Raw genomic sequence first — 115,343 nt, 5'->3', positions numbered from 1 at the left:
ACGTTGCGGTAGTCCGTAACGCGGACCGGCTTATACCCGTATTTGTCCAAATAATCGCCGAGTATCGCCGCGATCTTGTCGTCGTCCTCCACGATCATGATTGTATACAACGCCTAAACGCCTCCTTTGCGTCTGAACAAGCCGAGCAGCGCATAGATTCCGAAGCTTTGCAGAATGATGGCGCAAGGCCATATATCGAACCGGTACCGCGTCTGAACCTCGATGACGACGTGCAGCGCCGCATAGCCGAGCAGCAGCAGCAGAAACAACGAAGCCTCCCCCGTCGCTCCCCGCCAGGCGATCACCGTCATGGCGACCAAGCCGAAAAAGGCCATAAGCACATACTGGATCCGCTCGGTCTGTACGAGCCGCTTGACCAGCTCGGGCCGATCCATGTCCGGCAAGCTCCACATCGGGGCCGAATCCTCGTCTCCCCACATCGCTTTCGTCTTGCTTGCGAATAACGCCCCAACCTGCCGCTTGTCCTCCAAACGCTTCTTCAGCAGCTCCAGCTCGACGCGGTTCCGTTCCTCGCCGGGCGGGTATTGCAGCACATACACCGTATCGTCGTACGACCAGCCTCCGTTCGTCGCCGGGTTCAGCCCGATCATGAACTTCCAGTACGGCTCGCGGTTCGATAACGGATACGGAGTGACTCCCCCCTGCACCAAGGCGAAGCTGGCCGCCTGCTGGACGAGCCAGTATACGGCCAGCACGCCGACGCATTTGGCGGCGAGAGCGGGCCAGCTGCGTTCGCGGATGCGGGGCGCGAGCAAGAAAAAGGCCGCGTAAGCGAGAACGCCGAGCAAGAAGAAGCTGCCGAGCGGCCTCATCAGGTTGCCGAAGCCGATGCACAGGCCCACGAGCAGCCAATCGGATTTGCCGACGAACCTTTTGCGAATCAGAACATACAGGGCGAGAAAGTAAAAAAATACGGAAATATGCTGATTCGTCAGCACCGAGCACATGATAATATTCGGAACGTAGACCGCATACATAAGCGCGGCGGCTCTACCGCACGTCTCGCCGAAGGCGCGGACGGCGCACTTGTACAGGACCACGGCCGTTCCGGCCTGAAACAGGACGTTCAGCAGCTTAAGGACAATCAAAGAGCCGCCGAACAGCTTGATCGCTAGCGCCTCGTAAAACGTAAAGCCGAGCTGGTACGCCCAGCGGGAGAAATACTCGTTCTCGCCGAAGGAGAAGTCTCCGGCCGCGGCGCTGAGTGCCGCGGAATGCATATCGAGGAAATCGGAGACGGGAGCCGTATCGACCGCGGCGATCCAGACGATACGCGGCGCTGCGACGAGCAGCAGGAGTGCGACCATAAACGTTCTTCCGCCCCCATATCGGCCAAGCGCCTTTGCCAGCGGCAGCGCCGCCGCGACTGAGGCGAGCACAAGCAGCGGGACAGACCAATCCGAGATGAAATGGGTTGCGGTATTCGCGCTCGAATACCAAAGCATCCAGCCGAACAGCAGAATGCCCAATAAGGCCAGGAGCCTGGATAAGGTCCGCTCCCCGGGTGTTGTTGCGAAAGCTTGCATCGCCTGCTCCTCTCCCGTCGAATCCGATCGATTTTTCCTCTCCATCTTACATCCCTTTGCCGCCGCGAATCAATTCGCAAACGTACGAAAGCTCCGACCCTTCGATTTACGAAGTGCCGGAGCAGTCGGGCAAACGACTTTTCCCCATCATCAAGCCTCCTCTAATTTCGATCGACTTCCCTTGCATCCAGTTGCCGCCGGGCCGCGGCGCGGGAGGGAGGACAAAAAAAGCTCCCCCACGGAGCTTTTCTCGGATGTCGGCGATGTCGGATACGATTGTTGCGGATCCAGAATGAGCTTTATTCCGCACTGGCCGTATAGGGAGCAATTAGCCCTTGATCGCTCCGATCATTACGCCTTTCACAAAATATTTTTGCAGGAACGGGTACAGCAGCAGAATCGGTATCGTCGCCACGATAATCGTCGCATACTTGATCGTCTCGCCGATCGGCATTTTGTCCGCGCCCCCGACGCCGGTCATCATCGAATCCGTGCTGTTCGTAATCAATATTTCCCGGAGGATCAGCTGCAGCGGATACAGATCCCGGGTACGCAAGTAGATCAGGGCGTTAAACCAGCTGTTCCAGTGGCCGACGCCGTAGAACAAAATCATGACCGCCACGACCGGCATCGACAGCGGCAGCACGATCCGGAACAGAACGGTGAAATCGTTCGCGCCGTCCAGCTTGGCCGACTCCTCGAGGCTGACCGGGATGCCTTGGAACGACGTCCGCATAATGATCAGGTTATACGCGCTCATGGCGCTCGGAATTATCAGAGCCCACCGGCTGTCCAGCAAGCCCAAATTGTTGACGAGCAAATAGGTCGGAATGAGTCCGCCGTTAAAAAACATCGTAAACACGATCAGGAACATGATCGGGTTTTTCCACATGACGCTCTCCCTGGACAGTGCGTAAGCCCCGAGCGAGGTCATCAAAATATTGAGCGCCGTCCCGACGATGACGTAAAACAGCGTGTTGGCATATCCGGTCAAAATCGCCGGATTGGCGAATACGAGCTTGTACGCCTCCAGCGTAATGTCCTTCGGGTACCAGATCAGCCCGCGCATTTGCACGACCCAAGCCGGATCGCTGAGCGAGGCGAACAGGACATACAGGAACGGATAAATCGTAACGACGGACAGCATGATCAGGAAGATGACGTTCGCGCCGTCGAAGAGACGTTCCCCAAAGCTTCGTTTGATCACCATGAGTTCCGCCCCCTTACCAAAGCTTGTTGTCGCTAGTCCGCCGGCTTATCGCATTGGCCAGCACGAGCAGCGCGAAGTTGATGATCGAGTTGAACAGGCCGACCGCGGCGCTGTAGCTGAAGTCGGATTCCAAAATCCCTTTGCGGTATACGAACGTACCGATGACGTCTGCCGTCTCGTACGTCGTACTGTTGTACAGCAGCAATATTTTATCCGTGCCGACCGTCATGAAGCTGCCGATTTGCAGGATGAGCAGGATGACGACCGTAGGCATAATGCCGGGCAGCGTGACGTGCAGCATTTGCTTCCAACGGCTCGCCCCGTCGACCCTGGATGCTTCGTACAGCGACGGATCGATGCCGGACATCGCCGACAAATAGATGATCGATCCCCAGCCGACGCTTTGCCATATGTTCGAGGAGATGAAGATCGTCCGGAACCAACTGCTTTCTCCCAAGTAGGCGACCGGCTCGACGCCGAACAAGCCCAATACGTTGTTGATCAAACCGTCCCTGGCCAGAAAATCGACCAGCATGCCGGAGATGACGACAATGGAGATGAAATGGGGCATGTACGTGACGGTTTGGACGAACCTCTTCAAGACGTTGCTCCGCAGCTCGTTCAGCAGCAGCGCCAAAATAATCGAGGCGGGAAAACCGAACAGCAGCTCGTATAAGCTGAGCAGCAGCGTATTGCGCAGCAGTCTCCAGAAGTAGTAGCTGTCGAAAAAACTCTCAAAATGGCGGAAGCCGACCCATTCGCTGTTCCACATGCCGAGACCCGGCGAATAATCCTTGAACGCGATCTGCAGACCGTACATCGGCACATAGTAAAATATGACGTAATAAGCGATTACGGGCACGAGCATCAAGTACACATACTTGTTGATCCGCAGGTCGCGAAGCGAACGGTACTTGAAGCTGTTTTTATCGACCGCCGGCTTCGGGGGGCCGGACTGTTTCTTCAGCATGACGGACATGTTGGGCCCTCCTTTTTTGATCCATTTTGTATCATAAAGAGGCGGGAAGTTCGGCAGCGGGGAAGGCTTGCCTCCCCGCACCGAAATCTCGCGGCGTTATTTCCGGTTGTTGTAACGTTCCAAGGCCGCTTGACGCGCTTTGATCGCTTCGTCGATACCCATGCTCTTGATCGTCTGCACGAACTTGTCGAAGTTGTCGATCGGCTCGGCGCCCATAATGAATTTGTTGATCATCTCGTCGCGATACGTTTTCACGTCGTTCATGATCGAAGCCGTCTTCGAGCTTTCCTCCGCCGTGAGCGTAATCGGCGGCATTTGCTTGGCATGCTCGGCCTTCGCCCATGTCTGGGCCGCCTCGCGCTGCTCCGGCATCGTGAAGTATTGCTCGATGTACCGCTTGTCCTGGACGATCGGGCCGCTCCAGCTGGCGATGAAATATTTGGCCATAGCCTGCGTGATCGGCATCTTATCCGGATTGTTCATAATCGCATCGGTATATTTCGGGTAGCCGTTATCCAGCTTGTAGCTTTCGCCTTCGATCCCGAAATTGAACAACAGATGACCTTCCTGACCGTACTTATAGTCGAGCCATTTGACGATTTGCTCCGGGTTCGCCGCCGACGCCGATATGGCCGCGCCGATTCCCGTAAACGGCATCGTATATTGTCCGAGCGGCTTGTCTCCCGACTTCAGACCCGGATAAGGCGCTCCGGCGAGCTTGAAGCTCGGCGTAGTCGGCTGGACGAGCAGCGAGTAGCGGGAAATGCCGCTGCCCGGATAAGTGGACAACGAGCCGAGCTGGTTGTTCGTCACCTTGGCGTCCTTCAGCTTCGCGTCCGTGGTCGTGTAATCCTTGTCGATCAAGCCGTCCTTGTACCATTTGGCCATAGTGGCCAAAAATTCTTTGAACTGCGGCTCGATCGGTCCGTATTTGATTTTGCCGTTTTCGTTATAAAAATCGGAGGTGATACCCCATGCCCCGACGAACAGATGGTTGTAATCCAGATCGGCAATCGAGAAGAAATACGGGATCTCGTCCTTCTTGTTGTTGCCGTTCGGATCTTTGTCGCGGAAGGCGGTCAATACCGTTTCCCACTCGGAAATCGTGGTAGGCATCTTCAAATCCAATTTGTCGAGCCAGTCTTTGCGCAGCACCGGACCGTTGACGACAGCCAGCATCTCGTCGCCGAGCAGGAACGGCATCGCGTAAATGTTGCCTTCGTCGGTCGTAATGAGCTTGCGGAAGCTCGGATTGTCCTTCAGCACCTTGGACAAGTTGGGCGCATGCTTCTCGATCAGTTCGTTCAGCCGGATAATGCGCTTCTCTTTAATGAGGCTGTCGGCGCCCTTCGGCGCGGCGTTCCAGCCGTACTCGATAACGTCGGGCAGCTTGCCGGAAGCGAGCATCAGGTTGAACTGGTCCTTCTCCTGACCGACCGGCGGATGCTGGAATTCGACCTTCGTCCCGGTTTTTTTCTCCAATTCTTTATAGGCGGCTATTTCATTGTAGGATTTCATCGTGGCGGCCGCGTTGGGATTCAACGATACCCAATAAGTAAGCGATTTCGGATAGGCCGCTTCCTTCGCTTCCGTACCGGTCCCCGGTGACGGATCCGCCGTTTTCGGCGATTCTTCCTTGCCGCCGCATGCCGCGAGCAGCACGACCATAAGGGATGCGACCACAGCCGTAGATGTAAGCACTCTCATTTTTTTGACCATATCCAAGTTGACCCTCCCATGCCTTTCGTAATTGCGGGCGTTTCCGTCCACAACCCCACTATAGAGGAACTCGCGATGCATGCCTACAATCCGTTGCCGTCAACCATAAACCGCCCTTCATATCGGGCACCAACCGATTTTAAGCTGGCCTAACCGTCCTTCATCTCGGCCGCTTGCAGCAACGTTTCGCGGTATTTTCCGGGGGTAATGCCTTCCACTTTTTTGAACACCCGGATAAAGCCGATATCGGTCGCATACCCTACCTGCTGAGCGACCTGCAGCACGGTCAGGCGCGGATCGCCAAGCAGCCGCTTCGCTTCCCGCAGCCGGACCTCAACCATAAAGTCGGTCAAATTGACGCCGTTCTGCTTCTTGAACAGTCCGGATACGTACTGCGGAGTCATGCCGAAATGATCGGCGATGGAGGTCAGGCTTAACGCGTTGTCCGCGTAATTGTCCTCGATATAACGCCTCAGCCGTTCGTTGAGCCGTCCCGTCTGGTCGGTTCGCGCTTCCCGGACGCTGTGGCAGATGGCGCTGCATATGCCTTTGATCTTGCTATGCATATCTTCCGCCGATTTGCTGTTAAATATAAGCTTGACCGGATCGGGAGCGTTCCCGAACAACCGTTTCTCGTCCAGCTTGAGCGCATTCATCACCTTCAGCATCGTGCTGAGCAGGTCGAAAAACAGCGTCTTGCCCATCTCGGGCGTCATGCCGTGGGTAGCTACGTTTCGCTCGTACAGCTCGTCCAGCAAGCGGACCGCTTCCTCGTATTCCCCGCTTTTCATAACATTCATGAGCTGGGCTTCCGTTTCGATCGGATAATGGTAATACGCGCGTTCCATTTCGCCGATCTGCTCGAAATGAATGACCGAGCTGACGCCGTGGATAATCCGGTAATCCAACGCATTCAGCGCCTCCCCGTAGCAGCGGCCGGTCTCGGCGACCCCGGAGCGGATCGAGCTGATGCCGATCGATATGTTCATCCGGAACCGTTCCTCGATCAGACGCTTCAGCTGCTCGAGCATCCCGTCACGCTCCCGCTTCGTCTCGTCTTCCGCATCCGGAACGTTGAGCAGCAGCGCCAGCCGGTTGCGTTCCGTCTCGGTTACGTAGCCGCGCTCTCCGATCAGCTCGCTGCTCGTATTGAACAAAATAAACCGTGCAAGCGCCCATTCCCGTTCGCTCCCGTCGCGGATAAATTCGCTGCTTTCGTCCACCTCGATCAGCACGACGCATACGTACTCGTGGGGAAAACGGACGCCCATGAATTGGAGAGACTGCTCCTCCAGCGCTTCCGCATCGGCCTGTCCCTTCAACAGCCGCGACAAAAAATAGGTGCGCACGACGGGAATGTGCCCCTCCAGCTTCTGCTTCATCTCTTTGCCTTCCGCCAGCGTCTCGGCGATCGACGTCTTGATGAATTCGTATTCGTTGACGAGCAACGGCTTGTCCGCCGCCTGCTTCCCGTTCATAATGGCCACCATCATATCGCGGATCGGGCTGTAGCTTCGGTAAGCCATCCAATAGGCGACTATCGCTCCCGCCGCAATGGCGAGTCCGAGCAGCGTGAGCGCCCATGATTTGACTTCATTGACGCGCTCCAGCAAAACCTTCTCCGGCACAAGCGACACATATTTCCAGCCGCTTTGTCCGGTCGTATGGGACAAGATGCTTTCGACGCCTTCCGCCCGGTACTTCCGATACCCGCTGTCCGATACGATTTCTTCGAACAAGCCGCCTGGCAGATCGAACCCGCCGGTCGTAGACAAAATCACTCGACCGTTGTCGTCAATAATGTACATCTGGCCGCTGCCCGCCCACTCGATTTGCTTCAGCAGGTTGAATATTTGCTGGTCCTCGATATTCATAACCAGCGTCCCCCACACGTTTTCGTTCTCCCCGAGAGGCAGCGAAACGGCTGTTTGGATCACTTTCTTGGAATTGGAATTGTCCTTGATGCCGGTAACGGGCCAAAACGTTTTGAAATGGTAGCCCGACAGCAGCTCCGAACGGATCTGCTCGAGACTTTTGCTCTCGTAAGGGTACAGCTGGGTGAAGAAGGTATCGGTATCGGTTTTCAGCGTAGGGGAAAGAATGACGTCCTGTTTGCGCAAATGGATGTAGAAGTCGTTGACGAACCCGGTCCCGCTGCGGATGTTTTTGAGCGCCTTGACCGCTTCGTCATATTGGATATATTTCTCGCTCTCCTCGATCGTCCATAACGTCTGCAGCTTCGGATGCGTGGCGATCTGCACGGTCATCTGATCGATCTCCTGCAGATGGTTGTCCACGATTTGGCGCACCTGCTCCAGCATCGCCAGATTCGACCGGCTCGCGTTCTGGACCATCGTGTTCTCCATATTCGTATACAGGATGGCGGATACCGTCACCGGAATGATCAGGATGAGGATGTACGATAACCATAAGGTCAGAAATACGCTTTTGCGGCGGCGGATCATATGCGGCATACCTCCCGTATGAAATGGGCAGAGGAAATGAACTCTTCCCACCGGATTTGTAATCGCTTTCGGAGTGCTGCTAACGATGCTTCAGGACTGAAGTTTACCATATTTGCTAGCCCTCTTCAAACCGATAAAACCATGTTTGCCGCCTGCAGTCCGCCTTCGGCCCAACCCTATTTTCCCTCGAAAGCTAATAAATATTTACGCAAAAAGGGGCTGTCCCACAAGTGTGGAACAGCCCTCAGCTGATTGACCTGCAGCAGCCTTGTTAGTAACCGAAAAAGCACATGCTATTGCTATTGAAACGTCACGGAAACCTCCGCCAAATCTTGAATGCTGCCGTCACAGGCGCTGCTTTCCGTCGATAATCCGGGTCTTCTACGATTGCGTCAAGGTCAGACAGTATTCGCCGATTTCGTATCCAACCTTCGCAAGAGAATCTTTTAAAGACTCGGGCAACCCGTTAAACTCCTTATGCGTCTCATAAGTAAAATCGCCCTCGTACCCGATCTCGACAAGCGCCGGCATGATCGAACGCCAGTCCACGCTGCCGTGAAACGGAAACATATGCTCGTCCGATTTGCCGTAATTATCGTTTACGTGCGTCGCCTTGAGCCGCTTGCCAAGCGTACGGAGCGCCGGACGCTGATCCTTGTACAGGAAATTGGCGTGACCGAAGTCCCAGCATGCGCCTACCCGGGGCTCGTCCCAGACGTCGATCAGCGCGGCGAGCTCGGCTGCGTGGCTGGCAAACCGCCTTTTCGACGTTTCCCTTTCGATCATATTTTCAAAGGCAATACCGACATTATGCTTGACCGCAAGCTCGACAATGGGAGAAAAATGTTCCACGTTGTCCTGAATGCACGCCTCCACGTCCAGAGCGGTTTTCGCCCGGTCCTCCTGGGGATGGACGACGGCCCACTTCACACCGAGGATGGAGCTGGCGATAATGGAGCGGCGCATCATCTCCCCGTACACCTCCAACCGCTCCGTCGGCTGCTCATTCTCATGTCCCGGTAAAAATACGGGATGCGACTGCGTAAATCCAATGCCCAGCTTCTCCGCCTCATCCCGGAGCTCATGCATCAAATGCTCCCAGTTGTCGTTGACGAGATCGGTTTGACCCGTCAGCGCCCGGCAAAAATTAATGTCCAGCACCCGGTACCCTACTGCGTTTAACCTTCTAATTGACTCCTTGTAAGGCGTATAGCCCCCCGACAAAGTTAAGCTGAACGTGCCCGTTGTCGTTGAAAGTCTCAACTCGGATCATCCTTTCCTATCATTTGCCTGCGGCCGACACGGCATTACTTCCGAACCTTTTCAATTTCAACCGCCTTATTGATTTCCTCGTCAAGCTCTCTCAGCACCGTGTTCACATCGTCCAAACCTTTCAGGAATGCATCGAACTTTTTCGTAGTGAGCGGTTCGGCGATTTCCCGGTATAAGTATATCGGGTATTTCACCGGCGTGCTTTTCACGATGCCGGCTATGTTTTTATCCTTCAAGACCGGGTCGCCCTGCCCGAACGCTTTCTTCACGGCTGCGTTTTTAAGCGGCGATATTCGGCCGGATTTGGAGACGTTCATCTGTACTTCATCGGAGGTCAACACCTCGATCACCTGAAGCACCTGATCCATACGTTTCGTTGTCGGAACGGCTCCCACCATATAAACCGTCGAGTTTCCATAAATATTCGGTCTGTCCTTGTAGTACGGATGCTGCACGACATCCCAATCGAGCCCGTCCGCCTCTTTAAGCTGCGAGAACTTGCTGGTTTCATTCAGCATCGCAATCGAGCGGTCCTTGATGAACCCGTTCAATCCGTTCTTCTTCGAATCCTGCGACGGTTCGTTGCCGGGAATCGAATAAATGTGCTTGCCCAATTCGAATACGCGTTTCCAGCTTTCACTCGACGTAATCGCCTTCTCCGTTTTGCGGTCGATATACTCCAGCCCGAGAGGCTGGGCCATTCTCACGATACTCCCTACGTCCCAACCGCGATACTGAACGTTGTTATCGACCCGCGTCACCTTTTTGGCAAGCTCCGTAGCATCCTCAATGGTCATGCCGTCCTTCGGATAAGGGACGCCGAATTTATCGAAAATGTCCTTGTTGTAATACAGCGCATGAAATCCGGTTTCGATCGGCAAGCCGTATAATTCTCCTTTTTCGGTTGCCGCATATTGAATATCGTCCAGGTAATTTTGCTCGAACCGGTTCAAGTCGACCGGATTTTTCCCGAAAAGCGGCTTCATATCCATGTTAATGGCCCGCTCTTTTAAACCCGGCATGTTGCCGTTAAACGAAATGTAGAGGTCCGGAAGATCGCCGGAAGCAATAAGCTCGTCGTACGCTTTAAACGAGGTGACATTCGAAAGCTCCAACGTAATATGGGGATACTTCTTCGTGACCGGCTCGATATACAGTTGCTTGAATTCTTCGGTAATCGGCAAATGTACGGCGAACTTGAGCGTAACCGGCGTCGTATCCACGGCTTTCGCCGATGCGGGCTGCGGGCCGCTTCCGCTCTCCCGCCCCGCCGGCTCCTGCCCGCAGCCTGCCAGTACAGCGGTTCCTAAGATTGACATGCCCAGCAATAAAGAAATCCTCTTGCTTTTCAAATTGCTTATCAAAGTGAAAACCTCCATTTGCAAAGTCAAATATTTTCAATCCCCCATTGACAAATGGCCGGTTTGATCCACTTGTCCAGTAGGCACTTTGAGTATAGCAACCCAATTCGCATAGTCTGTTAATTCACCGTAAAGATATTGTAAATCGTATATTTATTTCAATAAAACAGCAGGATTTACGCTTGTACATATAGTATTCATTCAAATACAATATACTTTATTTCAAAATTAGGAGCTGATCCTTCTTCATGGATGCCCAGGCTTTATGGAACCGGCAGCCGCAGCTGGCTTTTCACTTTTATTTCGAGCGCAAGGAACAATTTGAAATGAAGGAGGACACCTATCCGGTATGGGTCATATTTGCCGTCGAATCGGGGAAATTCCGGTTTCGCATCGATAGCGAAAGCGGAGAGGCAAGCGCCGGAGATCTGATTTATTGTCCTCCGGGCCGCACCTTTCATCGCGAAATGGTGTCGCCGCTCGGACTTCATTATATCGGCTTCGAATTTGCCGACGGCCAGCAGAGCGAGCCCAAGCCGCTGCCGCCATCCGTTAAATCGCATCCGACAGACGGCAAACGGCTGTTCTCGGACTTCGCCTATTTGCGCAAGCTCCATCACGCGGTCGATCCGCGCAGCGTCCAGCGCAAGCAAATGATTCTGGGCGATATATGGCAGCTCACCTGCGAGGATTGGGAGGATGAGCATCTGAAGGTCAAGCTTGAGCATCTTCCGGATTCGGAAGATGAACTGATGAACAGGGCGACGGAATGGCTCTCTCGGCACGCCTATACTCCATTCGGCATGAGCGAGCTTTCCAGTCTGCTTGGGCTTAGCCCCGTCCAGTTTACGCGCCGTTTCCGGAAATCGTTCCAAATGACACCGTCGGAGTTCGTTCGATCTGTGCGCATCCGCAAGGCGGCAGAGCTGCTGCTGGAAACCGACATGACGCTGGATCAGATCGCCAGCCGCTGCGGCTATGAGAACGCCTTCTATTTAAGCCTTGTGTTTGCCAAAAGCATGGGCAGGAGGCCCTCCAAATATCGCGAGATGAACCGGGTATAGGAACGCCTGCCCCGAGACGTCAAAAGAACCGGTCACCCCGTCATCATGGGAACCGGCTCTTTTAACGTCAAAAACATGTAGGTTCGCTAATGCTTATTCCTTCTCGGACGAATGTCTTGCGCCATCATCAAGCAAATACTCCCACTTTTCGCCGTTATGTGACGACGAGCACGCGCTTTCCGGCATAACGCGAGGCTATATCCCGGATGATCGCGGCGGCGATCATTTTCGCCATTTCCCGGGCTCTTCTTAAATCGCTTGAGATGAATACGTCCCAACGCTCTTCGGAGAGTCGCCCGGCCACTAACGCCGCTTGCGCCCTCCCCTCGGCATTCAGCGGATTTTGCGTATTCCGATTTTCGGTTACTTTTTGGCGGCCTTCGTCTCCGCCACCATTTTGGCGATTTCTTCGTCGGCCAGCCGCATCGCCGTATTCATGTCGGTTTTGCCCGTATAAAACGTTTCCAGATGCTTGGTCGCGATGATCCTCGCCTTCTCGTCATATACCGTTTTCACGTGAGGGTCGGCCGATCCGACGGCCAGCAGGGCGCCGATGTCGATGCCTTTGCTGAGAGGGCTTTCCGCGTACAGCTTGTTTTTGATATCGGTCTTGGCCAGAGCGGTCATATTGCCCTTCGCCGAAGACATCGACTGCACTTCATCCGACAACAGGTGCGCCATCACCTTGAATGCTTCGTCCGGGTGCTTGCTGCCGTTCGGAATAACGAATCCGTCGGAGAATATGCCCGGACCCGCGCCCGGCTTATCCTTGAACGTCGGATAGCTGACGACCCCCCACTGGAAACCTTCGCTTGCCGCTTTGGCCAGATCGAGATTATTGAGCAGCAGCAGCTGCGGGAACATGGCCAGCGTCCGGCTTTCGAGAAACGCCTTGGCTCCGTCTCCGAAAGTGGCTCCGCCCGGATAGTTGCCGGGAATGCCGTATATGTCCTGAAACATCTGGAACAGCCTTCTCCAGCCTTCGTTCGAGGAGACGACCGCTTTGTCCGTAGCCGCATCCACATAGGGGAGCGACAGCTGGGACTGCATCCGGTTCAGCAGCGTCCCCGCGCTTAAGCCGCGGTACTGGATGCCGTTCTCGTTGCGGGTCACTTTGCGCCCCAAGTCGATGACCTGATCCCAGGTCATGCCGTTTTTCGGATACTCCACGCCGAACTTGTCGAAGATGCTTTTGTTGTAATGCAAGCCGAAGGCGTAAGAGCGGAACGGCAAATAGATGAGCTCTCCGCTTTTCGTATACGACCGGATGCTTTTGACCATCTGCGGATCGAGCCGCTGCAGGTCGAACTGCTGCTTCTTGACGAGCGGCTCCAGATTGACGGGAACGTTCAGCTCGGTCAGCTGCTGGATGTTGGTCAGCCCGAGCCATATAAAGTCGGGAATGTCTTGGGTCGCGATCAGGTTTTCCATCGTGACCTGCTTGTCGGCATCGACCTTCTTGATCGTTATGTTCGGATATTTCTTCTTGATCGGTTCTTGAATGTAATCGACAAAATCCTGGTCCCGCAATATGCCGTGCGCGAACAAGGTCAACGTGACCGGAGCGCTCTCCGCGACTTTCTCCACCGCTCCGTCGCTCCCCGCATCCTTTCCGCAACCGCTTACAATCAGCAGGCTGCATAATGCGCCCACCCCGGTCCACCATACTTTCTTTACCATTGCGCTCCCCCCAATACTTGTTTTCCATCGCCGCATAAGCGCTTACCCACGCCCGGCCCGCCGCATCGGAGAACGGCTCCTCGCCGGCAGCCGCTCCCTGCTACGTATTCTTTGCCGGCCTCTGTTCGAATCGGTCAATACGCCAAATCCCTAAAGTTTCTTATCGTGTGAAAAGTCAGCTTGTACGCGTCGTGAGCGCTGCTCGAATGCTCCCCGCCGGAGCGGCTTACAATGTGCAGATCGTCGCCATCGATCGTCATGCTGCCGTATTGCCGCGACTCTTTGGCGAACCGGCCCGCGCTGACCAGTCCGGCGAAGCACCAGTCGATGCAGTTCGTGGAGAAGTGCAGCTGCAGTCGGTCCCGTTCGTTGTTGGGCAGGCCGTACCGATCGGGCGGCAGTCGCTCCGCTCGGGTCATGCTGTCTCTAGCCTGCGAGCTCAGCAGCCAATACAGCTTCGTCTTCTCGTCGTACAAAATATGGAACTTCATCTGCCCGCCCGGACAAGGGACGAATACGACGCGCTTGCCGGACGGAACGGTTTCGAGCCCGGTGGTCATCGTGCCGTCCTCGTTCTCCACCACCTTGGCGATCGCCGCATAACCGGTGCCGCCCGTATTGGCGCGCATCCATAAATGGAACGTCCGACCGGCCGGATCATGCCAGTAATGGTTCGGATCGACGAATTGCACCACATTCGTCTCCAGCCAGCCTACCGGAGCAGCCATGCGTCCCTCGGAAGCAGGCGCGTGCTCGGTCGAATACGTCGGAAAAAACGGGGCACCGAAATAATCGAGCTCCCGGGCATCGAGCGCGTCGCGGAAGGCCAGCTCCGAGGCGAATGTCCAGCTGTCCCGACGCGTCAGATCGGCCGATTCGGCGCCCCGCATCAGCACGGGTGCAAGCGCGCCTACGCCCCATCCCTTGAAATCGGTGTAGACCATCCGTTCCATGACGAGGTATACGTTGCCGTTGGCATAATGAACGTTGCAAGGGGCTTGATGCCACTTCTGCCCTTCGGTCAGCGCATAAGCCTCCGACCACGTTTCGCCGTCGTCATCGGAGCGCATCACCATCAGATCCTGACAATGTCCCAGCACGTACAGCGATTTCCCGGCAACGAACGGCCTGGCATGGAAAAACGGATATTCCGCCTTCAGGACGAAGCTTTTCCCGTGATCGTCGGAGACGAATACTTTCCCCATTTTGCTCAAGTCCTTCGGGCGCGTATACTTCCAGTCCGCCCAACGGTTGCCCAGATCCATCGTCGCGACGATCCGTCCGCCGGGCAGCCGTGTGATCCCCGGACTGCCGACGAAGGTCGTCGCGGGAGCCGGCGATTCGAATATCGTCAAATAAGAATCTGCCAAAGGCCGTACATTAGCCATGTGTCCCCACTCCTTGTTGTTTCATATAAATTTGTCCCCGGCCGCAGCGCCCTTTAGCGCCCTCGCCACAACGGATCGAAATCCGCTTCCCGGTCGAGATAGTCCAGTTTTCCGCGCAGCCAGCCGGCGTCGACCTCTTTCGCGGCCAAATCCAGCTCGGCGGCCCGGCTTGCGGCTATCCCGGCCGCTTCGCCGATCCCCGTCATCGTCGCCATAACCCGGATCGCAGCCGATGCTTCATGGTTCGCGGACAATGCCCGGCATGGAACCAGCAGGTTATCGATGCGCTCCGGCACGATGGACCGGTACGGGACTTCGTAATAATCGCCATCGGGGACGTTGAACCGGGTAGCCACAGCCCCGTACCCTTCGGTTGATTCGTGGTCGAACCCCGATCCGGTAGGGGAATGAATATCGATAAAATAACGGCTGCGCACGATTGCGTCGTCGAACTTTCTCGCCCCGGTAATGTCGTGCTCGGTCATCATGTAAAGTCCTTTGATATGCCGGGTCTCCCGAACGCCTACCTGACAAGCCACCTTCTCCAAATAGGATTCGGAGAAGTAGGGAACTTCCCGCCTCAGCCAATCGGCCAATATATAAGCCTGCCGCCGCCCCTCCCGTTCGGAGAAGCTCAAATCTTTGGCCGCAAGCCCGTTCACCTTGTTGATTCGGGTCATATTGAAATGAAGCACGCCCGGATGGGGATAGTCGTAGAAATGAATCCATTCCCGGTAAGGAAAGTGCAGCCTTCCTTCCTTGATGGCCTGTTGAAAATACGGCTCTACGAGCAGCCTGGCTTTCTTGTGTCCCTTCTCGCCCCGCTGGCGCAAATGCTCGAGCATCAGCCCCTTATCTACATTGCCCATCCGGAAGCTGACTGTCATCGCCTGTGTTAATTGATCGGCTGGCCTGCCCAAGCTCCACTCGCAGCCGACCAGACTGGCCAGATCCGCATCGCCCGTGGCATCGACGAACATCTTCCCCTCGATAACGCCCGGACCGTCCTTCGAAGCCGTTCGGATCGAGACGATCCGTCCGCTCTCGCATACCGCATCCGTCACCATCGTATGGTACAGCGCATCGACGCCGGCCTCCTGCAGCATGCAATCGTATACATATTTCAGACGCTCCTCATCGAAGGCCGAATCTGTCAGCGCCGAGCCGTAACCGCCCGATTCATGCAGCCTCCGCACGATTTCCTTGAAGATGCCGCCGATCAGCGACCCGGTTGCACCCGTTTCCGGATGCGGATATTCGTGTCCCGCCCAAGGGTTCACCAGCGCGCTGGTGGCCATCCCTCCGCAAAAGCCGTACCGTTCGACCAGCAGCACGCGCGCTCCCGACTTGCCTGCCGCTATGGCTGCGGCCGTCCCCGACGGCCCCCCGCCGCACACGATAACATCGTATCGCATCGTCCTACCTACCTCCTCATCCCTTAAGCCAGTGATGTCGTGTTCGTTACCCGCAATCGAAGATCCGATTGCCCTCCTATCGGCCTGCCCCTCCCACCTCCGCTTCCGTGCAATTTAGTCGCAAGCCTCTTGAGAAGTGCTCCCCTTCCGAAAATAATGTTCTAATTATTAGAACGTCGTTCTATTTATTGAGAACACCTAAATAGTAGCATAGCACCGGATGGAATACAATCCCCGATTTCAAGTTCGCTTCCTGCATGTTTTTCGATTTGCGAGGCAATTCCCTTCTTCCATCGCATTGGGATTCTTTCGTTCGTCTTTTATAGGCGTTTATTGATTGCACGGAGGCATTCACGTATAATGGGATTGTTACAAAATTCTAAATATATGAACATCGTTCTGAAATAACGGCACTTATATTCGGCTTGGAGTTGAGATATCATGCTCGAAGAAGGTCAAGTCAAAACGAAAACGCTGTATAAAGCTTTGCAAGTACTGGACTGCTTCTCCGCGACGACGCCCGAGCTCGGCATTACCGAAATCAGCGAACGTCTCGGCCTGTACAAAAGCAATGTCCACAATATTATGGACACGTTCGTGAAAGCGGGCTATATTAAAAAAAATCCCGATAACGGGAAGTACAGGCTCGCACTCCGAGTATTGGAGCTCGGCCATGTCGTGTCCAGCAATATCAGTTTCCGCAAAACGATCCAGCCCCATATGCAGGAGCTGGCGGACGCTACCGGCGAAACGATCTTCCTCGCCATACCGAGCGACGATGCGGAAGTCGTGTACCTGGATTCCTCCTCGCCGCGAAATTTAATGACCGTGAAATCGGTGATGGGCATCAAAGCCCCCCTGTACTGCACCGGCATCGGCAAGGCGATGCTCGCCTACTTGCCCCGCGAAGTCACGGAGACCATACTGGCCAGGGGACTTGACGCCATTACGGAACATACGATTACCGATGGAGAAAAGCTGCTGGAAGAGCTGGAAGCGGTCCGGTGCCGCGGATATGCGATCGACAATATGGAGCACCAGTACGGCATCAAGTGCGTCGGCATGCCGATCCGCGCCCGAAAAGGCGAAGTGGTCGCCGGCCTCAGCATATCCGGGCCCTCCCTGCGCTTCGACGACCAGGCGATTGAAGCCCATGCGCAAAGGCTTCGGGGAATCATTGCGTCGTTGGAAATCGATTGACCCGCCTTGCCGTCGCGCCCTTCCCTGCTGCTATGATACGGTGCGGAATCAAGCCTATACTGAGATGGTTTCTATAGATCAAAAATCAGCCATAGCGGCAACACAGAAAAGGCGAAGCACATTACAGAGAATCATTCTGTAATGTGCTTTGCCCGTATGGATGTACTTTATTGCCCGGCCGGGTTATATTCGTACCGTCAGCAAGGAAAGACAACGGAACGGTCCGATCAAGGCTTCCACAAAGTCGCGGCGATGTAGCAGGCTCCGCCCGGCTCGTCATTGTAGTAATAGACGATTACGAGCGTTCCGTCGCTGCGCAGCACCGTGCGGGGGTAGCCGATATCATGGCTGCCCGCTTCGGCGTTCAGGACGATTTCTTCGCCCCAGGTCAGCCCGGCGTCGGAGCTCAGCTTGGCTCTCATGCCGTAGGGCGCGTTCCGGTAGGCGTAAGTCATGCATAGACGTCCGTCATGCAGTCGGGTCAAGGTCGGCGGATTGCCGCCATGTCCCGTGTCGGCTACCGGACGGCTTACATAAGTCCACGCAGCTCCATTGTCGGACGATCGGTACAGATCGATCCAGTTCTCCGATAAGTTGTCGCCGGTCGTTCTGCGTTCGCGCGTCGCGACCAGGATGTCGGTATCCGACAGCCGGACGCTGGCCGGCATAATCGAGAAGCCGTTGCCGGCTTCGGGACCGATCCAGGAGACGAACTCGAACGTCCTGCCCCCGTCCGCCGTCCTCGCGCAAAACACCCGGCTGCCCGTCTCCGTTCCTTCTACGGTCGGCGCGGTTAGGAAGAACAGGCATTCGTTCGCGCCGGACACCAAGTAGTCGGTACGCGCCGCCAGGCCGATCTGCCCCATCATCGGCAGCGCAAACGGTCCTTCCCAGGAATGGCAACGGTCGCCGGACGTGTAAAACCACGATCTCGAGCCTCCCGTCAAGTCCTGCCTCGCGCACATCAGGGCGAAATCCGGATGGGCGAAGTCGATCGCCCGCTCGACCGGAACAGGCTCATTGGCCTCTTCGGCCTCTCCCGGCTGCGAGGCGGAGTGCTCGCCCGCCGACAGCCCTTTATTGCCCGGGGTGCGGACCGGCGTCTCGACCGACAGCCAGCTTTCTCCCCCGTCGAAGCTTCGTGCCTGCATGGCGACGAAAGGCCTCGTCTTGTCGCGGGCATGAAACCCGCCCTCCGTACTGTGATAGCCTAGCGTATAACCGACGACGATCTCGTCGCCCCACGACCATATCCCGTAGTTGGCCGGCCAGCCCGCGTAACGTCCCGCTTCTTTATACACCATAACCGTCTTCATGAGCGCCCCTCCATTACACGTAATTCAATCCTTTTGTATAGGGAAACGGAACCGGCAGGAATGGGGCTGCCGCAGCCAGCCATTCGCTCTCCAATGCGGGCCCCTCGGGCTCTTTGTCGAACAGGAGCTCGGTCAGCCGCGCCGGATCAAGAGTCCCGCTTACGCGGCCGCCTATCGCCACGCTGCAAGCGCCGTCGTCATGGACCCGCACCGTCGGCACTTCGCCCCCGATACCGGCTGCCCGGTCCCAATACGGACGAAGCTGTTCGAACAGTCTGGCCGGGTTCACGATATGAACGGTGCCGGAATTGCCCTCTTCGACAGCAGTGCCGCCCCCGGCCAACGACTGCTCCATCTCCTCCTCGTGCCAGCCGACCGTAATGTCCAGCTTGTCCGCCAGTCCGTCCTTAAGAGCGTGCAGCAAAATCGCGCAAACGTCTTCCGCCCCGCCTGCCCATTCTAGAACATAGCTGTTGCGGTCCGCATAGTCGATCCCTGCCCGCTTAAGCGCCAGCACGCAGAAAGCGACGGCCTCCCCGTCCCGCTCGGCGATCAGCGTCGTTTGCTCCATCCGCTGCATCGACGTTACCGCGGCGGCGGCATGCAGGTCCGCCAAATCCCAAACGCTCTGCTCGTAATAAACGGACCTCGACGCCGACAGCTGCCTCAGACGAAACCAATCCGCAGCATCCGCAGCCCTGCACCGTACTGCAGGGGACAGCCCGGAAGCGAGCGTCTCCGAGCGATCCGCCGACAGCGTATGCTTGCGAAACGCGCCGAACCGATGGCAGCCCGCATCCGTATACAAGGAGCGTATGCCCGAGACGAGCAGCAACGACGCTCCGGCCTTATCGACGTGCCGTTTGGCATAGTCCAGAATGAGACTGGCATAGCCTCTTCCCCGGAAGTCGGGATGCGTGCACACCGCCCCGTACGAATATACTTGCAGATGCGCTTCCCCTACTCTTACGACAGCGGGCACCAAGCCGGCAAACGAGACGAGCCGTTCGTCCACATAACCGCCTATCGCCTGCCCCAGACTGCCCGAGAACACTTTCGGCGACGAAGCCGCAAGCGACGGGCGGTCGTCATTCCTAAACGTCTGGTCGACAAGTCCGATCGCTTCCTTCATATCGCCGCCAGTCAACAGACGAATATCCATATGCTGTTCTTAACCTCCATCGGCCGTTCGGCAAAGTCGTACGCCCGCTTACGGACCGCTGCCGACGCGGCTTCCTCTCCCGGAATTCGCGGCCGACGGCAGCCCGTGCCTGTCAACGGGCAGTCCGGCTTTGCGCTTGCCCTGCCGTTATGTTTATTTCATCCGTTTCCATGCGGCGTTGTAAATGTCCTCGATTTCGCTCGCCCCGCCTGCCGCAACTTCCTTGGCGAAGGCGTCGAGCTCGCCGAGCGGACGGCTGCCAAGGATGAACTTGTCGACATTTTGCGTGACGATCGTATCCACCTTCGTCGTCAGCTGCTTCAGCTTCTCCCGCTCTTCCTCGGTGAACGGCGGATCGAGCGGCTTCTCGACCACTTCCTTGCGGTCCTTCTGCTGCTTCACGCTGTCGGACCACTGCTTCAGCTCCGGCGGGGAGATCGTCAGCATCGGCGTATCGTCGGTGAACGTGCTGAAAGCCAGCAGCCCCGTTCCGAGGAACGATTGCATCGCGCGATACGGGTCCTGCTTGTCCTTATACTGGTCGATCAGGCTTTGGGTGATCGTCACTTTGTCGCCCGATCTAGTGAAATGCTCGCCGGGCACGCCGAAGTTGGTAATGTCCGCGCCTTCGTCCGAATACATCCAGTCGAACAGCTTGACGATTTCCTCCGGATTTTTCACCTTGCTGCTGATCGCATAGGAATTGAAGCTGGACGGATTGTCCATGTAATTCCGTTTATTGCCCGCCGCATCCTTGAAGACCGGCAGCATGTCGAACTTCGCCTTCGGATTGAGCTGCTGCAGCGCGGCGTTGAAATTGACGGCAAACGTATAATTGTCGTAGAAAAACAGCGATTTGCCGGAGCTCAGATTTTGCTGCCACTGCTGGGCCGTCAAGTTCGTAAAGTTCGGGTCGAGCAGCTTTTCCTTGTACAGCTTGGTCAAATACGTCATGACTTCCTTGAATTCCGGATGCGCCGGACCGAACAGGTATTTATCCTGCTTCGGCTCGTAATAGATGGAGAAGCCGCTGCCGAAAGCATAGGCGAGGAAACGCAAATTATATTGCGAGCCGCTGCGCATCGTCCACGGATACGAGTCCGGGTACTTCGCCTTGAACGCCTTCAGCACCTCGTACAGCTCCTCGAACGTGGTCGGCGTTTTCAAGCCCAATTCCTGCAAAATATCGGCGCGTATCATCGGGAAGTTGCCCACGTTCGCCGCCACCGACTTGCGGGCCATAATCGGGAAGCCGTAGAAATTCCCGTCGATCTTCAGCTTGCTCGCCTCCGGCTCGCTCTCCAGCCGTTTCTTGAAGTTCGGCGCGTATTGGTCGATAAGCGGAGACAGGTTCAGGAAAATGCCCGTGCTCGCATAGTTCGTAATATCGGTCCGGGATACGTGCAGCACGTCCGGAATATTGTTGGTGGCGATCAGCGTCTTCTTCTTCGCCTCGTAATCGCTGCTCGGCACGCCCTCCATATTGACCTTCACGTTCGTCTTCGCCAATATTTGCTTGAGCGCGGGGGATTCCTTCAGCACCGGCTGGATCGAGCTGTCGCTTCTCATGACCGTAACCGTTCTGGCCTCCGGCGTCTTGGCGGCCGAAGAATTCGCATCGCCGGCTTTCCCGCTCTCCGTGGAGGAGGAGCAGGCCGACAATACCGCCACCGCCGGCAGCAATACGCTCAGCGCTGCGGGAACTACCCGTTTCTTTGTCCTCATCTCGAGAAACACCCCTTCTGATAATCGTTCGATCAGCCTTTCAGCGAGCCTACCATGGAGCCTTTGACAAAATATTTTTGCAAAAACGGATACAGCGCGAGAATAGGCAGTATCGCGACCATTACGACCGCATATTTGATATTTTGGTCGACGACGAGCATTCCTACCACGCCGCTCATCTCCGTCGACTGGGCCGACATGTCGCCCTGTATGACGATATTGCGCAAAATCATCTGGACCGGATATTTGCTGCTTTCGTTCAAATAGATCAGCGCGGAGAAAAAGCTGTTCCAGTGACCGACGGCGTAGAACAAAGTCATCGTCGCGAAGAGCGGGGCCGACAGCGGCAGCACGATCGTCCGGAATACTTTCCAATCGTTCGCTCCGTCCATATGCGCCGACTCGATCAACGCATCGGGAATCGCCTGGAAAAACGTGCGCATCATGACCATGTAGAAAACGTTGACGGCCGGCGGCAGCACGATCGCCCACAGCGAGTTGAGCAGGCCGAGGCTGTCGACTACCAAATAGCGGGGAATCATCCCCCCGTCGAAAAACATCGTAAACACGATCATCATCGCGAATACGTTTTTACCGTAAAAATGGCTGCGCGACAGCGGATACGCGCACAGCGCGGTCATCGCCAAATTGATCGCCACGCCGACCGACGTATACAGCAGCGTATTTTTGTACGCCTGCACGATCGGAGCGCTGGAGAAAATGATGTCGTACGCCTTCCAGGTCACATCGACCGGATAAAAACCGACCTCTCCCCGGCTAACCGGCCCTCCCGAGCTGATCGAGATGATCGCCATGTAGTACAAAGGGTACAGCATGACGAACACGACGCCGAGCAGAAGGAGGAAGTTGACGATATCGAACAGCGAAACGTTTTTTTTGCGAAAACGGGACAGGGCTGCACCGCCGTTCTTTACCATAGACTGGTCCCCCCCAGCCATCTCGTCAGCCGATTCGCGCCCACGACCAATATATAGGCTACGACCGATTGGAACAAGCCTACGGCAGAGGCGAAGCTGAGATCGCTTCCGAGCAAGCCTCTGCGGTACACGTACGTTTGAATGACGTCGGCCGTCTCGTACGTCGCGCCGTTGTACAGCAGCAATATTTTCTCATAGCCGACGGACAGCGAATTGCCGATCGCGAGCAGGAACAAAATCGTAATGACCGGAACGAGGCTCGGCAGCGTCACGTGCAGCGCCTGCTTCCACCGATTCGCCCCGTCCATTCTCGCGGCCTCGTACAGCTGCGGGTCTATGCCCGTAAGCGCGGCCAAGTAAATAATCGTCCCCCAGCCCACCTGCTGCCAAATATCCGATGCGGTGTATATCGTCCTGAACCACGAAGGCTCGATCAGAAACTGGATCTGCTCCGCTCCGAACCATTCGATCAGCCGGTTGAGCATCCCGTCCAGCGCCAAAAAATTGACGAGCATGCCGGATATGACGACCGTGGACAGAAAATGGGGCAAATAAGCCACCGACTGCACCAGTCTTTTGAAAAACTTAACCCGCAGCTCGTTCAACAGCAGCGCCAGCACGATCGGCGCCGGGAAATTGAACAGCAGTCCGTACAGGTTGAGCATGAGCGTGTTCCGTACCAGCTTCCAGAAATAAGGATCGTACAGAAACACCTTGAAATGGTCCCATCCGACCCACGGGCTTTTGATAAACCCGCTGAACACGTTGTAGTTCTGAAACGCGATGACGTTGCCGAAAATCGGAATGAAATGAAACAAAACAAAATAAATCGCGGGCAAAGCAAACATCGCATACAAATATTTGCTTTTCCTCAACTGTCTCTTCCAATGCGGGGTCCGTACTCCGGCCATCTGTGTGCTGTTCACCTTGCAAGCCTCCAATCCCTTACTCACACACATGAGAACCAATCGTTCCCTATAGAGGAACGATATTCTCTATTGTATCCGGCCCAATGCCCGTCGCTTTCCTCGTCTCTCCTTTCCGTACCGGCGGTACCGTATTGTCGATCCTTCTTCAGCATAGCCGGTCGATGAAGCGCTTTCTATTGCCAGTACGGCGCAAACCGTCCCAATTTCCCGCCAATCGGGACAGTCCCATTTTTCCTTGCGAGTCTCAAATCGGTTCTTCGGGCGTCGCTTCGCCTTCCTGCAGCATTTTCCGATAATCCTGCGGCGTAATTCCCTCATATTTTTTGAACAGGCGGAAAAAGGTGGATCGGCTTACAATCCCTACTTGTTCCGCGATCTCGTCATTTTTGAGCGATGTCGTGCCGAGCAGCTTCTTGGCTTCCGCAATCCGCTTGATTTGGATATATTCCGTCAAGTTCGTGCCGGTCGATTCCTTGAACAGCTTGGAAATATATTTCGCGGACAAATTCATTTCCGCCGCGACCTGCTCCAGATACAAATCGTTCCTGTAGTTGTCGTCGATATATTGAATCATCTTCATGACGATTTTCGCCGCCTTGTTATCCTCCTGGGACGGTGCGTTCTCCACGATCTCCCGGCAAAAGCGCAGCAGCAGCGACAAGTGCTCCTGCAAGTCCAGAAGCTGCGAAGCGCGCCCGACCAGAATGAGATGGTCGCTCTCCGTCAGCATGCGCTGCGGACTGATCCCTTTCTCCATCAAAAATTTGACGCCGATATTGTACAGCTCGACGAGCAGCAAATTCATGTACCAATTGGACGTGCCCTTCTCCAGGTTCAAATCGACGATCGCGCGGATTTCCGTCTCCAGTACGGACATCTCTCCGCTCCGCAGGGCGTTGATGATCTTCCGCTCCTCTACGAAGCCGAAATGATAGTACTGCTCGAGGGGAAAGAGGGAAGCGTCGATAATCTGGGTATCGCTGTTCTCGTCCGCCTTGGCGAGCGCCAGTCTGCAATCGCCGTACGATTTGGCCAAATCGCCGATCTGCTCGTAGATCCGGCCGACGCCGACGACAAGACGGCAATACCGGGTGTCGTAATTGAACGTCTCCATCAGCACGGAGAGCGCCCGGTCGAGCGCGGAGCGGTCTTGTCCCTCCTTCAAATTGACCATCGCCGCATACAGATTTTTCTGGGCATCGATCACATAGGCGGATACGTGCCGCTGAAGGATGCCTTGAATGATTTTCTTCATATTTTCCAGCACGATCAGCCGGTCCGTGTCTTGAATGTCCTCGTAAAACGCGGGCTTGAAATGGAATTTGATGCCGACGCACACGTACTGGCCGCCCTCGAAGCCGATTTCCTGCATTAGCGCCTCATGCTTGCCCAAGCGATTCCCGCCCAGTACGTACGTAAAGGCATTTTCCAGAAATTCGCCGGAAAACTTCTCCCGTCGATGCTGGGCATCGAGCAAATTGCGGATCGGGTTGTACAGCTTGTTGCTGAATATAAAAGAGAACAAAACGCCGAGCACGATCAAAATACCCGACATCCACTTGATCAAGGATAAAATGCCGCTGGCCATATTGGTGTATTCCGCAGCCGGCGTTACCGAGTAATACTTCCAGCCGTATTCCGACCGGTATACGTTCACGACGGAACGGCTCTTATCCAGCTTCAGCTCGGCGTAGCCGTTATCCGTACTCCCCACGGCTTCCGTGACCCGCCGAGCGACGTCAGGCTGCAGCATGTCCGGCGAGCCGGTCACGATGCGGCTATTTTGGTCCGTCACGAGAAAAGCGCTCGAATCGACCACCCGGTTTTGCTGCAGAAACCGGTTGATTTGCGAAGCGGATACCGTGGCGACGAGCACGACCCGGTTGCCGGCAATATATTGGGCCAGCACGAATGGAATTACCGTTTCGCCGCCTTCCCTGTACGGTTTGCGCACCTCCGTCGGCTCCAGCACGCGCAACGAAAAATCGCTCCGCAGCAGGTCGGACCAGTAGGATTCGCCATAGTCGGCAAAACGGCTGAATTGGGTAAAAAACGAATGAAAGCTTTCCATCCCGTCGCTTTTGTACACCCAATCGCTATCGGTATAGACGAACATATCGTCGACATAAGGGCTGACGATATTCCGATTGGACGCCAGCCATTTGACGATGCTCGTTATTTTTTCTTTCTCGTCGACGCTTTGCTGCTGATAGGGGACCAAGTATCGCTGTACCGTGTCGTTCATCAGAAAGTTCATGCCCGTTTGCTCGGTTGTGCGAAGCACATTGTCGATCGCCTTGGAGGAGGAAATGAGATTGGAGCCGATTTTATCGACGGTCTGCTGCTTGAACACCGCAACATTGGCTGCGTAAATCCCCGAGCCGATAATCAGGGTAGGCACCAGCAAAAACAAAAAGTACGACAGGATGCGAAAATACAGCTTGTTGGTCTTTGCCGGAAATCTCCATTTCCCGAAGTTCATCTCGATCGAACCCACCCTTTTGTCTCGTTGTACATATTGTAGCAGCATGGCAGCGGCAAGCATAGGCGGGAATCGCGGCAAGGACGGGACACAAGTCCAATCAAGCGCAAAAGGACCGTCGAATGGTCGGCGGCCTTGCCGGAAATCGAATACTGCCTGGAATCGTACTGCCTTTCTAGGAACTTGTTGCATCCATCCATTTCGTTATCGTTGCTTCGAGCTTTTCTTTCTTGGCCTGCACGTCATTCATATCGGTAAATTTGACGATGGCTCTGTCCCCGGATACCCATTCCAATAGCCCTGTCGGATCTTCGAACAGGGGGCCCTCCCCCGCTTGATCCTTTGCTTTCGCTCCGCAATGAAACACGAGCCGAAAAAATCCTTTGCCCTGCAAATTAAAGGTCACCCTGTCCTCGTCCTGAAGACAGAAGCTAGGCGCATTCCATTTGATGTGTTCGGTAAGCCGATTGTCGGCATTCAAAATAATGGTCCGGACTTCCTCTATTTCCTTCTTTAGCGGATGTTGGAGACTGTCCATAAATTCGACCACTTGCTCGTGACCGGATCGTTTCATGGATGCTCCCGATTTCCGCTTGTTCGCTGTCATAGGAACTTCTCCTTCGTATCTTGTTGGTGCCGACGGTTACGTTCTTATCTGAACCTTATTGTACCATGCGGCAAGCACCGCGGTTTCTCATTAATTGCGGATTAAACGGCAAACAGCCACGGAAACCGATCCGTGGCTGCTTGTAGAAGCGTTTCTATTTCATCCGAGCTTAAAACCGCTGATCGCCACGACTCCGCAGCGGGCGATCGAATCGCCGGGACGATGAGGCCACAAACTGGTCGGCTTGCTCAAATCGGTCGTCATCTCGCCGGGGTGCTGGATGGACAGGAACAGTGTACTCTCGTCCGGGGTGAAGAACGGGCCGGTCAGCTCGCTCTCGACCGGTGCCGACGCGAACTGCATCGCTTGCGCCATGGCCGGTCCGTGCGAAGGCACGACGAACAATCCGTTGTTCATGAACGATTTGTAGACGCCCTTATTATGGCTGCTGGACGAGATGTCCGTGACGACCCACAAATTGCCGCTCGAATCGAACGCCAAATTGTCCGGCGAGCTGAAGCCCGATTGGCGTCCTCCCGCGATAAAGATTTCGAAATCGAATTCGGTCCCCCCGAGATCGTCGTCCTTCTCGAAAATGCGCGTAATATGCCCGTGAATGTTGCCATGCGTATCGTTGTTCGTATGAGCGATGAACACCGTATTGTCGAACGGGGATATTTCGATGTCCTCCGGGCGGTCCGTCGGCGTGCCGCCTACGATCAGCGCGGCTTCGTGGCAGTTCGCCACGACGTCGCCTTGGTTCCGGAACTTGGCCAGCAGCTCGTCCCGCGTTCCTTTGACGCCTGTCGGGGCTTTGAAGCCGGTGTTTGCCAGCAGCTTGGCGATCGCTTCATACGTAACCGGCACCCATTTGCCCGACTTCAGGTTGGCCACGTACAGCGAGCCGTCCTCCAGCAGAGCGGAATTGGCGCGGCCGAGCGATTCGTCGTATTTGCCCGCGCTGACGAACTTGTACACGCAAGCATCCTTCTTGTCGTCGCCCATGTACACGACGACCCGGCCGTCGGCGGTCAAGCCCATCGCCGTATTCTCATGGTTGAAGCGTCCCAGCGCCGTATGCTTCTTCGCATAGGTGCCGTCGAACGGATCGATCTCTACGACCCAGCCATAGTGGGTAAGCGGCAATCCGGCGCGCTCGGCCGTCTCCGAGAAGTTTTCTTCGCAGGACAGCACCGTTTTCCATAACGTGATGCCTCCCGAACAGTTGGCGAACGTTCCCGTCGCCGATGCCGTGCTGCCGACCGCCTCCGTCCATTTGGCCGGACCGGTCAGCTCGAACGGCGTATAGCCGTTGACGCGGCGGGCGTATGCGGAGCCCGTGTCCATTTTCCAGGAGCCGTCCCAGTCCCGATACACCTCGATGACGGACATGCCTTGGTAATACAAATCTTTCTGGATCTGCTCGTTCGTCCATTTGCCGTCCTCGGCGATCGGTCCGATGGAGAAAATGTTCGTGTACTCGTGGTTGTTGACGAGCAAGCCGCGGGTGTTGGAGCCGTCCAGCGGGAAAAACGCGTTATAGTCGGACCCTTGCCCGAATCGCTCGCCCGCTTGGTTGATCACGTCGTCAAATGCGGCGACTACGTCGTATTTGTATCCTTTCGGAAGCAGCAGCAAATCTTCCTTCGACGGCTCGATCGGCTCGAAATAACCGCTCACCTTATTCGTCTTGTAGCCGAACAGATGGTCGGCCGTCGGCGACGACGCGGAAGCCGCTCCCTCCAACACGCCGAGCCCTGCCGAGGCGGCGGCCAAAGCGGCGGCACCCGTACCCATATAAGACAAAAATGTGCGTCGGTTGATCTTCTTCTCCACGAAACATCCCTCCAGTTCCGGAAGCGAACAATGCCGCAGTACCGGCCTGCCCGCACCAGATTCTCTTAGGACAACAATACCCGAGAAGTGTAATCGGAATGTTTCGCTCATTTGAAGAAGTTGTAAAGCTTCACTCGGGATGGTTGCGCGTCGCGCTCCCGACCATGAACGGGGTCGTAACCCCCTCGTACATCAAATGCATCGTCATCCCGGCCGCCGCATGCTGCAAATTGTGGCAGTGATCCATCCAAATGCCGGGGTTGTCGGTCCGGAACGCCACCTCGTACGTTTCCCCCGGGGCCACATCCAGCGTATCCGACCACCAGGGACTTCCGGTGATCCGCACGCCGTTGCGCGACAATACCAGCATATGATGGCCGTGCAGATGCATCGGATGGTCTACCGAGCTTCGATTGACGATCGTCGTCTTGACCTGCTCCCCTTCCCGGACGACAAACATCGGCGTATTCGGGAAAACCGCCCCGTTAATCGTATCGTATGCCGAGAACGCGCCATTGTAGAAGCCGAGCTTGTTGTCCAATATCATCGTAAATTCGCGATCGAATACGCTGTCCGCATCGAAAGGAGTAGACGCGGGACTTCCGTAATGCTGCGGCTCGAAAGGTACGGTGGCCGGGGTGGGAGGTAAGTCTCCCTTTCCGTCCGGGCTCATGAACAGACCGAGCCCCTCTCCTGCTCCGACCTCCAAATAGACGGGGCCGTCGGGCATCGTAAACGCGACGTCGTATCGTCCGCCGGTCAGCAGCTCCAACCGCGTGTTCCGCAATGGGCCGGGTTTGTTCAAATCGGTCCCGTCGATGGCGGCTACTTGAAATTCGGTGCCGATGACCGTATACGTCTGGCGCACCCAGTCGTCCGTATTGATCAGCCGCAGCCGCACCGGCGTTCCGGGAGCGATGGCGAGGCGCTCGATCGTATCGGATGCGCCGATGGCGAAGCCGGCCCTTTTCCATACATGGGTAATCACCGTGATGTCTTTCAAGTCTTTGTATCCCTGCCCCTTCGGCTCCACCACCAGCGCGCCGAACAGCCCCTTCTGAACCGCTTCCTTGGAATGCTGGTGCGAGTGGTACCAGAACGTGCCGACCTGCTCGGCGCGAAATCGGTACGTGTGCGTTTCTCCGGGCATGACGGCGTTCTGGGTCGCCCCCGCCACGCCATCCTCGGCATTCGGCACGTCCAGTCCGTGCCAATGGATAGTGGCGCCGTCTTCGATGTCTTTGTTGATCAAGGTTACCTCGACGAGCTCTCCTTCCTTCATGCGAAGCTCGGGACCCGGAATTTGCCCGTTGTACGTCCAAGCGTCCACTTCCTTGCCGGAGCTGAGCCGCACCGTCTTTTTCTCCGCCGTCAGCGTAAATTGGCGATCCGGCTTGCCGCTTTGCGGTCCTGTCAATTCCGTAACGGACACCGTCGGGGCTGCGGACGAAGCCGGCTTCGCCGCTGCATGCGCGACGTGGTCGTGATGTCCTCCGCCCGCGGGTACGATCCCTCCGCCATAGTCCGCTATTCCGGTTCCCATGTCCAGCTCTGCCGGCAATCGGCTGTCATTCATGGCTGCAATGAAAAAGGGGGAGGCAACGGCTCCGGCTATAATCAGCACGCCGACATTGCGCAGGGCTCGAATCGGCCAAGAACGGAGCACCAGGACAGTGTCGGGCCGGCCCGCTTTGGCCGCGCGCCTATGGTGCGATCCCCACAGCCCGATACACAGAAGCGCATAGATTCCGACAGGAACCGCGACTGCGGGCCAGTCGAACGGAATGGGGGGCACCAGGGCGAAATAAAGTGTCGTTAACGCCCCCAACGCCAGCATTTGAAATGGTGCCGCGACTTCCGGCTTGGATGCCCGACTGCGCTGCTCGGCTGCGACAGGCTCTGCGGAACCTCTCGCAATCTCCTTTTGCAAGCCCGCCAGCCTCGGCACCGAAACGAACCATACGAGCAGCGTCGGAAGCGCTACCAGCGGAATATGCAGCGCCGCCCGGTCTACCCAAAAGATCGGCTCCATTCCGACGATCATATAGACAATGCTGCCGACGATCGCGCAGACGGCGACCGATACGTATCCGGCCCACCACAGCAGCTTGCGCGATCGGCTGCGCAGCCGATCGGCCGTGCCGCTGAACGCAAGCTTCGAAGCTTTGCCTCCCGCTATTCCCGAGATCACCAGCAGCAGCGCTATAGCCGCCAGCTCTATGGACACAATGGTTCCGTACACTTCCAATTCCCCCTACAGTTCATCTTGACGACTACATTGTACCGTGCGGTCCGGCCGGATCGACACAGTCGCAGGTTGTGACGTCTCCCGGTCCGCGGTCGGGGCCGTCGCCGGCATTCGGACAATAAAAAAACAGCCCGTGCATATATCGCACAAGCTGTTTGCAATATCGTTTATCAAGATACGACCGACATGACCTCGTTCTCATTATCCGCGACCGTCTTGCGGACGACCAAGCGGGAGACGCGCATATGGTCGACTTCCTCGACGATCATTTCGTAGCCCTTGAACTCCACCCGCTGATTTTTCTTGGGCGGGATTTCCACTTGCGAATATACCCATCCGCCTATTGTATCGTAATCATCCGTAACGATGTCCAATCCGAAATAATCGTTGAACTCTTCGATGTGAAGCAGACCGTCCACGGAATGCGTAAGTTCGTCTTTTTTCTCGATGCTCGGTCTTTCTTCGTCGAACTCGTCGTGGATTTCCCCGACAAGCTCCTCCAGGATGTCTTCCATCGTTACGAGACCGGATGTTCCGCCGTATTCGTCGATCAGCAGAGCGACTTCCGTCCGCTTTTTCTGCATCAGCTTCAGCAAAGTGCTGATGGGCATCGACTCCGGGATACTCATGATCGGCCGGACGATCGATCGAATGGTTTCGAGACCGTCTCTCGATTTCAATATATCTTTAATATGGATAAATCCGATTATATTATCTTTGTCAGGGTCGCACACCGGATAACGCGTCCGCATTTCCGCAGTGGCGATCTCCATATTTTCGTCGAAGGACCGATCCGCATACAGACAGGCAAGCTCCGTACGGGGAATCATAATTTCTCTGGCGACGGTTTCCGTGAATTCGAACACGTTGTCGACCAGCGTCAGCTCCGTATTGTCGATGAAGCCGCCTTTATGGCTTTCCTTGACAAGGAGGCGAATTTCTTCTTCGGTATGCACCACGTCATGCTCGGATTCCGGTTCGATGCCGGACTTGCGGAGCATCCAGTTGGAGGCGCCGTTCAATACCCAGATGAACGGATACATGACCTTGAAGAAAATGATCAACGGTATTGCAGCCCATAGCGTGACCGCTTCCGATTTGCGGATCGCGTAGGTTTTGGGCACTTGCTCCCCGACGGTAATATGAAAAGAGGTAACGATAGTAAATCCGATAATAAAGGCAATAATATGAATGAAGCTGTCCGGCATGCCCATTCTGCTTAGAAAAGGCTCGATGATGCGAGCGATCGTCGGTTCTCCCAACCAACCCAGCGCGAGAGACGTAAGCGTAATGCCAAGCTGACAGGCGGATAAGTAGGCGTTCATGTCGCCCAGAATCCGGCTTGCAAATTTCGCCCTAATGTTTCCCTCCAGGGCCAAAGCATCGATACGGCTGCTGCGCGCCTTCACCATGGCAAACTCCGCGGCCACAAAAAAACCGTTCAGCAACACCAAAACTAACGCCAAGGACAAATTCAGGATTATCGGACCAGGGTCACTATCCAAATAATTTCCTACCCGCCTACCTTGAGGCGGACAGGTACACCTCCCTTGATATTAAAATATATCCTCTATTATAAAGGAACGTCAGTGAACATCAAAGGTCCGCACGGGGTCTAATTGGAGCATATCCGAACAAAATGTCAGATAATTAGCCGAAAACAGTTTATTATTTAATCTTTATTCGGTATTCCTCCTTCGCATAACCGTTGATTTTTAGAAAAGTGTGTCAATTCCCGGATATCGGGCTAAACATAAGAGTGAAGAAAGCGGTGAAATCGCTTATCGGGAGGCGTTTGACTAATCGTGGACAACCATACGGTGTGGACGGAACGGTTCAAAGCATTTATTTTAAACAACCGGTTTGTGCTCAGCTTGCTCGTCTTGCTGTTAATCGGCTTGAACATACGCGTCTTCTCGACGATTCCTTACGTATTCCTGCCTTTGGCCGCATTGGTCAAAACGGTGTTTCTCCCCATTTTGCTTACCGGCGTCGTCTTTTATTTGCTCAATCCGATCGTCGATATACTCGAGAAGAGGGGGGTGCGGCGGGTTTATTCCATCCTCATTCTGTACGTGCTGATCGTCGGCATTATAGCACTCCTGATCACGATCGTCGTTCCTTTTATTCGCGGGCAAATCGAGAGCCTGCTCGATAATTTTCCGAGATACAGCAGGCAGGTGGAGCTCCAATTCGAACAATTCGTCGGAAGCGGCTTGTTCGGGCAATTGCGCGGTACGCTCAACTTCAACCCGATCGATTATATAGAACGGGCGACAGGCCAGCTGTCGAAATTCGTGAATAACGCATGGACCAGCATCGGCGCAGTCGTAGGAGCGGTGACAGAAGTCATTTTGTCCATCTTGACGGTGCCGCTCATCTTGTTTTATTTGCTCAAGGACGGCAGGCGGCTGCCCCATTACTTGCTTCAGTTCGTGCCTACCCGGCTTCGCGGACAAACGTACCAAGTCATGTCGGAGATGAATCACCAGATCAGCTCTTACATCCGCGGCCAAATTATTGTCAGCTTCTGCATCGGCATGCTGCTGTACATCGGCTACCTGGTCATCGGACTGGACTATTCGCTCGTCCTGGCGGCTTTTGCCGCTTGCACGAGCGTCGTTCCCTACTTGGGGCCCGTAATCGCCATTACGCCCGCCCTCATTATTTCCATTGTCACTTCGCCGTTTATGCTGCTGAAGATGGTCATCGTCTGGACGATCGTCCAGCTCGTGGAGGGCAAATTCATATCCCCGCAAATAATGGGCAAAAATATGCATATTCACCCGATCACCATTTTGTTCGTCATATTGACGGCGGGCAAATTGTTCGGCATTTTGGGTGTGATTCTGGCCATACCGGGCTACGCCGTTCTGAAGGTCGTATTCGTGCACCTATTCCGATGGTTGAAGACGCGCTCGCGGCTATACGAGCCTCAGAAGTAGACTCCTGCGACCGCCGGCCGCGTGCCTCATATCGAAACGCCGCCCGAAGCCGCCACTGCCGCCGGCATGCCCCCCTCCTGAATCATTCTGGCGGGGTATTGGTATACTTGCGGGTCCCGCTCGCAGAGCCGCGTCCACGCTTCCACGCAAACCGGATCGAAATGGGTTCCTTTATGCTCCTGCAAAAAGGCGATCGTCTCCGCGTGCGACCGCGCCTGACGATAGGAGCGGTTCGAGGAAAGCGCGTCATATACGTCCGCTACGGCGATGATCCGCGCAAGCAGGGGAATTTGCTCCCCTTGCAGCTTGTCGGGGTAGCCTTTCCCGTCCCACCGCTCGTGGTGCGATCTTATAATTTGCAGCTCTTCCTTCATGAAGCCGAGATTCCGGCACAATTCATAGCCTTTGACCGGATGCTGCTCGATGACGGTCCGTTCCTCGTCGGTCAGCCTGCCCGGTTTGTTCAATATCGAATCGGGGACGTTGATTTTCCCGACATCGTGCACGATCGCCCCTTGCGCCAATGCCCGCAATTGCTCCGGAGACGCCTGCATTTCCTCGGCGAGACGAAGCGCGTACATCGTCACCCGGAAATTGTGGCCGGCCGTATACGGATCTTTCGTCTCCGTGGCCAAAATAAGCGCCTTGACGCTCGGGGAGATGCTGTTCGTAATTCTTTCGATCGGGTCCTTCGTAAACAGCGCTTTCATGGCGCCCGAGATCGATTTCTTCGACGCATATTGCAGCACGAGCCCTATGATCATGACCAGCATGGAGGCCAGCAGCAGGAAATGGTACAGCCACCAGCTGAGCATCCACGTTTTGCCGGAGACCATAATCAGCTGCGCGGCGATTAGCCATCCGGAGCTATACACGATGGATAGCTGCAGAGGAAAGCGGGAATACCGGTACGATTGGTAATACCGGTACATCGTTATCAGATTCAGACCGATGGTGGTCACGGTAACGATCGCTCTGATCGGATCGCGATTCCATGGGACGAAGCTGACCATATCCGGGAACAAAATGCCGATCAAGGCGAAGCAGCCGAGAGCGACGGTCCAGACCGGGACCAGAACATGTTTCCAACGGGATAACCAGGCTACGATAGGATGATCGGACGACAAGGAGGATAGCGATAGCCACAGAGCCGCCAGGAGCACGCTCAGCTGCGCGGATATTCCCGGCAGCGAGGAAGGACTCATGACGAGTCCGGGCGTAGAGAAGCCATGGACGGTGAACATTTCGGCGAGAGAGATAAAGGCCAGGGACAAAAAGCTGATCTCGATGTTCCGCAGCCGGCTACCGGCGATGCCCACCATCAAGGCGATAACGGTCGCAAGCAGCGCGACGGAGCTGACTATGTAGAAATGCCCGTGCGGATGGTTCATAGAGACGTCGAGGGAAGACCAAGTCCGCAAATACTCGAACAGCAGCAGCGGAATCGCAACGGCAAGCAGAGGCCCGACAAATCCATGGAATTTCATAGAACGCTATCCCCTTATCGGTTAGGCATATAGGACTATTTTACCACAACCTCCCGGTATGCTGGCTAGTGCCTGCCCGCCGCAATCCGGCAAAAATTCAACTTAATTTTACCAGAATCCGCCCCTTCAGCTCTCCTCCGATAATCGAAGCGAGCGAATTCTCGAGCCCATCGAGTCCCACTTCGCCCGCGATCAGCCGATCATATCCGTCGGCAGGTCTCCATTCCCGCGCCAGCCGCTGCCAGATCCGCACGCGAACCTCGTGAGGACAACGGACCGAATCGATGCCCACCAAGCTGACGCCTCTCAAAATAAATGGAAATACGCTCGCCGGCACGTCGGTACCGCCGGTCAACCCGCTAACCGCGACGGCCCCTCCGTAATGTACGGCACTTAGAAGCCCTGCAAGCCCGGGTCCTCCCACCGGGTCGACGGCACCCGCCCAACGCTCCTTCTGCAGCGGCTTGCGAACCGCTCCGGCGATTTCGTCCCGGCCGAGCACGCTCGTCGCTCCGAGCTCCCGCAAAAAGTCCGCCGCATCCGCCTTGCCCGTCCCGGCAGCCACTTCGTACCCCAGCGAGGCCAGCAGCGCTACCGCCATACTGCCCACGCCGCCGGTCGCACCGGTAACGGCTATCGGTCCCGATCCAGGAAGCACGCCGTGTTCCCGCAGACGCTCGATCGATAGGGCGGCCGTAAACCCGGCCGTCCCGATAATCATCGCTTCGCGTTGGCTCAGTCCGACCGGCAGCGGCACGACCCAGTCGCCGGGAACGCGCGCCACCTCGCTATAGCCGCCGAAATGGGACACGCCCAGCCCGTAGCCGGTAACCAACACGCGATCGCCCGGCCGAAACCGCCCATCCGCCGATTGCTCCACCGTACCGGACAAATCGATGCCCGGGATGAACGGGTATGCGGTCACAATTTTCCCGTCTGCCCGGACTGCGAGCCCATCCTTGTAATTGACGCCGGAATAGGCGACCCGGATCGTCACTTCCCCGGGAGGCAGATCGTCCTCCGTAATCGTCCTGACCCGGGTGATGCAGCGCTCCTCTTCCTTCTCGACGAATAAAGCGCGAAACGTTTCCATTCCCTCGTTCCTCCCGTCATCTTTGCAGTATAGCGTGCGCACGTCACCGGAGCTTGCTCTTCGCCGCTTCCACCAATGCGTCGAACAGCTCGTCGTCCTCCTCGAGCCGCTTCTCGGCAACTTCGATTTCCGCCTCGATGCCGGATTCCTCGGTGAAATTCAAGCTGTAGCTCCATTCGTTGCCCTTCTTGCTCTGCAGCGTGATTTCATAGCGGGAGCGCTGTCCTTCCAATATAAAGCGCACTTTGCCCAGATAGCCTTCTTCCTTGCTGTATACCATTTCCGCATCGTATATTTCCCAATTCATACGAATCCCTCCTCATGCATGGTTGTGGAAGCTAGAAAAGCAGGGACTCCCCAGGGCTCTTCGCTCCGGGAGAACCCCTGCTCGTATCAATCCGGCGCGATCGACCGGAACGCTTGCTCCAGTCGGCTGGCGTTCGCCTCCGTATTCGCCGCGTCTTCCAGACGCATCGTCACCGTATAGACGATATTGCCTTTGGCGAACACGTACACCGTTTCCTTATAAGGCGCTTTTTTCTTTTTGTACTCGACATCGAATTTTTTGGCCGGCTGTTCGAATACCGTTGCATCGGTACTTTCGTATTTGAATTTGTTGTCGTTCTCGGAGCTTTTCTTGTAAGACTGCTCCAATTCCTCCACGACATCGTCCATCCGGGCACGATCGTCCGATTCGATTTCGAACATGCCGCCGGTAAACGAGTAGGCGACGTCCTCCTCGCCTTCCGACCCGTAGTATGCGGATGCGGATTCCCAGGTTTCCGGAATTTTCACCGAGTATTTGTATTTCTCGTTGCGCAGGGTGACCGTCCGATCGGGATCAAGCAGCTCGTGCTCGTCTTGAATAAAGCCGAGGCTCGTATTGATATCGTCCTTGGAGACGGACAAGGATGCCTTGAATTTGCGGAGGAAATCCTCGAGATCGGCCCCTCCGTCCTGCTCCGAGTACGTCACGTCGATCTCGTACTTGTACTTGTCCTTGATGAAGTAGATCGAATGACGGGTCTCCCAATCTTCTCCCTCTGCCGCCGAATACCGGTTTTCCTTCGCGGAAATTCCCCCGTTCAGCTCGAACTCGTGCCAGCCGACCATTTTGCGGCTTCCTTCCGCGTAGCTGTCCGCGAACCGTTTCTGCTCGCGCTCGGTCCAGGCATCCAGCGTATCCCCGGAGGATGCGGATGTAACCCGGAATGCCGCCTGCACCGTATGGTCCTTGTTGGAATAGGACGGTTCGTCGGAGTAGGCGTCCTCGCTCCAGTCGGTCGGCAGCTCGAACGTCAGCCCGTATTCGTTCGTATACGACGTATCGCCGTCCTTGTAGACGGATATGTCCTTCAACGCCTCGTCGCTCGCGTCGAACGTCAGCCGGAAGCTGTCCAGCAAATCGAGATACGTGTTTTGCTTGAAGCTGTTCTTGTAGTTTTCTTCGCTTTGCACGTACAGGAGCGCATAATAAATGTTGCTGCCTTTCAGAAAGGCTCTGGTCTCGTAATACGAGCCCGACGACGTTTTGCCTACGATCTTCGCGTAAGAGCCTTCCCCGCGGTCCACGTACTGCTTCTCCAGAACGGTATCGCCCGATTTGGACAGCGCTTTGCGGATCAGGCCGACCGGGGACAGATCCGTGCTCTGCTTCTCCTCCACGGTAACGCTCAGGGCAAACTCCCCTTTGGAGTCGGCGAACAAGACGTTATTGCCTTCATCGGTCTGCCGCGATTTGATCAGCCCGGCCGGATATTTCAGCGACCAGCCGAAATGGCTGTCCCCGATGCGGGTCTTGCCGCGGTCCGAGTCGATATAGGAGCCGTCGGACGACTGTACCCAGTCGGAGCCGCCGCTCGTATCTTCGCCCAATACGACTTCGCGGACTACCGTCTGGCCGCCGGATTTGAGCGTCACTTTCACCGTTTGCTTGGGCAAATATTTTTTCATCAGCTCATTGTATTCGATGATCGTCTTGATCGAGGACTGATCGAACTTGAGGAGCGTATCCCCTTGCTTGATGCCCGCATTGGCCGCCGGGGAATCGGGATCGACATAGGCGACCCGCAGCTCCTCCTGCGTCGGCAGGCCGACGACCGCCTCCCAGCTTTCTTCCAGCTCTATGCCGAGATAGGGCCGCATTACTTTGCCGTATGTAAAAAAATGATTCAACACATATTGGACCGTATCGACCGGAATCGCAAAGCCGAGACTGTCGATCGAGTAATCGACGAACTTCATCGTATTGATGCCGACCACTTTGCCTTTCATGTTGACGAGCGCGCCGCCGCTGTTGCCGGGATTGATTGCAGCGTCCGTCTGCAGCAGCTGATATTTCGAATTGACCGCCCGCTCCAGTCCGCTGACGATGCCCACCGTAACGGAGTTGCGCAGGGCGAACGAGATCGGGGTGCCGATCGCGATGACCGTCTCTCCCACCTTCACATCGCTCGTGGCCGCGAATTCGGCCGGCTTCAAATTCGTCGCTTCGATTTTGACGAGCGCCAAATCGCTTTCCTCATCGAAATGCGTCGTTTTGCCTGGATACGACTTGCCGTCGGACGTTACAACGACAATGTTGCTCATATCTTTCACGACATGCGCGTTCGTCACGATATACCCGTCCGATTTGACGACTACCCCCGTACCGTGCGCCAAGTCAAACCGGTTGGACGGCTTTCCCCCATCCTCCCCGGGCTTGCCAATAACGGCGACGACGGACGATGTCACTTGTTGAATCACGCTCGGAATGTCGCCCGATTCCGCCGCCGAAGCCGGAGAAGCCCCTCCGAGGGCACTGATCAATCCTGCGATCAGCAGCCACAGGAGCGCCTTGCCCGGTAATGTTCCCCTTTTCATGCATTCGCTTCCTCTCTCCCCAAAACTAAGCCGTGCACTCTGAATCTATCATATGGGAATGAGAGGAAGCAATACCTATTCTACTGACCGCCCGCGGGCTTGCGGACGATCCGGTTCGCCCGCCAAAATTCGATCGCTCCGAACACGGCTACACCTACCAACGCCGCGGCATACGCCGCCGCCCCGAGTATCCCGTAAGCCTTATATACAGGTCCGGTATAGCACCCGATTCCGAGCGCCGCCAACGCCACTACAACCGACACCCAGCCGCCCGCTGCGGCAACCAAGCTTCCTTTCGGCCGTCGCGACCGTTTCCGCTTGCCGCGTTTCCGGATCAGCATGCCCGTCACGACGGGAACGAAAAAGCAGAGCTGGACAACGAGCGCTACCGGAAAAGCGGCATAGCTGCCGAACCGGTACGCCTCCATGACGCTTTTGAACGAAACCAGCGTCAGCATCAAGGCGAACCAGCCGCTCATCACATTGATCCCCCGCATTTTGCCTGTGCCGAGCATGGACGACAGCCCGGCCATGAAGCAGAAATAGAGCAGGATCATTTTCATCAGGTAGGACGGCATCCAAAATCCGAGCAGCAGCACATCCAGCCGGTCCAAAAAATCGGTAATATTGATTTGCTCCGACAACGTAAAGATCGGATACATCGCCCTGGCGGTCGTCGTCGCTCCCAGAACGGTCACATTCAGCAGCATAAGAACGGTCAGCAAAATCGTCGAAAAGACGATTCCGAATTTCAACGACACATAAAATTGCCGGGCGCTGCCCAAATAGTTCAAAAACGCCCCGAATACGAATATGTCGGCTGCCCAGCCGGCGCTAAGCGCCCCGCCCTTCACGATCACGCCGGGTCCTTGGGCGAGCATGGGCTGGAGGCGGCTCGGCTCGATCTCGTTGACCAGGAGAAAGGGCATTAATAGCTGACTGAGCAAAATAACCGGAAACAGCAAATTGACCGAACGCGAAAACTCCTCGAAATTTCCGGTCGCGTAATAAATCAGCACGAGCATGGCGGACAAGTATATAAACTCCGTAGGCGTCCGCTGCAACACCGACGTCCCGATAAAGTCGCCGAATAAGCGCAAATCTCGTACAAGCAAATGCATCACGTGCATAAGCACGATAACGTTCAGCAGCCTGCCCAACCATTTGCCGCAGGCGATCTCGCATATCTCGAACATGTTTTTGCCCGGATAGGCAGCCGCGAGCCGGTACAGCAAGTAAGCGACGAGCCAGCCGTACAGCATCGAGAACATGAAGTCGAACCATGCATCCTGTCCGGACACCATGGCCAGTGTCTTGAACAGGCTGCCCATCGCGCAGGCCATGCAAAGGACTGTGCTCAGCATAAAGAGCTGGTAGCCGCTGATTTGTTCCTTCGCCACGTCACGATCCCCCCTTTACGATCCGCTCCACATACGGGGCCACATACTCGCAGACGATGCGGGCCGGCATCGGCCATGCAAGGCCCAGCCAATAGAGGACGTACATCCCCGCGCTCGATACGGCCAATGAAACAAATATCCATCTTTGCGCGGCGGATAAGGACCGCAACGGCTTCCACTGCAGCGCCACGGTCATTCCGATGCCGATCCATACCAATACCGCGAATAACGCGTCATTCATCCGGCTGCTCCTTCGCGCCAACATTTTTGGAGAACATGCCGGTCCGGTTCACATTCACGTCTACTTGCACGCGAAGCTGAATTCGCCCGATGGCGTCGGGCCAGTCCGGCCCCCACTCTTCGCGCCAGCGCGAAGGATACGTCCGGCCGAGCAGCGCACCGAGACCGGGAATATCGCTGCGCTTCTTGCGGATGATGTCTCCCACGGCCGATATATCATTCGTAATTTTTTTCTCCAGCTGCCGCTCCAGCAGCTCGACATTTTGTCTTTCCTCGTATTCCCGGCTATCCGACGCCTCGATAATCGTTCCTTCGCCTTGCGCTTTGATTTTGTAATGGATGCTGCCGTCGACGAGATATGGCTTAATGGAGCTTTTGCCCCTGCGGATCGTGACGCTCGCGAAGCTATCCCCCACGCTTACCGTCTCCAAATAAGGCTTGAACGATTTCTTGAGCCACCGGATGCCGTTCGCCGCGTCCCCTTTGGCAATGCCGGCCATTTTGCCCCCCGACGTGTAGACGTATCCGCTAATTTGCAGCTCCTCGTTCGGCTTGTTGTTGCCTTCCGTTTTCACGGCCTCCACATACGGCAGCAGCGTGTCCTGGCCTTCTCCGCTCAGCTCGAGCGCGACATCCTTCACCTGTATCGAAATGGCCGCGTCGGACTTCAGCAGCTCCCGCAGAGCCTCGGTGGAGAAGCGCTCCAGCTTGGGCGCGGCATTCAGCAGTTCGTAGGCTTTTCCTTTGGACACCGCGATGTAGCTTGTCAAACGGTTCTCCGCCACCCGGCCGGCAATATCCATAATTTCCGTCAATCCGTCCTTGGCCGCCTCTTCCCCGATCAACAATACTTTGCGGTGACCGGAAAAGAGCCTGCGGGAAAGGCGGCTCTGCAGCTTCGTGTATGCCTCCCGCACCGTGCGGCCCGTTTCCGAATCGATCGTGTAAGGCCGGTTGCCGCCGCTGCCCCCGCCTCCGCCGGTCGCCCCGCCCATATTGCCGGGCAGCGGTACAAGTATGCTGACCCGATAGCCGTCTTTCTCCTTGTCGATGCCGCTTGCCAGCACGATGGCGATATCGTTCACCTCCGTCCGGTCCCAGCAGCCCGTAACCAGAACGGCAGCGACAAGCACAGCCGGCAGCATCATGCTGCGGCGCGGCTTACTTGTGTTGTTGCCCGGCTTCATCCCGATCCCCCGTCGCCTGTTTATTTCCGTGCCCGCCCGAGGTTTCTTCGCCCAATCGGGTAAGATTGGCCACATTGAGCGACAGCGGTCGCCGCTTCATCGTCCACCACGGTGCGCGAACGAGCGTATCCTTCAAATCGCCGAACGTCAACGGGCTCATGGGCGCCAAGTACGGGATGCCGAAGGAGCGCAGCCGGGCCATATGGCCGATGATGAGCATAATTCCCAGCACGATGCCGTATAGCCCGAATACGGAGGCGAGCAGCATGAGCGGGAAGCGCAGCAAACGGACGGAGATGGCGGCATTGAACTTCGGAATCGCGAACGAAGCGATCCCGGTAATCGATACGACGATAACGAGCGGGGCGGATACGATGCCCGCCTCCACCGCCGCCTGGCCGACCACGAGCGCTCCCAAAATGCTGACCGCCTGGCCTACCGCCTTCGGCAGCCGGACGCCCGCCTCGCGGAGCGCTTCGAACGACAGCTCCATAATAAGCGCCTCGACTACCGCCGGAAACGGAATCGCTTCGCGCGCGGCCGCTACGCTAAGCAGCAAAGTCGTGGGAAGCATCTCCTGATGAAACGTCGTTACCGCTATGTACAAGGCGGGTGTCGTCAGCGCGATTACCATGAACAGGATGCGAATCATGCGGAGCAGGGTGGAGATTTGAAATCGTTCGTAATAATCCTCATTCGCCTGCAGGAAAGACCAGAATGTGACCGGCACGATCAGCACGAACGGAGTTCCGTCCGTCACGATCGCCACCCGGCCTTCAAGCAAAGCGCCTGCCGCCGTATCCGGCCTTTCCGTGTACATGATCTGCGGAAACGGCGAATAGCCGTGATCTTGAATCAACTCCTCGATGTAGCCCGATTCCAGTATGCCGTCTATGTCAATCGCCTCGATTCGTCGCACGACCTCCTCCACAAGCCCGGGATCGGCCAAGCCGTCTATATACGTGACGACGATATCGGTATTCGTTTCTTTGCCGACGACCATCGGCTTCATTTTCAACCGCGGCGATTTGATTTTGCGGCGGATCAGCGCCGTGTTCGTACGCAGCAGCTCGGTAAAGCCCTCCCGCGGGCCGCGCACGGCCGATTCCGTCTCCGGCTCGGAAACGTTACGGTGCTCCGCCCCCCGCAATCCCATAACCAGAGCCCGGTCGTTGCCGTCCACGAGCAGAGCGGCATCCCCGCCCAACACCAGCTGCATCATTTCGCCGAAGCTGTCCGCTTCGGAAATTTGGGATACGGGCAAGTTGCGGTTGTGCAGCTCGTCCAGCAGGACGCGGTCGCCTTTGCGGATCATGAGGCTTGCGATTACGCGATCGACCAGCTCCGTATCGGACAACCCGTCGACATAGCAAACAATCGCCTTGATGCCGTTCTCCATACGGAATTGGCGTATGACGAAATCCGAGCTTTCCGCCATGATGCGGTTCAGTTCGTTCTCATCGTCCTCGATCTTTCCGCTGAAAGGCACCTTTTTCAACTGATCGATGTACAGATCGTCCTTGACCGGCTCCTTCGGCGAACCGCCCTTCGTTGCTCGGCTCATGCCCTCCCCCTCCCGGAAACAACAAGTCGTTTATACTTATGTTTCCAATTTCCCCGCCGGACTATGCTCCATACGAAAAAACGCCGGAACCATTTATGTTCCGACGCCGTACGTTGGCCGGGCCGTAATCGGCCTGCCGCTTATGATTCGCGGCTTGCTTGCCCGCTCTGCTTCAAATCGCCCAGCTCCCGCTTCTCTTCCGCAAGCATTTCTTCGGCCAGCTCGACCGGCGCCTGATTATGGCTCAAGCCGGCTTGATCGATGGCGCGCTCGGCTTTGGCGATCGCGTTGTCCGCCTGCCCTATCGTCTGTTCCGTCGGATGCGACTGAGCCTGTGATACGGCATTGTGCGCCGTCTCAACCGAATTTTGCGCTTGCGAGATCGGATTTTGCGACTGCAGGCTGGAATCGTACCTCGTCTTGGTCATGTGCGTGACCCTCCTGTTGTCCGGGTTCTGTGGTTTTAAGCGGTTCACGTCTTACTATGACGATTGTGATCCGATTTTATACGTTGCAGTGCGGACCCGATGCTGGTAGTCTTCGTGTATAAGTCACGATGAAGGCTGCCGATCATAGAATAAGCGGTAGAGACGGCATACAGGAGGGGTAAGGAATGAACGAGGAACAATTCATGCAAGAAGCGATAGCCATGGCCTGCAACAATGCGAAAGGTACGCGGGGAGGTCCGTTCGGAGCCATCGTCGTCAAGGACGGACGAATCGTCGGCCGCGGAGTGAATGAGGTAACGTCCGCCCACGATCCGACCGCTCATGCGGAGGTGCAGGCGATTCGCGATGCATGCCGCAACCTGAACGACTTCCAATTAACCGATTGCGACGTATATACGAGCTGCGAGCCTTGTCCGATGTGCCTCGGCGCCCTCTACTGGGCCAGAGTGCGCGCGGTTTATTACGGCTTTGACCGGAACGATGCTGCCGATGCCGGCTTTGACGACTCTCTGATTTATGAGGAAATACCGAAACCGGTGACGGAACGCCGTCTCCCGATGATCCGTCTTGCGGTCGGGACGCCTGGCGACAATCCGTTCGAGCTGTGGAAGCGGTCCGTGCTCAGGACGGATTATTGATTTACGATTCCCGGACCTGTTCTGCGGCAATCAAAGGCTTCGGCGCATTCAAAGCCCGTTCGATATTGCGGCACACGGTCGGTCTGTCGTATAGTCCCGACCAATACAGCTTCGCTTCCCGGTATACCGCACTCAGCTCGTTCGAGCTCAGCTTCAGCTCGGAGGCGAGACGGAACGTCGGGATAATTTCCCGGTACAAATAATAGCGGGACGGCCTGGACAGCTTCTCTTCCCCCGTCCATTCGGCCGCCCGTTTGTTGGCCGGAATGCTCAGCGTATGGCGGTGAATGCCGAGCTGGGAATCGTAGGAACGCAAAAAGTCGCCAAGCAGCTTCGCCGCCTCCTTCACCTTGGACTTGTGGTTGATGGCCAGCCCGATCACGATCATGAGAGTGCGGAAATCCCGCAAGGATGGCAGCGGAGCGATATCGAACGGAAAATCCGCATCCTTCAACTCGTTTAATGCCGAATAGGACGTGATGATCATCGACACTTTTTGCTGGAGGAACAGCTCCTCGGCATCGGCGTTGCTGGCGGACAGCATCGACGGGAACACATTCTCCATCTCCAGCAAGCTTTTGCATACGTCCAAGCCCTCCATCAGCTTGTCGCAATCCAGCTTGTACAAGCCCCGTTCGTCCTTCTCGAACTTCATGCCGCTCTGCAGCAGAAAAAGCGGCCATCGGTTGCGCGCCAGCATGTGGTAATAAAACCCGTACCGCTCATTCACGACGGCCAGACGCTCGGCAACGCGGAACAGCTTGTCCCACGTCCAGCCGCTATCCGGCTCCGGCAAATCGTTTTCGAGAAAATGCTCCTTATTGTAGCATAAAATGAGCGGGGTAAAGATAAGCGGCTGAACGAGCTGCTCTCCTCCCGCCATAAACGGTTCGGTAAGAAACGGGTAATGGTCCGCATCGGTCTCCACCGGTTCGAGAAGATCGACCGCATCGTGCTCCAGCAAGACGCCGAAGTTGTAGTCGTTCATCGTAAAAATGTCGAGCAGATTCGCCTCCATATATTCTTTATAGAAGCTGAAATAGTTGTAGGTCGGCACCTTCAGCGTCTGTACCTGAATGTGCGGATAACGCTTATGGAATTTTTCCAGCAAACGTTCGATGCCGGTCTCCATCGCTATCGTTCCGTGATATCCGAATCGGACCACCGTGTTCGTATCCGGAGTCGGAGAGACGACGCGATTGCCGACTTTGGGGATTTTCTCGATCAGCCCTTCTTGGACGAGCACGTCCAGTCCTTTGCGCACCGAGTTGTTGCTCAGCTGGAACTGCTTCCCCAGCTCGGCCTCCGACGGCAAGTACTTGTCGACGCCAAGCTTGCCCGACCATATTTCTTCGCGCAACAGGTCGACCATCTCGTCCAACCGGACCCGGAATGTTTTTCTGCTCGGTTTCTCCGCCATTGTGCTACCCCTCAGTCTTTTTCCTAAAATATAGCATATCGAAAACGCCGTCCCGCTTCAAGCATCCTCCCCCGTCTCCGAATCGATTTCCAGCCGTTTCCCGAATGTCGATAATGCACAAAGATCGCGTCTATTATCGAATAGACCGGGAAAGGCGCCGGATGTATAGTTGGTTTGATCTCCACAAACTAATAGCGATACAGCAAACGGGAGGATGGCATGAAACAGGAATTGCACGCGGATATAGCCGTTATCGGCGGCGGACTGGGCGGCTTCGCGGCCGCGCTGGCAGCGGCCTCAATGGGCAAAAACGTCATATTGACGGAAGAAACGGAATGGATCGGCGGCCAGGTGACGAGTCAGGGCGTACCGCCCGACGAGCATCCCTGGATCGAAACGGCCGGCTGCACGCGCACATACCGGCAGTTCCGGGACGGAGTAAGGAACTATTACCGCAGCCATTTTCCGCTGACGGAGGATGCGCGGTCGGCACGGCACCTGAACCCCGGAAGCGCTTCGGTCAGCCGGATCAGCCATGAGCCGAGAACTGCGCTCGCGGTGCTCACGCAGATGGCCGCGCCCTACGTCCATAGCGGACGTCTCGTTATTCTTCTTCGTCATATGGCGAATTCGGTCGAGACGGAGGGAGACTCGATCCGTTCGGTTACGGTCCGCTGCCTGGAATCCGGAGACCTTTTGACCATAGTCGCCCCTTATGTTCTGGATGCGACGGAATGCGGGGATTTGCTGCCGATGGCCGGGGCGGAATATGTAACGGGTGCGGAATCCCGGGAGCAGACCGGAGAGCCTCACGCCCTGGAAGGCGCCCCCAACCCGATGGACATGCAAGCGATCACCCACTGCTTCGCCGTAGACTACCGGGAGGGCGAAGACCATACGATCGGCAAGCCGGCAGACTATGCGTTTTGGCGCAGCTACCGTCCGGATTTCTGGCCGGCGCCCATGTTCGATTGGATCGGGCCTCACCCCGTCACCCATGCGGCGAGACAATACTCCCTTTTCCCGGAAAAGGACGCCTACTGCTTGTTCAACTACCGCCGGATCGCGGACAAATCCCACTTTATCGCCGGGACGTATGAAAGCGATATCACCGTCGTAAACTGGCCGCAAAACGATTATTTCCTCGGCCCGATCATCGATGTGAGCGAAGCGGAGAAGGCGCGCCATCTGGAAGGAGCCAAGCAGCTCAGCTTGTCGCTGCTGTACTGGATGCAGACGGAAGCGCCCCGCCCGGACGGCAAAATCGGCTATCCCGGACTGCGGCTGCGCAAGGATGTATTCGGAACGCCGGACGGCTTGGCCAAGTACCCGTACATTCGCGAGTCGAGACGGATCAAGGCCGAGTTCACCGTGATCGAGCAGCATGTGACGGCCCCGTTCCATAGCGACGGCCGTGCGGAAACATTCGCCGACTCGGTCGGCATCGGCTATTACGCGATCGATCTGCATCCGAGCACGGGCAACCGCCACTACATCCATTTCTCGCCGCTGCCGTTTCAAATTCCGCTCGGCAGCCTTATTCCGATCCGGATGGACAATCTGCTCGCCGCCTGCAAAAACATCGGCACGACCCACATTACGAACGGCTGCTACCGGCTGCATCCGGTGGAGTGGAACATCGGCGAATCGGCCGGCTTGCTGGCCGCCTTTTGCCACGAGCGCAATGTTCGGCCGCGTGCGGTCCGAAACGACGCGGAGCTTCTGGAGTCGTTTCAGCAGCTGCTTGTCAAGCAGGGAATCGGGCTGGCATGGGAGCCTCGTTAAAAACTAACAAAGAGGTGTCTGCCAATGAAAGCATTGATCAAAAAAGGTGTCGCTATAGTGCCGATCATCGCAATGCTGGCCGCATGCGGCAGTCAGGGGGGCACGACGGGCGAAACGGCGGCCGGGAACAAGCCGAACGAGCAAGCGGCGGCCGCGGCATCGATCGATGAAAAGCTCAAGGAGCCCGTCACGATCAACTTTTTCTACAACGGTTACTCCGGCTCGCTGATGGAAGAATGGAAAGCGAGAATCAAAGAGCAATACAACATCATTTTAAATCCGTACTTAAATGAAACGATCGAGAACGTGATCGCCTCCGGAGTCAAGCTCGACCTGATCGCCTACTCGGCGGGCGGATTGTTCAAAGCGCTCGATCTGCAGCTCGTCTCCGACATGTCCGACTTGATCTCCAAGTACAAATTCGACCTGAACCGTCTCGCTCCGGGCGTGCTGGAATCTGCCAGAATGTACTCGGACAAGGGCGAAGTTCCGGTAATGCCTTACGAGCTGAACAATAACGTATTGATTTACAACAAAACCATTTTCAATAAGTTCGGCGTTCCATATCCGAAAGACGGCATGACCTGGGATGAGATGAACGAGCTGATCAAGAAAGTATCCCGGACGGAAGGCGGCATCCAATACAGAGGGTACGCTTACTCCGGCCTGAATCTGATCTACAAAAACCAGATCGGACTGCCGTTCGTCGATCCGAATACGAACAAAGCGATCGTCAACACGGACCCATGGAAAAAATGGCTGGAAACGATGGCCGGCTTCTACCGCACCAACAACAACGATATCGTGAACGCCAAGGAGGACGACCTGTTCTTCAAGCAGCAGACGCTCGCGATGAGAGGCGGACCGAGCCCGCTGGAGCTGCTGCCGGCCGCCATCGAGAACGGACTCGACTGGGACGTGGTGTCGAACCCGCGCTTTACCGGCATGGAGAACGTCGGTTCGCAAATGAACGCGCCTTTCCTGGCCATCCCTCCGAGCAGCCAGCATCGCGACGAAGCGTTCAAGGTCGTCTCGTTCTTCCTCTCGAACGAAATGCAGACCGAGAGCGCTCGCGTCGGACGCGTTCCCGTCTTGAAGGATGAAAGCATCGTCAAGGAATTCGGCACAAAGCTCCCGTTTCTGAAGGGCACCAATTATACGAAGGCCGTCTTCGCGGATACGATCGGCAAGCCGATCCGGGTTACGAAGTATGACGGCACCGTCCGCTCGCACCTGGCCGTCGCCATCGTCGATGTCGCCACGGGCAAGAAGGACGTCAACACCGCTTTGCGCGACACCGAAGAAAACGCCAACAAGGCGATCGAGGCGGCGATTAAAAAATAACCGGAGTCCGCCGACCATACAGCCAGCGATCACGCGTCCCAGTCCCGTCCGTCATATTGCTTTTTCCAAAGTCGTTTATTATGATGGGGAGAAGGGAAGGGCTTTCGTCCTTCCGGACCGGGTCGGGAAAGGGGACGCTTGCAATGGAACTGGACCGTTCGCTAATCAACGAATTGCCGGCTTGGAACGATTCCGTCAAGAAATGGCTTGAAGATTTCCCCGTCTATTTGCGCCACGATTTTTTGAGCACGCATAATCATAAGCTGCACGTCCAGCCCGGCATCGAGCTGAATTTGACGCTGGAAGGCCAAGGAACGTTCGTAGTCGATAAAAATATACTCAGGCAGTCGCCGGGGCAGCTTCTCATTTTTCCGGGGAAGCTGCCCCATCAGGTCTATATCGACCCGTCGCGCTCCTATACGAGGATGGTGGTTCTGATCGATGAGCGTAGACTATCCTCGCTGCTGCCGAATCCGGACTTTTGCTTGTTCCCGGACTCCTCCTGCCATCAAATCAAGCTGCAGCCGGATACGTACTTGTCGATCAAGCAGCTTCTGTTCGTGATGCACCGGGAAATGAAGGAGCAGCAAGCCGGCTGGCAGCAAATGATCGTCGCCGGACTGCTGAATTTGGCCGTCATCATTCGAAGAGGTCTGGAGTCGGAGCCGGACCGGACAGCCGCACTGCGCTCGCCGCGCAGGATGTACGGCGAGGAACCTATAAGCCGGCTGTGCGCCTACATCGATACTCATCTGCACGAAGACCTTTCGTTAAAAAATATGGCAGGCCTGTTCCACCTCAGTCCCGATCATCTGATCCGCACGTTCAAGCGGGAAAAGGGGATGACGTATCACAAATACGTGCTGCTGCAGCGCATTTTCGAGAGCAAACGGCTGCTCTTGCAGCACCCCGAAATGACGCTGACGGACATCGCCTACCAGATCGGCTTTGCCTCTTCCTCGCAATTCAGCAAGACGTTCAAGAGCGCAGTCGGCCAGACGCCCAGCGAATTCCGGAGCCAGTCGCATCCCCCGTCATTTGACAACGGTTTCTAGGCTTGCCTTATTTGCCTTGTTGGGCCGCAATCGCTTTATCCAGCCGCTCCGACGCGCTGCGAAGCGCGGTATTGATGTCCACACCATTCAAATAATCTTCCAAAGCGGTATAGCCCTCTTTATCGCCCAGCGCTTGAAACTCCGTTTTCACCGTGGGAGCCGCAAACGTTTTCGGCAGCAAGCTTTTCAAATTCCGCCCCTTCAAATAAGCCGCGTTTTTGCCGTACGTCTCCAAAAGCTTCGGATCCTTGAGCGAGGAGAAGCCGCCGCCTGTCTCGACCATCCATTGCTGGTATTCGCTCGAGGTCAAATACGACATCACGTTGAAGGCCGCCTGCTTGTTTTTGCTCATGCTGGTCAAGTAGAGATACGTCGGATACGATTGCATGCCGATCCCGGGCTTATCCGTCAACGATGGCACTTGTACGACGTCCCAGTTCGGGGAAGTCGGATCGTCCTTGGGCGGAGCGCTGAGCGTAATGTACATGGCCGCCGTATGGTCCTGCAGAAATGGCGTCGATTGAGAGGCCAGCGTAAATTTGTTTTTCGGCAGCTCGTTTCCGGGGATTTGATAAAAACGGGCATAGTTCAACAGCGTCTTCTTGAACGATTCCTCGGTCATTCTCGACTTATTCGTCTTCAGATCGACAAACTCGGCGGAGTTCTGATTCAGAAACATCAGGTGCTGGAACGCCATCGTCAGACCTTTGTACTGGATATCGCCTTCCTTGCGGGTCATTTTCTTGGCAAGCTCGTACACTTCGTCCCACGTCATGCCGTCCTTCGGATAAGCGGCGCCGAATTTGTCGAACAGATCGCGATTGTAGAACAGCGCGGCCGAGGAGGTGCCGATCGGCAGCCCGTACATGCCGCCGTTGGCGATTTGGCGCTGAATTTCCACCGAAGTCGGCTCGAGCTTGGATAGATCGTAGCCGTTCGTCTTGATCAGCTCGCTGATGTCGTATTGCAAATTCATATTGTTCAGAAAGGCCGAGGTAAGGCCGATCGAGCTGATCATAATATCGATCGTCTGTCCGGCCGCGATGAGATTTGGAAGCGTTTTCGAATCCTCCTGCATAATGTACTTGATCGTATACTTGGGAAACTTCTCGCGGATTTTGTCGCCGTACTTCTCGTTGAACGCTTTCTCTTCGATTTTATTGCTGGTCATATAAAACGTAAGCTCCGCGGGCTCATCGCTTTTCGCTGCAGAATTTGCCGTTTTTTCCGCCGCTTTGCCGTCGCCGCCGGTTGAACCGCATGCGGTGGAAGCGGTCAATGCCGACGCCGCTATAAGAGCTGCCCATGTTCTTTTCATACCGTTTACCTCCCGAAGTGATCATGAACGAAATTTTCATAGATAAAACGCTTTCAATGAAGATCGTACACAATATCTGATGCATATGTCGTTGCACATTTCGCCCGCGCGTCCCCCGAATAGCATTTTTAAAATCAAAATCGCAATACTTAAAAATAACCCCCCCCTCTTTAGCAATGGATCTCAATAGTAACTCATATCTAATTCTAATCATATGCAATTCCAATATTAATTCGAAAAAGCGAAAGTATCAATCCGTAAATACGCATTAATATGCATTAGATATGAAAATTATAGGTCGTCGAATAAGTCAAGCTGCAAGGGAGTCTCCGGCAGCTCCGGATAACCGAGGTCGAGCATGCCGGCCAGCTCCAGCGCGTTGCCTGCCGCATCTCCCCCGGAGTTGTTGTTGAACAGCACGCATATTTCTTCCGTTCTCTCCTGCAGGCGCACGAGCCGCCCGGCCCATTCCGCGAGCTCCTCCCGGCTGTAGTGGTACAAGTATCGCACGTCCCGCCAGTTCGGTTCTCCGCTGCTGTGCCACCCTTCCGTATTGCGTCCGTGAAACCGGACGACCGTCAGCCCCGGATGCGTCGGCACGTCGACGATCGGCACCGACCCGGCACCCGCCTGGGGCTCGTCGCAAATGCTGTGCGCCCAGCCTTCCCGCTCCATGAACGTCAGCGTTCTCTCGCGCATGTCTTCGGAAAACCAGCTCTGATTGCGAAACTCCAGCGCCAGCGGCATCTCCCCCATTCGCTCCTTCGCGCGGCGCAGCTCGTCCACGTTCGGGCGCGTGCAGTCGAACCAGGGCGGGTATTGGAACAGCACCGCCTTCAGCTTGCCCGCCTCGCGCAGCGGCCGGATCGAAGCGATGAACGCCTCGAACATGGCACCGGTCGATTCGTGCGACGGCTTGCCCCGTTGATGGCCGGTCATTCCTTGGTAAGCTTTTACGATAAAGCCGAAAGATGCGGGCGTCTCCTGCGCCCATTTCTCATAGTTCCGCTCGGGCTGTATCGCATAGAAAGAGCTGTCGACCTCCACAATCGGGAACGTTTTGCCGTACTGCCGCAGTTTGTCCTGCGTTCCCGTCCCCGGCGGATACAACGCCCCGTGGTCGCCCCAGCCTGCCAATCCGATCCGAATCATGAATGTCCGCTCCTTGCCTCTTTCGTTTTGCCACCTATTGTATCACAAACGGCGGAAACCATCGGCAGCACGAAAACACCGGCGCTTGCGGCACGCCGGTGTATATCCCATCGGATCTGCTATGCGATTATTGCCGGGGACCCCCGGCCTATCTGACGGACTACTTCGCCTTTTGTTCCGCTATCTTTTTGTTGACCTCTTCCTCCGCCTCGCGCAGCACCGTGTTCAAATCCTTTTTACCTTGAGCATAGTTGTTGAAATGGGCGGGCAGCGCCTTGCGGACGATGTCGTCGTACTTGGTCGCCTCCTTGGTCGGCGCGAGTTTGTTCGCGTACAGCGCCTTGATGTTCTTGCCGGAAATGGAAGGATAGTCTTTTCCGGTCGCGCCTCGGACCTCCTCGCTTTTCAGGGCGGTCAGCCGAAGAATGCCCGCCCCTTCCTTCTGCACCTCGTCCGACAGCATAATTTTAATGATCTCCATCGCCTGGTCCTTGTATTTGCTTTGCGTCGAGATCGCGAACGTGCTGGCCAAATATTGCAGACTCGTCTTCGGCGTCTCCGGGAAAGCCGGGAACGAGACGAGATCGAAATTGATCGGGTTGCCCTCCTTTTCCAGCGCCAGCAGCTGCGGGAGCATCGTCGTTCCCGCTCTCATGGCCAGCGTCCGGGTTTTCGTGAAATCCTCCAGCTCTTTATTGTTGCCCGCCGTATTGTTGCCCGGGATCATCACGAACCTGCCGAACGTCTCGAACAGCTTCTTCCATGCGTCCGTGTTAAACGAGGCTTTGTCCGTCTTCGCATCCACTAGAGGGGCGGACAACTGATTGTAGCCGAGATAGTTCGAGGGGGCAAAGTCGAAGCCTTTGTACTGCACGCCGCCGTCGATGCGGGTCAGCCTCGTCGCCAGCTGGTACACTTCATCCCAGGTCATGCCGTCCTTCGGGTAAGGTACCGCGAACTTATCGAAAATATCCTTGTTGTAGTAAAGCGCGTAATTGCCCGTTCCCCAGGGCATCGTCAGCAGCTCGCCTTTATCGGAATATTTGCGGATGCTGTCGACAAGGCCGTCGTCCAATCGGGTCAAATCTATTTGATGCGACTTCACCAGCGGATCCAAATTGGCGAGCAGCCCCAATTCGTTCATATCGTACAACCGGTTGTTCGGGAAAAACATCAGGTCGGGAATCGTTCCGGCCGTGACCAGCTCCTGCGGGGCCGTGCCTTTGCCTTCGACAACAATGTTCATCGTAATATGCGGCATTTGCTTCTGTATATGGCTGACGATATATTGCTTGGCGTAAACCTCCGTCAGTCCGCCCATAACGTATAACGTCAGCGTTGCAGGAGACGTATTCTGAGCCGGGGGCATCGAGGCGTTAGGCGCGGAAGGCTTCGTATCCGCCGAGCTCCCGCACCCGGCCAGCAGCGCTCCTACTAAACCGAATAGGCAGAGCATGCTTCCTTTCTTTTGAATAATATTCATACAATCTCCCCCCCAATAGTGGTTGAACAACAAAGGAAAACGCTTACCCTCTCGGGAGCAACGGACAGTTCGGTATGCGGCCACATACAGTCTAAGCATAGCTTATTGACGAAAGCGTTTCCATGAACATGAATACGGTTATTTGAATAAATCTACGATCCCCGTCGAATCCCGGAAGTTGGACAGGTAAGCGCTTTTACGATTATACTGGCTGTGAAAGCCGTAACCTGACATACCGGGGGAGCTGCACATGATTTCACCGATTGCCGTTTATTTCGAGCGATGCGAGCCGAACTGGTCGATCCCTCCAAGCCTGACCAAAAATCATATTCTGCTGCTCGTAACCGACGGTTCCTTCGTCTACACGGTGGACGGCGACGAGCTTGTTCTGCATAAGGGGGACGTCGTCTATGTCCCGGAAGGCACGATGAGATCGGGACACAACGGGCCTCGCGATCCGCACCATATGTACGCGGCGCATTTCCGGCTCGAGGGGGACGACCCCCTTATCCCCTTGCTGCGGGACCATCAATACCGGTACGTACAGCCGTTCAACGGAGATTATTTAAAAAACCGCTTCTCTCTTCTAACCCAGCACTGGCTGAGAAAACCGGCTTACTATGAAACGATCTACCACAGCATCCTGCTGGAAATGCTATGTATCGTAAACGGCGAGGTCGATTCCCGGAAAGTGCCTACGAAATCGTACGCCATCGTGACGCAAATTCAAGACTATATCATGAACCATTACCGCGAAAATATCGCCATCGCCGCATTGGCCGAGCTGGTCCAGCGCACGCCCAATTATATCAGCACCGTCTTCCGCCAAGTAACGGGGCAGACGATTACGGAATATAGCCAGCAAATCCGGATTGCGGCGGCGTGCAACTTTTTGATCAATTCGCAAATGACGGTCGGGGAAATTTCCGATTACTTGGGTTTTTGCGAGCAATCTTACTTCAATAAAGTGTTCAAGAAGGTGACCGGCGTCCCTCCGTCCGCCTACCTGAAGGAAAAAACGAAAGTTTGGAGAACGTAAGCAGGCGGAATTAGCGGATTTCAAAAAAAATTATAATTGTACCCCCCGAAACGGACGCAACGAACCGAATACTATATCGCAAACCGTAATCGCTTGCCAGAGACTCATACCGACAATCTTAATGAAGGCGGTGTTGGATCATGGGATGGATGATTATGCTGTTGGCAGTGCTTCTCCTGATTGCGTGGGTAGCCCTACGCGGCGCAGGCTGGAAGACGCTGCTCGTCGGAAGCGGCGACGGCGAGAACGAGCTGGAAGCCAAGTATGCGTACCTGAAAACGAATGACGTCAAATGCCGGCTCAAGGTCGAGGCGGCGGCAGGAATGGGCATCGCCCAATCCGAATTGGCCAGCCGAGGCCGTTCCACCTTCAAGCTGGACGTTCACAAGAATGACGTGGAACGGGCCACCGAGCTCCTCCAGCAATTCGACCGACAACAAATGCCGCTATAACCGGAAACAATACAGCAAAGAACAAAAAAGCCATGCAGGGGTAACCCGCATGGCTTTTTTGTATCCGATCGTCATGATTGCTGCTCCAATCGCCCGAACACCTTCAGGAAAGACTCGGGAGGCTGCGCTCCGGATAACGCGAATTTGTTGCCGATAATAAAGAAGGGCACACCCGATACTCCGATTCTTCTCGCCATTGAAAAATCTTCCTCGACCTGCGCTTCGCCCTCGCCGCGGTCCAGCCTCGCGCCGAGCGGCCCGGCATCCAGCCCGATCCCGTCCGCGATCTCCAGCAGCACCGACTGTTTCCCGATATTGCGGCCTTCCTCGAAATAGGCCCGGTGAATCGCTTCGACCAATTCCGCCTTCGGCCCGTCCGGTGCGATGGCGATCAACCGGTGGCTGAGTCGCGTGTTGGGCATATATTCGACTTTATCGAAATCGAAGTTCAGCCCTGCCGCCGTCCCGGCCTCCACAACCCGACCGAGCATGCCCTCCCGCGAAAATTGCTCGCCGTACTTTTTCTTCATCGTGGTCATGAAAGGAAGCCCGTCCTTGGGTACGCTCGGATCGAGCATGAATGCTCTCCAGCGGAGCTGGGGACGCTCCCCTCCGCGCATATTCAGTGCTTGCAGCAAGTTTGCCTTGCCGATCCGGCACCACGGACATACCGTATCCTGGAAAATATCGATGATCATCGGGGCGTTCCGCCTCCATTCCTGAAACGACTGTACTGCCCCTAGTGTAACCGATATTCGGCGAAAGAGAAACGTGTGGTATAGTAAATCGTATTAGGAGATGAATACGAAGAGCAAGGGAGGCGATAACCGCATGTTCCGCAACGATTACGTCATGCGCTTGATCGAACAGTTCGGCAGCGCGCTGGGCGTGCTGCTCGGCCTTAAGAAGCAGTTGAAGCCGCAAGAGGCGATGGAGCTTCTGGGCGAAACGTATAAACGGTTGTTCGGGCTCAATCCGAATTTGATCCGGGCGCTGTCCGAGCGCGATATGACCGATTTGCTGAACCGGGACGGGGAAGCGACGGCGGAGAAAATGCTCATCCTCGCCGGCTTGATGAAGGAAGAGGCCGACCTTTGCGCCATGCTCGAGCGCGAGAACGAGGCCTATAGGTTGAACCTGAAAGCTTTAAATTTGACGCTTTTGGCCGCAGGCGAGCAGTCCGCCACGGAATGGCTGGACATCCGCGGACAAGTCGGAGAGCTGCTGAACCGTTTGGGCGGCTACGAGCTGCCCGTCGGCACGAAGGAGCTGCTGTGGACTTACTACGACACGGCGGGACGGTTCGCCGACGCCGAGGACGTTCTGTTCGAGCTGCTCGACCATTACGGCGACGATAAGGCGGAGGATCAATCCGCTTATGGACGGCTGCTGGAGCAGGCCGAACGTTTTTACGAGCGACTGCTGACATTGGACGCGGACACGCTCGAGGCCGGCCGACTGCCGCTCGAAGAGGTGCGCGACAGTCTGGAAGAGATTCGGACGCGTGCTTCGGAGTTGAACGCGGAGGCGGCGCAGCCGGGGGCAGACTGAGCTTGACCGGGGAGCGGGAAAGAATCATCGGATAAGACTAGTACCCGGCTACGGAATTTTGTACCCTGTCAGAAAAAACGGAACAAAAAGTTCTTTTATCGCTCTTGGCGACGTCGAAAAAGGGGCGTAACGGAACAAATCGTTCCTTTATTCCGCCCGGCACCCCATTATACAGCCTGCTTTCGGCCAATAGCGGAACTTTTCGTTCCGTTTGGGCCTTCTCACTTGTCTTCACCGCTTCATAAAGGAACAATTTGTTCCCCCGCCCGCCGAATAGCGGAACTTTTCGCTCCTCATCACGGCATTCCACTAGGGGAACGGACTTCAGAAATGCCGGACTAGTATTATGGCGAAGCTGCTGCGTGAAGGCGCCTCGATTAACGTCATGAGTTGCCACCGTGTGCGCGAATCTTCATGGGAGCTTTAACGGAGCAGTTCCTGAGACGGCGACCTTCCCGGACCATTTCAATGCAGCATTTTCCGAAGCCGATGGCATCATCGGACAACACCAGCGTAGCCGTTTTCTAAACCAGCGTCCCCATCGGCCGCGAAATTAACGCAGACGCTTAACCGTTTCGTTCCTCCTCGCCGAACAAGCCCATCTCGCGGGCTTTCCGGGCCGCCTCCTTGCTGCTGCCTCCGCCCAGCTTCTTCAAAATGTTGCCGACGTGCACTTTGATCGTGCGGATCGAGACGACGAGCTTGTCGGCGATCGCCGGCTGCGACATTCCTTTGTCGATCATTTCCAGCACCTGGAGCTCTGAGGGCGTAATTTTCTCCTGCAGCTCCTTTTTCTTGTACGATTGCTCCAGCTCCTTCAACCGCCGGAACTCCTCGCGCATTTGCGCGGCGGCAGCGGCGCTGATCGGCGACTCGTTGCGGTAAGCGTCCCGGATCGCACCCGGAATCCGCTCGAAGTCGGACTTGATCAAGTAATCGGCCGCCCCCGCCCGAAATGCGTCGAACATCAGCTCCTTCAGCTCCATGGACGTCAGCATCAGCACCTTGGCCCCGCCGCGCAGCAGCACCTCCTGCGCCAAGCCGATGCCGGCCACCTCGTCCGCAAGCATGATGTCCATCAGGACGATATCATACTCCATCTCCCGAATAGCCTTTGCGGCTTCCTCGGTCGTGCCGGCGCCGGCAACGACCGCGATTCCGGGCTCGCTCGCCAAATAGGCGCTTAACCCCCGCAGCCAATCCGGATCGTCCTCAACGATGAGCACCCGAATATCGTTCATCCGCTCCAGCTCCTTTTCTTGTTCTTCGGAAACCGCATAATCGCCGTCGTTCCTTTGCCGGGCTGGCTGTACAGATCGAAGCCGCCTCCATGCTTCTTCATCACCTGGTAGCAATAAGATAAGCCCAGCCCGAAATTCATCCGGCGGTCGCCCTTGGTCGTGAAGAACGGCTCCATGACCTGCTTCAGCAATTTTTTGTCCATTCCCGGCCCCGTGTCTTTGATTTCCGCCACCGTGTAGTTTTTGATGTCGTATACCTTCACTGTAATGTCCCCGCCGGCCGGCATCGCCTCTATTGCGTTCGTCAGCAGATTGTTCCACATTTCCATCGTCTGCGCTCGGTCGCAATAAAGCTCTAGCGAATCCGGCACGCTCAGATGAATACGGACCGCCGACGACTCGACGGCCAATTGGTCGCGCAGCGTCTCCAGCATGGCGCCGGGACGGTTCCATGCCGGCCGTAGCGCAAGCTCCTGCGTCTGGTCCTGCACGCGGGCGATCATCTCCTGGATATGCCGGGTGGCCGACAGCACGACTGCGATATCCGCGGCGAGCTCGGGCTGATCGGTCCGCTCCGCATAGGTGCGGATTTTCTCTCCGAACAGCTTCGTCTTGCCGACATCGTTTTTGATCGCGTGGTTCAGCACCGCCGTACCGGACGTTACGGCCCGGATCGAGACGTCCAGCTTCCGGGTCTGGATGAGGAAGCGGATACCGAGAAAGCCGTAATTGAAGATGGCCACGGTGAACACCAGCACCGCGAACGCGATAATCCATGTATTGTAGCGCCACATCTCGATAAACCCGAAGCTTGGAAGCACATAGTTCATTACCGAGCAGAGCAGCACCGTCGGCACGATGGCAAGCCCGGTCAATCGGTCGTTCAATCGCATCGTCCCGTGGGATTCCCGTTTGAATACGACCCAGAGCGAGGCGAGTCCTACCGCGGGAACCGCCCATGCCGCCGTCAGCCGAAACGGAATCGGATGAATCGGCCGAACGAATAGAAGCGTAGCCGCGATCGGCACGAACAAAACCAGCGCCAGCCACCTTTTGCGGCGCGGGGTCATGTATGCCGGATTGTAGCTGAACGCAAACATGACGAACGTATATGGCAGCCCGTAATATTGCATCAGCGAGGATATGATCCGCAGCCCTTCCAAGACGCTAAGCAGCGCGTCGCCCGCTTGACGCTCTTGCGCATAAGGCAGCAGCGTATCCCCGACCAACGCGGAGAGCGCCCCGGATCCGCCGCAGAAGGCGACGCCGCTCAACCAGCGAATCGAGCTTTTGCGCGAATCCGACAGCAGCAGCACGATGCCCACGCTCCATAGCGCGATCAGCACAAACAGCATGTTTCCCGTTCCTCTCCCGTACGTAAGTAAGCAATGACAGTATTATACCATGGAAATCCTTGTCTTCTTACAGGAAACGTGCGGAAGTGCGCCTAATTTGGGTTTGGTTGAAGAAAGGTGCGAATTTGGCGGGTACTTGGGGGGACGGCTGCGGGCATGCGCGGCGCGTAAACGATACAATCGCGGTAGACAAAGAGCATCCCGCAAGCTGAAATGATTCGTTGTGTGTTGTTTGCGAGCAAGCAAGTCTTGCGAGCTTAATGGGCCGCACACTTTCGGTTACAGATGCCGCTTTTGCAGTTCTCCGTGGCGCCGCGTGAGGGGCATGGATGGCTAAACGAAACAAGACCGCTCTCACGGAACAAAAAGTTCCGCTATCTATTGGAAACGACGGCCCAGGAGCGCTTAAGGGAACGATTCGTTCCGTTATCGGGCTCCGGGAGGCCGATTTCGCCATTCTTTTGCGAAATAAAGGAACTAAAAGCTCCGTTCAGAGGCTTGGACTCGCTCTCCGCCAACCATAGCGGCACTTTTTGTTCCCCCTGTTGCCATTTAGCGGAACCGAATCTTCCCTATCTATTGCTTGCCTGCATCTTAAGCAAAGTAAAAGAGAGGCTGCGGCAGCCTCTCCTGAAGATTTTCTATTTTGCGTTGGGGTCATAAGAGCTTTTTAACGATACGATGCGGTTGAACACCGGCTTGCCCGGAGCCGAATATTTCGAATCGACGTTGAAATAGCCGTGGCGGAAAAATTGGAACTTCTCCTGATGCTCCACCTCCGCCATGTTCGGCTCCACAAAGCCGTTGACGATTTCCTGCGAGTTCGGGTTAAGGCGCTCAAGAAAATTGTCCGTATCCACCTTCTCGTCCAGCGCGAGCGGCTCGTACAGCCGGAACTCGGCGGGAATGCCTTGCGTCGCGTCCACCCAATGGATCGTCCCTTTCACCTTGCGGCCGGTAAACCCGCTTCCGCTCTTCGTTTCCGGATCATACGTACAGCGGATCTCGACGACGTTGCCGTTCTCGTCCTTGACAACTTCCTCGCATTTGATGAAGTAGGCGTGCTTCAGCCGCACCTCATTGCCCGGGAACAGCCGGTGGTATTTCGGAGGCGGCGTCTCCATAAAGTCGTCCCGCTCGATCCATATCTCCCGCGAGAACGGAATGGACCGGTTGCCCATCTCCGGATTCTCAGGGTTGTTCTCGGCCTCCAGCATCTCCACTTGCCCTTCCGGGTAGTTCGTAATGACGACCTTCAGCGGCTCCAGCACGGCCATCGTCCTCGGCGCCTTCAGCTTCAGATCCTCGCGTACGAAGTGGTCGAGAAACTGGGCGTCTACGGTCGATACCGCCTTGGCCACGCCCACCTCGCGCATCAGATTGCGGATCGCTTCCGGGGTGTAGCCCCGGCGGCGCATTCCCGTTAATGTCGGCATGCGCGGATCGTCCCAGCCGTCCACTACCTTCGTATCTACCAGCATCTTCAAATACCGTTTGCTCATGATCGTATTCGTCATATTGAAACGGGCGAATTCGTATTGGCGGGAGACATGCTCCATCTCGCACTCGCGGATGACCCAATCGTACAGCGGACGATGGTCCTCGTACTCGAGCGAACATAGCGAATGGGTGACGCCTTCAAGCGCATCGCCGATCGGATGCGAGTAATCGTACATCGGGTAAATGCACCAGGCATCGCCCGTTTTGTGGTGGTGCGCCTTCAGAATGCGGTACAGCACCGGATCGCGCATATTGATGTTCGGGGACGCCATGTCGATTTTGGCGCGCAGCACCCGCTCGCCGTCCTTGAACTCGCCGGCCCGCATCCGGGCGAACAGGTCCAGATTCTCCTCCACGGAGCGGTTGCGGTAAGGACTCTCGACACCCGGTTCCGTCAACGTTCCGCGCGCGATGCGCATTTCTTCGGGCGATTGATCGTCGACATAAGCCAAGCCTTTGCGGATCAGCCGAACGGCAAGCTCGTAATTTTCCTCGAAATAGTCCGACGCGAAATGAAGCTCGTCCCATTCGAAGCCGAGCCACTTGATATCGTTTAGTATGCCGTCGACATACTCCGTATCTTCCTTGACCGGGTTCGTATCGTCGAACCGCAGATTCGTCCGACCGCCGAACTCCTTGGCCAGCTCGAAATTGAGGCAAATCGCCTTGGCGTGCCCGATATGCAAATACCCGTTCGGCTCCGGCGGGAACCGCGTGATTACCTGGCTCGTCCGGCCCTCTTTCACATCTTCCGCTATAATCGTTTTAATGAAATTGGATGAAGCCGTCTTCGTTTCCATCTCTCCCGTATGCCTCCCCTTCCGCCGATTGTATGTCAGGCTTATTCTATCCCTATATCATACACAAAATTGTGGAAAAATATAAGAAAAACGTTGATCGAAGCAACTCGGGGAGGTGCGACCGCGGACTAGCGGTAGTTTTTCTTGGTAAACCCTTTCTCTTTCGCCTCTCTATTTCGGCGAGCTCAAAATGGTTTATCGATAAGAAGTTCCTTTGGATCGTAGCCATTCGATGATGTACAGCCGCGGTTTAGAGGTTGGAATTCTTGCGAATCCGTTCCGGATTCTAAAAGAAAAACGTTGATCGAAGCAACTCAGGGGGATGCGACCGCGGTTTAGCGGGTTTTTCTTGGTATACTCTTTCACTTTCAAGAAGCAGAAGAAGCGTGAGCCTCAGTATCTACATGCAAAAATGCATGTACATTCGGCCGAATATGACCTTTACATCATTCTGCCTGCAAAAGTGCATGCTGTTTCGCAATTCGGGGCCTGTTTGGCCCGTTTTCCCGGAAAGCAGCTGCAGTCTTGCAGGCAGATGGATCATTTTTCGATAAAAATGGCCAAACTAAATGCACTTTTGCATGCAGACGAAAGGTACGCGATACTGAAGGAGCCGGACACCACTTTCTCACCTCATTCCCGGCGGGATGATCACAAAATCTTCTCACCCATCAGGGATGTAATCAATTCGACGGCCGCTCTCGCCGTCTGGTTCTGGCTGTCCAGCGTAGGGTTGACCTCGACGAACTCGGCACTCGTCACCACATTGGCGTCCGAAACGATCTCCATCGCGAGCAAGCTTTCGCGCAGGCTGATCCCGGCCAATACCGGGGTCCCTACACCGGGCGCATCCTTCGGATCCACGCCATCCAGATCAAAACTGACATGTACCCCGTCCGTCCCGCGGGTAGCGACTTCCAACGCTTGCTCCATGACCCGCGATATGCCGATCCGGTCGACTTCATGCATCGTAAATACGGTAACCCCTTTCGCCTTCAAAAAGTCCCGCTCCCCCGGGTCCAAAGATCGTGCGCCCACGATTGCGACATGCTCCGGCTTCACCTTCGGACGTTCGCCGCCGATCCCTGTCAATGCGGGATGGCCATACCCCATTGCGACCGCAAGCGCCATGCCGTGTATATTGCCTGATGGAGATGTATCCGCCGTATTGACGTCCCCATGGGAATCGTACCAGATGACACCCAAGCTCTCCTTGTGACGGAGTACGCCGGCCAACGTCCCGATGGCAATACTGTGATCGCCCCCCAACACTAGCGGAAACCTTCCTCCCACAATAAGGTCGGAGACAGTGTCAGCCAGTTCCTCGTTAACCCGAACAATTTCATATAAATATTTCAAGTTCGACTCCGGCACGGCCGAATACGCCTTTGCCCGCCGAACGATCAAATCTCCCTCATCCCGCACCGCGTACCCCAGCTGCTCCAAACGCGGCTCCAGCCCCGCGCAGCGGATCGCGCTCGGCCCCATATCCACCCCGCGCCGGTCGGCGCCCAAATCCATCGGTACTCCGATAATGGAAACGTTTTTGCGAATTCGCGGATTCATCAGAACGCTCCTTTCGTGTCAAGCCTTGCGTCTTAGTCTGCAAGTTTATGAACTCACCGGGCTTCGAGAGCTTGCCCGATCCGCTCCAAGCCCCAATCCAGCTCTTCCCGCGTTATCGTGAGCGGCGGCGCCAGACGGATCGTCGTATCGTGCGTTTCTTTGCAGAGCACGCCCAGCTCCATCAGCTTCTCGCAGTAAGGCCTGGCTTTCCGATCCAGCTCGATTCCAATAAACAATCCCCTGCCCCGGATATCCTTCACGACCGGACTTGTCAGAGAACGAAGCCAGGTCATCGCATATTTTCCGAGCTCAAGCGAGCGTTCTGCCAATCGTTCCTCCTCGAAAACCTCCATAGCCGCCACGGCGCATGCGCATGCCAGCGGATTACCCCCGAACGTAGAGCCGTGCGAGCCCGGCTCGAAAACATCCAACACATTTGCATCCGCAGCGACCGCCGAGATCGGATAAACCCCGCCGCCCAGCGCTTTGCCGAGAATATATACATCGGGAACGACCTGCTCCCAATCGCAGGCGAACGTCCGGCCGGTTCGCCCAAAGCCGGTCTGAATCTCGTCCGCCATGAGCAGAACGTTGTACCGTCTGCACAATTCCGCCGCCTTATGCAAAAAGCCCGCCTCGGGCAAAATAATCCCCGCTTCCCCTTGAATCGGTTCTACGAGAAACGCTGCCGTATTCGGGGTAATCGCCTGCTCTAGAGCCTCTGCGTCTCCATACGGGATCAAGGTGAACCCCGGCGTAAACGGGCCGAAGCCCCGCTTGTATTCCGGCGCGGAAGAAAAAGACGTCACCGTAATCGTCCGCCCGTGAAAATTCCCTTCGCAAACGATAATCTCCGCTTGTCCTTCAGGAACGCCTTTCTTATCGGCAGCCCACCGTCTCGCCGCCTTGATAGCCGTTTCCACCGCTTCGGCGCCGGTATTCATCGGAAGAAACATCGATTTGCCGGTTAGGCAGGCCAGCTTTTCATAAAAAGCGCCCAAAGGCTCGCTGTGAAACGCTCGCGACGTAAGCGTAATCCGGTCGGTCTGCTCCTTGAGCGCAGATATTATTTTCGGATGGCGGTGCCCATGGTTCAGCGCGGAATAGCTGCTCAACATGTCCAGATAACGGTTGCCTTCCCGGTCCTCCACCCAGACGCCGTCCCCGCGTACAATAACGACAGGCAGCGGATTGTAGTTGTTGGCGCCGTATCTCTGGATATTTTCCATAGCAGAGTCGTTCTTGCTCATTTGCACTTCCCCTTTCACCGGTCCTTGAGACCCCGTTTGTTCGGGAGGAGTATGTCATGTTACGTACAGTATATGCCGTGCCGGTCGAAGCGGGTACAGCGAGTCAGCGTAGGGCGATTCCTAAATCCCGTTAAAACGCAAAAAAGGCCGGACGTGAGCCCGGCAGCCATTTTCGTAGGTTATGGACAATCTTATCGTGTAGCCACGATGTCGGATTGGCTTGCTCTTAAGATAACTTCATTCATGTGGCTTCCGATTCGTCCGGTCGCCTGAATCTTATCGCCTTGAAGAAACGAAACAGTTGTTTCCTGGACAGAGACCAGAAGCGAACCGGTTTCGTCCGTAACCTGAAACGATACGCTGCCGTCAGGAGCGGTCGCTGGGCCGGAGGTTATTTTTCCTCGAATCGTTACGATGTTTCCGGGAAAGTCGCTTGCTTCCATTATAGAAAGGATCGGGAGAATCGTTGGCAAACGGTCGTTATAGGAAGTGGAGGCCTGTTCGGCAGATGCATAGTCGGCCTGTCTTTGGACAGCCGTATGGGCGAATAGGAGCACGATCGTCAATATTGGCGCGAGCCAAATCCGCATGTTCTGAACCATGGCCGCATTCCTCCCTGATTGGTTACTTCTAGATATAGCTTAACCGGGGAGTGTTAGCGCGAATCGTGCGGTTTGTTAAAAGATTTTGAAGGGGAACCAGCTTAGCTTGCGCGAACTCGTCTCATACTTGGATCCCCTTGTCTTTGGCGAGAAGAATAATCGCTAGCCATGCCAAATCTTCCGGCTTCATATCCCGGTTGTACGCCTGCGCTGCCCACTTGTAGTCCGTTACGAGCGGGCGGTCCAGCTCACCGGTTACGCTTTTCTCATACAATCCGTGCAGAGCACTCGTCAACATCCTCCATTGCCATTCTTCTGTAAACTCCACGCGCTCCTCTCTCCCTTTCGTTTTAGGCAAATACGCATCGATCTTGCCGTCCAATTCGTTCAAATCCACATTTCCGGCTATGCCGTTCACCCGCCCCGTCTCGCTGTGTTGAAAGATCGTCCATCGGTCCCACACCGGATTGCTCATCGGAGTATCCGTGCCGTAATGGGCCACCCACAGCGGATATACGCCCAAATCGTCTTCAAAGTACGTTCTGGCAAAAGATGCGCCTGTGTAAATCATCGGAAGCTTCCCCGTAGCCTCTTGAACCCGTCGAAGCCATCTTCTCGTCCATTCGCTAACCTGAGATTTGGTACTTGCCTTCCCGTCCAACGACCCGTGTTCCATGTCCAAAACATACCACAGATCAGCTCGCAGGCTTAGCGTAGCATGCAAGAAGTGCTCCGCTTCCGCCTCGGGAGCATTGGAGAGGTGGGCGAAATGGTATAATCCGAGCGGAATACCTGCATGTTTGGCTCCTTCGTAGTTCCGCATCAAATTCGCATCGACTAGAGAGACGCCTTCGGTCGCTTTCATAATGACGAACGCGATACCGTCCCCCTTTACCGCCGACCAGTCTATTTGGCCCTGCCATTTGGAGACGTCGATCCCTCGGGAGTTCCCGCTATTTCGTGTCTGCATCGTCCTGTCCCCCGTTCTTGGCTTGTCCTTTGGAATAATGATATGCCCCGCTTGCGGTGAGGCCTACCAAGGAAATCGTCAGCAGGAGCTGCTGCACCCGATCCGGTACAAGTACAAACATCGCGGCGACAACCAAGCTGAACAAATGGTTGTGCCTATGCGGCACGCCGTATGCTTTCAAAATGCCTACGTAAGATGTCACTACCGCCGCTAGCATTAAAATATCGTTCGTCATTTCGACCATCATCGCATTCCCCCGAATACTTTAACCACCTCTTCCACGCGTATGCCCAGAGAAAAAGCAAGCAATACGACGAGGACATAAACGAAAAACTTCTCTTTATTCTCGATAAATTGCCGGTACCAGACGCGATCGTCGGGTATCGACGCATCCTGCGCATGCGCCTTCAGCTGCCGCAGCTCCGTATTAATCGCATCCAGCTTGTCATCCTGGCGCTCGGCCAGTCCCGTCAACCGCACCACATTTTCTCGCAGCACCGTAATCGTCTCGGCGTAAATCTTATGACTCTCCCTCACCTCCTTCAGGTGCTCCCACACATCGCGCTTAAACTCCTGAAGCTCCTCTCTCAACGTATGAATCTGTACCTGGCAGATATCGTGTTCGCTCATATGGATCCCATCCCATCTGCTTGAAAGTAGGGTCAGACGCGGGATTACTCCCTCGGACTCCCTGTCTAACCATGCATGCGGATTTCCCGCACACGGCTTTCCTTCGTCAATTCCCCATCTTCAAGGGTGAGTTCTCTTCATCCGTCGCCGGATTGCATATTTCACTCCTGAATTAGGAACGTGTGTTGAGTAAGCTTGTTAGAAATACCATTCCTGCCGATCCCAGTACTTTGTTGGGAATCAGCGAATTAGAAACCGTAGATTTCTTTGGCGTATGAATGCTCGTACACGCATACGCGTCCATTCGTCCAGATGCCGAAATATTCCCTTTGCATTTCCTATGCCAAAGTAATTACCAAATCCTCGTACGATCTCGTTTAGTTTCTTGAGCATTTCGTCAAGATTTCTACCTTGTTGTCTACGGGAGTGACACTCCGGATTTTATCCTTGTATTTCTTCACTTTAGCGTCAGGAAGTATCAGATAGTCCCTCCAGAAGTTGAATCCTAGAAAGCGAAATCCTTCATCGAAATGTACAACCTTCGTTTTCTCAGGGTGTATTCGCAGTCGTAATTCGTCTTCCAGAATGATCTTTGCTGCTCGGTATGCTTCTTTTGCCTGTTCCTTTGTCTTGCGCAGAATCACTGCATCATCTGCATACCTTACCACAGCAAAGCCCTTCTCCTTCATCCCCCAGTCGAAATGGTTCAAGTACAGATTCGCAAGCAATTGCGACAAATCTCCGCCCTGAGGAGACCCGACTTCTGTTTCATGGAACTGATCACCTTCCATGAATCCCGCCGTTAACCATCCGCGAATGAGCGTCAGCACTTTACCGTCGGTGATTCGCTCATGTACTTTCTCCATCAGGTATTCATGTGGAATTTCATCGAAGAAAGACATGATGTCTAGGTCAACCACATATTTGTATCCGCCGCGTTTTGCACGTCGAATCGTATTTATTGCCTGGTGTGCCGAGTATCCCGCACGGAAGCCAAAGCTGTAATAGTAGAAGTCTTGCTCGAAAATCGGCTCAATGATTTGACGTACAGCTTGCTGGCATACGCGATCGCGGATTGTGGGAATGCCTAACGGCCTTAACTTTCCATTCTCCTTCTCGATGAAATGTCGTCGTACCGGATCAGGTTTGTACCGACCTTGTTGCAATAACCTTTGTAGTTCCTTCAGGTTCATGCTCACGTTTTTCTCGAACATCGCGATGCTTACGCCATCAATTCCGCCGACTACGTTTTTTCCTCGAGCGCATACTCATCCGAGTTTTTTCCTCCAGACTGTTACCAGCTTTCATTTTTTACTGCAAATACTGCAAATTTTCAACGACATCGCCTCCATACAAAATAGCCCCGATTGCTCGGGGCGTTCATGTGCTTATTCAACAGCAAACCAGTTCATCAGGTAACCATTAGGGGCGTTATTGATCCTAAACCCACTGCTGGTAATGTTAGTAATGCTACTATTTATGGCGTAGCCCCCGACCGGGACAAAGGTCTGATTATATCCCGCAAAATAAGCGATTATCTCTTTTGTCGAGAATGACGGGTCTGTCGCTGCGAGTATGATTGATGGTGTAAAGTTAAGGCCACCAACATCATAAAACCCGTCTATGCCCGTATTAATATTGCCCGACGCCCATCGCTTTCCTTCGATCAGTGATCCGATAACGTCATACACTTGGACCCCGAATCTAATATTGCTCGGGATTAGATTGGCGCTACCTGCAACCGTGCCACTTCCGTTATGGTAACCGGCCGGGATCGATTTTGCCGATGCCCCAGGTGTTATTACTATCGCACCTTGATTGGGCATCGTACCGGCCACACCCGCAATATTTGTACCTGTTAACACATTCGCTGCTGGTACGCTGACCTGCGCAACGACGCCGGAACCGTTGTGATAACCGGCAGGAATAGCCACCGTGCCCGTCCCACTCGGCGTCAAGTTTGTTGCACCTCGGTCCGGCATGGTACCCGTCTTCAAGCCACTGCTGTAAAACGTCCGGCCAGCCAGCACTTGACCAACAGTCGCATTGGCATTGGTCGATATAGCCGCTATCTTACTCGCCAATTGTGCGTATGTGTCGCTACCGCTTGCCGACTGCCCCATGCCAGTAATCGCGACAGCGACCGCCGATTTACCGTTACTGGCAGACGTAAAAAGCTCGTTGATTGCTCCGACGACACTCTTGGAGGAGGTGAGTAAGGAGTCCGAATTGCCTTGGTTCCCGGAATGCCATATCGAATATGCATTCGCTCCCATGCTCCAGCCGCCTATTTTGAGCTGATTATCCGTATCCACCCCAAAGTGAACGGCGTGTGAACCTTGGCGATGGAAGGTCATGAACGACGCACCTGTATTGTCTACAGATCGCACTTCTAGTCCGCCGGTTGAACCAGAATTGGAGGCTATTGAGCCGGTTGTCATTGCGGGATACATTTTGCTAGTAGACGTGATACTTTCCACGGTCGTCATCCCGTTTATCGTTTGTCCACCAGCAGAAGTCACAACGGCTGCGCCGCGATGAACGAGACTAGTACCATCATCTTGCAATATTGTTGTTACCCAAGCGCCATCGGAATCTAATTGCGAGACGTTGAATCCGGTCGTGTTTGTACCCACCCCGATATTCATTCCGCCGGTCTGCGCTTGTGACCAAAACCATGCATCATTTAGCATAGATACTTTGGGCTTAGATGCAAATGCAGCATCTCCAGTCACTACCATATCAACAAACGTAGCATGTCCGTTCCCGTCGTCCAAGATGTTGTGTTTTGTGTAGACCTTATGGGTATCTTCGTCCATCCGCAATAGCCATTGGGTCGCCGCGTTATTCGTGAATCCGATACTGGACCCTGCTGCTGGCCTGATATAAAAGGTGCCGGGATTTGTGGTAAAAAGGGAGGCACCCGCAATACTCATAACTCCAGCCCCATCGTCCAAGACGTTGTGATACGTTTCTATAGCTCCGGGATTGCCAAACATCCCGGTTAGGCGTAATTTCTTGCTCCCGTCCTGTGTGGCGTTCATGCCTTGAATATACATGGCGTCCGCGTTCGAGGCTATTCGCACATATCCATTTGTGGCATTGCCGAATAATGCATTGCCATTCGAGTCGTCCAAAAGGTTGTTCCTAGTGAGGACTGATCCACCGAAAAAATTAAGAACCATATCCTTATAATTGACTCCGTCATGCACGGCTTGGATCTCGCCACGATCGTTATTATATCCCATCGTTATCTTTTGGGCGGTGTTGCCGGGGTTACGAACATGGAAAGCTCCATCTACAACGGCTGCTTTGAATGTGGCTAACCCGGCCCCATCGTCCAAGATGTTGTTCTTGGTGTATGCCCCGCCAGTCGTATCGTTCACACGAAGCAACCACGTGTCCACGGCGTTATTGGTGAATCCGACAGCCTTGCCCGAGTATGGCACGATGTTTAAATCATGGCCTCCGATAGCAACAATGACTGGTCCGGCGATGGACATACTGCCGCCGCCGCCGTCGTCCAAGATGTTATTCTTGGTTACCACTTTTCCGGTGGGTTCTATTATAATACCAGCGGCACCACCATTATACGGCTCTGCCCCGAATCCGATATATATGTTGTTTAGGGCTGTAGGCCCGCCGGTGCTTATCCCATACATGCCGATGCTGCCATATGTCGTGCTGCGGTTCCGGTCCATGAACCGCATACCCTTTGCCCATCCGGTATTTTCGTTGGTGGGGGCGGTGATATCCATATTATGAACCGAGGCATTACCAGCCCCATCGTCCAACATGTTATTCGCAGTGGTTATTGCGCCGTTATTCGCGATAACAAGCACGTTCGCGCCGCTATTAGGGGCATTTCTAAAAATGAATCGCGTGGCGTCCAGATACATATCTCCGGTGGCTGCATCGCCCATAATCTCTGCCTTCAAGGTCGCGCCACTACAGAACTGAACGACTGTGTATCGGTCGTCAGGTCCAAGTATGATATTTCCGTTATGTGTTCCGCCCGTTGTTTCCCCGAACCTCGCGACTCCGGTCCCGTCGTCCAAGATGTTGTTATTGGTAAGCACCCTACCAGTTCCGGTAGACATTATCTTAACATCTGTGTCGGCGGAAGACGCCTCCAATGTGATAATGTTTTGTGCATAACTAAGTGCCCCGCGCGCTGCCCCCGGAAGCCCGTAAGAAAGGACACCCCACGAATCCAAAGATCCTTTTATCGTCTGCCCGCCGCCGGAATGGATCATCTCTATCCAAGGCAGGAATATACCAGTACCGCCAACTTCAGGAGGATTTCCTTGGCGCATATAAAATTTGTAGTCACTATATGAAAATGCCAATTGTACTATCGTATCGGACCCTCTAGATACAATCATATTTCCATGAGCGACACCCGTGGGAGCGTTTACTGGGCTTTCCGTCATACGATAGAACCCGGATGTAACTATTGTATTCAGGTCCGTTCCGTGGTCCAACAATATGGATTTCTTTACCCCATCGGAAACTACCGAATCAATCTCGGCCTTCCGCGCAACATCATCAGCCGCCGAAGGAGCTGCCGCCTTGAATCGACCACTCGCATCCCGCTGAACGATCGTATTCCCCGTAGCCGCCGATGTCGCCCCATGCACCCCAGCAGTAGAATTGATATGCGTATTCGCATCTTCCAGGCTCACAGCAGGCGCAGTAAACCAATTCGCTTTGCCGGTGATCCGCTTCACCATATTCGCCAGCTTGGACCATAAACGCGTCGGTGTGTCGGCTCCGTTTGCAGCAATCACGGTATCGTCTACGGCACGGTTGCCGATCTTTGCGTCCGTAACGCTACCGTCTGGGTGGTCAAGCGTGGATGCTCCCTTATGTGCATCAAATGCGCTCTGCGATGCCGCATGGGCATCAATAAGGTCTAGATTCTCGTTATGCGCCGCCCGACTCACGGTTTCATTCGCCAACGGCTTTTTCAATCCTAATTTGGGTGTTGATTCAGGCATTATCCGTACACCTCCAGTTGGTCCCATGTAAGATTCAATGCATCAAGCTGGCTCCAAGTCCAATTCTCGGCGTCCAAATCCCCCCATAGGAAGTAATTGAACTCGTACAGTAAGTCCAGGTGTGCTGGTAAAACGGCACGAACGGCAATGAGCAAGTCATCGATATTTGGGGGAACTCCGAGCGTGTCGACAAAACGTATGGTCACGGCATATTCCGCATGATTTTCTATAACATCGATCGCGCCGTTGTCATACGCTTCGGATACCTCTTTGATCACCCGAGAGGTCGCTGTTCCCGTCCCGCGAAGCCTCGATACGATCCTGTCCCTTCGTTCGCCAAAAGGCTGCTCCGGTGACGGCGAAAGCGCAAGCTCCTCTTCCCACAGATCCAATCCCCATGTAACCCTTCTCGCAAAAAACTGATCCAAGGTGCCATCCAGAGCTTGCCTCAGCCTCTCGAGTTCCTCTCCTTCGGCTTGCAAAATGGACCCCATCACACGCGACGTTTCATAAATTCTCGGTATATAGGACGCCATCTTTCTACCGCGAACGCTATCGATCGGGATCACGTAAACGTCACCGTCCCCAGCACCGCGACTTCCTGCGTACCGACAACCACATTGTCGCTGCTCCCGTTGACAAGCAAATTGGAATAGTCCTGGACCCCGGTCGTGTCGAGAATAGCCTGACCGATCCGAACGTAACGGATGTCGTTGTCGTCCGTGAAAGAAAGCGAACGAATGTAGTCAACCACGTTTTGTCGGGCTGTCGCTTTTACGCTTTCCGCATTGTATCCCGCCGCGATTGTCAACGTTGCGGAGAGATTAATGAAGACCGGAGCCGCGGGCTCAACCGTCACTTTGGCCCCTATCGGCGCCTTGCCCTCCCCTGTATTTTTCGAGAAGGCGGAACGGTACTCCAGTCTGTCGATCCAGAGGATGGTCGATGTATCGTTGCCGAGTCGGAATAAGCGAAGCTGAATATTGTCCGACCCGTTCCAAAAGAACGGAATCGAGACGGCCGCATACGTTTCGCTCAGCTGATTGCCCGTAAACAAAAAGAGAGCGTCCTCGTTACCGTTCTGCGTTGTTTTCGCCCAGTCCATGGCGGAAATATTATAGACGCTGGCTTGAAAAACATTGGACGTGCCTGACAGGTCGTCCGCCTTCAACCATATTCTGGCCGTCCAAACTCCGGGCTTGGGCAACAATCCCGTTAACGTTTGCCACAAGGTGCCTGCTTCTGCCGGGTTATATTCCATCTTCACGCTGTTTCCATCGTTGGAGGCCCCCTGCCCGCCTATCATTTGCAGCTCCGCCTCCGAGACGACAATCCATGGAGGAGCTATATGATTTTGCACCCTATCGACCAGCGATTGGGAGGCCGGCTCTTTGTCGGTGTTGATAATGCTGACGGTCACTGTTCCGGGGCCGTCCCGAACCGGCACGACGGATATGCCGCCTACTCCCGCTACTTCCAACGCCCAGTTGACATAGTCCGCTTTGTTGCCGCTCGCGGATGGACTTCGTACCTTATGCAGAAAGCGTTCGCGCAACGAAGCGTCGCTCTCCGTATCGCTTCCGCCATCGAGCGACGCATCATTCGTGACATTCGTTACACCGGCTGCTGGCGTCATCATCAAACTGATCGCACCGCCGGCCACATTTCCCGCCGCTCCCGCCTCCACAGCTTCGATGTCGGCGATGCCCGTTCCGGTTTCATCCAAAACGATAGACGTTTTTGTCGCAAACTGTACCGAAGATGTCCCCGTCACCCTATCCGCAGGGGTAGCCACCAAAGTACCGGCAGGAACAACGGTATTTGCCCTGCCCGTGAATCGGACTTGTCCGCCGGCCCTCACTGCTGGACGCCTGATTACCCCATGCTCCTCGCAGCGCAATTCCAAATATGCCCCGAACGTCGTGCTCGCGAAACCGCGGCGAAGCACCTCCTGAGCCCATATGGCCGCTTGGGCAAGTTCGATGGAGGCCGGGGCGAGGGCGTCCCATATATAAGAACCCTCCGATTTGTCGAGATCGGAGGGCAGGCTGTCGAGCATGCGCTGGCGTATCGTTTCTTCCGTCTGGTCTTGCAAATAATTCGGCAATGTCGCCATCAACCGGTCACCACGCTTCCGTCAATCCTGGACTTTTGTCCGCGTACATTCGTGACTTCGCACTGAAAATAACAGCGCTCGCCCTCCCACTCGAACGAGAAGGCGCCTACCCCGTACGTACGGGGATCTACCTTTAATGCTTCCGTTGTCATTCGGACGATTTCCGATTCGTTCGCCCTGCGCGATAAATTGCGCGGTATTAACTCTTCGAATTCCTGACCATAGCTGCGCGAATACGCCAAATAAGTATAGCGCTCGGTATGGAGCGTTTTTTTGCACCATTCCAGCCATGCCTCGACGTCGGCACTCGCGGCAATCTTCCCCGTAGGCGTAGTCGTAAAGTCGCCTTTCCCGTAATCGAAACGCCAACTGCGGCCAAATTTAACTTGCCCCCGGGACGTTCCGCCGAGTTCCGTTGCCGGAGAAGAAGCATTGCTAACTGAAGGAAACAAATTCGGCATTTAGCGCACCACCTTGCAAATGACGACCGCTTCGGAGCCGCCTGCGACGGGTACCGCCAAGACGCGATCGCCAGGCTTTAGGCCGTCTTTGAATAGGAGAGCCGCGCCTTCGATTTCCGTTTCTTCGAACTGGAACTCGCCGCTGCCGGACAGGGTTCCCGTGATAGAGCCTCTTAGGGAAAAAGCCGGGAGCTTCAGCTTCGTCTCCCATTCCGCCACCAAATAATCCGTCATCTCGTGCTTGAAGGAGTCGAGCTTGAGCCCGCTTCCGGTGATCGTACCCAATTCGGCAGGGACACCCGTTACCGCGGTAGCGGCATGGCCGGCCATCCGGCTTTCCAGTACGGTTGCCAGCTTCTTATACGGATCCATCCAGGAAGTACCTCCTTTTGACATATTCGTAGGTCGCCAATTCCAGCGTCATTTTCCCGGGTCGGCCGAGCTCGTGGCGCACGGATGTTGCGATCAGCTCCATCCCGCTTCCGGCCAGCTCTACCTTGTCCCCCGCCCGGATCGTATTGACATCTACGGCCGACACGCTGAGCGTCTCCTGAATTCCGGAGAGAAAGCCTTTAGCTGCCGTCACGGCTTCGCTTACCGTGTTGATATCGTTGTCCATGACGACCTTTTGCAAAGTGCCGTAAAGCTCCGTTTCTTTGCTTTCCACGGCCAGCACCGGAGTTGCGCTCTCGGGATTGTCTTCCTTCCCCAGCACCTTCACCTTCGTAACCGTTCCTTCCAGCGTCCTCCGCTGCGTGATCGATTCTACATTGCCGCCGGGCTCCAGAGCCCAGACCGTTTCGTTGCTGCCGAGCGGAAAAAGCTCCAACCCGTTCGGAGTCATCCGGGGACGGTATAACCACCCGCCCTTGCGCGCGGTCTCTTTAAGATCAGCCAAGAGCATGGAGTAGATCGGCTGGGAGCGATATACTTTTTTGCTCAGCGTATAGACGGTATCGGGGATTTGCCAAAGGGATATGTCCCAATCCGCGGCGTATTGCTTCAATCGCTGCGAAGCGGTCTGGCCTGCCGGGAATACATATTCATCCTCCGACTTCGCCATGTAGATCGTCCGGTCATACACGGTCAATGTCAGCCGGTCCGCCCCGCGATAGCTATGCTCGCACTCCCACACGACTCCGGGATTGAGCAAATAAACGAGATCCGAACCTCGATGAGGGACTCCCGATACGCGAATTTCCTGGCCCGGGCGAATATCCGGAAAACCGGACGGTTTCATCAGACTTACCGTTGCCCGATAGGCGATTTCATCGAGAGATTCTTCGAGCGTTATACTTTCGATCAAATCGCCCAGCAAATAGCTGTTATCGAGCACAACCTCATATGCACGGTATTCTGGAACGCTCATGCAGGCATCACCAGCTCTTGTCCGGGATAAATGAGATCCGAATTCGGGCCGATGGCATCCGAGTTCAATTCATAGATTTCGCGCCAACGGCTCCCGGTGCCTAGATTCAGCTTGGCTATCGCCCATAGCGAGTCGCCGGGCTGCACCGTGTACGTTTTCGGAACCGGCTTCAAATCCGGTCGGGACTCCGTATGGGCGCCCCCTCCCCCGAGCTCCGCCAGCGTCCGAATCTGGTAATCCCTCCATGTCCGGAACGTCAAGTCGAAATAAACATCGCCCGGTTCGTTCGGCTTGAACGTACTGTTGTGCGAGGAGATGATGACCAACACATTCACTTCGGAAGGCATAACCATCAGGCGCAAAGGCTGGCGATCTGACATCCATGTATTGATCTGATTCATCATGAGCTGAGGATTCGGGATATCTTCATAACGACAATAGCTTAAGTCGGACACAGCCGGGAAGAAGGACGAGAACGAAATTTCCTTGATTCTCTCCCCATGAGGGAAGTCGACCTCCCCCAGATTGACGATCTGGAACGTTTCGTAGCTGCGGTCCCGCCTGATGCTGATTTCCGACGGATTGACCGGAAACCACAGCTTTAAGCCGGAGGAGTCTTCCAGCGTAATGTCGATCGGCTTCATTAAATCCGGATACGCTGCGCTCATCTCGTCACCACCTGATTTTCCATCGAAGCTTTCATTTTACTGACGATTTCCCAGCCGATCCGTCTAGCGAGGCTTTCTTCGTCGATTTCTTCCTTGGGCATTACGATTTGGACGCCTTCGACGGAGATGTTGTAGGTCGGAGTACTGGCAGTGACTTTCGGATCCACTGTTGCAGTGCCTAAACCTCCAGTCGAATCAAAAACCTGTGACGGCCAAGCGTTCTGTGGATATAGCTGCATTTCGGAATTCAATATGGGGAGGCTGGTGAGCAATCTGGCGTTATTTTGTCCTCTCGGTTCGAGAAACTCGGCCGCATTGGATAAAGCCTGTGCATTAACTTGTTCAACCTTTTTTTTCGATTCGTCGTCTTTCGATCCAAACCACATATTGCCGAAAAACTTCCCGGCTTTCTCTCCTAGCCAAGCACCCGCCATTCCTCCTGCAACTGTCCCTGCGCCTGGAAGAAGCATAGAGCCAAAAATCGATCCTATCGCTGCTCCGCCTGCTCCTATTACCGATTCAACTATTGCGGTCTGTTTATTTTCAGCAGTCGCTATATTCATGGCACCGGATAGAACACTCGTCAGTGCAGTCGTTTTACCAATAGATTTTAGTAAGCTTAAACCATTGCCCATCGTATTCGACATAAAACCCATATGGGGTGGCGGGAAATATCGTCCGGGCCTTGATTTCATACCTGATGTATCGTGGTCTGGATTTACTCGTGTTGTAGACTCTGTCCGCTTGGTCTGTTCATCCCCTGCACTTCGACCATCGAATTTTGGAGCATTCGAGTTCAGTCGCTCTCCGCGCTCTTCCTTCAATGCCCCGTCGGTCTGGGACGCTGATGCGGCTTCCTTGGCTAGTTCGTCCTTCGTACCACGGTCGTCAACCTTTGGGGAATTGGGCTCCAACTGTCTTCCGCGCTCTTCACTCATTGTCCCATTAGCCTGAGTAGCTGATGAGGCTAGCTCGGCTAGCTCATCCTTTGTACTGCGGTAGTCAGCCTTGGGGGCGCTAGGCTTCAGTTGCTCCCCACGCTCTTCTTTCAGCGCCCTATCCGTCTGGGTCGCTGATGAGGCTTGACCAGCCAGTTCATCCTTTGTACTGCGATCGTCAGCCTTTGGGATGTTAGGCTTCAGCTGCTCCCCACGCTCTTCTTTCAATGCCCTCTCAGCCTGGGTCGCTGATGTGGCTTGACCGGCCAGTTCGTCCTTTGCACTGCGGTCATCAGCCTTTGGGATGTTGGGCTTCAGTTGCTCCCCACGCTCTTCTTTCAATGTCCTATCCGTCTGGGTCGCTGATGAGGCTTGACCAGCCAGTTCGTCTTTTGCACTGCGGTTGTTAGCCTTTGGAGTGTTGGGCTTCAGTTGCTTCCCACGCTCTTCTTTCAGCGCCTCATTCGCCTGAGTCGAGGATGCGGTTTTCTCGACTTGTTCGTCCAGCTTGCTGGGATCGTCTGCCTTTGGGGTGTTAGGCTTCGTCTGCTTTCCCCGCTCTTCTTTCAGCGCCTCCTTCGTCTGAGTCGCGGATGCGGCTTTCTCGGCTAGTTCGTCCAGCTTGCTGGGGTCGTCTGCCCTTGGGGTGTTAGGCTTCGTCTGCTTCCTGCGCTCTTCATGTAGTACCTCTTCAGTCTGGGTAGCTGATGTAGCTTCCCTGGCCAATTCATCCTTCGTACTTCGGTTACTCCCGGAATCATTGCCATCAGGGAGATTTCTTCGCCTTTTAAATATATCTTTTATCTTTTTCAATTCTGGAATAAGATTTTTAGAATCACTATAGGCACCTGGAAGAGCAGCTAAAAGTGATAGCATTGCAATTACTCTATCGAAAGTAGAAAACTTTTCTTTTTCATTCTCTTCCGTCTTAATATCATCTACCTTTAATGCCATAAGCCCTAAATGTGATGCCAATGAGCTTACAGAGGATGTCAACGAGTCTATACTTAAAGCCTGTTCAGCAACATTCGTAGCTAAATGATTCAGCGCTTCGGTCAGGCCATTATCCGGAACTTGCGTCTCGGGCCCAAATTCGATGGCCGCCAAACTAGCCAAAGCCTCGGCCGCCCGCTCGGCATACTGCTCCATCCGAAAAAATGCCGTAGTCGTCCGATCCACGAATTCCCGCAACCGATCCTGCGAACGTATCATCCGTTCAAAGCTAGCCAAATGCATTGCTGCATCCATTTTTTCACCGCCTTCCACGCCGCGCTGCTTGCGCCTTGTACGCCCGCGCCTCCGCCTCCAGCTCCATCTCCATACTCGCGAGAAGGAACAGCTGCTCGCCGCGCGGCAGCTGCCAGAACGCTCCGGGGCGCAGGTGGTGCCTTACCCACATGACGTGCAGCATGCCCGCCAGCCCCCCGGAGTCGATCAGTTTTTTACTTCGTCGAGCGTCGTGTTGAAGCCGCTCAAGTCCAGCACCTCGTCGCCCAAGGCGGACAATTCGCCGGCCAGCAAAATGCGCTTGATCACTTCCTCGCCGCCGCTTGCCTCATACTTCGCCAACAGCCGGGAGTCTCCCCAGTTGGGGGAGACGGTGGCCGCGGCGATGAGGGCGACGTTGAACTGCTCTTCGTCGAGCCGCTCGGATTTTTGTCCGCGGCGGTCGGAGCGCTCGGTGCAGCGTTCGCGCAGCATGTACACCTGCTTGCCGGTCAGGCCGCGAAGCGTGACCGGGATGCCGAGGCGCTGCAGCGTGACGGTTTTCTCCGGAAGCTTGTCGGCGTCGAGCAGCTTTTGCAAAATTTGATCGTCCATCATCGTCGTGTTCCTCCCGTATCGTCGTTATACCGCTTGTACGCGGTCGTTCAGCGCGTATTCCTCGAACGTGAAGGAAACCTCTTCCTTCACTTCCTCGCCGGCCGTCCAGTTCGCCAATTGCAGCTTGTCCAGCATGACGTTTTTCAACGTAATGGTCTCGTAGCCGTACGCCTCCGGATCCTCCAACTTGCTGATCAGCTCGAATTTGTCGAAGCCGCGGGCGATCATGTCGCTCGTCACCTTGAAGCCGCTGATCGTGCCCGTCCCCTTCATCGGGCCTTTCTTATGCCGGACCCACGGGTCGCCGGCCAAGTTCAATTCCCGCTTCTGTATCTCCACGCTGGCCTCCAGGTGGTTAAAGTTGCTCTGCCAAATGCCGCCGATAAAAATTTTGCCGTACGTCCCCATAAATACGCGACTTGCATCCATAGTTCAGTTCCTCCTCAGAGCACGATAAACGTGCCGAAAATTTGTTCCATCACATCGGTCAGACGAGCTTCCCAGTTCAAATACACTTGATCCGGCTCCGGTGTAAGCACGGCGTTCGGTCCGTAATATTGCGGATTCAAATACACATCCCAGCCCTCGGTCTCGATGACGCCCGATTGCGCAAGCGACAGCATGTATTGCCTGGCCGCGCCGATCAAGGCGAGTCGGCCTTCCGCGGTGTTATTCACCTTGCCGATATAACCGCTCTCCGCGGAAGCAATCAGATCGGCCTGAATGGCGTCGATTACGCGCAGCGTGCGAATTTTTTTCCAGGCATTGTTTTGGCCTTGACGGAGGCTCGTGAGCGAGTTGATGCCGCGAAGCGCCTTGACCCTCTTGCCGTCGTGGACAAGCAGGAATACGCCTCCGGCAGCCGCCTGCTCCTGTTCGCCCCGGGTCCAACGGCGGGTAACATCCTGGAAGGGAGCGGGCGCATACGTCGTCGATTCGCTCAGCTTCTGGCCGGCGATAAGTCCGGCTACATAGGCGGAGATTTGCGCCGAGTTGTAGCTGACTCCGTCCAGGATCGCTCCCGTACCGACATTGACGACCGCTTCGTGATTGAAGGCGGCGCTGCGTGCCGCCGCCAAGCTGACGGCGGAAGCGGAAGTATCGTCTGCCGACGATCCTCCCAATACGGCCATAATCGTCTTGCCTTCGCTGCGGACCCGATCGACCCAAGAGACGACACTGGTCCGAATCGCCGGATCGGCTACGCCGTCCAGCGCGAACAGGTTGAATTCCTGCGTCTCGCAAGCGGATAGCGCGTTCGTGTAGTCGGACGCCGCGATGCCGTCGATGCCCGAATCGCCTCCGGCAAACGGGAATCCGCTGCCGTCTTTCAATTGACCGTTGCCGTCTGCCAGCTTGGTCGCGACAATCCATTTGTTGGCGGAATCCTGGTTGATCGCATCCACGGCGGCCTGAGCCGAATTGCCGGCAAAGGTGAACGTCTTCAGCAAGATCGTCCCTTCGAGCAGACGGACATCCTTCTTGGCGGCATCGATCGGATTCGGCTGAATCGTCACTTTAAATTGGTTGCCTCTATCGCCTGCGTACTTGGCTTCCAGCTTCACGATATTCACGGGTGTTTCGCCCGAATCCTGCAGCGTGCAGACCGCTTTGGCCGTGTCGGAATCGGCGATGCGGTAAGCAAGCACGGTTTTGGCGCCTCCCAGCAGCGCCAGCTTCAAGGAGGAATAGGCCGTGGCTCCGGCCGATTCGTTGCTCGTATACGTTTCGTCGACGGCGGCCAAGCTCGCAATTTCCACAAATTGCTTGACCGGACCCCAGTGCGCCTTGACCGGCAAAGCTACGATCCCTCTCGCTCCCGGTTGAACCGCCGCAATCGCGGCAGCCTGAAAATTCATATACATGCCCGGCAATACGGGCATTTCGGTTTTGCTCCAAGTCCCTCCAGCCATTACAGATACACCTTCCTTTGTTGGAATTGGCGGATCAGCCGCCCCATTTCTTCAATCGCGTACGCTTCTTTCCCGCTGCCGAACAGCGCGCCAGCCACAACCTCCGGTTTGACTCCGAAAAGGTTCGCGGCCCCCGCGAGCAGCTCTTCTCTCGTATATTCGGGCGGGTTCGGACGCTGTTCTTCCACGGCTTGCTGCTGCGTTTCCTTTTTACCGGCCATGCGAGTGATTCCCTCCTTCTATGGTTAGAGACGGCGTATCGGGCTAGCCGAAGCCGCCTTCATAATGAACTTGTCCGATCAACGGTCCGCCCGGCGGCGTTTTTTGTACGCTTTGCCGGAAAACGACGTTTAGCTGTCCGGTGGCAAATCCGTCCGCATCGTACGCTCCCGTGACCCCCCCGGGTAAAATATACCGATTGGCTACCGGATCGACGGACAACTTCGTCGTGCTCCCCAGCCTCTCGACCAGCGTTCCGGTCATCGTGTATCGTTCCTCGTCGGTACGTCCGAGAATATGGCCGACCAGGGTCTTGGTATGCTCGGCGGTGGCCGCACTCCGCTCTGTCGTCGCCGCTTGTTCGAGCCTCCACAGAATGGCCGGCGCCGAATAATGCTGCGGCCAATGCTGCCGGTATACATGCCACTCGGCACCCGCTACCGTCGATGTCCAATCGCATAAAGTCTCGAGCCAAAGATCCGAAGACGATCCGGCTTCAACAGCTCCAACGGCATAGACCGAAACCTGCAAAACATGCACAAGCGCCTGCAGCGCCTCGTCGATTCGTTCAGGCGCAATCAAGCCTTCATACAAGCATGTAAAATCCGGAGCGGACGTCCCCGTGGAGAGCTTGACGCCATGAATCGCCTGAACCGCCTGATCGGCCAGTTGATCCAAAGCGGCCGCCGCGTCTGTCTCCCCGTGCAAAGCAACCTCATACGTACGTTTCATCCCGAGCCAAGACGACAGCTTCAGTTGTCCGGCCAGCTTTACCGTTACGTAGGGCTTGACGGTGGCGCTCGACGGCTCGTGCACGTCGTAGCAGCGTCCCGCTATGGCGGACAGCTCGTCCGCGAGTCTTGCTTTAATTGCTGCGCGCATATGCGTACCACCTCGACCGTTCCTTCTTTAGCTCGCGTCATCCTTGCCAGCCCCAACCTTGGCCCGGTCCATCCCGGGGCCGTATGCCGTTCCCCTGTACCCGCAACTTTGGCGTTCACCCCCTTTCGCGGCCGTCCTCATCCGGAACGGTCTCTTTGATGCAGACCGGCATCATGCAAAATTGCCGGCTCGCCTCCCAGCGGCCCCAAACGCACGCCACGCATCGGGGCGGCTGTTTGAACGGACATTCGTCGTTCTGACCGGACGCGCCGGACCGCTCGGCTAATCCGTTACGGCTTGCCGCGTATGCGGCCGGTCGACTTGAAATTTCCATCATGCTTGTTCCCCCTTTCGATTTCGGCTCTATCCGGTTCCGGGCAACAAAATAACCCCACAAAGCGGGGCAGATTGTTGAGAAAGTATACAAAAAGAGGAAGCGAGGAAGGCAAGGGTAGGGGAATGCACCCCACTTCCGTTAAAATCGAGTTATTTGGATGTTTATTAGCGGGTATAACCCGATTTGTAACGTCAGACGCTCCGCTTTACGTACATTTCCCAACCCCTTTCAGACAGTGCTGTTCTCTTTTTGACTTTCTCAACCATCTAAAAGTGGGGCTTTTGCTTCGATGCTTATCCAGGTACTTTGCGGGGACCCCGAAACTTTTAAATTCTATCCTGGCAAAAAAACCGCCTGGAGGGCGGTCGGTTTCCGAAATGCAGTCGGACTTTCGACTTCACGGATCTTCGGTCTATTTAAATTGTTTTCTTGGAGAAAAATCTCCGCTTCGTTTCATTTCGTGTTCCTGTTTCGAGTATACAATAGGAACATATGTTCGTACAAATTTCGTCGGGCTTGTCCTTTTTGTCGAAAAGGTAAACCGTTCGCATTCGGTCCCGATTACGAGGCTCCCTGCCGGCCCACCCCGAAAATGTCCTCGGCCAAGCGCCGCACCAGCTCCAGCTTCAGCTCGTGCAGCCGTTGGCGGGATACTCCGATATGCTGGGCGATGCGGTTCATCCGTTCGCCTTCCATGATGCATTCCAGAATGGTCCGCTGGCGATCGTCGACCAACCGCTCGGCCGCCGCGTCGATTCGCGCCACCGTCGCCTCCAGCTGCTTCAAGCGGGTCCAATGCTTCTCGCGTCGTTGCGCTTCCCGATGGACCGAATTCGCGTGTGTCCCTTTTCCTTTGGGCATGACGCCGTCCAGTCCGTACACGCCGGTAAGCCCCACACCCGCTTCCTCCAACATGCCTCTTAACCGTTCGATTTCGCGGAGCATCCACGGATAGTCCTTCAGCTCCCGCTCGATCTGCTCCATCTGTTCGGTTCGTGCCGGATGCTTGTCCGGATCGCGGGCATAGTAGATCGCTCTCGTTTCCTTTACCGTTATTTCCCATTGCGGACATTCCTCGATTTCTCCGATGGATCGCTGGTGCACCCGACAAATGCTCTTCGCCCCCCATACGCTCCCCGGACAGTGCCCGCATACCTCGTCCCGGCAATAATCGATTTGCTCCACCGATCTCTTCTTCATCCCTACAGCCCCTTTCCTATTTGAAAAATACGCTAATCGCGTCCGAACTTCGTGTCATCGAATAAGAACGTTTGTTCCCATAGTTCTATTATGTACGCGTTACGCGTACTTTTCAACCATAATTTTGGAATTGCTTCCTAATATATTGAAAAAAAGTTCGCGATGTGCGATTATTAAGGGGAATAGACGTTTGGTCGAAATGAAATGGAGTGTGGCCCGGATGATCGGCGAAACGATCGCGCAGCTGCGCAAACAGAAGCGCTGGTCCCAACTTATTGTGGCGACCCGTCTCGGCATCGCCAAGAGCACCTACGCCGGCTACGAATCGGGATACCGCGAGCCTTCTCTGGACACGCTCCGTCAGTTGGCCGAGTTGTTCGAGGTTAGCCTGGACCGGATGGTCGGGCAAAGGGAGGCCGGGCAATCCGTTCCGGAACCGACTCGCGCCGTCGCGACGGAACCGGACGATCCGGAGCTCGGCATTTGGTTCAAGGAGCTGCTGGAGGCTCCGGAGGAACGAAGGGAAGAGCTGCGCAAAATATGGGAAATTATTAAGATCCGGGAAGCCGAACGAAAGCCCGGGGATAAGCAAGGCGAGTAAGGATCCGTTTAAGCGACGACGTTGTATCGTTGCCGCGGAAACTGATTTTGTATGGCAAGGATTACGCCGCTCTTAACGGAAGGATCCATGCGAGACAGTTGCTAAGCGGAGCGGGAAGACGGTGTCTTGCAGCCGATGCGAAGCAGGCGCAAGATGGACGCGGGGACAGTCGATAGGACTGGTTTGTTGATTGTACGCCCTCTGGAGGGGCTTTTCTTTCCGGCAAAAAGCGAACATACATTCTATTCTTCCAATGAAAGGGGATTTCGTTTATGTATAACTATCCGAGCACGGCACTGGAGCAATCGGTCGAGAGACTGTATCGCGCCATGGATATTCGGGAGCCGCACCAGCTGGACCCGGAGACAATCGCCCATAAGCTCGGCATCTGGATTCATTATGCGCCGTTCGCGAGTCAGGCTATCGATCGGGGCGGACTGCAATCGATCGTGCTCGACAACCGTTTATCGCGTCAGGAGCAGTGGCAGGATTTCGGCCACGAGCTGTGCCACGTGCAGCATCATGCGGGCAATCAGCTGGCCATGGGGGAATCGTTCATCCGCTTTCAGGAGACGAAGGCGAACAATTTCGCCTATCATTTCTGCGTGCCTACCTTTATGTTGCTGCGAAGCGAGCTTCCCGGCCATGAAGCCGAAGCGGTCGCGGCGATCGCATCGGGATTCGGGGTTACGCCCGAGTTCGCCCGGGAAAGGCTGACGCGCCATAACCGGCAGGTGACGTCCAACCGGCTCGCGGCGAAGCTGACCGCCTATTTTCACGCGGAAGAAATAGTCAAGCGAAGCGAAGGGATCGATTATATCGTGCCGACCGGGCGGGCGAAAATGCTGTTTTGCCGGGAGCGCGGGGTGCTGGGCTATATGAGGGACAACGATGCATCCGAATAAAGTGATCCCCGTCGCCGCGACCGGCTATACGAGAAAGTTTTTTACGCTTGACCTGGAGTCGACCGATCTGGCCGACCGGGAGCACCTGTTGCTGAGCGGATATTCGGATGCGCTATTCGCTCTGCGTGCCGGCGACGACGGCTTGGATTCGCTGGGAGTGAAGCGGGGCGACTACTTGCTGTTCAGCACGACGGCCCCGCTCAAATCGGCCGGTCAAATCTCGCTTGTCCGTCAGGAGGACGAATTTATTATCCGCGAGACGTACTGGAGCGGCGATATGACGGAGCTGCGCGTTCCCGGCGATGTTTATCCCGCGCTTCACGTACCGACGGAGAACATTCGCATAACCGCCGTGCTGTCCGACGTAATCAAGGATAACGAGCTCGCCCCGATCGTCCGTTTTGATTGAACGCGCGAATACAGCCGCGCTTAGCCTGCGGGCACGGTCAACGTAACCGTAGTGCCTGCGCCTGGGGCCGATTCGACGGCGAGCCGGCCGCCGACTCCGCGGGCCCGCTCTTCCATGCTGAACAGCCCGACGCCGTGTCCCCTGCGATCGGCTTCGAACCCTTTGCCGCGGTCCGAGATCGTCGCGACTACGCCATCCTCCGTCTCCTTGATCGAGACGGCCGCTTCCGAGACGTCGGCGTATTTTCCGATATTGGCCAGCGCTTCCTGAATAATCCGGTACACCGCCGTTTCCTTAAGGACATCGAGCCGTTTGCGCAGATCGCAATCGAAGTGCACCTTGATGCCGTAATGCTGCGCAAAGTTGGCGATATGCGAGCGGACGGCGGGGACGACGCCCAGATCGTCCAGCACGGACGGACGTATTTCCCACGCCAGCCCTCTCACGTCCTCGATTAAGGAAGACACGTCAAGCCGCAGACGCTCAAGCTCCGCATGCTTTTGCTCGGCGATAAGCCGGTCCATCTGGATGAGCAGCGAGAACAAGCTTTGACCGATCCCGTCGTGCAGCTCGCGGGAAAACCGGCGGCGCTCCTCCTCCTGAATTTCCATCACCCGGGTCATCATGCGCTGCAGCTCCTCTTCCGCTCTTTTCAGCTGCGTGACTTCATTGCGGACGGCCAAATATTGATACGGCTTGCCCTGCTCGTCGCGAAACGGCACGATCGTCGTATTGACCCAATAAAACGAGCCGTCCTTGGCACGGTTTTTGATTTCGCCGCGCCATATGCTTCCGGACGAGATCGTGCGCCACAGCTCCTGCATGTACGCTTTGCCATGGTGGCCGGAGTTGATGATCCGATGATCCTGGCCGAGCAGCTCCTCGCGGGAATATTGGGATATCCGGCAAAACGGATCGTTCACGAACGTAATGACGCCCCTCCGGTCGGTCACGGCGACAATCGTCGATTCATCGAGCGCCAGCTTCAGATCGGCCAGCTGCTCCAACGATTGCTTCACCCGTTCGCGGAAAAGCTCGTCGGCGATATGACCGTCCAACTGGGCCAGCAGCAATTGGGCGTCCTGGCCGATACCCGCCGATTGCTGTCCGTAACGTCCGCGGTTGTTACTCAAAGTGCAACAGTCCTTTCTTGAGGGCAAACTTGACGAGCTCCGGCCGCGTCTTCAGCCCGAGCTTCTCCATCAGATTGCTTTTGTGCGACTCCACCGTTTTGACGCTGATGATCAGATGCTCGGCGATTTCCTTGTTGGAGTACCCTTTGGCCGTCCAAGCCAAAATTTCTTTCTCCCGCTCGGACAACGACTCGTACGTCCCCGCGCTCTCGCCGTTTTTCAGCTTGTCGATATATTCGCTCATGAGCCGCTTCGTAGCCGTAGGGTACAGATAGGCGTCTCCCGTCGCCACCGAACGGATCGCCGCCAGCAGCTCGTCGTGGGGGGCGCTTTTCAAAATATAGCCCGAAGCGCCGGCTTGAATCGCCCGGAACAAATATTCCTCGTCGTCGTGCATCGTCAAGATGAGCACGGCGGTATCCGCCAGCTCCTTCTTCAGCTCTTTCGTTGCCGTCAGCCCGTCCTTGCCATGCGGCATGCTGAGATCCATCAACACGACATCGGGACGCAGCCGGGCCGCCTTCTCGATCGCCTCGTCCCCGTCCGCCGCTTCGCCTACGACCTGCAGGCCGCTTTTGCCGTCCAGCAAAGACATCAACCCGGAGCGAACGACCGCATGATCGTCCACCACCATAATCCGGACCATCCTCCATTCGCCTCCTTTTCCATTCATCATACCAATCCCGGCGAAAACGCTCAATAGCCCCTATACCATTTGACCGGCTCCACCGGCACAAGTCGCGGCATAACGATCGGCCTCCCGCTCGAGCAGCAATACTTCTGCGGGCACATAGTCCCGTGCCGTTCGACTGCCGATCAGGAGCACGCCGACGATGTCTGCGGCACTACGTATCGGGACGGCGACGGCCGCAAGCAAATTTTCCGCCAGCATAATCGGGTACTCCCTCCTCCGCTGCTCCGCATCCTCCTGCGTTCCGCCAATTGCGAGCGGCCTCCCATGCCGCACAACCCAGCCCGCAATACCCGCTCCCGCCTTCTCCTTCATATGCAAAAACCGTTCATTCCCATTCCCGCTGCCGCAAATCCAGCGGACCATCCGATCCGCTTCTTGCCCGGAAGAAGCGACGGCCGCAAAATCGGACGAAGTCCTTGCCCGCAACAGCTCCAACCGCTTCACCATTTCCGCCTGCATGGCCGGCATTGCCATCGCTCTCCTTTCCATACAACCCAAGTGCCGTTCGATCATTTACATGTATTGTAAACGATTGTCGGCCGTTCTGTATGTCGGGGAATTCCCTGAAAGTAGCGGTGGAATCCACCTATTGTGAAGCCGTATGCCCGGGCGGCCCGACAGCCTGCGACCGTGGCGGTGTGATTTACCTCACAGCAAGATAGGGGAATTCGGACCGAAAGTTCAGGCAATCCCCTGATGTCCGAAAAGCTCGGGGCGGCGTTAAGATAGAAGCAGGAACCAAGAAGATGAAGGGGGCACTCCTCATGACGGCGCATTGCATGGAGCAGCAAAACGGATTCAAGACGCCTGGCGAACGGAACAAACGATTTTTGTCGGAACCCAATTACGAGAAATGGAACGGACTCATGACGGTAAAACCGGCTTCGGCCGGAACGCGGCTGTTCTGGGAAGGAGAGGCTGCCGGAAAGCTGTACTACATCGTTTCCGGACGGGTGAAAACGAAGAAAACGACGGAAGACGGCAAAGACCTTATCCTGTCCGTGCTTGGCACTGGCGATCTGATCGGCGAATTCGGAGCTTACGGGGATACGACCCACAGCTACTGTGCCGAAGTATTCGAAGATGCGGAAATCGGGATTGTGCAGGAGCGGGATTTGGAGGCATTGCTGCGGCGTGACGGAGAGTTCGCGGTCGAGTTTATGAAATGGATCGGCCTTATGAACCGGATCGTCCAATCGAAATTCCGCGATCTGCTGCTGTACGGCAAGCCCGGCGCCCTCGCCTCCACGCTCATCCGCATGAGCAACACGTACGGTTCCCCGGACAAGGACGGCATCCGGATCGATATGCGGATGACCAACTCGGATATGGCCGAGCTGATCGGCACGACGCGGGAAAGCGTCAACCGGATGCTGAGCGCCATGAAAGACGAGGGTACGATCTCCGTATCGGACAACCGGATCGTTATCCGTCGCATCGACGACTTGCGCCGCATCTGCAACTGCCCTTCGTTCCCGGCTTGCCCGAAAGAAATTTGCCGGCTTTGAGCGGCCCACATGCCTCCGCAATTGCCGTAACGATAAAAACCCGCACCACGGCCTCCAAAGGCCATGAATGCGGGTTTTGCCGATCCGTTCAAGCTACGCCGCCGGCTTCGCTTCCCCGCCCTGCCAAGCTGTCGAGCTTGGCCCGGTAGCGGCGCGCCATCGCTAGACGCCATGGCACGATCATGCCGAAGGCGAGCAGAAAGAAGAGAGCCCCGGTCTGCGGGATGCTGACCGCCCGCTCGACAAGATCGTGCAGCAGCAGGCGAACGACTAGCAGCCCGATGATCATGAATACGAATGCTTTGGAACGCACCAAGTAAATGTCCCCGTCGCGGATTTCGAACTTGGAGGACCAGATGAGCGGATACGAGAACAACAAAGCTCCGGCCAACAGCGCGGCGGCCGCCCACAGCCAAGGAATATGCGTAAAGGGAAACAGAAACATGGCGAAGCCGGTCGACATGCCGAGCGGCGGCATTAATATTTTCTTGAGCGAAGTCGGCTTGGCCGATGCCTTCAGCCGTACCGCGATGACCGCAATGCCGCCGATCAAGGCTATCGCCACCGGCGCGATTTGGGGAATCGACAATGTGCTCACCCCGAACACCTCCGTGTTCCGTACAAAAACGAATGGCTACCCTCTTATCTTACTCCCGCCGTAAGCCGACTTCAACCTTGCCAGTTATGCCCGACCGGAGGCGCTTGACAATTATTGTGGACCTCGAGCCCGGAAAAAACGCGGATAGTTATCCTGCATATTAGGCCTCCGAAATGCTACATGCCATGGTTGATAGCTTCCTTTGCTTCCAATAAGGCCGGTATATAAGGGTTAAACTCGATCTGGATGCCGATATTCTCCGCACTGTTCTTCAAAGCCAAAAACGCCTTCCGAGAGCCGACCATGATTTTCGCCGGCTTGCGGTTTCCCTTCTCCAGCAGCCTGAGCATTTGCTCCACGTACAGTTCCCGGCAGTCCGGATGTGGTCCCAGTTGGACATCCATAATCATCGTACTCCTGCCGTCTACCCATAGACACAGACGCGGATAGTACGGCCTCTCTCCTTTGTCGCCTATCGTCATATAGGCATAGCTGAAGTCGGTTTCCCAAACTTCATCGGATTTTTTGATATTTTTTTTGCATTGCTTGAGTCTCAGTTCATCGGAATATTCATACGGCTCCGTTTTTAAGCTTTCGACATGCCACGGCAGCCATTCATCCCGCCAAACGATGCCGTTTTCCGTGCTTTGCGGCACACGATGCAATCGCTTCTCCCCGGTTCCATGCTCCATTTCGTCATGCTCGAAAAAAAGCTCTTCGTTAACGCGAAGCCGCTCCGCGACCAGAAAGGCTTGTTCAAGCGCATGGGTCAGGAACAGGACCTGTCCCTTGTTCAATCCCCAGGACGCGAAGCCCGGTTTATAATCGCGGAACTGCGGCCATTCGCGGGAGCCGCGGAATTTATAGCCCAGCTCGCGAATCAAGCCCAAATCTTCCTTGTCCAATTCATCCCGATCCTCGAAGGTTACGGAGATCGCCTGCGTACTATGCATCCGTTCTTCGCTGTCTTCCTCGAAATGCTCGCCCGCGCCGCTCAATTCCTGAAGAAGAGCGCCCGCTGTCGGCCCGGTATACACATTGAGGCCGTATTCCATCCCGCCTCCGCCCAGCACGACGCAGTAGCCGAGCTCCCCCGTCCCGGGGTCCGTTACGGCAAAATAATCATCATTGTTCATCCATTGCCAGCTGCCTTGCCGTTTAAACTTGATTGCGGCTTCAAACAGCCGTCGCCACTCTTCCTTATTCGCTTCCTTATTCGCTTCCGCTTCGCTCATTGCTTTGCGATACCTCCCGCAGATGCTTTTTTTATAGCTATTATGTCGGACACCTCTCAAGAAAGCAAGCCGCCGCAAGATCCGATGAAATGCATATTGACACCTTTCCCCAATCCGCTTACTCTATTATTAAATTAGCCGACTAACGAAAAGGATGGATGCTTATGGAGCCGAAATCGGCCGAGACGTCCCTTATGCGCATGATGGCCGGCATTATGCGGCAGCATCATTACAATTCCCATCTCATGCTGAAGGATCAGGACGTCCATCCCGGCCAGCCTCCGGTTTTATTCGAGCTGTCGAGGACTGACGGGCTTCGCCAAAGCGAGCTCGCCAAGCGGATGCGGGTCAAGCCCGCCACCCTCACCGTCATGCTGAACCGGATGGTCAAGAACGGCCACGTCGAACGGCGGGCCGACCCCGACGACCAGCGCGTTTCGCGCGTATTTTTGACGGATAAAGGACGGGCGGCGGTCGACGAGGTACGGGCCGCGCTGCATACGAGCGAAGAGTATGTGTTCGAAGGCGTAACGCCGGAGGAGAAGATGCTGTTGCGGCGCCTGCTGCTGCACATGTTCGATAATGTGAAGAAGGTCGAGCATATCATTAGCCGGCAAACGAAGGAGGAGCCGAATCATGCCGCGAACGCGAATAAGATGGATTGATTATTTAAAGCCTTACTGGCTCCCTGTGCTGCTCGCCCCCCTGCTTATGCTTGTCGAGGTGTTCATGGACCTGCTGCAGCCGAAGCTGATGGCCGACATCGTCAACAATGGCGTCATGACGGGCGACTTGTCCTATATCCGCAATACCGGATTGCTCATGCTCGGAGTAGCCGTAATCGGGCTCGTAGGCGGGATCGGCTGCACGGTCTACTCGAGCATCGCCTCGCAGCACTTCGGCGCGGATTTGCGCAAAGACGTGTTCGGCAAAGTGCAATCGTTTTCTTTCCGCAACCTGGATCGTTTCCAGGCCGGGTCGCTGGTCACGAGGCTGACGAACGATGTCGTGCAGATGCAGAATCTGGTCCAGATGACGCTGCGCATCCTGGTACGGTCTCCGTTTCTCGCGATCGGGAGCTGCATCATGGCCTTTATGCTCAGTCCCAAGCTTGCGATCATTCTCGTCGTGGCGATGCCGGTGCTGTTCGTCACCCAATATTTCTTGATCCGCTCATCCTTCCCGTTGTTCTCCAAAGTGCAGAACAAGCTCGACGGCGTCAACACCGTGCTTCAGGAAAATTTGTCAGGCATCCGCGTCGTTAAAGCATTTGTCCGTTCCGCATACGAGAACAGCCGTTTCGGCAAAGCGAATGGCGATTTCACGGAAATAGCGGTAAAAGCATCGCGTATCGTCGCCATCAACATGCCTATCATGATGTTTATCATGAATGCGAGCATCGTCGCCGTTCTATGGTTCGGCGCCGGCCTCAACTGGAACAATTCGCTGCAGATCGGCGACTTGATCGCTTTTATCAACTACGTGACCCAGCTGCTCTCTTCCCTGCTCATGGTCGGCATGATGATGGTGTCCGTCTCGCGGGCGAAGGCGTCGGGCGACCGGATCCGCGAAGTGCTGGAGACGGAGACGGAAATTCGCGATGCCGACGACGCCGAGACCGGCGTGATCCGCGCCGGACGGATCGAATTCGACCGCGTCTCGTTCAGGTACGATGCCGGGCGGGACGAATACGAGCTGAAGGACATCAGCTTTACGGCCGAACCCGGGCAAACGGTCGCCATTCTCGGCTCTACGGGGTCGGGCAAGTCGACGCTCGTCAACCTTATCTCCCGCCTATACGAAGTGTCGGAAGGCTCCATCCGGATCGACGGCGTCGATATTCGCCAAATCCGGCTGGAGCATCTGCGCCGCCAAGTGACGATGGTGCTCCAGCAAGCCATATTGTTCAGCGGTACGGTACGGGACAATATCCGCTTCGGCAGGCCGGAGGCGTCGCAGGAAGAAGTCGAGGAGGCTTCCCGCGCGGCGCAAGCCCACGAATTTATTTCGCGGATGCCGGACGGCTACGACGCGATTATCGGACAGCGCGGGGTCAATCTGTCCGGCGGGCAGAAGCAGAGGGTGTCGATCGCCCGCGCGCTGCTTGCCCGTCCGTCGATTCTCGTCCTGGACGACAGCACGAGCGCCGTCGATCTCGGGACGGAATCGCGTATCCAGCGTGCACTGAAGGAGCTCATGAGCGCCAGTACGACGATCGTCATCGCCCAGCGCATTTCTTCGGTCATGGACGCCGACCGCATTATCGTCATGGAAGAAGGACGGATCGCGGCAATCGGCACGCATGACGAATTAATGAGGACTTGCGCCGTCTATCAGGACATTTACGAGTCCCAGCTCGGGAAGGAGGAATTGAGCCATGGCGGAATCGCATAATTCAAACGATGCCCCTCCAACTCGGCCGCAGTCTCAGCCGATGGCGCCGATGGGGGGACCGGGCCCGATGGGAATGGGCGGCGGTCCGGGTCACGGCGCCCGCGGCATGATGCCGAAGGTGCGTCCGAAACGGCTCGGTCCGACGCTCAAACGGCTGTGGGGCTATATCGGCCGGCAGCGGGCGGGACTTGTCGCGGTATTCGTCCTGACCGCGCTCAGCTCGGGACTCGCTTTGATCGGCCCCTACCTGCTCGGGCGCGCAATCGATCTATATATTATTCCGAGGGACTACGACGGTCTCGTCTGGTTGTGCTGTACGCTGCTCGCCGTCTACGTGCTTAGCACGGCCATGGGTTGGATTCAGGCCTACGTGATGGCGGGCGTATCCCAGCGAACGGTGCGCGAAATGCGGCGCGACATGTTCGAGCATCTGCAGAAGCTGCCGTTGCGCTTCTTCGACAGCCGGACGCACGGCGAGCTGATGAGCCGGACGACGAACGACATCGAGAATGTATCCAATTCGCTCAATCAAAGCTTGTCGCAGCTCATCAATAGCGTCCTTACCATAATCGGCTCGCTCACGCTCATGCTGGGGCTGAACGTTTGGCTGACGCTCGTCAGCCTCGTCACCATTCCGCTGACGATGTTCGTTACGGGACAGATCGCCAAGCGCACCCGCAGCCATTTTACGGCGCAGCAGCGTCATCTCGGAGAGCTGAACGGCTATATCGAGGAAACGGTTACCGGACAAAAGGTCGTCAAATCGTTCCATAGGGAGCAAAAAGCGCTCGAGGAATTTCAGTCGCACAACGAGCAGCTGCGGAACGTCGGCATCCGGGCGCAAATATTGTCCGGCTTTATGGGCCCGGTGAACAACGTCATCAACAATTTCAGCTTCGCGCTGATCGCCGCGATCGGGGGCTGGATGGCCATCCGCGACTTCACTACGATCGGCGTCGTCGTCAGCTTCATGAACTACTCCCGGCAGTTTACGCGGCCGATCAACGATCTGGCCAACCAATTCAATATGATCCAGTCCGCTATCGCGGGAGCGGAGCGCGTCTTCGAAATTATGGATACCGGCACCGAATACGACGATGGCCGTCAGAGCGCCATCGACAAGCCGATCCGCGGCGAGGTCCGCTTCGACAACGTCACTTTCTCCTACAAGGAAGGCGTTCCCGTATTGAAAAACGTCACCTTGACGGCCAAGCCGGGGGACACCATCGCCTTGGTCGGACCTACGGGAGCGGGGAAAACGACCATCGTCAACCTGCTCACCCGCTTCTACGATATCGATCAAGGCAATGTTACGATCGACGGGGACGATCTGCGGGAATGGGACAAAAACCGGCTGCGCGGACAGCTCGGCATCGTGCTGCAGGACGCATACTTGTTCTCGGATACGATTCGCGAAAATATACGGTACGGCCGTCTCGACGCCACCGACGAGCAAATCGAAGCGGCCGGCAGGCTGGCCAATGCCGACACCTTCATCCGCAAGCTGCCGAGCGGCTACGACACGTTGCTGTCCGCGGAAGGCGGCAACCTGAGCCAAGGCCAGCGACAGTTGATTACGATCGCGCGGGCTATTCTCGCCGACCCGGCCATCCTCATTCTCGACGAAGCGACGAGCAGCGTCGACACGCGTACGGAAATGCATATCCAGGAAGCGATGAAATCGCTCATGCAAGGCCGGACCAGCTTCGTCATCGCGCACCGGCTGAGCACGATCCGCGAGGCGGACCAAATTCTCGTCATCAATGGCGGGGAAATTATCGAACGCGGAACCCATCACGAGCTGCTGGAACGCCGAGGCTTCTATTACGAGTTGTACACGAGCCAATTCAAACGGGTCGGGTAGGAGCAGCGGACAGCACCGCGAGCCCCTCAAGTCCGGGAACGATTCAGTTCCCGGCCAAGGGGCTTTGTGTATTGATTTTGTTGTCCGGATTTTGTTGCGCCCAGCATCATTCCCGTGCACAGATGATCGACCAACCGCCGCCATGCAGCGAAACACCGTGCGCTGGGAGGTTGCGGGCGGTGCGAAGAAAGTGTATGTACCGCATGATCAGGGAAGGCTGCCTGCCTTCGCCGACGCTTGCGGGACCGCGAATTCATACAATAGCGGAACCGACGTATGCTATTGCCCAGGTTCCCCTATTGTTTGCAAAATAAAGGAAAACCGCTCCGCTATTCCGCAGTCCACTGCCTATTTTCCCCCCGAAAGATCGAGATAGCGGAAGCCTGTTCCGCTATCTTCAAGCGTGAAGCGGAAATGGAGGCAATAACGGAACCCAGTTCCTCTATTTACGGCCACACGTTGTGCCCATCAAAAGGCCCCGGCTTGTATGCGGATCATGCTGTCGCCGTTTTTTTTGCAGATCCTGCCGTTGGATTTTTCCCTTGACCGGGAACTTGCCTCTGCATTACAATTAGCCCCGATGACTATTTCCGTCAAATACGATGGACTTACTTTACATATGAAATCCGGAGGAACAATACAAACTTATGTGGATCAAATCCGCCGTCATTTGCTGCTACTTGCTCGCTGCTTACTGGCTGTCCTCGCATTTCGGCATTTTGAAAATGTGCTTCTACCCGACCTTGGGCGCCTTCAGCTATTTCTTCATCAGCCGCAGCCTGAGCAAAAACGAGTCTGCCAAAGTCGTGACGGCGGCAGTCTCCGCTTCCGCGGCGGGCAGCCTCCTTCACGCGATGAGCCCGGGCCCTCTCGCGTTTCTGCTGACTTGCATCCTGACGATCGCCGCCATCCAGCTCATTCGGATCCAGGCGGCCCCGATACTGGCCGTGTCGCTCATTCCGTTCTTCGCCCCGCTGCCTGCCGTCTGGACGCTGCCCGTTTTCGTATGCGCCTCCCTGATGGGGTTGTTGGCCGCCTTGCAAATCTCGCGCGGGCTGGAAGCCGTCTGGGCTTCGGTGCGGATGGGCACGAAAGCGGAAACGAAAGCCGCCGATCTGTAACGGACTCGATGTCCGGCAGACGACGGCTTTTCTTTTGCGCCAACGATGGTTGGTTACGGCTTGGAGAGGACCGCCGCATAACGATTTTGCAGCACGACACCGTGGTGAAGCTCATGACCCGCTATAACATACGCCAATGCTCGAGCGGTAACGGCATTGCCGTTGACGACGGCGTTTCTCTCCCAAGCTTCCTCCGGCAAGCTCGCGATCAAGGAAAGCGTCGCTTGGCGTACCGCGGCGAAGCCTTCGAGCAGGCTCGTCAACGATAACCGTTCGAATGCCGCATTACGCACGTAATCGTTCTCGTCGAAGCCCGGAAGCGGAGAAGCGTCTCCTCTCGCCGCGCATAACATCCGGTAGCTCATGACGCGTTCCGTATCGGTCACGTGCCCGAGCAGCTGCTTGACGCTCCATTTCTCCGGCGCATACCGATACAGACCGTCCTCCTCGCGGATCGAGCCAAATAGCCGAAGCGCATGCTCCGTCTGTCCTTTCAGCAATTCCGTCAGATCGCCTTCCGGCACCAGGCCGATATACGGGGCAAAGTGGTTAGGGTATTCCGCAAGCTCGGGTTTACGCAGATTCATCCTCATCTCGCTCCTTTTGTTGTCGCCGCCCGCCAACAGGCGCCGCACCTCCTTAATCAGGCCCGTTCGGCCGCTTTCACTAACGCTTTGGCCGCTTTGCGCACCGTCGGCTTGGCGTGCTCCGCATAGTCGTGTCCGATCTGCATCGCTTCGAGCGCCAGCCGGGGCGCTTGTCCGACTACCTCGCGCAGTCCGTTCAACGCTCTGCCAGCGTGCTTGCCTTCCCATGCGGTCAGCGCCTCCCGGAGCAGCGGGTACGATCGTTGGGCCAAATCCGCCCCGGCTTTGGCCGTCTGCCCAAGCGCGTCTATCGCATAATCGCGCACGATCGTGCTGGGATCCTTTCGTATGAGCTGCTCCAGACGCGGCAGCAGCGCTGCCGCGCGTTCCGGCGCCAATTCCGCGATCAACGCCAATGCATGCATTGCCTCCCACCGCACCCTCGTCGTCTTATGGGATAGCAGCTCCGTCAGTTGAGCGAAATAGGGTACGACCAGGGCAGGCCGCCGTTCCGCCACCTTGGTCATCACTTCCGCGCAGTCCCCTATCAGAGCCGCATCTTTCCCCGCCAGCGGCTCCGCTATTTCGCCCAGCAGCTCCGGATGCTCCAAGCACCGCTCGGCCGCCGCCCGATTCGCTTCCTCCGTGCGGTCTCCGACCTGCGAAGACAGCTGTGTGACAAGACTCATCCGCCCAGCTCCTTTCGATATTTCGACGGACGAACCGTCAGTGCTCGTCGCGCTTGCCGGATACGATCTGCTTCACCCGGCCGACTTGTCCGTCCTGGAGCCGCACTTTGATTCCGTGCGGATGCTCCGGGGATTTCGTCAGGATGTCCTTGACGATGCCCCGGGTCGTTTTGCCCGTCCTCTGATCCTGCTTCAGCACGATGTCCACTTCGAGGCCCGGCGCGATGCCGGCGCGCTTCTTGCCGTCTCCGTTCATTTCACGCATACCGCCACTCCGATAAAGTACCGGAGCCCTTCCCTTTGTTTTTGTTCGAACGTAACGCCCCGCTGAACGTACAGCTCCACTTCGGCAAAGCCGTCGAACAGCTCCCCGAACTGCTCCGGGGTAAATTGATGCACATGAAAAGGCTCGCTGGTCGGCATCCCTCTCCCCCGCCCGAACGGGCTCGACAGCACGAGCGTGCCGCCAGGCTTGAGCATGCGCCGCAAATTGTCCATGAAGGCGCGATCGTCCTGCACATGCTCGATCGTCTCGAAGCTGAGAATCGTATCGAACGTGCCCAGCCGGTCCGGCAGCCGGGGATCCGTCGCGTCTCCTTGCATATACGTCACCTTCTGGTGATGATATTCGCGGGTTGCGTAACGAACCGTCTCTTCGTCCAGGTCGACTCCGATCAGCTCCGTCACTTCCCTCTTCCGCTCCTTGACGACCATGTGGCAGCCGTAGCCGGTCCCGCAGGCGATATCCAGCACCCGTCCCGTTGCGTAAGGAGCCGCGAAGTAATACCGCGCTAGGTGCTCCAGCAGCATGCCGTTCATCGGCTTCAGCAGCTTGGGGATAAGCCGTTCCCCGGTCCACTGCATCGTCATTCCCCCTTCGTTCCCGTACGACTCGATCAGGCCGACTATCCGGCAACACGGATCGAGGCTCGCGCCGAAGATCACAATCGGTTACTCCCACTATAAACACCGTACGCCGGGAAATCAATTCGGGTCAAGGAAGACCCATTGCGCATGAGGATAAAAAAACGTCAAAAAAGCCACGGACCGAACATGTCCGTGGCTGCTCTCTTTTACCGACATCCCCCTCGGCCTTGGCTCAAGACGTTACCATTACTTTCGAGATCGCTTCCAATACGCGGCCGCTTTGGAACGGCTTGACGATAAAATCCCGGGCGCCCGATTGGATCGCTTCGACAATGAGCTTCTGCTGCCCCATGGCGGAGCACATAATCACCTTGGCCCGCGGGTCGGCAAGACGAATAAGCCGAAGCGCTTCTATGCCCTCCATCTCCGGCATCGTAATGTCCATCGTCACCACATCGGGCCGATACGCCTTATATTTCTCTACCGCTTCCGTGCCGTTGGCCGCTTCACACAGCACCTCATGGCCGCCCGCCTCCAAAATGACCTTGAGCATTTGCCGCATGAAGGCCGCATCGTCCACTACCAATATTTTCGCCATGCCCCGCCCCCTTTCCGAAAGTTCCAATTTTCACCATCATACCAAAGGGCTCTGAACAATTTCTGAACAGTAGGGCGCGAAATAAAAAAAGGCTTCCCTTATCGGGAAGCCTCGCATCGCGCGTCGACTTATTTGAAATATTTCGATTCGATCTTGCGCCCGGTCAGCGCCATCAATCCGAATACCCCGATGATGAGCACCAGCTTCCACGGCTGCTTGAACAGATCGACCAGATCGTAGCCGGCAAACGATACCATCAGGATCATAACCCCTTTGCCAAGGGCGGTCGCCGTTATAAACGTATGGAACGGCACCTTGGATATGCCGGATACGAGATTGACGAGAAACGACGGCGTAAACGGAAAGCAGGCCAGCAGGAAAATCGGCATAAACCCGTGCCGCTCCAGCCAATGGATGAGCTTCGTCGAGCGCGGGCTTTTCCGTTCCACGAAGTGGCGCAGCCGACTCCCGAACCGCCGCACGATCCAGAACACGGTAACCGCTCCGGCGAACACCCCGATCCACGAGAGCAGAAACCCTTCTCCCAGTCCGTATATATTCACATTGGCGATCAGGATCGCCACTAGCGGCAGAAAAGGAAAGAGCGACTCCAGCCACGCGGCCAGCAGGCCGGGAAGCGGCCCCAGTGCCTCGAACTGGTTCAGCAGCCGCTCCATGTCTTCCCAATCCAAGCCCGACAGATCAAAGCTTCCAATCATGCGATTCGTTTCACCCCTGTATAGTTACTATCACTATACTACCGGGAAACGGGCAAAAGCAAATCCGCCATGGGGCTTGCCGCGGCCTATACGAAAGTCCGGTTCCCCGCTTACGCGGCCCCGACTTCGAGCGGGTCTTCCTCGTCGCGCTCGAACGATTCGCGATCGAATTCGCCTTCGGCGTTCGCTACGAGCAGCGAAGTGACGGTCGTTCCCGTCGCATTGACGGCGGTGCGTCCCATGTCGATAACCGATTCCACGGCGATGACGAGGCCCATTCCTTCCAGCGGCAAGCCGAGGGCGGTAAGCACGACCGTAGTCGAAATCGTCGCGGGTCCCGGTACTCCGGCTACGCCGATGGAAGAAACGACAGCGACTAGAATGAGCACGATATAATCCGAGAGGCCGAGCTGAACGTTGTACACTCTGGCGACGAAAATCGCCACGATTGCCGGCCATACGCCCCCGCATCCGTTAAAATTCATCGTCGCCCCGAGCGGCGCCACGAAGCTGGCGATTCTTGGCGATATGCGCAGCCGCTTCGTGATCACTTCCAGGTTGACGGGAAGCGTCGCATAGCTGCTCCGGGTCGTAAAGGCCACGGCAACGGTCGGATAAGCCTTCCGGAAAAACTTGATCGGATTGACCTTCGCCACCAGCGCGACGAGTCCGCCGAACACGAGCACGAAATGCAGGATCAGCGCCGCGTAAGAGGCACCGATTAGCTTGACGAGCGGAGTAAGCGTCTCGAGCCCGTATCTGGCGGCCATCGCGCCGACGAGAGCATATACGCCGTAAGGCGTCAGCCGGATTACATATTTGACGACCTGATGAAGAATTTGCGTAAGCGATTCGATCAACGCTTTCACAGGGGCGACCGCATCCGGCTTCTTCGTACCGACGTGAATGATCGCGACGGCGACGAAAATGGCGAAGATGAGCACCGGCACCACTTTGCCGCCGGCGGCGTCGCTGAACGGATTGGTCGGCACCAGATCGAGAATGACCTGGGAGAACGTCGGGATGTCCCGGGGCTTGTAGTCTTTCGGCACGGCGGCCTCGATGCCTGCTCCCGGATCGACGATCAGGGCGACGATCAGTCCGATGATCGCGGCGATCCCCGTCGTGAGCAGAAACCAAGAGATCGTCTTCACGCCGATTTTGCGCAGCTGGCCGAGATTGGACAGCTGTGCGATGCTGTTAATGACGAGTACGAATACTAATGGAATGACCAGCATTTTGATCAAATTGACGTAAATGGTTCCGATCGTACTGACGCTTTTATAATCCAGTTTGTAACTGTTGAAAATAATGCCCGCCACCAAGCCGATCCCGAGCGCGAGGAGAACCCTTGTCCCGAAGCCGACTCTTTTCTTGGCCAAAACGTACAAAATTGCGATTACCACGATTGAGACAACGAGACTGACCCAGTTCGTCTGAAGCGCCGTCCACAAGTTGTTATTCAAACCTGCCCATCTCCTTTTTTATATCCTACATTTCCGCTAGGAATGATGTACATAACAATACTCCTGACTTCACAATGTTGTCAATTGTTTTTTCGAATAACCCTTGCAATTGAAAATAGTGGAAAAATTCCTCCTTACGTTAACGTCTCATCTTGCATTCTTACTATCCCCTCTTTTTCCATATCCATGAATTCGTCAAACTATTCATCGAAATAATGGATCGTCCGCCCTCAAACGTTTCCGGGACAAACACCCGATTGCATGAACCATGAACATTATATCGTTTACTTAGATAACGATATATCGTATTATATTTTCATAAGGAGATGAGCTGTATGCGACATGACGATCGAGGAGGCCGGGACGGGCGGCATGGAACGAGACATGGCGGCCGATGCGGTCCGGGCCATGGAGGCCGGGGCGGTCCGGGGAGACGTTATTTCGGGCGCGGAAATGTGAAATATGCGCTTCTGGAGCTGTTGTCCGCGGAGCCGATGCACGGGTATCAAATGATGAAAGCGCTTGAGGAAAAATCGGACGGCCAGTATACGCCCAGCGCCGGTTCCATCTATCCGACCTTGCAAATGCTGGAGGACCGGGGCTGGATCGCAGCCGACGAGCCCGACGGCAAGAAAGTATTCCGCCCTACGGAGGCGGGCTTGGAAGCGTTGAAGGAGTGGTCGGACAAGGAAAGAAAAGAACGGCCGACGGAAGACGGCGACTGCTCCGTATCCCCCAGGGAGCGGCGGCTCGCCGACGGATTCGAGCTGCTCCGTCTGCTGACGAAGGCGGAGAGAAGAGCGGCGGTCGATCCGGGGTACACCGGCCGGGTACAGCGGTTTCTGGACGAAGCGCTTTCGGACCTCCGGTCGCTTCTGGACGATCCGCGCGCCGAGCATCGAAACGATAGAAGAAGCGGCGGGGAACGGGACGAACGCGGCCTCCCAGCCGAAAGACCGGCCATCACGAATGAGGAGCGTGATTCATAATGGAATCCGGGTGGGCTAGAGAAGGATTTCCCGGCGGACCGCGGGGCCGGTTCGGAGCCGGCGACGACGGGGGCAAGAGGAAGCTGAAGGACCGGACCGTCCGGAATATGTACAAACGGATGTTTTTCCACGTCAAGGGGCGTTGGGGGCTTATGCTGCTGGCCCTGGCGTGTCTGATAAGCAATTCGCTGCTGGAATTCGTCATACCGCAACTGACCCGCTATACGATCGACGATGTCATACCGGGGAAGCTATTCGGAGCGCTCCCTTGGGTCGCCGCCGGCGTGCTCGGCACCGCGGTATTGCTCGGCGTATTCGGTTATTTGAGCAGCATCGCGCTGGCCTCGGTCGGACAGCGCGCCATATTCGATCTTCGCAATGAATTGTACCGCCATTTGCAAAGTCTCGATATGGCTTTCTACGACCGGAACCGGACCGGCGACCTGATGTCGCGGGTGACGAGCGACGTCGGCATGCTGCAGCAGCTCGTCTCCGCGGGGATGATGCAAATTGCCACGGACCTGTTCACTTTCACCGCCATCGCGCTGTATATGCTGTATGTCGATTGGCAGCTGACGCTGCTGATGCTGGCCACCTTCCCTCTCATGCTGTTCACCACGAGAAAGTTCAGCAAGCGGTTCCGCACCTCGTTCAAGACGGTGCAGCAATCGGTTGCCGAGGTCAGCAACCATTTGCAAGACACGCTGTCCGGCATCCGCGTCATCAAATCGTTCGCGAACGAAGATTACGAGTCGGAGCGGTTCGCGGAACGAAGCGAAACGAACATGAAGGCCAATCTTCGCACCGTGCGCTTGCGCGCGATTTACGAACCGATCATCGACATGCTCAATTACCTCGGCATGGTCGCCGTTCTCGTATTCGGCGCTTGGCAGGTTATGCGCGGGCACTTGACAGTAGGGGCGATAGTCGCTTTTCTGGCCTATCTCCGGCTGCTGCAAAATCCGATCCGCCATTTCAGCCGCATCCTCAATACGATCCAGCAATCGGCGGCCGCCTATGAGCGCATTATGGAGGTGCTGGAGACGAAGCCGGAAGTGACGGAGAAGGAAGACGCTGTCCGGCTGCCGCCGATTGGCGGGCATATCGTCTTCAAGGACGTGGGCTTCTCGTATCGCAGCGATGTGCCGGTGCTTCGCGATTTCAACTTGGAGTTCACGCCGGGCAAAGTAACGGCGCTGGTCGGCCCGTCAGGGGCGGGCAAATCGACGGTCGCCCATCTCATCGCCCGTTTCTACGATCCCCAGCAAGGAACGATTACGGTCGACGGCTTCCCGCTGAAGGACATTTCGGCGAAATCGCTGCGGGAGCAGATGGGCGTCGTCTCCCAAGAGATCGTGCTGTTCAACGGCACCGTACGGGATAATATTATGTACGGCAAGCCGGGCGCGACCGACGAGGAAATTATCGCGGCGGCGAAAGCGGCCAACGCCCACAGTTTCATCTCCTCGTTTCCGAAAGGCTACGATTCGGAGATCGGCGAGCGCGGAGTCAAGCTGTCCGGCGGCCAGAAGCAGCGGCTCTCGATCGCCCGCGCCATTCTGAAAAATCCGCGGCTGATCGTACTGGACGAAGCGACGGCTTCTCTCGACACGGAATCGGAGCACCTGATTCAGGAAGCGCTGGCCCGGCTGCTCGTGGGACGCACCTGTCTCGTCATCGCTCACCGACTGTCCACGATCCAATCGGCCGACCGCATCGTCGTGCTGGATCAGGGCACAATCGTCGAAAGCGGCACCCACGAGGAGCTGCTCCATTTGAACGGCAAATACCGCAGACTGTACGACATGCAATTCCCTCAAGAACAGGCCGGCGGCGAGCCTGCATAAGTCCCCCGATTGACGGGAGAATGACGGAAACGGATTTATGGTATAATTCCTCTCGAACGGCCCGCAATCCATCATGACCCGGGTCGCCGGCGGGGGGATGTTATGCTATTTTTCAGCAAACTTCTATTGCGTTTGATTCATATGAACAACGGCATCGTCTTCGGGGCTGCCGGCTTCCTGCTCCTGCTCAGTTCGTTTCTGATCTACTGGCTGGAGCCCGAGACGTTCCTGCATCCGTTCAACGGATTTTGGTGGGTTATGACAACGGTCACCACGGTCGGATACGGGGACTTTTACCCGAAGACGGTACCGGGCAAGCTGCTCGGCATTTTTCTGTATATATTCGGCATCGGCCTCATTTCCATCGTCATCAGCAAATCGGTGGACTTCATCTTCGCTTACAACCGTAAAAAGGAGGAGGGCAAGCTGCGCTACAAAGGGGAGAACCATTTCGTCCTGATCGATTGGAGCAAGCACGCCGAGCTGGCGATTCAAGAAATAATGAAAAGCGACCCTGCAGTCGATATCGTGCTGATCGCCCAGCATGCCAAAACTCCCGTCTCCCACGAGCGGGTCCATTACGTCCAGGGCAATCCGGTACAGCGCCAAACGTTGGACGACGCCAACTTGTCCAAGGCGAGAGCCGTCTTTATTTTCGCCGACGAGACGACGGACAACCACGCCACGATCCGCGACAGCGCTTTTATCGACGGCAAGACGCTCCTCATCGCCACGACGATCGAACGGCACTTTAACCACCTGCATACGGTCGTGGAGGTAATGGACCGGGACAACATTCCCAATTTCACTCATGTAAAGGTGGACGAATTTATCGTCGGCACGGAAACCGTATCCCGGCTCGCGGTACGCTCCGCCTTCAACCCGGGCGCCTCCAAAATCGTATCGCAGCTGCTGACGAGCCAAGACGGCGGGGATTTGTACGAAATCGGCAAACGGCCGCATTGGCGGACTTTCCGCGATGCATTCGACGAGCTGCTCCGGGAAGGCGCCACCCTGCTGTCCGAAGGCGAGCACCTGAACGTAAACCGCAGGCTGGACGAACCGATTCCCGAAGGCGCCCGCCTCTTCGTCATATGCGATGCCGACACGTACCGAAAGCTGCTCGGATAAGCATTTGTCGGGTTCTCTTTACGGGTATACGCAAACAGGAGAGGCATCCCGCCTCTCCCGCTTACGATATGGCCCCTCGTTACTTGCTCGTATATTTGCCTTTAACATCTTCTACGTTCAGTCGGCCGGAGCCATCATTCAAGATCGTCACATCGCCGTCGACCCCGCGGATCCCGATATCCCCGCTGTCGTCCTTAACCGTCACGCTCCCCTTCACGTCCGTTACCCGGATGTCCCCGCTGTCGTCGCTGATGTTCAAGTTCCCGTTATGGTTGCGGATCGCGATATCGCCGGAATCGTCTTCGATGTCTGCGTCACCGCGCGAGTCCGAAATTTCGATCGCTCCGGAGTCGTCCTCGATCGTGAGCTTGCCTTGTATTTTTTTAAGGACAATATCTCCGGAATCGTCGTCCAAGCTTATGTTCCCTTCGATGTCCGAGATGTTTATATCGCCGGAGTCGTCTTCCACGTCCAGATTCATCTTGACCGGCACGGTTACCGTGACGTCCATCGTCCGGTTGTCCAAGCCGATATCGGACTTGAACTTCGATACGAGCTTCGCGTTTTTGCCGTCCGGCTTGAGCGTAAATACGATCGTCTCGTCCTTCACGCCGCCAGTGCTTTTGATCACCGCCACCGCACGGATCGTTGTCGCCTTCTCGTCACCCTTGATCGTCAGATCGCCCTCACCGGCATCCACCTCGAGCGTCTCGATCGACGCCGCCGGTAGCTCGACCTCCCGCCGCTCCTCCTTCTTCTGCATGCCGCAACCCGTCCACACGATCATGCCTGCCAGCATAACGGGAATGCCCGCATATTTCCACAAATTGTTCAACTTCCGTCCGCTCCCCGTTGTCTTTATCGTTGTTGCCTCATACATTCAATATATCATGGAATCGGCTTCCTTTATACGGACTTGCGGGTAGTTTCATCCCGGTCTAGGGTCGAGCGCATGGAACGCGGGGACCGCTCAATCCGGATTATAGGTGTCGTTCAGCAGAAGCTCCTTGAATACTTCGCTTGCCCGGGTATGGAACTTTGTTCTGGGCGTAACCAAATAAAACCGTCGGGACACCGGGGTCCCGTCCACGCTCAACCGCCGCATGGTGCCGAGAGCGATCTCCTTGCGCACGGCCCAACGGGAAAGCAACGTTACGCCAAGTCCGGCTTCTACCGACTCCTTGATCAGCTGGGTACTGCCGAATTCCATAAAATGGAGCGGGCGAAAGCCGAATCGCGCAAACATCGCTTCGGCCGCTTCCCTCGTCCCCGACCCCGGTTCCCGGACGATCCACGTATCCTCTCCGAGTTCCTCAAGCTCCACCCGCTCCCGACTCGCCAGACGATGGCCGGTTGAAACCATAATGTGCATGCGATCCTCGGCAAGCGGCTCGATACGGAGCTTCTCGTGCTTGAACTCCCCTTCGACGATGCCTACTTCCAGCTCGTTGCTTGCCACTCCTTCGCAGATTTGCTTCGTATTGCCGATCGTGATCGATGGCCGCACAAGCGGATACTGCGCCTGAAGGCGGGCGATAATACGGGGCAGTACATATTCTCCGAACGTATAGCTCGCCCCGAGCATAAGCGCCCCGCCTGCTTGATGCATCATATCGTCGACCAGATCCTGCATGCGCGAGTATAGTCCGACGATTTCTTTGGCATGATGGTAGACGATTTCCCCCGCCTTATTCAGCCGGACATGCTTGTTGCTCCGTTCCAGCAATGTAGTCCCGAACGCCCGCTCCAGCATCCGGACATACTGGCTCACCGCAGGCTGGGTCATATGCAGCTCCTCCGCCGCGCGCGTAAAGTTCCGTTTCTCGGCCACCGTAATAAAAACGATCAGCGATTGGTCCATCCGCTTCTTCCCTCCCTCATTCAAGGCGAGTCAATCTATCATAAGTATTTACTTATTGTTATCATCATAATGATTTATTTATCGCGCTGGTAGGTACTATATTTGCCGTCGGCTATGCGCTTCTTCGGCCTTTCCTGCCTATGTCCGAGGCAGAGTACGGGGCTTGGTCGGGGATCAGCCTGCACGAAATCGCGCATGTGGCTCTGGCCGCTGCTCCGGCCGGGCAGGATGCTCTGGCGACCGGACTGCTCGCCAAGCTGGGGCGCGTATTGATGCTCGTCCCGCTGAGCCTACTGCTTCTCGTCTGGAGGAAGCGTTCGGGGACGATGCAGCCGGGCGCCAAACTGGACATTCCGTGGTTTCTGCTCGGCTTCATCGCGATGAGTCTGGTGGGAAGCTATATATTGGGGGACAAGATCCCCGTCCCGGAAAGCGTCATGAGCGGGGCCTCCACCTCAACGACGGTTCTCCTGTCGATGGCGATGGTGGGGCTCGGTTTGAACGTCAACCTGAAGCAGCTTCGCTCCAAAGCGATGCGGCCGCTTGCGGCGATGGCGATTACGTCGGTTCTATTGTCCGTCTTGGCTTACTTTACGATTTGACGAGAGCGACAACGGACAAATAGGTTCAGTAATTGCCGAATCCCGCCTGTAAACTCCTCTTACCCTCCCCCTTAAATAAAAAAAAGGATGCCTTTTGATGGGCATCCTTCTTCTTGTGGGAGCAGCAATATTTTAATAAGCCAGCGAGAACAAACCTTTAATGTGCGACAAGTAGCGAACGTTGCTCGCTTCTTTCATAAGCGAAGCCGGCATGCCTTTCAGCTTCGTCTTGTTGCCGCCGATCGTTCCGAACGCGTCTTTGCGGCCGAGGCTTCCGAGCGTACCGGAGAATACCGGGTCGAACGTATCCATCTTCGTGCCGTTGAAGTAAGCGAAAATGTTGTAGCCGGCCAATTCGCCCATTTGCCATGCCAATTGGGCCGTAGGAGGGAACGGACGTCCTTCCGGACCCATAACGACTGCGCTGTCGCCGGCAAGGAATACGTCAGGGTGCGAAGTCGACTGCAGGTTCTCCGTAACCGTTGCGCGACCGCGGTTAACTTCGATACCGCAATTGGCCACAACCGAATTTCCTTGAACGCCGCCCGTCCAAACGAGCGTGCTCGTTTCGATCGTGCTTCCGTCCTTCAAAGAAACAACGGTAGGCTGCATTTCCGTAATCGCTACGCCGATCAAGAATTTTACGCCGCGTTTTTCCAGGCTCTTCTGGGCATGCTCGATCAGATCCGGTGCGAAGCCCATCAGAATGGAAGGAGCCGCTTCTACGCAGTACAACGAAATATCGTTGTAATCTACGCCGTATTTGCGACAAAGCCCTGGGAGCATGTCCGCAAATTCGCCGACCAACTCGATGCCGGTCAGACCGCCGCCGCCAACGACGAACGTAGCGTCCGCTTTGTTGCCGGTTTTGCTGTAGGCTTCGACGCGCGCTTCCACGTGAGTGCGGAGGTTGTTGGCGTCGTTTACCGATTTCAGGATAAAGCTGTGCTCCTGCAGTCCCGGAATGCCGAAGAATGCCGTTTCACTGCCCAGAGCGACGACAAGCGCGTCATATTTCAGGAAAGCGCCGCCTGCAAGCTTAACCGTTTTGCTATCCGGCGTAATCTCCTGTACGGTGTCGATCATCAAATTGATTTGTTGGCCGCGCAGCAGCTTCTCAAGCGGAAGCGCTACAGCCTTCTCGGCCAGATTGCCTGCAGCCAGACGGTGCAGCTCGGTGATGATTTGGTGGGACGGATAACGGTTCACGACGGTGATGGTCGCTTCTTCGGCCGTCATATATTTGCGAGCCGACAATGCGGCCAGCAAACCGCCGTATCCGCCGCCCAGTATTACTATTTGCTTCGACATACGTATCCTCCGTTCTGATTTCGGCGTTGCTTAAACTTAAGCCTTACTTCCGACGCTCGCCCAACACTTCCAGGAACGCTTGCGCGTACCGGAGCGATTGCTGCACTTGCGGATCCTTCAACATTTTAAGCAAACCGAACAGCCCGATCGTCGACGTCTCCGCTTGGGCGCGATCGCCGGCTTCGATCGCGGCGGAAGCGATCCCTTTCGCTTTCTCCGTAATCGGCTTGACGAATTCGTCCATGCCTTCCTTCAGATCGTCGATCAGTACGCGATCGGTGGACACGCCTTGTACGAAATCGTATGCCTTCGTCATAAGAGTGACCATCTCCGCCAGCTTGGGCATGTTCTCGACCAATACGGTCAGAGACTGCTGCACCTCGGGTTTCATCAATTGATCGAGTATATCTTCCCGTGCCGCCGGAGCCAGAACCGCTTCTTGCGTGGTTGTTTCTGACATGTGTAAAAGTCCTCCTTTGCGTTGAAATAGAAGCCCGCCGTGTAACCCGATACCTGTTCAGGCAAGGAAGACGCACGTCCTTCGCATAAAAATAAACCGATGATTGCGAAAACGGTTCTCGAATGCCCGACAGTTGTTCCATTTTTCACAAGTACGGCCTGATTGCGCATCATGCCGCATCAGGTCGCACGGTTCGGGTATTCGAGTTGCAGATGTACGAATCTTCACTATTTCCAAGAGCAGGGACAGGTTCGATACGAACCCTATATGACTCCTATTATACCCCTCAACGGATAAATAGGAAAAATCAATTTTTGGCATTTGTGAACATTCTGTGACATTATCGCAACAAACTTCGTTCGACAGCAATTTTGCGCTGTTTATGTCAACCCGTGTTTGTCTTTGTCGGTTATTGTGTCCTTACAGTAACCCTTATGTGTGCTTCGCCGGGCGGGACGTTGACTTCTTTCTGCCATTCAGAACGAAAAATAAAAGCAACGCTCCGACATCTCCGGCTGCAATGACCAGTCCCATCGGCACGGCCGTATCCTCTCCGCCCAACCCGACCAGAGGCGCAACCGCCCCGCCGAACAAAAACGTCATGACCCCGAGCAGAGCGGAGGCGCTGCCGGCCGACTTCGCCTGATTGCGCATGGCCAAGGAAAACGATGCCGTACTCACTGCACCGACGCTCGATACGACGAAGAACAGCGGAATGAGGACGCCGTACAGACCCGCATCGGCCAAAATGGCGGTCAGCAGCCCCACGCCTCCGCAAGCGGCCATCGCCAGCCCGCCGACCAGCAGCCGCGTTTCTCCGAGCTTTCCGGCCAACCGCCCGGTCACTTGGCTGGCGATTATAATGCCGGCGCCGTTAATGGCGAAGCATACGCTGAACATTTGCGGAGAAGCGCCGTAAATCTGTTGCAGAACAAAGGGCGAGCCCGCAATGTACGCGAACATGGCCGCTGTCACGAAGCCTTGGGACAGGGCATAGCCCATAAACGAACGGTCCCCGGCTATATGACGGAACGTAAGCCACGTTTGCTTCAAGCCGCCGGGCATACGCCGTTCTACAGGGAGCGTCTCGGGCAGTCCGAACAGAACCGCGAGCAGCGTCAGCAAGCCCAGGGCGGCTAGCACGAAAAAGATGCCCCGCCAGTCCATGACATGCAGCAGCTGTGCGCCCGCGATGGGCGCGATGATCGGCGCGGCCCCGTTTACGAGCGAAAGCGATGCGAAGAACTTCGTCAGCTCCGCTCCGGAAAACAGGTCCCGCACCACCGCGCGGGAAATGACGATGCCCACCGCTCCGGCCGCTCCTTGAACGAACCGCATGGCGACGAAAGACCAAATGGACGGACTGAACACGCACAGAAGCGAAGCCGCCGCATATAGCGCCAGCCCGATCAGCAGCGGCGTGCGCCTCCCGCGAACGTCGCTGAGGGGGCCGGCCAGCAGTTGGCCCAAGGCGAGTCCTGCCAAGCAGGCCGTAAGACTGAGCTGGGTAAGCGAGGCGGTCGTATGCAGCTCCCCGGCGAGCTGCGGAAGGGCAGGCAAGTACATGTCCAAGGAAAAAGGGCCGAATGCCGACAGCGTGCCCAGCACCAGCGCAAGCCAAAGACGGGCCGGGCTTTTCGCAGCACTCCGTCCTATAGCGGATTGTTCCTTCATACTCTATTTGTCCTTTCCTATCGAACGAAACGATTGTATTTAACCTTCACGCTAGATGTAACTATTATAGTTACATCTGTTTCGCCCCGTCAATCCCTTGTTGCGCACCCGTCCCCCATCTTTTCACTTTACCATCTCCGGAAAATGAACTGCACGAAGGACTTCGGCAAATTATCGCCGAGGCGAACGATTGCTTCCTCCCGCTCGCCAGCCTTCAGCCTACCGCCACCATTGCTCATCGAAGACACGGTTGAAACGATACGACTCAGCGCATAACCGTCGCCGGCTTCCACTCCTCGGGCAGCAGCGCCTCGTAATCCGGCTGTAGAAACCGGTCGTCCACGAGCACCAGCGTTCCCCGGTCATGCTCGGTCCGGATGAGCCGCCCTCCTGCTTGAAGCACTTTGTTCATGCCGGGGTACTTGTACGCGTAATCGAACCCGTTCTTTCCCGCGCCGTCGAAGTATCGCTTGATCAAATTGCGCTCCCAGCCGAATTGGGGCAGCCCCACTCCGACGACGACGACTCCGGTCAACCGGTCGCCGGTCAAATCGATTCCTTCGGAGAATACGCCCCCCATGACGGCAAATCCGATCCGCTTCCGCTCCGCTTCGCCCTGAAACGAAGCCAGAAACGTTTCGCGCTCCTCCTCGGACATGCCGCCCTCCTGAACGATAGTCTCTCCTGGTGACTCCGTCTCGGCAAACCGTGCATACACTTCGTTCATATACTCGTACGAAGGGAAAAACGCCAAATAGTTGCCCGGCCGTTCCCGGATGACCCGGTGAAGCATCGCGGCGATTGGCCCCTTCGACCTTTCGCGGTCGCGGTATCGCGTAGATACGGGAAGAAGCAGAACATCCATCTGCTCTTTGCGAAAGGGAGACGGCACGACCATCGCATAATCGTCCGCATCCCCGCCCAGCATGTCCCGGTAATACGAGAGCGGGGACAGCGTCGCCGAGAAATAGATTTGCGATCGGTACCCCTTCCCCATTTGCCGCAGCATTCCGGAAGGATCGACGCATAACAGCTTGATCCTTACATCGCTTCGCTCGAATTCGGCATACGACATATATCGTTCGTCATAGTAGCCTACTGTCCGTATAAAATTTTGGGCACCATAATACGTATCCGTGAGCAGCTGGTGGTACTCGCTCTGGGCCGCTCCGCTAAGCTCCGCTTCCGCTTCGGCCGAGAAGGCTTCCAGCAGCGGCATAAACGCGGACGGAGGCTCGTCCAGCAAGACACTGCTGCGCTCGCCGCTTGTTTTCCTCAGTGCGATAAAGGCGTCATTGATCGCTTTAACCGCATCGTAAAGGGAACGGCTGCGGCCTTTCGTTTGCCGCTTCAGCTCGAGGAACGGGGTTTTGGTCAACTCTGCCGAGAACATCTCGCGTCCCCGATCGACCAGGTTATGCGCTTCGTCGACGAGCACGGCGGTTTGCCGCTTCTGCTCTTCCAACAGCCGCTTCAGCGATATGCGCGGGTCGTACACATAATTGTAATCGCATATGACCGCATCGGCCGCATATGCCGCATCCAGCGAAAATTCGAACGGACATACCCGATGCTTTCGGGCATATGTCTCCACGACGTCCCGGTTTATCGCCGTTTCCCCGGACCACAAATCGGACAAAGCATCGTTGATCCGGTCGTAATAGCCGTCCGCATATTCGCAATACTCTTTCTGGCAGCGGGTTTCTTCCTTGAAGCATATTTTCTCTTTTGCGGTCAGCGTCACGCAGCGCAAATGCAGTCCTTTCGAGCGCATGAGCGAGAACGCCTCCTCCGCCAGCGTCCGCGTCGTCGTCTTGGCGGTCAAATAGAACAGCCGTCGCAGCACGCCCTCGCCGATCGCTTTGACCGCCGGGAACAGCGTCGAGATCGTCTTGCCGGTTCCGGTAGGCGCTCTCGCGAACAGCCGCTTCTGATCGGATATCGATTTGTAGACCGCTCCGGCGAATTTCCGCTGCCCTTGCCGGTATGCTTCGAAAGGAAAGGGCAGCTCCTTGACGCTGCGCCCGCGTTCGGCTGCATGCCTCAGCTGCAGCTTGGCATAAGGATCGTACGCTTGCACCAGCATGCGGACGAAAGCCTCCAGCTCGGCATAGGTGCACGTATGCTCGAATCGTTTCTGCTCCTCGGTCTTCCGGTGAACATACGTCAGCCTTACATGCATGCGGTCCTTGCGCTCGGTTGTGGCGTACATATAGGCGTAGCATTTGGCCTGCGCCCAATGCACGGGGTATGTCTCTTCCGCTATAAAGTCCAATTGTCCGGCCGTCGACTTGATCTCCTCTACGGTTACCTCGTCCCCGTCGAACAACAACCCGTCGCACCGGCCGTCCAACCTGTATACGATATCGCCGTACTCGACGTCGGCCACGACATAAGCTTCCATCCGGTCCGTTTCCTTGTACGTTTGCTGGATGCTCCTGTGGGCTTTCGTCCCCTCCGTCAGCGGAGCGCCGGTCCGAAAACCCGATTCGATGCTGCCACCGCGGAACACATATTCCACGAGCGACCGCACCGATATTTCCACGATGTCGGGCATATTCGATCACCTGCCGTATCGGTTGTTGGCGTAACGAAAACATTTGTTCGCCATCCGATTATACCATAAGGCTCCGAAATTCTTTACAATTGATTCCCGGAGCTATAGAATATATCGCAAAACAAAGTATACGAGGTCGTCTCTATGCTCGGTACCTTAGCAATGAAAATAAAACGGTTCCGGCCTAACCCGCCGCAAGCTCTGGCGTTCGGATTTATTCTTATGATCGTCACCGGCTCCATCCTGCTGTCCCTGCCGATTTCATCGTCGGACCGGACCGGCATGTCGTTTATCGACGCGTTGTTCATGGCCACTTCGGCCACCTGCGTGACGGGACTTTCTTTTTTCAACATCGGTCAAGATTTCTCCTTTTTCGGTCAAATCGTTCTGCTGCTTCTCGTCCAAATAGGCGGGCTCGGATTTATGACAATTGCGACGTTGGCCGCGCTCGTCTTCCGCAGACGGATTTCGTTCCGGGAGCGGCTTATTTTGCAGGAAGCGATGAATCAGAATACCACGGAAGGAATCGTCCGCCTTATTCGCAAGGTGCTGCTCTACGCTCTCGTCATCGAAGCGGTCGGAGCGTTGATCCTGACGATTCGCTGGACGTTCGAGATGCCGTTCGGCAGAGCCGTATATTTCGGCGTGTTTCACAGCATTTCGATATTCAACAACGCGGGCTTCGACCTGTTCGGCATGTTTGCCGACAGACGCGGCAGTCTGATGCATTACGTCGAAGATCCTATCGTCAATCTGGTCACCGTCCTGCTGATCATTCTCGGCGGCATCGGGTTTATCGTCATCTCGGATCTGCTCACCTACCCTAAAACCCGCAAGCTCACGCTGCACAGCAAGGTCGTCTTATCCGTATCCGCCGGACTGATCGGGCTCGGGACATTGGTCATATTCCTGTTCGAGTTCACGAATCCGATGACGATGCAGCCTTTATCGCCGATCGGCAAAACGCTTGGCGCGATGTTCCAATCCGTGACCGCAAGGTCGGCCGGCCTGAGTACGCTCGATGTCGGCATGCTGCGGCAGGCGACGCAATTTTTCATGATTATCCTCATGTTTATCGGCGCGGCGCCCGGCTCCTCCGGAGGAGGTATCAAGGTCACTACGTTCGCCATACTGATCGGCGCGATGATCGCTATGGTGCGGGGCAAGGAAGATATCGTCATGTTCCGGCACAGGATCGCCAAAGACCGCATTTATAAAGCGATCACGTTCACGCTGCTGTCGTTCTTCCTCATCGTATTCGCCGCCATGGTGCTGTCGACGACGGAAGACTTCCCGTTTCTCGGCATCCTGTTCGAGGTGACCTCCGCATACGGGACTGCGGGGATGTCCATGGGCTTGACGTCTCAGTTGACTACGTTCGGCAAAGTCGTCATCATTCTGCTGATGTTCGTCGGGCGGCTTGGCCCGGTGACGCTGGCCTTCACGCTGACGTCCAAATCCGAAAAGGAGCTGTTCCGGTACCCGGAGGGCAAAATTACGATCGGATAACGGAATGAAAGTGTAGGATGTAAAAAAAGGCTGCCGATGATTACCGTCATCGACAGCTTTTTTCTACGATCGCATAAGAAGGCTAGCCGCCTTTGCCGGGGTTTGCGGGGTTTGCCGGGTTTGCCGGGTTTGCGGGGTTTGCGGGGTTTGCGGGGTTTGCGGGGTT

Annotated in this window: 102 protein-coding genes and 2 pseudogenes (1 of these 104 running past the window's edge); 23 read left to right on the top strand and 81 right to left on the bottom strand. The window is 55.8% G+C overall.

From position 1 onward, the window contains the following. The 8 genes from FE784_RS16675 to FE784_RS16640 form a co-directional block, all read right to left on the bottom strand. Nucleotides 1–110 carry the 5' portion of a response regulator transcription factor gene (locus FE784_RS16675; protein WP_139603352.1) on the bottom strand. The gene continues 598 nt to the left of window position 1, outside the view, so the window shows 110 of its 708 coding nt (coding positions 1–110); its start codon is at nucleotides 108–110; the stop codon falls past the left edge of the window. Nucleotides 111–113: 3 nt separating this feature from the next. Beyond that, nucleotides 114–1,592: an ArnT family glycosyltransferase gene (locus tag FE784_RS16670; protein WP_139603351.1), complete on the bottom strand. Its 1,479-nt coding sequence runs from the start codon at nucleotides 1,590–1,592 to the stop codon at nucleotides 114–116. 283 nt (nucleotides 1,593–1,875) lie between these two features. Beyond that, complete coding sequence (locus FE784_RS16665) at nucleotides 1,876–2,757, bottom strand: carbohydrate ABC transporter permease (RefSeq protein ID WP_139603350.1); 882 nt, start codon at nucleotides 2,755–2,757, stop codon at nucleotides 1,876–1,878. Nucleotides 2,758–2,770: 13 nt separating this feature from the next. Continuing rightward, nucleotides 2,771–3,736, bottom strand: a complete 966-nt coding sequence (locus FE784_RS16660; RefSeq protein WP_139603349.1) for an ABC transporter permease — start codon at nucleotides 3,734–3,736, stop codon at nucleotides 2,771–2,773. Between the two features lie 96 nt (nucleotides 3,737–3,832). Continuing rightward, a complete protein-coding gene (locus tag FE784_RS16655; RefSeq protein WP_139603370.1) occupies nucleotides 3,833–5,455 on the bottom strand; it encodes an extracellular solute-binding protein in 1,623 nt (540 codons plus the stop codon). A 149-nt stretch (nucleotides 5,456–5,604) separates the two neighbouring features. After that, entirely contained in the window at nucleotides 5,605–7,920 is a 2,316-nt protein-coding gene (locus FE784_RS16650) for an AraC family transcriptional regulator (protein ID WP_176706281.1), read from the bottom strand. A 381-nt stretch (nucleotides 7,921–8,301) separates the two neighbouring features. Further along, the gene (locus FE784_RS16645; RefSeq protein WP_139603347.1) at nucleotides 8,302–9,183 is read right to left on the bottom strand and encodes a sugar phosphate isomerase/epimerase family protein; all 882 of its coding nucleotides are present in this window, start codon (nucleotides 9,181–9,183) and stop codon (nucleotides 8,302–8,304) included. A 44-nt stretch (nucleotides 9,184–9,227) separates the two neighbouring features. Then, the gene (locus FE784_RS16640) at nucleotides 9,228–10,556 is read right to left on the bottom strand and encodes an ABC transporter substrate-binding protein (protein WP_176706280.1); all 1,329 of its coding nucleotides are present in this window, start codon (nucleotides 10,554–10,556) and stop codon (nucleotides 9,228–9,230) included. A gap of 245 nt (nucleotides 10,557–10,801) precedes the next feature. Here FE784_RS16640 and FE784_RS16635 point away from each other — a divergent pair, with 245 nt between their 5' ends. Continuing rightward, nucleotides 10,802–11,617, top strand: a complete 816-nt coding sequence (locus tag FE784_RS16635; protein ID WP_139603345.1) for a helix-turn-helix domain-containing protein — start codon at nucleotides 10,802–10,804, stop codon at nucleotides 11,615–11,617. Nucleotides 11,618–11,771: 154 nt separating this feature from the next. On the opposite strand, the pseudogene FE784_RS16630 reads toward FE784_RS16635, so the two are convergent. The 4 genes and pseudogenes from FE784_RS16630 to FE784_RS16615 all read right to left on the bottom strand — a co-directional run. Beyond that, nucleotides 11,772–11,960: pseudogene (locus tag FE784_RS16630) on the bottom strand (histidine phosphatase family protein); the annotation flags it as partial. A gap of 20 nt (nucleotides 11,961–11,980) precedes the next feature. Continuing rightward, complete coding sequence (locus tag FE784_RS16625) at nucleotides 11,981–13,297, bottom strand: ABC transporter substrate-binding protein (RefSeq protein WP_176706279.1); 1,317 nt, start codon at nucleotides 13,295–13,297, stop codon at nucleotides 11,981–11,983. Nucleotides 13,298–13,431: 134 nt separating this feature from the next. Continuing rightward, entirely contained in the window at nucleotides 13,432–14,685 is a 1,254-nt protein-coding gene (locus tag FE784_RS16620) for a sialidase family protein (RefSeq protein ID WP_139603343.1), read from the bottom strand. A 53-nt stretch (nucleotides 14,686–14,738) separates the two neighbouring features. Continuing rightward, the gene (locus tag FE784_RS16615) at nucleotides 14,739–16,100 is read right to left on the bottom strand and encodes an FAD-dependent oxidoreductase (RefSeq protein WP_139603342.1); all 1,362 of its coding nucleotides are present in this window, start codon (nucleotides 16,098–16,100) and stop codon (nucleotides 14,739–14,741) included. 441 nt (nucleotides 16,101–16,541) lie between these two features. On the opposite strand from FE784_RS16615, the gene FE784_RS16610 reads away from it, so the two are divergent. Beyond that, on the top strand, nucleotides 16,542–17,300 hold the full coding sequence (locus tag FE784_RS16610) for an IclR family transcriptional regulator (protein WP_139603341.1): 759 nt from the start codon (nucleotides 16,542–16,544) through the stop codon (nucleotides 17,298–17,300). 227 nt (nucleotides 17,301–17,527) lie between these two features. On the opposite strand, the gene FE784_RS16605 is transcribed toward FE784_RS16610, so the two are convergent. The 10 genes from FE784_RS16605 to FE784_RS16560 form a co-directional block, all read right to left on the bottom strand. After that, nucleotides 17,528–18,616 (bottom strand): sialidase family protein, encoded by a 1,089-nt coding sequence (locus tag FE784_RS16605; RefSeq protein WP_139603340.1) that lies wholly within the window; start codon nucleotides 18,614–18,616, stop codon nucleotides 17,528–17,530. 13 nt (nucleotides 18,617–18,629) lie between these two features. Beyond that, nucleotides 18,630–19,778: a GNAT family N-acetyltransferase gene (locus tag FE784_RS16600; protein ID WP_139603339.1), complete on the bottom strand. Its 1,149-nt coding sequence runs from the start codon at nucleotides 19,776–19,778 to the stop codon at nucleotides 18,630–18,632. A 153-nt stretch (nucleotides 19,779–19,931) separates the two neighbouring features. Further along, nucleotides 19,932–21,503 carry an extracellular solute-binding protein gene (locus FE784_RS16595; protein WP_139603338.1) on the bottom strand — a complete coding sequence of 524 codons (1,572 nt, stop codon included), beginning with the start codon at nucleotides 21,501–21,503 and terminating at the stop codon, nucleotides 19,932–19,934. Nucleotides 21,504–21,535: 32 nt separating this feature from the next. Continuing rightward, nucleotides 21,536–22,441 carry a carbohydrate ABC transporter permease gene (locus FE784_RS16590; RefSeq protein WP_139603337.1) on the bottom strand — a complete coding sequence of 302 codons (906 nt, stop codon included), beginning with the start codon at nucleotides 22,439–22,441 and terminating at the stop codon, nucleotides 21,536–21,538. Further along, nucleotides 22,435–23,367 carry an ABC transporter permease gene (locus FE784_RS16585; RefSeq protein WP_246132058.1) on the bottom strand — a complete coding sequence of 311 codons (933 nt, stop codon included), beginning with the start codon at nucleotides 23,365–23,367 and terminating at the stop codon, nucleotides 22,435–22,437. Before FE784_RS16585 ends, FE784_RS16590 begins: the two co-directional genes overlap by 7 nt. A gap of 247 nt (nucleotides 23,368–23,614) precedes the next feature. Further along, nucleotides 23,615–25,852 carry a helix-turn-helix domain-containing protein gene (locus FE784_RS16580; RefSeq protein ID WP_176706278.1) on the bottom strand — a complete coding sequence of 746 codons (2,238 nt, stop codon included), beginning with the start codon at nucleotides 25,850–25,852 and terminating at the stop codon, nucleotides 23,615–23,617. A 175-nt stretch (nucleotides 25,853–26,027) separates the two neighbouring features. Continuing rightward, nucleotides 26,028–26,459, bottom strand: coding sequence for a DUF1801 domain-containing protein (locus FE784_RS16575; RefSeq protein WP_139603334.1), 432 nt, complete (start codon nucleotides 26,457–26,459; stop codon nucleotides 26,028–26,030). A 159-nt stretch (nucleotides 26,460–26,618) separates the two neighbouring features. After that, on the bottom strand, nucleotides 26,619–28,256 hold the full coding sequence (locus tag FE784_RS16570) for a PhoX family protein (RefSeq protein ID WP_246132064.1): 1,638 nt from the start codon (nucleotides 28,254–28,256) through the stop codon (nucleotides 26,619–26,621). A gap of 169 nt (nucleotides 28,257–28,425) precedes the next feature. Further along, nucleotides 28,426–30,537, bottom strand: coding sequence for a multicopper oxidase family protein (locus tag FE784_RS16565; protein WP_139603332.1), 2,112 nt, complete (start codon nucleotides 30,535–30,537; stop codon nucleotides 28,426–28,428). 176 nt (nucleotides 30,538–30,713) lie between these two features. After that, on the bottom strand, nucleotides 30,714–32,048 hold the full coding sequence (locus FE784_RS16560) for a hemolysin family protein (protein WP_246132057.1): 1,335 nt from the start codon (nucleotides 32,046–32,048) through the stop codon (nucleotides 30,714–30,716). 300 nt (nucleotides 32,049–32,348) lie between these two features. On the opposite strand from FE784_RS16560, the gene FE784_RS16555 reads away from it, so the two are divergent. Then, the gene (locus FE784_RS16555; protein ID WP_139603331.1) at nucleotides 32,349–33,488 is read left to right on the top strand and encodes an AI-2E family transporter; all 1,140 of its coding nucleotides are present in this window, start codon (nucleotides 32,349–32,351) and stop codon (nucleotides 33,486–33,488) included. A 26-nt stretch (nucleotides 33,489–33,514) separates the two neighbouring features. Here the strand turns inward: FE784_RS16555 and FE784_RS16550 are convergent, their stop codons facing one another. From FE784_RS16550 to FE784_RS16510, 9 genes are all read right to left on the bottom strand, one after another. After that, nucleotides 33,515–34,975 carry an HD-GYP domain-containing protein gene (locus FE784_RS16550; RefSeq protein ID WP_139603330.1) on the bottom strand — a complete coding sequence of 487 codons (1,461 nt, stop codon included), beginning with the start codon at nucleotides 34,973–34,975 and terminating at the stop codon, nucleotides 33,515–33,517. 97 nt (nucleotides 34,976–35,072) lie between these two features. Further along, complete coding sequence (locus FE784_RS16545) at nucleotides 35,073–36,068, bottom strand: acrylyl-CoA reductase family protein (RefSeq protein WP_139603329.1); 996 nt, start codon at nucleotides 36,066–36,068, stop codon at nucleotides 35,073–35,075. Between the two features lie 43 nt (nucleotides 36,069–36,111). Beyond that, the gene (locus FE784_RS16540; RefSeq protein ID WP_139603328.1) at nucleotides 36,112–36,375 is read right to left on the bottom strand and encodes a hypothetical protein; all 264 of its coding nucleotides are present in this window, start codon (nucleotides 36,373–36,375) and stop codon (nucleotides 36,112–36,114) included. Nucleotides 36,376–36,461: 86 nt separating this feature from the next. Continuing rightward, nucleotides 36,462–38,930 (bottom strand): S1C family serine protease, encoded by a 2,469-nt coding sequence (locus FE784_RS16535; protein WP_139603327.1) that lies wholly within the window; start codon nucleotides 38,928–38,930, stop codon nucleotides 36,462–36,464. 80 nt (nucleotides 38,931–39,010) lie between these two features. Continuing rightward, nucleotides 39,011–40,330 (bottom strand): GerAB/ArcD/ProY family transporter, encoded by a 1,320-nt coding sequence (locus FE784_RS16530; protein ID WP_139603326.1) that lies wholly within the window; start codon nucleotides 40,328–40,330, stop codon nucleotides 39,011–39,013. A gap of 1 nt (nucleotide 40,331) precedes the next feature. Continuing rightward, a complete protein-coding gene (locus FE784_RS16525) occupies nucleotides 40,332–40,571 on the bottom strand; it encodes a hypothetical protein (RefSeq protein WP_139603325.1) in 240 nt (79 codons plus the stop codon). Further along, nucleotides 40,564–41,757 carry a Ger(x)C family spore germination protein gene (locus tag FE784_RS16520; protein ID WP_176706277.1) on the bottom strand — a complete coding sequence of 398 codons (1,194 nt, stop codon included), beginning with the start codon at nucleotides 41,755–41,757 and terminating at the stop codon, nucleotides 40,564–40,566. The genes FE784_RS16525 and FE784_RS16520 overlap by 8 nt, the downstream gene beginning before the upstream one ends. Continuing rightward, nucleotides 41,732–43,321 carry a spore germination protein gene (locus FE784_RS16515; RefSeq protein ID WP_139603323.1) on the bottom strand — a complete coding sequence of 530 codons (1,590 nt, stop codon included), beginning with the start codon at nucleotides 43,319–43,321 and terminating at the stop codon, nucleotides 41,732–41,734. Before FE784_RS16515 ends, FE784_RS16520 begins: the two co-directional genes overlap by 26 nt. A gap of 140 nt (nucleotides 43,322–43,461) precedes the next feature. Beyond that, the gene (locus tag FE784_RS16510; protein ID WP_139603322.1) at nucleotides 43,462–43,749 is read right to left on the bottom strand and encodes a hypothetical protein; all 288 of its coding nucleotides are present in this window, start codon (nucleotides 43,747–43,749) and stop codon (nucleotides 43,462–43,464) included. A gap of 185 nt (nucleotides 43,750–43,934) precedes the next feature. Between FE784_RS16510 and FE784_RS16505 the strand changes: the two genes are divergently transcribed. Continuing rightward, nucleotides 43,935–44,408, top strand: a complete 474-nt coding sequence (locus FE784_RS16505; protein ID WP_139603321.1) for a nucleoside deaminase — start codon at nucleotides 43,935–43,937, stop codon at nucleotides 44,406–44,408. A 1-nt stretch (nucleotide 44,409) separates the two neighbouring features. Here FE784_RS16505 and FE784_RS16500 read toward each other — a convergent pair whose 3' ends face one another. Then, nucleotides 44,410–45,828 carry an extracellular solute-binding protein gene (locus FE784_RS16500; RefSeq protein ID WP_139603320.1) on the bottom strand — a complete coding sequence of 473 codons (1,419 nt, stop codon included), beginning with the start codon at nucleotides 45,826–45,828 and terminating at the stop codon, nucleotides 44,410–44,412. A gap of 219 nt (nucleotides 45,829–46,047) precedes the next feature. On the opposite strand from FE784_RS16500, the gene FE784_RS16495 reads away from it, so the two are divergent. From FE784_RS16495 to FE784_RS16485, 3 genes are all read left to right on the top strand, one after another. Continuing rightward, on the top strand, nucleotides 46,048–47,613 hold the full coding sequence (locus FE784_RS16495) for an FAD-dependent oxidoreductase (RefSeq protein WP_139603319.1): 1,566 nt from the start codon (nucleotides 46,048–46,050) through the stop codon (nucleotides 47,611–47,613). A gap of 24 nt (nucleotides 47,614–47,637) precedes the next feature. Continuing rightward, on the top strand, nucleotides 47,638–48,957 hold the full coding sequence (locus FE784_RS16490) for an ABC transporter substrate-binding protein (protein WP_139603318.1): 1,320 nt from the start codon (nucleotides 47,638–47,640) through the stop codon (nucleotides 48,955–48,957). Between the two features lie 143 nt (nucleotides 48,958–49,100). Next, a complete protein-coding gene (locus FE784_RS16485) occupies nucleotides 49,101–50,012 on the top strand; it encodes an AraC family transcriptional regulator (RefSeq protein WP_176706276.1) in 912 nt (303 codons plus the stop codon). Between the two features lie 7 nt (nucleotides 50,013–50,019). Here FE784_RS16485 and FE784_RS16480 read toward each other — a convergent pair whose 3' ends face one another. From FE784_RS16480 to FE784_RS16470, 3 genes are all read right to left on the bottom strand, one after another. Next, nucleotides 50,020–51,330, bottom strand: coding sequence for an ABC transporter substrate-binding protein (locus FE784_RS16480; protein WP_139603316.1), 1,311 nt, complete (start codon nucleotides 51,328–51,330; stop codon nucleotides 50,020–50,022). Nucleotides 51,331–51,621: 291 nt separating this feature from the next. After that, nucleotides 51,622–52,482, bottom strand: coding sequence for a DUF72 domain-containing protein (locus tag FE784_RS16475; protein WP_139603315.1), 861 nt, complete (start codon nucleotides 52,480–52,482; stop codon nucleotides 51,622–51,624). Between the two features lie 160 nt (nucleotides 52,483–52,642). After that, on the bottom strand, nucleotides 52,643–53,965 hold the full coding sequence (locus FE784_RS16470; RefSeq protein WP_176706275.1) for an ABC transporter substrate-binding protein: 1,323 nt from the start codon (nucleotides 53,963–53,965) through the stop codon (nucleotides 52,643–52,645). 250 nt (nucleotides 53,966–54,215) lie between these two features. Between FE784_RS16470 and FE784_RS16465 the strand changes: the two genes are divergently transcribed. Continuing rightward, nucleotides 54,216–55,004, top strand: a complete 789-nt coding sequence (locus tag FE784_RS16465) for a helix-turn-helix domain-containing protein (protein ID WP_139603313.1) — start codon at nucleotides 54,216–54,218, stop codon at nucleotides 55,002–55,004. A gap of 140 nt (nucleotides 55,005–55,144) precedes the next feature. Then, on the top strand, nucleotides 55,145–55,456 hold the full coding sequence (locus tag FE784_RS16460) for a hypothetical protein (protein ID WP_139603312.1): 312 nt from the start codon (nucleotides 55,145–55,147) through the stop codon (nucleotides 55,454–55,456). Nucleotides 55,457–55,527: 71 nt separating this feature from the next. On the opposite strand, the gene FE784_RS16455 is transcribed toward FE784_RS16460, so the two are convergent. Further along, nucleotides 55,528–56,154 (bottom strand): DsbA family oxidoreductase, encoded by a 627-nt coding sequence (locus tag FE784_RS16455; protein ID WP_139603311.1) that lies wholly within the window; start codon nucleotides 56,152–56,154, stop codon nucleotides 55,528–55,530. Nucleotides 56,155–56,287: 133 nt separating this feature from the next. Here FE784_RS16455 and FE784_RS16450 point away from each other — a divergent pair, with 133 nt between their 5' ends. Beyond that, entirely contained in the window at nucleotides 56,288–57,007 is a 720-nt protein-coding gene (locus FE784_RS16450) for a DUF6483 family protein (protein ID WP_139603310.1), read from the top strand. 566 nt (nucleotides 57,008–57,573) lie between these two features. On the opposite strand, the gene FE784_RS16445 is transcribed toward FE784_RS16450, so the two are convergent. The 27 genes from FE784_RS16445 to FE784_RS16320 form a co-directional block, all read right to left on the bottom strand. Beyond that, entirely contained in the window at nucleotides 57,574–58,248 is a 675-nt protein-coding gene (locus FE784_RS16445; protein ID WP_139603309.1) for a response regulator transcription factor, read from the bottom strand. Next, a complete protein-coding gene (locus FE784_RS16440; RefSeq protein WP_139603308.1) occupies nucleotides 58,245–59,603 on the bottom strand; it encodes a sensor histidine kinase in 1,359 nt (452 codons plus the stop codon). Before FE784_RS16440 ends, FE784_RS16445 begins: the two co-directional genes overlap by 4 nt. A 641-nt stretch (nucleotides 59,604–60,244) precedes the next feature. Further along, on the bottom strand, nucleotides 60,245–61,903 hold the full coding sequence (locus tag FE784_RS16435) for a glutamine--tRNA ligase/YqeY domain fusion protein (RefSeq protein ID WP_139603307.1): 1,659 nt from the start codon (nucleotides 61,901–61,903) through the stop codon (nucleotides 60,245–60,247). Between the two features lie 651 nt (nucleotides 61,904–62,554). Continuing rightward, nucleotides 62,555–63,469 carry an arginase gene (gene rocF, locus FE784_RS16430; RefSeq protein ID WP_139603306.1) on the bottom strand — a complete coding sequence of 305 codons (915 nt, stop codon included), beginning with the start codon at nucleotides 63,467–63,469 and terminating at the stop codon, nucleotides 62,555–62,557. Nucleotides 63,470–63,522: 53 nt separating this feature from the next. Further along, a complete protein-coding gene (locus FE784_RS16425) occupies nucleotides 63,523–64,719 on the bottom strand; it encodes an ornithine--oxo-acid transaminase (RefSeq protein ID WP_139603305.1) in 1,197 nt (398 codons plus the stop codon). Nucleotides 64,720–64,910: 191 nt separating this feature from the next. Further along, nucleotides 64,911–65,321, bottom strand: coding sequence for a hypothetical protein (locus tag FE784_RS16420; RefSeq protein ID WP_139603304.1), 411 nt, complete (start codon nucleotides 65,319–65,321; stop codon nucleotides 64,911–64,913). A gap of 121 nt (nucleotides 65,322–65,442) precedes the next feature. After that, complete coding sequence (locus FE784_RS16415) at nucleotides 65,443–66,291, bottom strand: glycoside hydrolase family 25 protein (protein WP_139603303.1); 849 nt, start codon at nucleotides 66,289–66,291, stop codon at nucleotides 65,443–65,445. Beyond that, nucleotides 66,275–66,538 carry a hypothetical protein gene (locus FE784_RS16410; RefSeq protein ID WP_139603302.1) on the bottom strand — a complete coding sequence of 88 codons (264 nt, stop codon included), beginning with the start codon at nucleotides 66,536–66,538 and terminating at the stop codon, nucleotides 66,275–66,277. The genes FE784_RS16415 and FE784_RS16410 overlap by 17 nt, the downstream gene beginning before the upstream one ends. Next, complete coding sequence (locus FE784_RS16405) at nucleotides 66,535–66,921, bottom strand: hypothetical protein (RefSeq protein WP_139603301.1); 387 nt, start codon at nucleotides 66,919–66,921, stop codon at nucleotides 66,535–66,537. Before FE784_RS16405 ends, FE784_RS16410 begins: the two co-directional genes overlap by 4 nt. A 240-nt stretch (nucleotides 66,922–67,161) precedes the next feature. Beyond that, on the bottom strand, nucleotides 67,162–67,314 hold the full coding sequence (locus FE784_RS42855) for a group II intron maturase-specific domain-containing protein (RefSeq protein WP_139603300.1): 153 nt from the start codon (nucleotides 67,312–67,314) through the stop codon (nucleotides 67,162–67,164). Then, on the bottom strand, nucleotides 67,299–68,156 hold the full coding sequence (ltrA, locus tag FE784_RS16395) for a group II intron reverse transcriptase/maturase (protein WP_281287106.1): 858 nt from the start codon (nucleotides 68,154–68,156) through the stop codon (nucleotides 67,299–67,301). Before ltrA ends, FE784_RS42855 begins: the two co-directional genes overlap by 16 nt. Before the next feature lie 153 nt (nucleotides 68,157–68,309). Continuing rightward, nucleotides 68,310–71,921, bottom strand: a complete 3,612-nt coding sequence (locus FE784_RS16390; RefSeq protein WP_139603298.1) for a pyocin knob domain-containing protein — start codon at nucleotides 71,919–71,921, stop codon at nucleotides 68,310–68,312. Next, nucleotides 71,921–72,490 (bottom strand): putative phage tail protein, encoded by a 570-nt coding sequence (locus FE784_RS16385; RefSeq protein ID WP_139603297.1) that lies wholly within the window; start codon nucleotides 72,488–72,490, stop codon nucleotides 71,921–71,923. The genes FE784_RS16390 and FE784_RS16385 overlap by 1 nt, the downstream gene beginning before the upstream one ends. Next, the gene (locus tag FE784_RS16380; RefSeq protein WP_139603296.1) at nucleotides 72,487–74,037 is read right to left on the bottom strand and encodes a baseplate J/gp47 family protein; all 1,551 of its coding nucleotides are present in this window, start codon (nucleotides 74,035–74,037) and stop codon (nucleotides 72,487–72,489) included. Before FE784_RS16380 ends, FE784_RS16385 begins: the two co-directional genes overlap by 4 nt. Continuing rightward, nucleotides 74,037–74,498, bottom strand: a complete 462-nt coding sequence (locus FE784_RS16375; RefSeq protein ID WP_139603295.1) for a DUF2634 domain-containing protein — start codon at nucleotides 74,496–74,498, stop codon at nucleotides 74,037–74,039. Before FE784_RS16375 ends, FE784_RS16380 begins: the two co-directional genes overlap by 1 nt. Beyond that, nucleotides 74,499–74,870 (bottom strand): hypothetical protein, encoded by a 372-nt coding sequence (locus FE784_RS16370; protein ID WP_139603294.1) that lies wholly within the window; start codon nucleotides 74,868–74,870, stop codon nucleotides 74,499–74,501. Then, nucleotides 74,857–75,867 (bottom strand): XkdQ/YqbQ family protein, encoded by a 1,011-nt coding sequence (locus tag FE784_RS16365; protein ID WP_139603293.1) that lies wholly within the window; start codon nucleotides 75,865–75,867, stop codon nucleotides 74,857–74,859. The genes FE784_RS16370 and FE784_RS16365 overlap by 14 nt, the downstream gene beginning before the upstream one ends. Beyond that, nucleotides 75,864–76,535 carry a LysM peptidoglycan-binding domain-containing protein gene (locus FE784_RS16360; protein ID WP_246132056.1) on the bottom strand — a complete coding sequence of 224 codons (672 nt, stop codon included), beginning with the start codon at nucleotides 76,533–76,535 and terminating at the stop codon, nucleotides 75,864–75,866. The genes FE784_RS16365 and FE784_RS16360 overlap by 4 nt, the downstream gene beginning before the upstream one ends. Further along, the gene (locus FE784_RS16355) at nucleotides 76,532–78,721 is read right to left on the bottom strand and encodes a hypothetical protein (protein WP_139603292.1); all 2,190 of its coding nucleotides are present in this window, start codon (nucleotides 78,719–78,721) and stop codon (nucleotides 76,532–76,534) included. Before FE784_RS16355 ends, FE784_RS16360 begins: the two co-directional genes overlap by 4 nt. Nucleotides 78,722–78,725: 4 nt before the next feature. Beyond that, a complete protein-coding gene (locus FE784_RS40910; protein ID WP_176706270.1) occupies nucleotides 78,726–78,872 on the bottom strand; it encodes a hypothetical protein in 147 nt (48 codons plus the stop codon). Nucleotides 78,873–78,907: 35 nt separating this feature from the next. Beyond that, nucleotides 78,908–79,297, bottom strand: coding sequence for a phage tail assembly chaperone (locus FE784_RS16350; RefSeq protein ID WP_139603291.1), 390 nt, complete (start codon nucleotides 79,295–79,297; stop codon nucleotides 78,908–78,910). 24 nt (nucleotides 79,298–79,321) lie between these two features. Continuing rightward, nucleotides 79,322–79,726: a phage tail tube protein gene (locus FE784_RS16345; protein ID WP_139603290.1), complete on the bottom strand. Its 405-nt coding sequence runs from the start codon at nucleotides 79,724–79,726 to the stop codon at nucleotides 79,322–79,324. A gap of 14 nt (nucleotides 79,727–79,740) precedes the next feature. Continuing rightward, nucleotides 79,741–81,210, bottom strand: coding sequence for a phage tail sheath subtilisin-like domain-containing protein (locus FE784_RS16340; RefSeq protein WP_139603289.1), 1,470 nt, complete (start codon nucleotides 81,208–81,210; stop codon nucleotides 79,741–79,743). Then, nucleotides 81,210–81,431: a YqzN/YkzM domain-containing protein gene (locus tag FE784_RS16335; RefSeq protein WP_139603288.1), complete on the bottom strand. Its 222-nt coding sequence runs from the start codon at nucleotides 81,429–81,431 to the stop codon at nucleotides 81,210–81,212. Before FE784_RS16335 ends, FE784_RS16340 begins: the two co-directional genes overlap by 1 nt. A gap of 43 nt (nucleotides 81,432–81,474) precedes the next feature. Beyond that, the gene (locus tag FE784_RS16330; RefSeq protein ID WP_139603287.1) at nucleotides 81,475–82,311 is read right to left on the bottom strand and encodes a hypothetical protein; all 837 of its coding nucleotides are present in this window, start codon (nucleotides 82,309–82,311) and stop codon (nucleotides 81,475–81,477) included. A 115-nt stretch (nucleotides 82,312–82,426) separates the two neighbouring features. After that, complete coding sequence (locus tag FE784_RS16325; protein WP_139603286.1) at nucleotides 82,427–82,648, bottom strand: hypothetical protein; 222 nt, start codon at nucleotides 82,646–82,648, stop codon at nucleotides 82,427–82,429. 561 nt (nucleotides 82,649–83,209) lie between these two features. After that, nucleotides 83,210–83,848, bottom strand: coding sequence for a hypothetical protein (locus FE784_RS16320; protein WP_139603285.1), 639 nt, complete (start codon nucleotides 83,846–83,848; stop codon nucleotides 83,210–83,212). Between the two features lie 199 nt (nucleotides 83,849–84,047). Here FE784_RS16320 and FE784_RS16315 point away from each other — a divergent pair, with 199 nt between their 5' ends. The 3 genes from FE784_RS16315 (at nucleotide 84,048) to FE784_RS16305 (ending at nucleotide 85,763) form a co-directional block, all read left to right on the top strand. Then, nucleotides 84,048–84,449, top strand: a complete 402-nt coding sequence (locus tag FE784_RS16315; protein ID WP_246132063.1) for a helix-turn-helix domain-containing protein — start codon at nucleotides 84,048–84,050, stop codon at nucleotides 84,447–84,449. A gap of 272 nt (nucleotides 84,450–84,721) precedes the next feature. Beyond that, complete coding sequence (locus FE784_RS16310) at nucleotides 84,722–85,354, top strand: ImmA/IrrE family metallo-endopeptidase (RefSeq protein ID WP_139603283.1); 633 nt, start codon at nucleotides 84,722–84,724, stop codon at nucleotides 85,352–85,354. Next, nucleotides 85,341–85,763: a S24 family peptidase gene (locus tag FE784_RS16305; RefSeq protein ID WP_139603282.1), complete on the top strand. Its 423-nt coding sequence runs from the start codon at nucleotides 85,341–85,343 to the stop codon at nucleotides 85,761–85,763. Before FE784_RS16310 ends, FE784_RS16305 begins: the two co-directional genes overlap by 14 nt. Nucleotides 85,764–85,783: 20 nt before the next feature. Here FE784_RS16305 and FE784_RS16300 read toward each other — a convergent pair whose 3' ends face one another. From FE784_RS16300 to FE784_RS16290, 3 genes are read right to left on the bottom strand one after another with little or no spacing between them, the layout of a single operon-like run. Then, nucleotides 85,784–86,896 carry a PAS domain-containing sensor histidine kinase gene (locus FE784_RS16300; RefSeq protein ID WP_139603281.1) on the bottom strand — a complete coding sequence of 371 codons (1,113 nt, stop codon included), beginning with the start codon at nucleotides 86,894–86,896 and terminating at the stop codon, nucleotides 85,784–85,786. Then, nucleotides 86,889–87,542, bottom strand: coding sequence for a response regulator transcription factor (locus FE784_RS16295; protein ID WP_139603280.1), 654 nt, complete (start codon nucleotides 87,540–87,542; stop codon nucleotides 86,889–86,891). Before FE784_RS16295 ends, FE784_RS16300 begins: the two co-directional genes overlap by 8 nt. Before the next feature lie 60 nt (nucleotides 87,543–87,602). Further along, nucleotides 87,603–88,058: a GAF domain-containing protein gene (locus tag FE784_RS16290; protein WP_176706274.1), complete on the bottom strand. Its 456-nt coding sequence runs from the start codon at nucleotides 88,056–88,058 to the stop codon at nucleotides 87,603–87,605. Nucleotides 88,059–88,354: 296 nt separating this feature from the next. Here FE784_RS16290 and FE784_RS16285 point away from each other — a divergent pair, with 296 nt between their 5' ends. Next, nucleotides 88,355–89,098: a Crp/Fnr family transcriptional regulator gene (locus tag FE784_RS16285; RefSeq protein WP_246132055.1), complete on the top strand. Its 744-nt coding sequence runs from the start codon at nucleotides 88,355–88,357 to the stop codon at nucleotides 89,096–89,098. An 88-nt stretch (nucleotides 89,099–89,186) separates the two neighbouring features. Here the strand turns inward: FE784_RS16285 and FE784_RS16280 are convergent, their stop codons facing one another. Both FE784_RS16280 and FE784_RS16275 read right to left on the bottom strand, forming a co-directional pair. After that, nucleotides 89,187–89,696, bottom strand: a complete 510-nt coding sequence (locus FE784_RS16280) for a CcdC family protein (RefSeq protein ID WP_176706273.1) — start codon at nucleotides 89,694–89,696, stop codon at nucleotides 89,187–89,189. 176 nt (nucleotides 89,697–89,872) lie between these two features. Then, complete coding sequence (locus tag FE784_RS16275; RefSeq protein ID WP_139603277.1) at nucleotides 89,873–90,931, bottom strand: DUF7309 domain-containing protein; 1,059 nt, start codon at nucleotides 90,929–90,931, stop codon at nucleotides 89,873–89,875. 164 nt (nucleotides 90,932–91,095) lie between these two features. On the opposite strand from FE784_RS16275, the gene FE784_RS16270 reads away from it, so the two are divergent. From FE784_RS16270 to FE784_RS16255, 4 genes are all read left to right on the top strand, one after another. Next, nucleotides 91,096–91,596, top strand: a complete 501-nt coding sequence (locus FE784_RS16270; RefSeq protein ID WP_139603276.1) for a MarR family winged helix-turn-helix transcriptional regulator — start codon at nucleotides 91,096–91,098, stop codon at nucleotides 91,594–91,596. Beyond that, nucleotides 91,568–93,325 (top strand): ABC transporter ATP-binding protein, encoded by a 1,758-nt coding sequence (locus FE784_RS16265; protein ID WP_176706272.1) that lies wholly within the window; start codon nucleotides 91,568–91,570, stop codon nucleotides 93,323–93,325. Before FE784_RS16270 ends, FE784_RS16265 begins: the two co-directional genes overlap by 29 nt. Before the next feature lie 49 nt (nucleotides 93,326–93,374). Beyond that, nucleotides 93,375–95,189 (top strand): ABC transporter ATP-binding protein, encoded by a 1,815-nt coding sequence (locus FE784_RS16260; RefSeq protein ID WP_139603365.1) that lies wholly within the window; start codon nucleotides 93,375–93,377, stop codon nucleotides 95,187–95,189. 647 nt (nucleotides 95,190–95,836) lie between these two features. After that, nucleotides 95,837–96,310 carry a hypothetical protein gene (locus FE784_RS16255; RefSeq protein WP_139603275.1) on the top strand — a complete coding sequence of 158 codons (474 nt, stop codon included), beginning with the start codon at nucleotides 95,837–95,839 and terminating at the stop codon, nucleotides 96,308–96,310. A 53-nt stretch (nucleotides 96,311–96,363) separates the two neighbouring features. On the opposite strand, the gene FE784_RS16250 is transcribed toward FE784_RS16255, so the two are convergent. From FE784_RS16250 to FE784_RS16220, 7 genes are all read right to left on the bottom strand, one after another. Beyond that, nucleotides 96,364–96,897, bottom strand: coding sequence for a DinB family protein (locus FE784_RS16250; RefSeq protein ID WP_139603274.1), 534 nt, complete (start codon nucleotides 96,895–96,897; stop codon nucleotides 96,364–96,366). A 56-nt stretch (nucleotides 96,898–96,953) separates the two neighbouring features. Then, a complete protein-coding gene (locus FE784_RS16245) occupies nucleotides 96,954–97,586 on the bottom strand; it encodes a HEAT repeat domain-containing protein (protein ID WP_139603273.1) in 633 nt (210 codons plus the stop codon). Between the two features lie 37 nt (nucleotides 97,587–97,623). After that, on the bottom strand, nucleotides 97,624–97,842 hold the full coding sequence (locus tag FE784_RS16240) for a YwbE family protein (protein ID WP_139603363.1): 219 nt from the start codon (nucleotides 97,840–97,842) through the stop codon (nucleotides 97,624–97,626). Next, nucleotides 97,839–98,456 (bottom strand): class I SAM-dependent methyltransferase, encoded by a 618-nt coding sequence (locus FE784_RS16235; RefSeq protein ID WP_139603362.1) that lies wholly within the window; start codon nucleotides 98,454–98,456, stop codon nucleotides 97,839–97,841. The genes FE784_RS16240 and FE784_RS16235 overlap by 4 nt, the downstream gene beginning before the upstream one ends. A 229-nt stretch (nucleotides 98,457–98,685) precedes the next feature. Further along, nucleotides 98,686–99,051, bottom strand: coding sequence for a response regulator (locus tag FE784_RS16230; RefSeq protein WP_139603272.1), 366 nt, complete (start codon nucleotides 99,049–99,051; stop codon nucleotides 98,686–98,688). 128 nt (nucleotides 99,052–99,179) lie between these two features. Continuing rightward, nucleotides 99,180–99,770 (bottom strand): TVP38/TMEM64 family protein, encoded by a 591-nt coding sequence (locus FE784_RS16225; protein ID WP_139603271.1) that lies wholly within the window; start codon nucleotides 99,768–99,770, stop codon nucleotides 99,180–99,182. Nucleotides 99,771–99,880: 110 nt separating this feature from the next. Next, complete coding sequence (locus tag FE784_RS16220) at nucleotides 99,881–101,236, bottom strand: dicarboxylate/amino acid:cation symporter (protein ID WP_139603270.1); 1,356 nt, start codon at nucleotides 101,234–101,236, stop codon at nucleotides 99,881–99,883. A gap of 455 nt (nucleotides 101,237–101,691) precedes the next feature. On the opposite strand from FE784_RS16220, the gene FE784_RS16215 reads away from it, so the two are divergent. The 3 genes from FE784_RS16215 to FE784_RS16205 all read left to right on the top strand — a co-directional run bounded on the left by FE784_RS16215 (nucleotide 101,692) and on the right by FE784_RS16205 (nucleotide 105,203). Beyond that, nucleotides 101,692–102,225: a PadR family transcriptional regulator gene (locus FE784_RS16215; protein ID WP_246132054.1), complete on the top strand. Its 534-nt coding sequence runs from the start codon at nucleotides 101,692–101,694 to the stop codon at nucleotides 102,223–102,225. Further along, on the top strand, nucleotides 102,225–104,072 hold the full coding sequence (locus tag FE784_RS16210) for an ABC transporter ATP-binding protein (RefSeq protein WP_139603268.1): 1,848 nt from the start codon (nucleotides 102,225–102,227) through the stop codon (nucleotides 104,070–104,072). Before FE784_RS16215 ends, FE784_RS16210 begins: the two co-directional genes overlap by 1 nt. A gap of 102 nt (nucleotides 104,073–104,174) precedes the next feature. Further along, nucleotides 104,175–105,203 (top strand): potassium channel family protein, encoded by a 1,029-nt coding sequence (locus FE784_RS16205; protein WP_139603267.1) that lies wholly within the window; start codon nucleotides 104,175–104,177, stop codon nucleotides 105,201–105,203. A 79-nt stretch (nucleotides 105,204–105,282) separates the two neighbouring features. Here FE784_RS16205 and FE784_RS16200 read toward each other — a convergent pair whose 3' ends face one another. Together FE784_RS16200 and FE784_RS16195 are read right to left on the bottom strand one after the other, a co-directional pair. Beyond that, nucleotides 105,283–106,038, bottom strand: coding sequence for a DUF4097 family beta strand repeat-containing protein (locus FE784_RS16200; protein WP_176706271.1), 756 nt, complete (start codon nucleotides 106,036–106,038; stop codon nucleotides 105,283–105,285). Between the two features lie 135 nt (nucleotides 106,039–106,173). After that, on the bottom strand, nucleotides 106,174–107,064 hold the full coding sequence (locus tag FE784_RS16195) for a LysR family transcriptional regulator (protein ID WP_139603265.1): 891 nt from the start codon (nucleotides 107,062–107,064) through the stop codon (nucleotides 106,174–106,176). 80 nt (nucleotides 107,065–107,144) lie between these two features. Between FE784_RS16195 and FE784_RS16190 the strand changes: the two are divergent. Beyond that, nucleotides 107,145–107,666 (top strand): annotated as a pseudogene (locus tag FE784_RS16190) (putative sulfate exporter family transporter); the annotation flags it as partial. Between the two features lie 132 nt (nucleotides 107,667–107,798). On the opposite strand, the gene FE784_RS16185 reads toward FE784_RS16190, so the two are convergent. From FE784_RS16185 to FE784_RS16170, 4 genes are all read right to left on the bottom strand, one after another. Continuing rightward, entirely contained in the window at nucleotides 107,799–108,977 is a 1,179-nt protein-coding gene (locus FE784_RS16185) for an NAD(P)/FAD-dependent oxidoreductase (RefSeq protein ID WP_139603263.1), read from the bottom strand. Nucleotides 108,978–109,020: 43 nt separating this feature from the next. Then, nucleotides 109,021–109,437 carry a DUF1641 domain-containing protein gene (locus tag FE784_RS16180; RefSeq protein ID WP_139603262.1) on the bottom strand — a complete coding sequence of 139 codons (417 nt, stop codon included), beginning with the start codon at nucleotides 109,435–109,437 and terminating at the stop codon, nucleotides 109,021–109,023. A gap of 432 nt (nucleotides 109,438–109,869) precedes the next feature. Then, a complete protein-coding gene (locus FE784_RS16175; protein WP_139603261.1) occupies nucleotides 109,870–111,111 on the bottom strand; it encodes a multidrug effflux MFS transporter in 1,242 nt (413 codons plus the stop codon). A gap of 265 nt (nucleotides 111,112–111,376) precedes the next feature. Then, nucleotides 111,377–113,668: an ATP-dependent DNA helicase gene (locus tag FE784_RS16170; protein ID WP_139603260.1), complete on the bottom strand. Its 2,292-nt coding sequence runs from the start codon at nucleotides 113,666–113,668 to the stop codon at nucleotides 111,377–111,379. Nucleotides 113,669–113,812: 144 nt separating this feature from the next. Here FE784_RS16170 and FE784_RS16165 point away from each other — a divergent pair, with 144 nt between their 5' ends. Continuing rightward, complete coding sequence (locus tag FE784_RS16165; RefSeq protein WP_246132053.1) at nucleotides 113,813–115,177, top strand: TrkH family potassium uptake protein; 1,365 nt, start codon at nucleotides 113,813–113,815, stop codon at nucleotides 115,175–115,177. The last annotated feature ends 166 nt before the right edge of the window (nucleotides 115,178–115,343 follow it).

It is taken from the genome of Paenibacillus hemerocallicola (genome assembly GCF_006265175.1).
GTDB classification, from domain to species: domain Bacteria; phylum Bacillota; class Bacilli; order Paenibacillales; family NBRC-103111; genus Paenibacillus_AB; species Paenibacillus_AB hemerocallicola.
Note: the sequence above shows the minus strand (reverse complement) of the source record. Positions and strands in the feature narration are given on the sequence as shown.

Bases quoted from the DNA above. Each gene is read 5' to 3' on its own strand.
- FE784_RS16540 (WP_139603328.1), bottom strand. From the start codon at position 36,375: ATGAATTGGGAAATATACGATGCGGAAATGGTATACAGCAAGGAAGAA.
- FE784_RS16245 (WP_139603273.1), bottom strand. From the start codon at position 97,586: ATGAGTCTTGTCACACAGCTGTCTTCGCAGGTCGGAGACCGCACGGAG.
- FE784_RS16490 (WP_139603318.1), top strand. From the start codon at position 47,638: ATGAAAGCATTGATCAAAAAAGGTGTCGCTATAGTGCCGATCATCGCA.
- FE784_RS16535 (WP_139603327.1), bottom strand. From the start codon at position 38,930: ATGAAAAGGGGAACATTACCGGGCAAGGCGCTCCTGTGGCTGCTGATC.
- FE784_RS16390 (WP_139603298.1), bottom strand. From the start codon at position 71,921: ATGCCTGAATCAACACCCAAATTAGGATTGAAAAAGCCGTTGGCGAAT.
- FE784_RS16355 (WP_139603292.1), bottom strand. From the start codon at position 78,721: ATGGATGCAGCAATGCATTTGGCTAGCTTTGAACGGATGATACGTTCG.
- FE784_RS16650 (WP_176706281.1), bottom strand. From the start codon at position 7,920: ATGATCCGCCGCCGCAAAAGCGTATTTCTGACCTTATGGTTATCGTAC.
- FE784_RS16260 (WP_139603365.1), top strand. From the start codon at position 93,375: ATGGGGGGACCGGGCCCGATGGGAATGGGCGGCGGTCCGGGTCACGGC.
- FE784_RS16470 (WP_176706275.1), bottom strand. From the start codon at position 53,965: ATGAATATTATTCAAAAGAAAGGAAGCATGCTCTGCCTATTCGGTTTA.
- FE784_RS16210 (WP_139603268.1), top strand. From the start codon at position 102,225: ATGGAATCCGGGTGGGCTAGAGAAGGATTTCCCGGCGGACCGCGGGGC.
- FE784_RS42855 (WP_139603300.1), bottom strand. From the start codon at position 67,314: ATGCTCAAGAAACTAAACGAGATCGTACGAGGATTTGGTAATTACTTT.
- FE784_RS16455 (WP_139603311.1), bottom strand. From the start codon at position 56,154: ATGATCATCGATATTTTCCAGGATACGGTATGTCCGTGGTGCCGGATC.
- FE784_RS16575 (WP_139603334.1), bottom strand. From the start codon at position 26,459: ATGACAGCGAACAAGCGGAAATCGGGAGCATCCATGAAACGATCCGGT.
- FE784_RS16550 (WP_139603330.1), bottom strand. From the start codon at position 34,975: ATGAAATTCCATGGATTTGTCGGGCCTCTGCTTGCCGTTGCGATTCCG.
- FE784_RS16340 (WP_139603289.1), bottom strand. From the start codon at position 81,210: ATGGCTGGAGGGACTTGGAGCAAAACCGAAATGCCCGTATTGCCGGGC.
- FE784_RS16265 (WP_176706272.1), top strand. From the start codon at position 91,568: ATGCCGCGAACGCGAATAAGATGGATTGATTATTTAAAGCCTTACTGG.
- FE784_RS16255 (WP_139603275.1), top strand. From the start codon at position 95,837: ATGTGGATCAAATCCGCCGTCATTTGCTGCTACTTGCTCGCTGCTTAC.
- FE784_RS16655 (WP_139603370.1), bottom strand. From the start codon at position 5,455: ATGGTCAAAAAAATGAGAGTGCTTACATCTACGGCTGTGGTCGCATCC.
- FE784_RS16275 (WP_139603277.1), bottom strand. From the start codon at position 90,931: ATGAGCGAAGCGGAAGCGAATAAGGAAGCGAATAAGGAAGAGTGGCGA.
- FE784_RS16180 (WP_139603262.1), bottom strand. From the start codon at position 109,437: ATGTCAGAAACAACCACGCAAGAAGCGGTTCTGGCTCCGGCGGCACGG.
- FE784_RS16415 (WP_139603303.1), bottom strand. From the start codon at position 66,291: ATGCAGACACGAAATAGCGGGAACTCCCGAGGGATCGACGTCTCCAAA.
- FE784_RS16360 (WP_246132056.1), bottom strand. From the start codon at position 76,535: ATGAGCGCAGCGTATCCGGATTTAATGAAGCCGATCGACATTACGCTG.
- FE784_RS16270 (WP_139603276.1), top strand. From the start codon at position 91,096: ATGGAGCCGAAATCGGCCGAGACGTCCCTTATGCGCATGATGGCCGGC.
- FE784_RS16330 (WP_139603287.1), bottom strand. From the start codon at position 82,311: ATGCGCGCAGCAATTAAAGCAAGACTCGCGGACGAGCTGTCCGCCATA.
- FE784_RS16335 (WP_139603288.1), bottom strand. From the start codon at position 81,431: ATGGCCGGTAAAAAGGAAACGCAGCAGCAAGCCGTGGAAGAACAGCGT.
- FE784_RS16450 (WP_139603310.1), top strand. From the start codon at position 56,288: ATGTTCCGCAACGATTACGTCATGCGCTTGATCGAACAGTTCGGCAGC.
- FE784_RS16625 (WP_176706279.1), bottom strand. From the start codon at position 13,297: ATGGTAAAGAAAGTATGGTGGACCGGGGTGGGCGCATTATGCAGCCTG.
- FE784_RS16375 (WP_139603295.1), bottom strand. From the start codon at position 74,498: ATGCCGAATTTGTTTCCTTCAGTTAGCAATGCTTCTTCTCCGGCAACG.
- FE784_RS16405 (WP_139603301.1), bottom strand. From the start codon at position 66,921: ATGAGCGAACACGATATCTGCCAGGTACAGATTCATACGTTGAGAGAG.
- FE784_RS16230 (WP_139603272.1), bottom strand. From the start codon at position 99,051: ATGGCGAAAATATTGGTAGTGGACGATGCGGCCTTCATGCGGCAAATG.
- FE784_RS16435 (WP_139603307.1), bottom strand. From the start codon at position 61,903: ATGGAAACGAAGACGGCTTCATCCAATTTCATTAAAACGATTATAGCG.
- FE784_RS16465 (WP_139603313.1), top strand. From the start codon at position 54,216: ATGATTTCACCGATTGCCGTTTATTTCGAGCGATGCGAGCCGAACTGG.
- FE784_RS16545 (WP_139603329.1), bottom strand. From the start codon at position 36,068: ATGGAAACGTTTCGCGCTTTATTCGTCGAGAAGGAAGAGGAGCGCTGC.
- FE784_RS16510 (WP_139603322.1), bottom strand. From the start codon at position 43,749: ATGACCAAGACGAGGTACGATTCCAGCCTGCAGTCGCAAAATCCGATC.
- FE784_RS16520 (WP_176706277.1), bottom strand. From the start codon at position 41,757: ATGAAGCCGGGCAACAACACAAGTAAGCCGCGCCGCAGCATGATGCTG.
- FE784_RS16595 (WP_139603338.1), bottom strand. From the start codon at position 21,503: ATGAGGACAAAGAAACGGGTAGTTCCCGCAGCGCTGAGCGTATTGCTG.
- FE784_RS16185 (WP_139603263.1), bottom strand. From the start codon at position 108,977: ATGTCGAAGCAAATAGTAATACTGGGCGGCGGATACGGCGGTTTGCTG.
- FE784_RS16285 (WP_246132055.1), top strand. From the start codon at position 88,355: ATGACGGCGCATTGCATGGAGCAGCAAAACGGATTCAAGACGCCTGGC.
- FE784_RS16485 (WP_176706276.1), top strand. From the start codon at position 49,101: ATGGAACTGGACCGTTCGCTAATCAACGAATTGCCGGCTTGGAACGAT.
- FE784_RS16515 (WP_139603323.1), bottom strand. From the start codon at position 43,321: ATGAGCCGAGCAACGAAGGGCGGTTCGCCGAAGGAGCCGGTCAAGGAC.
- FE784_RS40910 (WP_176706270.1), bottom strand. From the start codon at position 78,872: ATGTGGGTAAGGCACCACCTGCGCCCCGGAGCGTTCTGGCAGCTGCCG.
- FE784_RS16665 (WP_139603350.1), bottom strand. From the start codon at position 2,757: ATGGTGATCAAACGAAGCTTTGGGGAACGTCTCTTCGACGGCGCGAAC.
- FE784_RS16410 (WP_139603302.1), bottom strand. From the start codon at position 66,538: ATGATGGTCGAAATGACGAACGATATTTTAATGCTAGCGGCGGTAGTG.
- FE784_RS16475 (WP_139603315.1), bottom strand. From the start codon at position 52,482: ATGATTCGGATCGGATTGGCAGGCTGGGGCGACCACGGGGCGTTGTAT.
- FE784_RS16325 (WP_139603286.1), bottom strand. From the start codon at position 82,648: ATGATGGAAATTTCAAGTCGACCGGCCGCATACGCGGCAAGCCGTAAC.
- FE784_RS16420 (WP_139603304.1), bottom strand. From the start codon at position 65,321: ATGGTTCAGAACATGCGGATTTGGCTCGCGCCAATATTGACGATCGTG.
- FE784_RS16370 (WP_139603294.1), bottom strand. From the start codon at position 74,870: ATGGATCCGTATAAGAAGCTGGCAACCGTACTGGAAAGCCGGATGGCC.
- FE784_RS16290 (WP_176706274.1), bottom strand. From the start codon at position 88,058: ATGCCGGCCATGCAGGCGGAAATGGTGAAGCGGTTGGAGCTGTTGCGG.
- FE784_RS16660 (WP_139603349.1), bottom strand. From the start codon at position 3,736: ATGTCCGTCATGCTGAAGAAACAGTCCGGCCCCCCGAAGCCGGCGGTC.
- FE784_RS16610 (WP_139603341.1), top strand. From the start codon at position 16,542: ATGCTCGAAGAAGGTCAAGTCAAAACGAAAACGCTGTATAAAGCTTTG.
- FE784_RS16505 (WP_139603321.1), top strand. From the start codon at position 43,935: ATGAACGAGGAACAATTCATGCAAGAAGCGATAGCCATGGCCTGCAAC.
- rocF (WP_139603306.1), bottom strand. From the start codon at position 63,469: ATGAATCCGCGAATTCGCAAAAACGTTTCCATTATCGGAGTACCGATG.
- FE784_RS16365 (WP_139603293.1), bottom strand. From the start codon at position 75,867: ATGAGCGTTCCAGAATACCGTGCATATGAGGTTGTGCTCGATAACAGC.
- FE784_RS16620 (WP_139603343.1), bottom strand. From the start codon at position 14,685: ATGGCTAATGTACGGCCTTTGGCAGATTCTTATTTGACGATATTCGAA.
- FE784_RS16425 (WP_139603305.1), bottom strand. From the start codon at position 64,719: ATGAGCAAGAACGACTCTGCTATGGAAAATATCCAGAGATACGGCGCC.
- FE784_RS16225 (WP_139603271.1), bottom strand. From the start codon at position 99,770: ATGATTGGAAGCTTTGATCTGTCGGGCTTGGATTGGGAAGACATGGAG.
- FE784_RS16600 (WP_139603339.1), bottom strand. From the start codon at position 19,778: ATGGATATTCGTCTGTTGACTGGCGGCGATATGAAGGAAGCGATCGGA.
- FE784_RS16380 (WP_139603296.1), bottom strand. From the start codon at position 74,037: ATGGCGACATTGCCGAATTATTTGCAAGACCAGACGGAAGAAACGATA.
- FE784_RS16480 (WP_139603316.1), bottom strand. From the start codon at position 51,330: ATGAAAAGAACATGGGCAGCTCTTATAGCGGCGTCGGCATTGACCGCT.
- FE784_RS16605 (WP_139603340.1), bottom strand. From the start codon at position 18,616: ATGAAGACGGTTATGGTGTATAAAGAAGCGGGACGTTACGCGGGCTGG.
- FE784_RS16240 (WP_139603363.1), bottom strand. From the start codon at position 97,842: ATGAACGGAGACGGCAAGAAGCGCGCCGGCATCGCGCCGGGCCTCGAA.
- FE784_RS16165 (WP_246132053.1), top strand. From the start codon at position 113,813: ATGCTCGGTACCTTAGCAATGAAAATAAAACGGTTCCGGCCTAACCCG.
- FE784_RS16615 (WP_139603342.1), bottom strand. From the start codon at position 16,100: ATGCGATACGATGTTATCGTGTGCGGCGGGGGGCCGTCGGGGACGGCC.
- FE784_RS16350 (WP_139603291.1), bottom strand. From the start codon at position 79,297: ATGATGGACGATCAAATTTTGCAAAAGCTGCTCGACGCCGACAAGCTT.
- FE784_RS16445 (WP_139603309.1), bottom strand. From the start codon at position 58,248: ATGAACGATATTCGGGTGCTCATCGTTGAGGACGATCCGGATTGGCTG.
- FE784_RS16295 (WP_139603280.1), bottom strand. From the start codon at position 87,542: ATGGTCCGGATTATGGTGGTGGACGATCATGCGGTCGTTCGCTCCGGG.
- FE784_RS16305 (WP_139603282.1), top strand. From the start codon at position 85,341: ATGCATCCGAATAAAGTGATCCCCGTCGCCGCGACCGGCTATACGAGA.
- FE784_RS16310 (WP_139603283.1), top strand. From the start codon at position 84,722: ATGTATAACTATCCGAGCACGGCACTGGAGCAATCGGTCGAGAGACTG.
- FE784_RS16590 (WP_139603337.1), bottom strand. From the start codon at position 22,441: ATGGTAAAGAACGGCGGTGCAGCCCTGTCCCGTTTTCGCAAAAAAAAC.
- FE784_RS16495 (WP_139603319.1), top strand. From the start codon at position 46,048: ATGAAACAGGAATTGCACGCGGATATAGCCGTTATCGGCGGCGGACTG.
- FE784_RS16250 (WP_139603274.1), bottom strand. From the start codon at position 96,897: ATGAATCTGCGTAAACCCGAGCTTGCGGAATACCCTAACCACTTTGCC.
- FE784_RS16345 (WP_139603290.1), bottom strand. From the start codon at position 79,726: ATGGATGCAAGTCGCGTATTTATGGGGACGTACGGCAAAATTTTTATC.
- FE784_RS16170 (WP_139603260.1), bottom strand. From the start codon at position 113,668: ATGCCCGACATCGTGGAAATATCGGTGCGGTCGCTCGTGGAATATGTG.
- FE784_RS16195 (WP_139603265.1), bottom strand. From the start codon at position 107,064: ATGGACCAATCGCTGATCGTTTTTATTACGGTGGCCGAGAAACGGAAC.
- FE784_RS16235 (WP_139603362.1), bottom strand. From the start codon at position 98,456: ATGACGATGCAGTGGACCGGGGAACGGCTTATCCCCAAGCTGCTGAAG.
- FE784_RS16440 (WP_139603308.1), bottom strand. From the start codon at position 59,603: ATGCTGTTTGTGCTGATCGCGCTATGGAGCGTGGGCATCGTGCTGCTG.
- FE784_RS16635 (WP_139603345.1), top strand. From the start codon at position 10,802: ATGGATGCCCAGGCTTTATGGAACCGGCAGCCGCAGCTGGCTTTTCAC.
- FE784_RS16175 (WP_139603261.1), bottom strand. From the start codon at position 111,111: ATGAAGGAACAATCCGCTATAGGACGGAGTGCTGCGAAAAGCCCGGCC.
- FE784_RS16525 (WP_139603325.1), bottom strand. From the start codon at position 40,571: ATGAATGACGCGTTATTCGCGGTATTGGTATGGATCGGCATCGGAATG.
- FE784_RS16500 (WP_139603320.1), bottom strand. From the start codon at position 45,828: ATGGCGGAGAAACCGAGCAGAAAAACATTCCGGGTCCGGTTGGACGAG.
- FE784_RS16570 (WP_246132064.1), bottom strand. From the start codon at position 28,256: ATGGGTACGGGTGCCGCCGCTTTGGCCGCCGCCTCGGCAGGGCTCGGC.
- FE784_RS16320 (WP_139603285.1), bottom strand. From the start codon at position 83,848: ATGAAGAAGAGATCGGTGGAGCAAATCGATTATTGCCGGGACGAGGTA.
- FE784_RS16315 (WP_246132063.1), top strand. From the start codon at position 84,048: ATGAAATGGAGTGTGGCCCGGATGATCGGCGAAACGATCGCGCAGCTG.
- FE784_RS16460 (WP_139603312.1), top strand. From the start codon at position 55,145: ATGGGATGGATGATTATGCTGTTGGCAGTGCTTCTCCTGATTGCGTGG.
- FE784_RS16670 (WP_139603351.1), bottom strand. From the start codon at position 1,592: ATGGAGAGGAAAAATCGATCGGATTCGACGGGAGAGGAGCAGGCGATG.
- FE784_RS16580 (WP_176706278.1), bottom strand. From the start codon at position 25,852: ATGAACTTCGGGAAATGGAGATTTCCGGCAAAGACCAACAAGCTGTAT.
- FE784_RS16205 (WP_139603267.1), top strand. From the start codon at position 104,175: ATGCTATTTTTCAGCAAACTTCTATTGCGTTTGATTCATATGAACAAC.